The 110,739-nt window shown below is 62.5% G+C and carries 109 protein-coding genes, 1 tRNA gene and 4 pseudogenes (1 of these 114 only partly in view); 63 read left to right on the top strand and 51 right to left on the bottom strand.

From position 1 onward, the window contains the following. The 3 genes from JQ611_RS27250 to JQ611_RS27240 all read left to right on the top strand — a co-directional run. Positions 1 to 236: the 3' portion of a hypothetical protein gene (locus JQ611_RS27250; RefSeq protein ID WP_212266175.1), read on the top strand. 151 nt of this gene lie to the left of the window's left edge; 236 of the gene's 387 nt are visible here — the last part of the coding sequence; its start codon lies beyond the left edge, outside the window; its stop codon occupies positions 234 to 236. 167 nt (positions 237 to 403) lie between these two features. After that, positions 404 to 1,438, top strand: a complete 1,035-nt coding sequence (locus tag JQ611_RS27245; protein ID WP_212467139.1) for a histone deacetylase family protein — start codon at positions 404 to 406, stop codon at positions 1,436 to 1,438. Positions 1,439 to 1,618: 180 nt separating this feature from the next. Further along, positions 1,619 to 3,025 carry an aspartate aminotransferase family protein gene (locus JQ611_RS27240; RefSeq protein WP_212467129.1) on the top strand — a complete coding sequence of 469 codons (1,407 nt, stop codon included), beginning with the start codon at positions 1,619 to 1,621 and terminating at the stop codon, positions 3,023 to 3,025. Here the strand turns inward: JQ611_RS27240 and JQ611_RS27235 are convergent. Together JQ611_RS27235 and JQ611_RS27230 are read right to left on the bottom strand one after the other, a co-directional pair. Further along, positions 3,022 to 4,239: a polysaccharide deacetylase family protein gene (locus JQ611_RS27235; RefSeq protein WP_249133487.1), complete on the bottom strand. Its 1,218-nt coding sequence runs from the start codon at positions 4,237 to 4,239 to the stop codon at positions 3,022 to 3,024. The genes JQ611_RS27240 and JQ611_RS27235 overlap by 4 nt on opposite strands. Positions 4,240 to 4,441: 202 nt before the next feature. Next, positions 4,442 to 5,266: a polysaccharide deacetylase family protein gene (locus tag JQ611_RS27230; protein WP_212467127.1), complete on the bottom strand. Its 825-nt coding sequence runs from the start codon at positions 5,264 to 5,266 to the stop codon at positions 4,442 to 4,444. A 101-nt stretch (positions 5,267 to 5,367) separates the two neighbouring features. On the opposite strand from JQ611_RS27230, the gene mgtE reads away from it, so the two are divergent. Together mgtE and JQ611_RS27220 are read left to right on the top strand one after the other, a co-directional pair. After that, the gene (mgtE, locus tag JQ611_RS27225; RefSeq protein WP_212388117.1) at positions 5,368 to 6,801 is read left to right on the top strand and encodes a magnesium transporter; all 1,434 of its coding nucleotides are present in this window, start codon (positions 5,368 to 5,370) and stop codon (positions 6,799 to 6,801) included. Between the two features lie 74 nt (positions 6,802 to 6,875). Further along, a complete protein-coding gene (locus tag JQ611_RS27220) occupies positions 6,876 to 7,208 on the top strand; it encodes a DNA-binding transcriptional regulator (protein ID WP_212266187.1) in 333 nt (110 codons plus the stop codon). Positions 7,209 to 7,324: 116 nt separating this feature from the next. On the opposite strand, the gene JQ611_RS27215 is transcribed toward JQ611_RS27220, so the two are convergent. Next, positions 7,325 to 7,732: a DUF1127 domain-containing protein gene (locus JQ611_RS27215; protein WP_212467126.1), complete on the bottom strand. Its 408-nt coding sequence runs from the start codon at positions 7,730 to 7,732 to the stop codon at positions 7,325 to 7,327. A gap of 480 nt (positions 7,733 to 8,212) precedes the next feature. On the opposite strand from JQ611_RS27215, the gene JQ611_RS27210 reads away from it, so the two are divergent. The 4 genes and pseudogenes from JQ611_RS27210 to JQ611_RS27195 all read left to right on the top strand — a co-directional run bounded on the left by JQ611_RS27210 (position 8,213) and on the right by JQ611_RS27195 (position 12,006). Further along, positions 8,213 to 9,031: an aldo/keto reductase gene (locus JQ611_RS27210; protein ID WP_212266190.1), complete on the top strand. Its 819-nt coding sequence runs from the start codon at positions 8,213 to 8,215 to the stop codon at positions 9,029 to 9,031. A gap of 52 nt (positions 9,032 to 9,083) precedes the next feature. After that, positions 9,084 to 9,923: a hypothetical protein gene (locus JQ611_RS27205; RefSeq protein WP_212467125.1), complete on the top strand. Its 840-nt coding sequence runs from the start codon at positions 9,084 to 9,086 to the stop codon at positions 9,921 to 9,923. 451 nt (positions 9,924 to 10,374) lie between these two features. Next, entirely contained in the window at positions 10,375 to 11,196 is an 822-nt protein-coding gene (locus tag JQ611_RS27200) for a universal stress protein (protein WP_212467124.1), read from the top strand. 134 nt (positions 11,197 to 11,330) lie between these two features. Beyond that, positions 11,331 to 12,006: pseudogene (locus JQ611_RS27195) on the top strand (nitroreductase). Between the two features lie 9 nt (positions 12,007 to 12,015). On the opposite strand, the gene JQ611_RS27190 reads toward JQ611_RS27195, so the two are convergent. The 8 genes from JQ611_RS27190 to JQ611_RS27155 form a co-directional block, all read right to left on the bottom strand. Beyond that, positions 12,016 to 12,681 (bottom strand): hypothetical protein, encoded by a 666-nt coding sequence (locus JQ611_RS27190; RefSeq protein WP_212467123.1) that lies wholly within the window; start codon positions 12,679 to 12,681, stop codon positions 12,016 to 12,018. Between the two features lie 248 nt (positions 12,682 to 12,929). Then, entirely contained in the window at positions 12,930 to 13,622 is a 693-nt protein-coding gene (locus JQ611_RS27185) for a cytochrome c3 family protein (RefSeq protein WP_212266200.1), read from the bottom strand. 9 nt (positions 13,623 to 13,631) lie between these two features. After that, positions 13,632 to 14,141 (bottom strand): nitrate reductase cytochrome c-type subunit, encoded by a 510-nt coding sequence (locus JQ611_RS27180; protein WP_212266202.1) that lies wholly within the window; start codon positions 14,139 to 14,141, stop codon positions 13,632 to 13,634. Continuing rightward, positions 14,114 to 16,609 (bottom strand): periplasmic nitrate reductase subunit alpha, encoded by a 2,496-nt coding sequence (gene napA, locus JQ611_RS27175; protein WP_212266204.1) that lies wholly within the window; start codon positions 16,607 to 16,609, stop codon positions 14,114 to 14,116. Before napA ends, JQ611_RS27180 begins: the two co-directional genes overlap by 28 nt. Before the next feature lie 3 nt (positions 16,610 to 16,612). Then, complete coding sequence (locus tag JQ611_RS27170) at positions 16,613 to 16,876, bottom strand: chaperone NapD (RefSeq protein ID WP_212467122.1); 264 nt, start codon at positions 16,874 to 16,876, stop codon at positions 16,613 to 16,615. Then, positions 16,873 to 17,154 (bottom strand): 4Fe-4S dicluster domain-containing protein, encoded by a 282-nt coding sequence (locus JQ611_RS43105; RefSeq protein WP_212266208.1) that lies wholly within the window; start codon positions 17,152 to 17,154, stop codon positions 16,873 to 16,875. Before JQ611_RS43105 ends, JQ611_RS27170 begins: the two co-directional genes overlap by 4 nt. A gap of 7 nt (positions 17,155 to 17,161) precedes the next feature. Further along, positions 17,162 to 17,371: a nitrate reductase gene (locus JQ611_RS27160; protein WP_212467121.1), complete on the bottom strand. Its 210-nt coding sequence runs from the start codon at positions 17,369 to 17,371 to the stop codon at positions 17,162 to 17,164. 1,101 nt (positions 17,372 to 18,472) lie between these two features. Next, positions 18,473 to 19,150, bottom strand: coding sequence for a DUF599 domain-containing protein (locus tag JQ611_RS27155; protein ID WP_192733744.1), 678 nt, complete (start codon positions 19,148 to 19,150; stop codon positions 18,473 to 18,475). A gap of 159 nt (positions 19,151 to 19,309) precedes the next feature. On the opposite strand from JQ611_RS27155, the gene JQ611_RS27150 reads away from it, so the two are divergent. The 4 genes from JQ611_RS27150 (at position 19,310) to JQ611_RS27135 (ending at position 22,140) form a co-directional block, all read left to right on the top strand. Beyond that, entirely contained in the window at positions 19,310 to 19,966 is a 657-nt protein-coding gene (locus JQ611_RS27150; protein ID WP_212467120.1) for a glutathione S-transferase family protein, read from the top strand. Between the two features lie 274 nt (positions 19,967 to 20,240). Next, a complete protein-coding gene (locus tag JQ611_RS27145; RefSeq protein ID WP_192733742.1) occupies positions 20,241 to 20,444 on the top strand; it encodes a hypothetical protein in 204 nt (67 codons plus the stop codon). Positions 20,445 to 20,634: 190 nt separating this feature from the next. Then, the gene (locus tag JQ611_RS27140; protein ID WP_212467119.1) at positions 20,635 to 21,663 is read left to right on the top strand and encodes a hypothetical protein; all 1,029 of its coding nucleotides are present in this window, start codon (positions 20,635 to 20,637) and stop codon (positions 21,661 to 21,663) included. 39 nt (positions 21,664 to 21,702) lie between these two features. Next, complete coding sequence (locus JQ611_RS27135; RefSeq protein ID WP_212467118.1) at positions 21,703 to 22,140, top strand: DUF1489 family protein; 438 nt, start codon at positions 21,703 to 21,705, stop codon at positions 22,138 to 22,140. Positions 22,141 to 22,182: 42 nt separating this feature from the next. Here the strand turns inward: JQ611_RS27135 and JQ611_RS27130 are convergent, their stop codons facing one another. Both JQ611_RS27130 and panC read right to left on the bottom strand, forming a co-directional pair. Beyond that, positions 22,183 to 22,956 (bottom strand): hypothetical protein, encoded by a 774-nt coding sequence (locus JQ611_RS27130; protein WP_249133486.1) that lies wholly within the window; start codon positions 22,954 to 22,956, stop codon positions 22,183 to 22,185. Positions 22,957 to 23,036: 80 nt separating this feature from the next. Then, entirely contained in the window at positions 23,037 to 23,888 is an 852-nt protein-coding gene (gene panC, locus JQ611_RS27125; RefSeq protein WP_212266216.1) for a pantoate--beta-alanine ligase, read from the bottom strand. Between the two features lie 331 nt (positions 23,889 to 24,219). On the opposite strand from panC, the gene JQ611_RS27120 reads away from it, so the two are divergent. Then, positions 24,220 to 25,143, top strand: coding sequence for a division plane positioning ATPase MipZ (locus JQ611_RS27120; RefSeq protein WP_212266218.1), 924 nt, complete (start codon positions 24,220 to 24,222; stop codon positions 25,141 to 25,143). A 27-nt stretch (positions 25,144 to 25,170) separates the two neighbouring features. Here JQ611_RS27120 and JQ611_RS27115 read toward each other — a convergent pair whose 3' ends face one another. Then, positions 25,171 to 26,262, bottom strand: coding sequence for a zinc-binding alcohol dehydrogenase family protein (locus JQ611_RS27115; RefSeq protein WP_212266220.1), 1,092 nt, complete (start codon positions 26,260 to 26,262; stop codon positions 25,171 to 25,173). Between the two features lie 111 nt (positions 26,263 to 26,373). On the opposite strand from JQ611_RS27115, the gene JQ611_RS27110 reads away from it, so the two are divergent. The 4 genes from JQ611_RS27110 (at position 26,374) to JQ611_RS27095 (ending at position 30,017) form a co-directional block, all read left to right on the top strand. Then, complete coding sequence (locus JQ611_RS27110) at positions 26,374 to 27,144, top strand: helix-turn-helix transcriptional regulator (protein WP_212266222.1); 771 nt, start codon at positions 26,374 to 26,376, stop codon at positions 27,142 to 27,144. 317 nt (positions 27,145 to 27,461) lie between these two features. Next, complete coding sequence (locus JQ611_RS27105; protein WP_212388137.1) at positions 27,462 to 28,346, top strand: alpha/beta fold hydrolase; 885 nt, start codon at positions 27,462 to 27,464, stop codon at positions 28,344 to 28,346. Positions 28,347 to 28,456: 110 nt separating this feature from the next. Continuing rightward, complete coding sequence (locus tag JQ611_RS27100) at positions 28,457 to 29,221, top strand: VWA domain-containing protein (RefSeq protein WP_212034909.1); 765 nt, start codon at positions 28,457 to 28,459, stop codon at positions 29,219 to 29,221. A gap of 67 nt (positions 29,222 to 29,288) precedes the next feature. Next, complete coding sequence (locus tag JQ611_RS27095; RefSeq protein WP_212266224.1) at positions 29,289 to 30,017, top strand: DnaJ domain-containing protein; 729 nt, start codon at positions 29,289 to 29,291, stop codon at positions 30,015 to 30,017. 251 nt (positions 30,018 to 30,268) lie between these two features. Here the strand turns inward: JQ611_RS27095 and JQ611_RS27090 are convergent, their stop codons facing one another. Continuing rightward, a complete protein-coding gene (locus JQ611_RS27090) occupies positions 30,269 to 32,116 on the bottom strand; it encodes a D-alanyl-D-alanine carboxypeptidase (protein WP_212388141.1) in 1,848 nt (615 codons plus the stop codon). A 401-nt stretch (positions 32,117 to 32,517) separates the two neighbouring features. On the opposite strand from JQ611_RS27090, the gene JQ611_RS27085 reads away from it, so the two are divergent. Continuing rightward, complete coding sequence (locus tag JQ611_RS27085) at positions 32,518 to 32,856, top strand: phasin family protein (protein WP_212034912.1); 339 nt, start codon at positions 32,518 to 32,520, stop codon at positions 32,854 to 32,856. 155 nt (positions 32,857 to 33,011) lie between these two features. Here JQ611_RS27085 and JQ611_RS27080 read toward each other — a convergent pair whose 3' ends face one another. Further along, positions 33,012 to 34,373: a pilus assembly protein TadG-related protein gene (locus tag JQ611_RS27080; protein ID WP_212467117.1), complete on the bottom strand. Its 1,362-nt coding sequence runs from the start codon at positions 34,371 to 34,373 to the stop codon at positions 33,012 to 33,014. 497 nt (positions 34,374 to 34,870) lie between these two features. On the opposite strand from JQ611_RS27080, the gene clpS reads away from it, so the two are divergent. The 4 genes from clpS (at position 34,871) to JQ611_RS27065 (ending at position 39,710) form a co-directional block, all read left to right on the top strand. Then, on the top strand, positions 34,871 to 35,203 hold the full coding sequence (gene clpS / locus JQ611_RS27075; RefSeq protein WP_192733729.1) for an ATP-dependent Clp protease adapter ClpS: 333 nt from the start codon (positions 34,871 to 34,873) through the stop codon (positions 35,201 to 35,203). Positions 35,204 to 35,474: 271 nt separating this feature from the next. After that, positions 35,475 to 37,889: an ATP-dependent Clp protease ATP-binding subunit ClpA gene (clpA, locus tag JQ611_RS27070; protein WP_212467116.1), complete on the top strand. Its 2,415-nt coding sequence runs from the start codon at positions 35,475 to 35,477 to the stop codon at positions 37,887 to 37,889. A gap of 214 nt (positions 37,890 to 38,103) precedes the next feature. Then, on the top strand, positions 38,104 to 38,493 hold the full coding sequence (locus JQ611_RS41910) for a hypothetical protein (RefSeq protein ID WP_249133485.1): 390 nt from the start codon (positions 38,104 to 38,106) through the stop codon (positions 38,491 to 38,493). Next, complete coding sequence (locus tag JQ611_RS27065; RefSeq protein ID WP_249133484.1) at positions 38,472 to 39,710, top strand: sensor domain-containing diguanylate cyclase; 1,239 nt, start codon at positions 38,472 to 38,474, stop codon at positions 39,708 to 39,710. The genes JQ611_RS41910 and JQ611_RS27065 overlap by 22 nt, the downstream gene beginning before the upstream one ends. A 33-nt stretch (positions 39,711 to 39,743) precedes the next feature. Here JQ611_RS27065 and JQ611_RS27060 read toward each other — a convergent pair whose 3' ends face one another. Continuing rightward, on the bottom strand, positions 39,744 to 40,118 hold the full coding sequence (locus JQ611_RS27060; protein WP_212266232.1) for a PilZ domain-containing protein: 375 nt from the start codon (positions 40,116 to 40,118) through the stop codon (positions 39,744 to 39,746). Between the two features lie 207 nt (positions 40,119 to 40,325). Between JQ611_RS27060 and JQ611_RS27055 the strand changes: the two genes are divergently transcribed. From JQ611_RS27055 to JQ611_RS27020, 8 genes are all read left to right on the top strand, one after another. Further along, a complete protein-coding gene (locus JQ611_RS27055) occupies positions 40,326 to 41,318 on the top strand; it encodes a lytic transglycosylase domain-containing protein (RefSeq protein ID WP_212467115.1) in 993 nt (330 codons plus the stop codon). 32 nt (positions 41,319 to 41,350) lie between these two features. Next, entirely contained in the window at positions 41,351 to 42,352 is a 1,002-nt protein-coding gene (locus JQ611_RS27050; RefSeq protein ID WP_212467114.1) for a phosphotransferase, read from the top strand. A gap of 103 nt (positions 42,353 to 42,455) precedes the next feature. Beyond that, a complete protein-coding gene (locus tag JQ611_RS27045) occupies positions 42,456 to 42,887 on the top strand; it encodes a nuclear transport factor 2 family protein (protein ID WP_212388155.1) in 432 nt (143 codons plus the stop codon). Between the two features lie 106 nt (positions 42,888 to 42,993). Beyond that, positions 42,994 to 43,731, top strand: a complete 738-nt coding sequence (locus JQ611_RS27040) for an AzlC family ABC transporter permease (protein ID WP_212467113.1) — start codon at positions 42,994 to 42,996, stop codon at positions 43,729 to 43,731. After that, positions 43,728 to 44,084: an AzlD domain-containing protein gene (locus tag JQ611_RS27035; protein ID WP_212388158.1), complete on the top strand. Its 357-nt coding sequence runs from the start codon at positions 43,728 to 43,730 to the stop codon at positions 44,082 to 44,084. The genes JQ611_RS27040 and JQ611_RS27035 overlap by 4 nt, the downstream gene beginning before the upstream one ends. A 60-nt stretch (positions 44,085 to 44,144) precedes the next feature. Continuing rightward, positions 44,145 to 45,116 carry a Bug family tripartite tricarboxylate transporter substrate binding protein gene (locus tag JQ611_RS27030; RefSeq protein WP_249133482.1) on the top strand — a complete coding sequence of 324 codons (972 nt, stop codon included), beginning with the start codon at positions 44,145 to 44,147 and terminating at the stop codon, positions 45,114 to 45,116. 3 nt (positions 45,117 to 45,119) lie between these two features. Then, positions 45,120 to 45,611, top strand: coding sequence for a tRNA (N6-threonylcarbamoyladenosine(37)-N6)-methyltransferase TrmO (gene tsaA / locus JQ611_RS27025; RefSeq protein WP_212212375.1), 492 nt, complete (start codon positions 45,120 to 45,122; stop codon positions 45,609 to 45,611). 6 nt (positions 45,612 to 45,617) lie between these two features. Beyond that, complete coding sequence (locus JQ611_RS27020; protein WP_212467112.1) at positions 45,618 to 47,069, top strand: serine hydrolase; 1,452 nt, start codon at positions 45,618 to 45,620, stop codon at positions 47,067 to 47,069. Positions 47,070 to 47,116: 47 nt separating this feature from the next. On the opposite strand, the gene JQ611_RS27015 is transcribed toward JQ611_RS27020, so the two are convergent. The 4 genes from JQ611_RS27015 to JQ611_RS27000 form a co-directional block, all read right to left on the bottom strand. After that, positions 47,117 to 47,542 (bottom strand): HIT family protein, encoded by a 426-nt coding sequence (locus tag JQ611_RS27015; RefSeq protein WP_212388162.1) that lies wholly within the window; start codon positions 47,540 to 47,542, stop codon positions 47,117 to 47,119. Between the two features lie 47 nt (positions 47,543 to 47,589). Then, positions 47,590 to 48,837 (bottom strand): GNAT family N-acetyltransferase, encoded by a 1,248-nt coding sequence (locus JQ611_RS27010; protein ID WP_212467111.1) that lies wholly within the window; start codon positions 48,835 to 48,837, stop codon positions 47,590 to 47,592. Between the two features lie 140 nt (positions 48,838 to 48,977). Continuing rightward, positions 48,978 to 49,724 carry a glycerophosphodiester phosphodiesterase gene (locus JQ611_RS27005; RefSeq protein WP_212467110.1) on the bottom strand — a complete coding sequence of 249 codons (747 nt, stop codon included), beginning with the start codon at positions 49,722 to 49,724 and terminating at the stop codon, positions 48,978 to 48,980. Positions 49,725 to 49,736: 12 nt separating this feature from the next. Continuing rightward, on the bottom strand, positions 49,737 to 50,204 hold the full coding sequence (locus tag JQ611_RS27000) for a RidA family protein (protein ID WP_209844031.1): 468 nt from the start codon (positions 50,202 to 50,204) through the stop codon (positions 49,737 to 49,739). A 248-nt stretch (positions 50,205 to 50,452) separates the two neighbouring features. Here JQ611_RS27000 and JQ611_RS26995 point away from each other — a divergent pair, with 248 nt between their 5' ends. After that, positions 50,453 to 51,322, top strand: coding sequence for a cell envelope integrity EipB family protein (locus tag JQ611_RS26995; RefSeq protein ID WP_212266254.1), 870 nt, complete (start codon positions 50,453 to 50,455; stop codon positions 51,320 to 51,322). 126 nt (positions 51,323 to 51,448) lie between these two features. Here JQ611_RS26995 and JQ611_RS26990 read toward each other — a convergent pair whose 3' ends face one another. Both JQ611_RS26990 and JQ611_RS26985 read right to left on the bottom strand, forming a co-directional pair. After that, entirely contained in the window at positions 51,449 to 52,744 is a 1,296-nt protein-coding gene (locus tag JQ611_RS26990) for a DNA polymerase IV (protein ID WP_212467109.1), read from the bottom strand. A 173-nt stretch (positions 52,745 to 52,917) separates the two neighbouring features. After that, a complete protein-coding gene (locus JQ611_RS26985) occupies positions 52,918 to 53,217 on the bottom strand; it encodes a DUF3572 domain-containing protein (RefSeq protein ID WP_212266336.1) in 300 nt (99 codons plus the stop codon). Between the two features lie 254 nt (positions 53,218 to 53,471). On the opposite strand from JQ611_RS26985, the gene JQ611_RS26980 reads away from it, so the two are divergent. The 4 genes from JQ611_RS26980 (at position 53,472) to JQ611_RS26965 (ending at position 58,180) form a co-directional block, all read left to right on the top strand. Beyond that, a complete protein-coding gene (locus JQ611_RS26980; RefSeq protein WP_027538546.1) occupies positions 53,472 to 53,837 on the top strand; it encodes a response regulator in 366 nt (121 codons plus the stop codon). Positions 53,838 to 53,852: 15 nt separating this feature from the next. Continuing rightward, positions 53,853 to 55,226 carry a PleD family two-component system response regulator gene (locus JQ611_RS26975; protein ID WP_212266258.1) on the top strand — a complete coding sequence of 458 codons (1,374 nt, stop codon included), beginning with the start codon at positions 53,853 to 53,855 and terminating at the stop codon, positions 55,224 to 55,226. Between the two features lie 161 nt (positions 55,227 to 55,387). After that, positions 55,388 to 57,649, top strand: a complete 2,262-nt coding sequence (locus JQ611_RS26970) for a multicopper oxidase domain-containing protein (protein ID WP_212467108.1) — start codon at positions 55,388 to 55,390, stop codon at positions 57,647 to 57,649. Positions 57,650 to 57,715: 66 nt separating this feature from the next. Next, a complete protein-coding gene (locus JQ611_RS26965) occupies positions 57,716 to 58,180 on the top strand; it encodes a hypothetical protein (protein WP_212266262.1) in 465 nt (154 codons plus the stop codon). A 179-nt stretch (positions 58,181 to 58,359) separates the two neighbouring features. Here JQ611_RS26965 and JQ611_RS26960 read toward each other — a convergent pair whose 3' ends face one another. Together JQ611_RS26960 and JQ611_RS26955 are read right to left on the bottom strand one after the other, a co-directional pair. Continuing rightward, entirely contained in the window at positions 58,360 to 59,565 is a 1,206-nt protein-coding gene (locus tag JQ611_RS26960) for a serine hydrolase (RefSeq protein WP_249133481.1), read from the bottom strand. A gap of 206 nt (positions 59,566 to 59,771) precedes the next feature. After that, entirely contained in the window at positions 59,772 to 60,368 is a 597-nt protein-coding gene (locus JQ611_RS26955; RefSeq protein WP_212467107.1) for a TetR/AcrR family transcriptional regulator, read from the bottom strand. Between the two features lie 134 nt (positions 60,369 to 60,502). Here JQ611_RS26955 and JQ611_RS26950 point away from each other — a divergent pair, with 134 nt between their 5' ends. Further along, positions 60,503 to 61,735, top strand: a complete 1,233-nt coding sequence (locus JQ611_RS26950; protein ID WP_212467106.1) for an MFS transporter — start codon at positions 60,503 to 60,505, stop codon at positions 61,733 to 61,735. 205 nt (positions 61,736 to 61,940) lie between these two features. Here the strand turns inward: JQ611_RS26950 and rpmG are convergent, their stop codons facing one another. The 6 genes from rpmG to topA form a co-directional block, all read right to left on the bottom strand. Next, on the bottom strand, positions 61,941 to 62,108 hold the full coding sequence (gene rpmG, locus JQ611_RS26945; RefSeq protein ID WP_027537094.1) for a 50S ribosomal protein L33: 168 nt from the start codon (positions 62,106 to 62,108) through the stop codon (positions 61,941 to 61,943). Between the two features lie 126 nt (positions 62,109 to 62,234). Continuing rightward, entirely contained in the window at positions 62,235 to 63,560 is a 1,326-nt protein-coding gene (locus JQ611_RS26940; protein ID WP_212467105.1) for an LLM class flavin-dependent oxidoreductase, read from the bottom strand. 222 nt (positions 63,561 to 63,782) lie between these two features. After that, entirely contained in the window at positions 63,783 to 64,520 is a 738-nt protein-coding gene (locus tag JQ611_RS26935) for an NUDIX hydrolase (protein WP_212034932.1), read from the bottom strand. Positions 64,521 to 64,557: 37 nt separating this feature from the next. Then, positions 64,558 to 64,998: a DUF983 domain-containing protein gene (locus JQ611_RS26930; RefSeq protein ID WP_212034933.1), complete on the bottom strand. Its 441-nt coding sequence runs from the start codon at positions 64,996 to 64,998 to the stop codon at positions 64,558 to 64,560. Then, complete coding sequence (rnr, locus tag JQ611_RS26925; RefSeq protein ID WP_212467104.1) at positions 64,986 to 67,319, bottom strand: ribonuclease R; 2,334 nt, start codon at positions 67,317 to 67,319, stop codon at positions 64,986 to 64,988. Before rnr ends, JQ611_RS26930 begins: the two co-directional genes overlap by 13 nt. Continuing rightward, on the bottom strand, positions 67,320 to 70,079 hold the full coding sequence (gene topA, locus JQ611_RS26920; RefSeq protein ID WP_212467103.1) for a type I DNA topoisomerase: 2,760 nt from the start codon (positions 70,077 to 70,079) through the stop codon (positions 67,320 to 67,322). A gap of 328 nt (positions 70,080 to 70,407) precedes the next feature. Between topA and JQ611_RS26915 the strand changes: the two genes are divergently transcribed. Then, the gene (locus JQ611_RS26915) at positions 70,408 to 70,551 is read left to right on the top strand and encodes a hypothetical protein (protein ID WP_212467102.1); all 144 of its coding nucleotides are present in this window, start codon (positions 70,408 to 70,410) and stop codon (positions 70,549 to 70,551) included. Positions 70,552 to 70,563: 12 nt separating this feature from the next. Here the strand turns inward: JQ611_RS26915 and JQ611_RS26910 are convergent, their stop codons facing one another. Then, on the bottom strand, positions 70,564 to 71,049 hold the full coding sequence (locus tag JQ611_RS26910) for a helix-turn-helix domain-containing protein (protein ID WP_212266274.1): 486 nt from the start codon (positions 71,047 to 71,049) through the stop codon (positions 70,564 to 70,566). Between the two features lie 163 nt (positions 71,050 to 71,212). Here JQ611_RS26910 and JQ611_RS26905 point away from each other — a divergent pair, with 163 nt between their 5' ends. Both JQ611_RS26905 and JQ611_RS26900 read left to right on the top strand, forming a co-directional pair. Further along, complete coding sequence (locus JQ611_RS26905) at positions 71,213 to 71,986, top strand: glucose 1-dehydrogenase (protein WP_212266276.1); 774 nt, start codon at positions 71,213 to 71,215, stop codon at positions 71,984 to 71,986. 162 nt (positions 71,987 to 72,148) lie between these two features. Next, positions 72,149 to 72,289 carry a hypothetical protein gene (locus tag JQ611_RS26900; RefSeq protein WP_212266344.1) on the top strand — a complete coding sequence of 47 codons (141 nt, stop codon included), beginning with the start codon at positions 72,149 to 72,151 and terminating at the stop codon, positions 72,287 to 72,289. A gap of 154 nt (positions 72,290 to 72,443) precedes the next feature. On the opposite strand, the gene JQ611_RS26895 is transcribed toward JQ611_RS26900, so the two are convergent. Further along, a complete protein-coding gene (locus tag JQ611_RS26895) occupies positions 72,444 to 73,052 on the bottom strand; it encodes an FMN-dependent NADH-azoreductase (protein ID WP_212266278.1) in 609 nt (202 codons plus the stop codon). Positions 73,053 to 73,148: 96 nt separating this feature from the next. Here JQ611_RS26895 and JQ611_RS26890 point away from each other — a divergent pair, with 96 nt between their 5' ends. Next, entirely contained in the window at positions 73,149 to 73,547 is a 399-nt protein-coding gene (locus tag JQ611_RS26890) for a helix-turn-helix domain-containing protein (protein ID WP_212266280.1), read from the top strand. On the opposite strand, the gene dprA is transcribed toward JQ611_RS26890, so the two are convergent. Then, complete coding sequence (gene dprA, locus JQ611_RS26885) at positions 73,544 to 74,662, bottom strand: DNA-processing protein DprA (RefSeq protein WP_212467101.1); 1,119 nt, start codon at positions 74,660 to 74,662, stop codon at positions 73,544 to 73,546. The two genes, JQ611_RS26890 and dprA, sit on opposite strands and share 4 nt — an antisense overlap. A 129-nt stretch (positions 74,663 to 74,791) precedes the next feature. Between dprA and JQ611_RS26880 the strand changes: the two genes are divergently transcribed. After that, positions 74,792 to 76,033 carry an amidase gene (locus JQ611_RS26880; RefSeq protein WP_212266284.1) on the top strand — a complete coding sequence of 414 codons (1,242 nt, stop codon included), beginning with the start codon at positions 74,792 to 74,794 and terminating at the stop codon, positions 76,031 to 76,033. A 2-nt stretch (positions 76,034 to 76,035) separates the two neighbouring features. Here JQ611_RS26880 and plsY read toward each other — a convergent pair whose 3' ends face one another. From plsY to JQ611_RS26865, 3 genes are all read right to left on the bottom strand, one after another. Further along, positions 76,036 to 76,629, bottom strand: coding sequence for a glycerol-3-phosphate 1-O-acyltransferase PlsY (gene plsY, locus JQ611_RS26875; protein WP_212266286.1), 594 nt, complete (start codon positions 76,627 to 76,629; stop codon positions 76,036 to 76,038). An 89-nt stretch (positions 76,630 to 76,718) separates the two neighbouring features. Beyond that, complete coding sequence (locus tag JQ611_RS26870) at positions 76,719 to 78,020, bottom strand: dihydroorotase (protein WP_212034943.1); 1,302 nt, start codon at positions 78,018 to 78,020, stop codon at positions 76,719 to 76,721. Position 78,021: 1 nt separating this feature from the next. Then, entirely contained in the window at positions 78,022 to 78,975 is a 954-nt protein-coding gene (locus JQ611_RS26865) for an aspartate carbamoyltransferase catalytic subunit (RefSeq protein ID WP_192733697.1), read from the bottom strand. 141 nt (positions 78,976 to 79,116) lie between these two features. On the opposite strand from JQ611_RS26865, the gene JQ611_RS26860 reads away from it, so the two are divergent. From JQ611_RS26860 to JQ611_RS26845, 4 genes are read left to right on the top strand one after another with little or no spacing between them, the layout of a single operon-like run. Next, positions 79,117 to 79,881, top strand: a complete 765-nt coding sequence (locus tag JQ611_RS26860; protein WP_212266288.1) for a M15 family metallopeptidase — start codon at positions 79,117 to 79,119, stop codon at positions 79,879 to 79,881. A 19-nt stretch (positions 79,882 to 79,900) separates the two neighbouring features. Next, a complete protein-coding gene (locus JQ611_RS26855; RefSeq protein ID WP_212467100.1) occupies positions 79,901 to 81,544 on the top strand; it encodes an isovaleryl-CoA dehydrogenase in 1,644 nt (547 codons plus the stop codon). A gap of 10 nt (positions 81,545 to 81,554) precedes the next feature. Further along, positions 81,555 to 82,325 (top strand): CPBP family intramembrane glutamic endopeptidase, encoded by a 771-nt coding sequence (locus tag JQ611_RS26850; protein ID WP_212467099.1) that lies wholly within the window; start codon positions 81,555 to 81,557, stop codon positions 82,323 to 82,325. Positions 82,326 to 82,379: 54 nt separating this feature from the next. Then, positions 82,380 to 83,153 carry a type II CAAX prenyl endopeptidase Rce1 family protein gene (locus JQ611_RS26845; protein ID WP_212467098.1) on the top strand — a complete coding sequence of 258 codons (774 nt, stop codon included), beginning with the start codon at positions 82,380 to 82,382 and terminating at the stop codon, positions 83,151 to 83,153. A 2-nt stretch (positions 83,154 to 83,155) separates the two neighbouring features. Here JQ611_RS26845 and JQ611_RS26840 read toward each other — a convergent pair whose 3' ends face one another. From JQ611_RS26840 to JQ611_RS26830, 3 genes are all read right to left on the bottom strand, one after another. Further along, positions 83,156 to 84,079 carry an AEC family transporter gene (locus JQ611_RS26840; protein ID WP_212266295.1) on the bottom strand — a complete coding sequence of 308 codons (924 nt, stop codon included), beginning with the start codon at positions 84,077 to 84,079 and terminating at the stop codon, positions 83,156 to 83,158. A 2-nt stretch (positions 84,080 to 84,081) separates the two neighbouring features. Beyond that, entirely contained in the window at positions 84,082 to 84,564 is a 483-nt protein-coding gene (ruvX, locus tag JQ611_RS26835; protein ID WP_212388199.1) for a Holliday junction resolvase RuvX, read from the bottom strand. 91 nt (positions 84,565 to 84,655) lie between these two features. After that, positions 84,656 to 85,591, bottom strand: coding sequence for a cyclase family protein (locus JQ611_RS26830; protein ID WP_212266299.1), 936 nt, complete (start codon positions 85,589 to 85,591; stop codon positions 84,656 to 84,658). 206 nt (positions 85,592 to 85,797) lie between these two features. Between JQ611_RS26830 and JQ611_RS26825 the strand changes: the two genes are divergently transcribed. Beyond that, positions 85,798 to 86,022 (top strand): hypothetical protein, encoded by a 225-nt coding sequence (locus JQ611_RS26825; RefSeq protein ID WP_212467097.1) that lies wholly within the window; start codon positions 85,798 to 85,800, stop codon positions 86,020 to 86,022. Between the two features lie 63 nt (positions 86,023 to 86,085). Here the strand turns inward: JQ611_RS26825 and JQ611_RS42565 are convergent, their stop codons facing one another. The 3 genes and pseudogenes from JQ611_RS42565 to JQ611_RS26810 form a co-directional block, all read right to left on the bottom strand. Then, entirely contained in the window at positions 86,086 to 86,334 is a 249-nt protein-coding gene (locus JQ611_RS42565) for a DUF1963 domain-containing protein (RefSeq protein WP_409411303.1), read from the bottom strand. Continuing rightward, positions 86,247 to 86,735: pseudogene (locus tag JQ611_RS43100) on the bottom strand (hypothetical protein); the annotation flags it as partial. The gene JQ611_RS42565 and the pseudogene JQ611_RS43100, both read right to left, overlap by 88 nt. A gap of 166 nt (positions 86,736 to 86,901) precedes the next feature. After that, the gene (locus JQ611_RS26810; RefSeq protein ID WP_212467094.1) at positions 86,902 to 87,783 is read right to left on the bottom strand and encodes a LysR family transcriptional regulator; all 882 of its coding nucleotides are present in this window, start codon (positions 87,781 to 87,783) and stop codon (positions 86,902 to 86,904) included. A gap of 105 nt (positions 87,784 to 87,888) precedes the next feature. Between JQ611_RS26810 and JQ611_RS26805 the strand changes: the two genes are divergently transcribed. Then, positions 87,889 to 88,872 (top strand): nitronate monooxygenase family protein, encoded by a 984-nt coding sequence (locus tag JQ611_RS26805; RefSeq protein WP_212467093.1) that lies wholly within the window; start codon positions 87,889 to 87,891, stop codon positions 88,870 to 88,872. Positions 88,873 to 88,899: 27 nt separating this feature from the next. Continuing rightward, complete coding sequence (locus tag JQ611_RS26800) at positions 88,900 to 89,973, top strand: nitronate monooxygenase family protein (RefSeq protein WP_212467092.1); 1,074 nt, start codon at positions 88,900 to 88,902, stop codon at positions 89,971 to 89,973. Positions 89,974 to 90,000: 27 nt separating this feature from the next. On the opposite strand, the gene JQ611_RS26795 is transcribed toward JQ611_RS26800, so the two are convergent. Beyond that, complete coding sequence (locus JQ611_RS26795; RefSeq protein WP_192733686.1) at positions 90,001 to 90,168, bottom strand: hypothetical protein; 168 nt, start codon at positions 90,166 to 90,168, stop codon at positions 90,001 to 90,003. Between the two features lie 399 nt (positions 90,169 to 90,567). Between JQ611_RS26795 and gatC the strand changes: the two genes are divergently transcribed. The 7 genes and pseudogenes from gatC (at position 90,568) to JQ611_RS26760 (ending at position 97,820) form a co-directional block, all read left to right on the top strand. Next, the gene (gene gatC / locus JQ611_RS26790) at positions 90,568 to 90,855 is read left to right on the top strand and encodes an Asp-tRNA(Asn)/Glu-tRNA(Gln) amidotransferase subunit GatC (protein ID WP_212388218.1); all 288 of its coding nucleotides are present in this window, start codon (positions 90,568 to 90,570) and stop codon (positions 90,853 to 90,855) included. Between the two features lie 77 nt (positions 90,856 to 90,932). Next, positions 90,933 to 91,145, top strand: a complete 213-nt coding sequence (locus JQ611_RS26785; protein WP_212467091.1) for a hypothetical protein — start codon at positions 90,933 to 90,935, stop codon at positions 91,143 to 91,145. Further along, positions 91,142 to 92,617 carry an Asp-tRNA(Asn)/Glu-tRNA(Gln) amidotransferase subunit GatA gene (gene gatA, locus JQ611_RS26780; protein WP_212467090.1) on the top strand — a complete coding sequence of 492 codons (1,476 nt, stop codon included), beginning with the start codon at positions 91,142 to 91,144 and terminating at the stop codon, positions 92,615 to 92,617. Before JQ611_RS26785 ends, gatA begins: the two co-directional genes overlap by 4 nt. Positions 92,618 to 92,619: 2 nt before the next feature. After that, positions 92,620 to 92,913: a hypothetical protein gene (locus JQ611_RS26775; protein ID WP_409411302.1), complete on the top strand. Its 294-nt coding sequence runs from the start codon at positions 92,620 to 92,622 to the stop codon at positions 92,911 to 92,913. Next, positions 92,910 to 94,460 (top strand): annotated as a pseudogene (gene gatB / locus JQ611_RS41905) (Asp-tRNA(Asn)/Glu-tRNA(Gln) amidotransferase subunit GatB); the annotation flags it as partial. The gene JQ611_RS26775 and the pseudogene gatB (JQ611_RS41905), both read left to right, overlap by 4 nt. A gap of 1,200 nt (positions 94,461 to 95,660) precedes the next feature. Continuing rightward, positions 95,661 to 96,089: pseudogene (gene gatB / locus JQ611_RS26765) on the top strand (Asp-tRNA(Asn)/Glu-tRNA(Gln) amidotransferase GatCAB subunit B); the annotation flags it as partial. Between the two features lie 1,467 nt (positions 96,090 to 97,556). Continuing rightward, positions 97,557 to 97,820: a hypothetical protein gene (locus JQ611_RS26760; protein WP_212266315.1), complete on the top strand. Its 264-nt coding sequence runs from the start codon at positions 97,557 to 97,559 to the stop codon at positions 97,818 to 97,820. 65 nt (positions 97,821 to 97,885) lie between these two features. Here JQ611_RS26760 and JQ611_RS26755 read toward each other — a convergent pair whose 3' ends face one another. From JQ611_RS26755 to JQ611_RS41900, 3 genes are all read right to left on the bottom strand, one after another. Further along, the gene (locus tag JQ611_RS26755; protein ID WP_212388230.1) at positions 97,886 to 99,118 is read right to left on the bottom strand and encodes an HlyD family secretion protein; all 1,233 of its coding nucleotides are present in this window, start codon (positions 99,116 to 99,118) and stop codon (positions 97,886 to 97,888) included. Continuing rightward, a complete protein-coding gene (locus tag JQ611_RS26750; protein ID WP_312012188.1) occupies positions 99,111 to 99,554 on the bottom strand; it encodes a hypothetical protein in 444 nt (147 codons plus the stop codon). Before JQ611_RS26750 ends, JQ611_RS26755 begins: the two co-directional genes overlap by 8 nt. Before the next feature lie 853 nt (positions 99,555 to 100,407). Further along, a complete protein-coding gene (locus JQ611_RS41900; RefSeq protein WP_249133489.1) occupies positions 100,408 to 100,620 on the bottom strand; it encodes a hypothetical protein in 213 nt (70 codons plus the stop codon). A 404-nt stretch (positions 100,621 to 101,024) separates the two neighbouring features. On the opposite strand from JQ611_RS41900, the gene JQ611_RS26745 reads away from it, so the two are divergent. The 4 genes from JQ611_RS26745 to JQ611_RS26730 all read left to right on the top strand — a co-directional run bounded on the left by JQ611_RS26745 (position 101,025) and on the right by JQ611_RS26730 (position 106,019). After that, positions 101,025 to 102,026: a transporter gene (locus JQ611_RS26745; RefSeq protein ID WP_249133488.1), complete on the top strand. Its 1,002-nt coding sequence runs from the start codon at positions 101,025 to 101,027 to the stop codon at positions 102,024 to 102,026. A gap of 170 nt (positions 102,027 to 102,196) precedes the next feature. Further along, a complete protein-coding gene (locus tag JQ611_RS26740) occupies positions 102,197 to 104,146 on the top strand; it encodes a DUF3604 domain-containing protein (RefSeq protein WP_212467087.1) in 1,950 nt (649 codons plus the stop codon). Next, positions 104,143 to 105,000, top strand: a complete 858-nt coding sequence (locus tag JQ611_RS26735) for a peptidyl-prolyl cis-trans isomerase (protein ID WP_249133479.1) — start codon at positions 104,143 to 104,145, stop codon at positions 104,998 to 105,000. Before JQ611_RS26740 ends, JQ611_RS26735 begins: the two co-directional genes overlap by 4 nt. Further along, positions 104,997 to 106,019 (top strand): HupE/UreJ family protein, encoded by a 1,023-nt coding sequence (locus JQ611_RS26730; protein WP_212467086.1) that lies wholly within the window; start codon positions 104,997 to 104,999, stop codon positions 106,017 to 106,019. The genes JQ611_RS26735 and JQ611_RS26730 overlap by 4 nt, the downstream gene beginning before the upstream one ends. A gap of 79 nt (positions 106,020 to 106,098) precedes the next feature. On the opposite strand, the gene JQ611_RS26725 is transcribed toward JQ611_RS26730, so the two are convergent. After that, positions 106,099 to 106,584, bottom strand: coding sequence for a hypothetical protein (locus tag JQ611_RS26725; protein ID WP_212467085.1), 486 nt, complete (start codon positions 106,582 to 106,584; stop codon positions 106,099 to 106,101). Between the two features lie 406 nt (positions 106,585 to 106,990). On the opposite strand from JQ611_RS26725, the gene JQ611_RS26720 reads away from it, so the two are divergent. Next, positions 106,991 to 107,299, top strand: coding sequence for a hypothetical protein (locus JQ611_RS26720; RefSeq protein WP_212467084.1), 309 nt, complete (start codon positions 106,991 to 106,993; stop codon positions 107,297 to 107,299). 122 nt (positions 107,300 to 107,421) lie between these two features. Here JQ611_RS26720 and JQ611_RS26715 read toward each other — a convergent pair whose 3' ends face one another. Continuing rightward, positions 107,422 to 107,982, bottom strand: coding sequence for a PRC-barrel domain-containing protein (locus tag JQ611_RS26715; RefSeq protein WP_212467083.1), 561 nt, complete (start codon positions 107,980 to 107,982; stop codon positions 107,422 to 107,424). A 408-nt stretch (positions 107,983 to 108,390) separates the two neighbouring features. Between JQ611_RS26715 and JQ611_RS26710 the strand changes: the two genes are divergently transcribed. Both JQ611_RS26710 and JQ611_RS26705 read left to right on the top strand, forming a co-directional pair. Further along, on the top strand, positions 108,391 to 108,633 hold the full coding sequence (locus tag JQ611_RS26710) for a hypothetical protein (protein WP_212263666.1): 243 nt from the start codon (positions 108,391 to 108,393) through the stop codon (positions 108,631 to 108,633). 453 nt (positions 108,634 to 109,086) lie between these two features. Further along, positions 109,087 to 109,299, top strand: a complete 213-nt coding sequence (locus JQ611_RS26705) for a hypothetical protein (protein ID WP_212467082.1) — start codon at positions 109,087 to 109,089, stop codon at positions 109,297 to 109,299. Here JQ611_RS26705 and JQ611_RS26700 read toward each other — a convergent pair. Both JQ611_RS26700 and JQ611_RS26695 read right to left on the bottom strand, forming a co-directional pair. Then, positions 109,271 to 109,552, bottom strand: a complete 282-nt coding sequence (locus JQ611_RS26700; protein WP_212467081.1) for a hypothetical protein — start codon at positions 109,550 to 109,552, stop codon at positions 109,271 to 109,273. The two genes, JQ611_RS26705 and JQ611_RS26700, sit on opposite strands and share 29 nt — an antisense overlap. Before the next feature lie 211 nt (positions 109,553 to 109,763). After that, a tRNA-Ser gene (locus JQ611_RS26695) sits at positions 109,764 to 109,857 on the bottom strand. Positions 109,858 to 110,739 lie beyond the last annotated feature (882 nt).

The raw sequence follows: 110,739 nt of genomic DNA, 5'->3' as shown, positions 1-110,739 counted from the left end.
CGTTGCGTTCGTTTTATTTCTTTCAGCGCATCGAGCGGCTGGAGATCGAGGCGCGGCGTCTGGCCAAGGTCGCCGCCGAGGGGCCGAGCTCGGCCGCTGCCGCCGCGGCCTCGCGCAAGCAGATCGTCACCGAGGTCAGCGGGCTTCGCCACGCCGGCGAGATCAAGGCCTATATCGACCTGCTGTTCCTTGCCCTCGTCATCCTGCTCTGCATCGCCAAGATCGTGACGAACTGAACGAAAATTCGGCGCATTTTTTTTTGACTTTCTCGATCTGCGTCGCATGGTTGGCGGCAGCTTTGCCGCTATGCCATGCATGCGGGAAGCGCTGCGCGGCATAGAACTTGCTCCGCGCGAAGCGCGAGTCTGCGCGGAGCGCGACAATGCGAGGAGTTACCTGTCCGATGCTGGCTGTCTATTCGGATGACAACGCGCTGCACGATCCCGATCATTTCATCTCGCGCGGCGTGAAAATCGCGGTGCGGGAATCGCCCGAGCGGGCCAACCAATTGCTGGCCGCGTTGCGCGATGGCGCGCACGAGATCCGCACGCCGCGCGACTTTGGCCGCGACGCGCTGCTCAGCGTGCACGACCCGCGCTATATCCATTTCCTCGCCAATGCCTACGACAATTGGCAGACTTTGCCGCAGCCGCGCGGCCCGTTCGTGCTGGCCAACAGCTATGCCATGCGGCAGATGAAGACGCTGCCGACAAGTTTCGAAGGCCAGCTCGGCTTCTTCCTCTCGGGCAATTCGGTGCCGATCGGCCCGCAGAGCTGGCGCGCGATCGCCTCTTCGGCGAATTGCGCGCTGGAAGCGGCTGACGCCGTGCGCAGCGGCGCGTCCGAAAGCTACGCGCTGTGCCGACCGCCCGGTCACCACGCCTATGCCGATCTGGCCGGCGGCTATTGCTACCTGAACAACTCGGCGCTCGCGGCCCAGCATCTGCGCGGCCGGTTCGCCCGCGTCGCGGTGCTCGACGTCGACGTGCACCATGGCAACGGCACGCAGGGCATCTTCTGGGAACGCGGCGACGTCCTGACCGTCTCGATCCATGGCGATCCCAATACCGGCTATCCCTGGCAGGTCGGCTATGCCGGCGAGCGCGGCGAGGGCGAGGGGCTCGGCAAGAACCTCAATCTGCCGCTGCCGCTAGGCACCACTGACGAGCCCTATCTGGCAGCCCTGGACCACGCGCTCGCAGCTGTCAGGGCGTTTCAGCCGGAAGCTTGCGTCGTGGCACTCGGCCTCGATGCATTCGAGGAAGATTCGTCAGAAATGATGCGGGTCACCACCGCGGGCTTCGGCGCCATCGGGGCGCGGATCGGGGCGCAAAAGCTGCCCAGCGTCATCATCCAGGAAGGCGGCTATGCTGTCGACGCCCTGCGCCGCAATCTCGGCAGTTTCCTCAACGGATTCCTGTCGGCCCGCGGCGGCTGAGGGCAGAGCGTTTTCCAGCGAAGTGGATACCGGTTCGCGTCAAGAAAACGCGTCAAATCAAGAATCTAGAGCCCCGTTCCGATTCAATCGGAACGGAAAAGGCTCTAGAATGCGAAATGGCGGGAACACGCTTTTCGTGGTCTGCTCCCACCGATCAACAAGAATCGGAGCATTAATCCAATGACGGGCAGACCCAACTCCCTCGCGGCTCGCGATGTCGCCTCGCTGATCCATCCCTATACCAATCTTGACAAGCACAAGACCGACGGGCCGCTCGTCATCGCGCGCGGCGAGGGCGTTTATGTCTACGACGAAACCGGCAAGCGCTATCTCGAGGGCATGGCCGGGCTGTGGAGCACCTCGCTCGGCTTCAGCGAAAAGCGCCTCGTCGAGGCCGCGCGCCGCCAGATGGAGCAATTGCCGACCTACCACATCTTCAACAGCCGCTCGACCGAGCCCAGCATCGAGGCGGCCGAAGAGCTGCTCAAGATCGTGCCCAAGGGGCTCGGCAAGGTGCTGTTCGCCAATTCCGGCTCGGAGGCGAACGACCAGGCGGCGAAGATCGTCTGGTTCTACAACAACGCGCTGGGCCGGCCGCGCAAGAAGCGCATCATCGGCCGCGTGCGCGGCTATCACGGCATCACGGTGTTTTCCGGCAGCATGACCGGGCTGCCCGCCAACCACACCGAATGGGATCTGCCGGTCGGCGGCATACTGCGGACCGACTGCCCGAGCCATTATTTGTACGGCCGCCCTGGCGAGAGCGAGGCGCAGTTCGTCGACCGTCTCGTCGCCAATCTGGAAGACATGATCATTCGCGAGGGGCCGGATACGATCGGCGCCTTCATCGCCGAGCCGGTGAACGGGGCAGGCGGCGTCATCGTGCCTCCGGCCGATTACTTTCCGCGCATCCAGCAGGTGCTGCGCAAATACGACGTCCTGATGATCGCCGACGAGGTGATTTGCGGCTTCGGCCGCACCGGGGAGATGTTCGGCTGCGATACGTTCGGCATCGAGCCCGACATCATGACCGTCGCCAAGGCGCTGTCATCGGCCTATTTGCCGATCTCGGCCACTGTTATCAGCGACACCATCGCCGAGGTCATCACCGCGCATGCCGGCAAGCTCGGCAATTTCGCCCACGGCTTCACCTATGCGGGTCACCCCGTCGCCGCTGCCGTCGCGCTGGAAACGCTGCGCATCTACAAGGAGCGCGACATCGTCTCGCAGGTGAAAGCGCTCGCACCGCATCTGCAATCGCGGCTGCGCGCGCTCGGCTCGCATCCGCTGGTGGGCGAGGCGCGCGGCGTCGGATTGATTGGCGCGCTGCAACTGGTCGCCGACAAGGCCACACGCCGGCCGCTGCCGCCGGCCGAAGGCATCGGCGCCTTGATCCAGCAGGGCGCGATGGCGCGCGGCGTCATCGTCCGCGCCGGTCCCGACGCGGTGTTCGTCTGCCCGCCGCTGATCATCACGGCGGAGCAGATCGACGAGATGATGGACGCCGTGGCAGCGGCGCTCGACGAAGCGCACGCGGTGGCCGAGCAGCGCGGGTTGCTGGGCCGTGCGCAGTCGGCGGCGGGCTAGCGCTTCTTCAGGCCGGCCATGCGGACCTTCTTGGCCGGCTTGACCTGCGCATGTTTGGCAGCGCCCTTGCCGCCATGTTTTGCGTGCTTGGCAGGGCGTGCCGCCTGCTTGGCGGACACTTCGTGCGCGGCAGGCGCGGTCGGCTCTACCTTGCGGGCGGATGGCGGCGAATACAGCATCGTCACGCGGATCGATTCCGGGAGCTTGAACACGCCAGGCGCCGGGACCGGCAGCGCGGGCGGGTCAAGCACCAGCGTCACCTGCCGCGACCACAAGGCGTCGCGCAACGCGCGCCGCTGCGCGCGATCCACTGGGGCCGTATTGCGCCAATCGGAGTCCGACAACGCGGGCGCAGGCAGGGCCGCGGTCGCGGTATAGGCAAAATTCGGAATTTTGGGCCAGCGTGACGTCGCCACTTGCTCCGATATCGGATGCAATTGCCATTGCGACGGCTCGGTCGGCGTCGCCGGCCGGTCCGCTGTCGCCGGCACGACATGGACGAGGCGGTAGCCGCGGGCTTTCAGATCGCTCAGGATTCGCGGCAAGGCTGCGACGGTGCGCGCCTGGATGTCGTGCAGCAGCAGGATGCCTTTGCCCTTGGCCTCGAGCCGCTGCATCGCGAGATCATAGACGCGCTGCGATGAGACCGGCCGCCAGTCGTCGGCAGGAAAATCGGCGCTCCAGATCTGCAGGCCTTTTGCTTCGGCATATGCCTCGATCACATCGGAACGGCCGAGGCCCGGAATGCGGAAGAACGGCGACGGCGCGGTGCCGTCGGCGAGCGCTGATGTGATCGACGCGATGCCGTCCTCGATCTCTTTTTTGGCGCCATCGATCGAAAGCCGGTTCATGTTCCCGGGATGGTTCTGGGTATGGGTGGCGATGGTGTGGCCGGCATCGCGCATCTTGCGCACGCCCTCGGGGTTGGCGTTCGCCTGCCGTCCGACCAGGAAGAAGGTCGCCTTGGCGCAATGGGCGGCGAGGATATCGAGGATCTGGTTGCTGTATTTCGGCAGCGGACCGTCGTCGAAGGTCAGCACCACCTCATGATCTTCCAGCGGCAGCGTCTTGGCATATTGCATGGTGCCGATCAGCGGATATTGCCGCGGATCGACCACCAGCGTGCGCGACGTGCCGATCGCGTCGGGATGCCCGGGGCAATTGGCGGCCGGGGCGGCCTGCGCCGAGACGCCGGTCAGCATTCCCAGAAACATTGCGGCTGAAATTGCGGCTGAAAAAGTAAGCGATGCCCGCTGACGGAGCCCCATACCTGCGCTAGCGATCATAGAACCCCGGCTTCATTCCCAATCGAACGTTGGTCCGCGCGGACCGGTATTCGGTTCACTCGAAAAATGCCTTGTTTGCAATCCTTAACGGCGGGCCATGAATGCCGCCTTAATAGCCGAAATACCACACTTATTTCGGGTTTTGGACAGCCCTGGCGGTGGCCGCCGCGGCTGCCGGGACGATATGGACCACGCGGTAACCGTTGTCTCTCAGATAGCGCAGGAACGCCGGCAGCATGGCCGCGGTTTGCGCCTTGGGATCGTGCAGCAGAATGATCCCCTTGCGGGCGGCCTGCAGCCGCTCGGTGAGCAGCTTCAACTGCTGGGCCGGTTTCATCGGCTCCCAGTCGCTGGCCCAGAGGTCGGCGCCGAACACCGATATGCCGCGGTTTTGCAGCAGGTCCAGCGTCGCCGGCGTCATCTCGAAATAGGGATAGCGAAAGAACGGCGTGCTCGGGGTCGCCGTCGCGATCCCCGGGGTCGTCGTGGCGGTGCCGTGAAGCGCCTTTTCAACCGCTGCAAAGCCCTTGTCGATGTCGGCCACGGCCGCATCCGGCTTCATGTGTTTGATATTGGGATGCGACCAGGTGTGGTGCCCGACCGTGTGGCCAAGGGCTGCAATCCTGCGCACCAGTTCCGGGTGCGCCGAAGCCGACCTGCCGATCAGGAAGAAGGTGGCGAGCACGCATTCGCGCGCGAGCGCGGCCAGCACCTGGGGCGTCGTGCCCGGCCACGGCCCGTCATCGAAGGTCAGGACCACCTCGTGGTCTTGCAGCGGCAGGGTCTGCGGAAAGCTCTTCAGGCCGACGCGCGGTGAGGTAGCGGCATCGACGCGCAGAACCCGTGAGGTGCCGAGCGCGTCCTTGCGCGGGCATTCGGCGGCCGTGGCCGCTGTGGCCCACACCGTCGCGGCCGCGACGGCTGCGCAGAGCGTCCTGGTGAATCCTGGGGTCATTCGCCGTTGTGCATCTTTAGCATTGCGCTTTGCGTTGCCGATTGGGTAATGCGTGCAGCGATAACTCAAACGCAAGTTCTGTCAAACCGGCGAGGCGCGGCATGGCCGAGGATATCGACGTTGCCCAAGCCGCCGCGCGACCCGTTGACGGGTCGGCGCTCGATCCCGCCTTGATGCGGGATGAAGAGGGCCAGATCCGCCACGAGTTTGTCGAGGAAATCACGCGCGCCATCAAGGCCGCCGATCGCCCCTTGCTATGTGAGGTCGTCGCCGAGTTGCACGAGGCCGATCTCGGCGATTTGATCGGCGCCCTCGAACCCGACGACCGCGTCCATCTCGTCGAGCTGACAGGCACCGATTTCGACTTCTCGGCGCTGAACGAGGTCGACGACGCCGTTCGCGAGGAAATCCTCGAAGAGCTCGAACCGCAGACGGTTGCGGAGGGCGTTCGCGAACTGGAATCGGATGACGCCGTCGAACTGCTCGAAGGCCTCGACGAGGAGGACCAGGAAGAAATCCTCGAAAAGCTGCCGCCGTCCGAGCGCGACGCGCTGGAGCGCAGCCTGCTGTATCCGGAAAACTCCGCCGGCCGGCGGATGCAGTCCGAATTCATCGCGGTGCCGCCGGACTGGAACGTCGGGCAGGCGATCGACTACATGCGCGACACCCCGGACCTGCCGGAACGGTTCTATGAAATCTACGCGGTCGACGGCAACCAGCACTGGCAGGGCGCCGTCTCGCTCGACACGCTGCTGCGGGCAAGGCGGCCGGTGCCGCTCGCCGACCTGATCGAGGAAGACCGCCGCCGCGTCTCCGTGCTCGACGACCAGGAAGAGGTCGCGCGGATGTTCGGCAAATACAATCTGGTCGCAGCCCCCGTGGTCGATACCACCAACCGGCTGGTCGGCGTCATCACCATCGACGACGTCGTCGACGTGATCGAGGAAGAGGCCGATGAGGACCTGAAGGCGCTCGGCGGCGTCACCAGCGACGAAGAATTGTCCGACACCGTCTGGACCATCGCGCGCGCCCGCTTCAACTGGCTGCTGGTCAATCTGGCGACTGCGTTTCTGGCATCCTCGGTGCTCGGCCTGTTCGAAGGCCAGCTGGAAAAGATGGTGGCGCTGGCCGTGCTGGCGCCGATCGTGGCGAGCCAGGGCGGTAACGCCGCGACCCAGACCATGACGGTGGCGGTGCGGGCGCTGGCCACCCGCGAACTTCATTCCAACAACGCGCTCCGCGTGGTCTTGCGCGAGGCGATGGTCGGTCTCGTCAACGGGCTCGCCTTTGCCGTTATCACGGGCGTCGCTGCGGTGGCGTGGTTCAAGATCCCCGGCCTCGGCATCGTGATCGGGCTCGCCATCATCTGCAACCTGATCGCCGGCGCGCTGGGCGGCATCCTGGTCCCGATCGTGCTGGACCGGGTGCGGGCCGATCCGGCGGTGGCGTCCGGCACCTTCGTCACCACGATCACCGACGTGGTCGGCTTCTTCTCGTTCCTCGGCATCGCCACGCTGTGGTTCGGGCTGAAATGAGCAAGGGGTGTGGCCAGTATCGTTAATCGGGCCTTAACGCGCTTGGCCGATGATTCCCGGATCGGGAATCGAACATGCAGCGCTTGCGGCTCAAGGCAGACGGACGGATCGTGGAACTGCGGGACGGGCAGGAGTTCCCGCTCGCGCCGGCGAGCGCGATGTCGGAACTGGCCTCCGCACCAGCGGCGGACCCACCGCCGCTCCTGGCCGTGCGCGATCTGCGCCGCCGCTCACGCCTGACCCAGCTCGAATTCGCCGCACGGCTCGGGGTGCCGGTCGAGACCATCCGGAACTGGGAGCAGGGCAAACGCGCGCCGCGCGGACCGGCGCGGGCGCTGCTTGCCGTCATCGCCCATTCGCCGGAGACCGTGTTCGCGGCGCTCGCCACGGAACCGGCTACCATCTAGGACGCGGACTCACCAAGGCGCGGCCATAGCCTGATTGACGCTAGCTGAACGAAGGCAAGCAGCCGCGCTGACCGCCGCTTGTTTGCGAAGCGCAGTCCGCATGTGACGGTGATCAGCTACATCCCACCGCGGTTCAATAGGTAAATCGCGCTATCTCTAATCCTGTCGATAGCGCGTTGAGGTGTGATGTGGTCGATCTCACCGCGCGTCAGGCCGATGTCCATCAGATCCCTGTCACTCAGGTTGGCCAAACCGGCCCGTAAGCGCTGGTGTTGGCGCCGTTCCTGAAACGCACGCCAATATCGCTTGAGCAAGCCGAGGACGTTCCGCGTCGATGCGGCCGTTGGTCCAGCAGCATCCCTTTCCGACAAGGCGTCATCGAGCGTTGCAATGGACGCATTGAAGCGCGCTGCTGCCAGAGCCTCGTCCATGGCGTCTCTCGCCAATGCGATGGGCAGGTCGAGGCCGAGCCCTGCGGCATCGCGCTCGGTCCCGGATGTGATGTTCGTCTGTTGGGGTGGCATCGGATGCTCCTGCTGTTGCGCCGGCAGGGAGCATGGCCAAACAAAAGGCCCCGTCCGATGCCGGCGGGGCCTGGTGAAAAGATCGCGTCGTCGAATTTCTAGCGCACGACTCCTTCCACGGCCCAGCGAGAGCGGGTTACGTTTTTACGGTTCGCGGTGCGCACGACGTTGATCATGAAGCGTAGCTACCACAGAAATCGCGCCAAATCAAGGGATGTGCCGGTGTGGCTCGCATCCTGGAGGCGAGCGACATATTGCGCGGTCGCACGAACTTGGTCGCCTTACGGGCGGAGCGGACGTGGCCTTCGTCGCATCACGCCGCCGGGTTCATGGGTACACGGCCCAGACTCTTTTGACGCGTTTTCTACCGCAGATAAGTCTACGCAATCTGCGTAAACTTGATTGCCGTGCGAGCCGCAATCCACCTCGCTCGAAACCGTTATGTGTTGGCACTGAGCTGCCGACGGCCCATAATGGGCGATGCATTTCATCGAAGCCAACGGCGCAAAAATCCCGGCGATCGGGCTCGGCACCTGGGAATTGCGCGGACGAACCTGTGCGCGCCTGGTCGAGCAGGCGTTGCGGCTCGGCTATCGGCACATCGACACCGCGCAGGTCTACGAGAACGAACGCGAAGTGGGCGAGGGGCTGCGCGGCTCCGGCGTCAAGCGCGGCGAGGTGTTCGTCACGACGAAAATCTGGACCACGCATTTCGCGCCCAACGATCTCGAGCGATCGGCGAAGGAAAGTCTCGCCAGATTGCGCCTGACCGAGATCGACCTGTTGCTGCTGCACTGGCCCAATCCGCAGGTGCCGCTGTCGGAGACGCTGGGCGCGTTGGCGCGGGTCAAGCAGCTTGGGCTTGCCCGGCATATCGGCGTTTCCAATTTCACCGTGGCCCTGATCGAGGAGGCGGTGGCGGCGTGCCCGGAGCCGCTGGTCTGCGACCAGGTCGAATACCATCCCTATCTGGACCAGGCCAAGGTGAGGGAAGCCTGCGCGCGCCATGGCATGGCGCTGGTGGCCTATAGCCCGGTCGCCAAGGGCCGCGTCAAGAACGACCAGACCTTGCTGCGGATCGGCGACCGCTATCGCAAGACATCAGCGCAAGTGTGCCTGCGCTGGCTGGTGCAGCAGAACGTGGCGGCGATCCCGCGGACGTCGAAGCTGGAGCGGCTGTCTGAAAATATCGAGATATTCGATTTCGAACTGTCGGACGATGACATGCGCGAGATTTCCGGGATGGGCAGCGCCAGCGGCCGGCTCACCAATTTCGGCTTTGCGCCGAAATGGGATTGAGCGGCGGTCGCACCGGGCGGTATGCTCGAAGTCCATCGATTGTCTTGGTACGATGAACCTGCGCCAGATCATACCTTCGGACATGACCGCATCGGCGATTGCCCATCTGTCGCTGCTGGCGTTGCTGCTCGTGTTCTCCGACGTGCACCCGTTCGGCGCTGTGACGCCTGAATCGATCGCGGTCGATATCGTCGCGCCTCAAGATATCCCTGAAAAGCAGGATATCCCCGAAAAGGCCGACATCGAGAAGACGCCCGAACCGGTTGCGACGCCGACGCCGCAACCTGATTTCACCGCGCTCGACAAGCCCGTCCCGCCGGCGCCTGCGGTTCAACCACCTGCGGTTCAACAACCACCTCCGCCGCCGCCGCAGAAGCAGGCGTTGGCCGCACCGAGCCCGGCGCCGCAGCCGGCCGCGCCACCGCAAGCGGTGACGCAGACACCGGCCTACAAGCCGCCCGAGCCTGACCTGACACTCAAATACAACGTCCTGCTCGGTCTGCCGCCGCCGATTTCGCCGAGCGCGCCGTCATCCGGCGACAAGGGCAAAGACAATTTCGACGCACCCGCGACCACGTCCGCCGACGTCAATTCAAGCGTCGTCGCGGCGTTCCGGCGGCACTTGCGGACCTGCTCGAAACTTCCGCCCGCGTTGAAAGGCTCCGACGACGTCAAGGTCAAGCTGCGCGTGTTCATGGGCCAGGACGGCAAGCTCGCGGCGGAGCCGCAGCTGATCGAGGCCAGCGCTTCCGCCAAGGGCCCGCTGTTGATGCGCAGCGCCATCAGCGCGCTGGAAGCCTGCCAGCCCTATGCGATGCTGCCGGTCGACCGTTACGGCGAATGGAAGGTGCTCGACCTCAACTTCACGCCGCAGGATTTTGCGGGTTCGTGATATTTTTTCTGAAATCGCCCAAAAATACGGAAGGCAAAGATGACATTTTGAGTTTTGAGCAATGCATTTGCATTTTGGCAATGTCGCGCGTGCGACACGAGGAATCAATGCAGGCGATCGGCACTGATACGTTTAGTCACATTGCACTCATGGAGACAGAGCGATCAAATCGAACTTCCGTCCCGTATATTGGTGATCTCGTTTGCAGCCTGGGAACGGATGACCGATCGTGATTTCATCAACCGCTGACACGATCGCTTGAAGTCTCAGCCTGACCGCCATCTGGTGACGGCCGGATCAGGAGTGTCTCGATGGCATGCAGCGTGGACCCGTTTGCCCTGTTACTCGAATCCGCACGCAGCTCCCGGGACAAGGGAATGGTGCGCCGCCGGGATAAAGATGGGCACTGGAATTAGCGTAGTTACGCGATCACCACACTGGAGGCAGAGCCATGATCAAAGATATTCTTGTCAACCTGTCTTACGGTACATCGCAAGATGGCGTTTCCAATTACGCCTTGTCGGTTGCGGAAACATTCGGCGCACACATCATGGGGACCGCCTTCTATCCGGCAGTGGTTGGTGACGTTGACCTGTCCGCTAACTTTATTCGAGCCCAGCAAGTTGAAGCTCACAAACGCGCAGAGTCCGTGGCCACCGCGTTTGACGAGGCGACGCGTCGCGCCGGCGTTTCAGCCGAAACACGGAGAATTGAAACTGACGTCGGCGACGGGCCAACCCGGTTTGCGCACATCGCAAGACGATTCGATCTTTCCGTCATTGGCCAATTTGAAGGGGACCGGGATCATCGAACCACGAATATCGTCCTTGAGGCAGCGCTGTTCGAATCCGGAAGACCGGTGCTCATCGTACCTTTTATTCAGAAGGAGCGCCTCAAACTCGATCATGTCATGGTGTGCTGGGATGGCAGTCGGGCAGCCGCCCGAGCGGTCGCCGATGCCATGCCGTTTCTTATCCGCTCCGGCACGACGAGTATTGTTGTTGCGGACACTCAGAGCGCCAAAAGCGCAGACCTTCCGGGTGCTGACATCGCGACCCATCTGACCCGTCACGGAGTAAACGCCACGATTGAGCGCATCCCCGTCAGCAAGATCGGTGTTTACAATGCAATCCTGTCATATGCAGCCGACACAGGTGCCGACCTCATTGTCATGGGCGGGTACGGGCATTCCCGGCTGCGGGAATTTATTCTTGGCGGGACGACGCGTGGCATGCTTGCCTCGATGACCAAACCGACATTGATGTCGCATTGATCGGATCTTATTAAGGTGACAGCTGGTACGGCGGATTGAGCCGTACTTGTGCGGCCGACCTCTGGCTTGCGCAGAGGCGAGGAAACCGCGAAAATCCAGGCCAGTTCAAAAGTCACCTCGGGAAACTTAGACACATGAAGTTTGATGACGTTATCCTCGGTCGCCGAAGTATCCGCGGTTACAAGCCCGATCCGGTACCCAAGGAGCTGATTGCGGAAATCATCGGTCTGGCGATGCGCGCTCCGTCGTCGATGAACACCCAGCCCTGGAATTTCTATGTCATCACCGGCGAACCGCTGGACCGGATCCGCGCCGGGAACACCGAGCGGATGGTGGCGGGCATACCGCAGTCGCGCGAATTCCGCACCGGTCAGGCCTTTGCAGGTCCGCACCGCGACAGGCAGGTCGGCGTCGCCAAGCAATTATTCTCCGCAATGGGGCGCGCGCGATGACAAGGATAGGCGCCAGGACTGGGTATTGCGCGGCTTCCGTCAATTCGACGCGCCTGTATGCGTGATCGTGACTTATGACCGTGTGCTGGATGGCAGCGACGATACGCCCTTCGATTGCGGCGCCGTGGCGACCGCCCTGGTCAATGCTGCCTGGTCTCGCGGACTGGGCGCCGTGATCAACAGTCAGGGCATCATGCAATCACCTGTGGTACGCGAGCACGCCGGCATAGCCGACGATCAGGTCATCATGAAAAGCATCGCGCTGGGCTGGCCGGATGAAAGTTTCCCGGCCAATGCGGTGGTGTCCGAACGAAAGTCCGTCGAGGAAGCCACGGTGTTCGTCGGTTTCGAGAACTAGGCGCGCTGCTCAATCCGCCCTGCGGGCGTTGACCGGCTTGATCTCGGAAAGGACCGTGCTGAGACCATCGACAATGGGCTCCGCATCGGTCGCCGTGGCCATTATCTGTAGCTCCGGGAAGTAGAGTTGAAAGCTACGACGTGTGCGGCCGGCCTCGTTGGTGTTTTCGCTCTCGCCATGGATCACCTGGAGAACGCAGGATCCAACCGCGACTGTTCCTTCCGACTTGAACTTGTAGGAGATCGTACTGGTTTTCTCTTGAGTAATATTCTCACCGTCCGTTGATACCGCACGCATCTTGTACGTCAAATCAGATCGACGATCAAAATGCCTGGGGAGTCCATCAGGCGTATACTTCAATGTGTGATGCGAGTATTTGCCGGCGTAAGGTGTCGTCCAGTCCGCCGATGCGATGGTTCCATCGACATAAATTGCCTTCGTCACGAAGACAGGTGGGTTTGGGCGGGTGGATGGCTGTGTCTGGTGAGTCCATACAACCCTGCCGCCCGATGTGTCTAGATGGGCCTGAACGACTGTCCTTGTCCCGTCCTGACCATGATAGGCCAACTCAACGGGAACGGTGGAGTTCTTGATCGCGACGCAGTCGATGGCAGGCGCGGGTTGCGCAGCCGCGGAGGTCGCAAACAGCAAAAGCGATATGAGAAGAATACGCATGGGTTGTCCAATATGCGGTTGGCCATCCCAGCCCGCTATCATCCGTTAGCGTCTGTCGCTCATCGCAGCTTGAAAGTTCAATCGCTGCTCCAGAGTTGGTAGCGCGGATGCCTTCGGCTCAATCGCCCGGCCGGCCTAACGATGTCTGCTCCTGAGCGTGGAACGGACATCCTCGTTATGGAGTCAAGAAAAGTGACCCAGTTCGGATATTGCCGAAAGCAGCTGACGAGACTACTTCGCCACACGGGTTACCGGTCGGCCTTTGTGGCTGCCAGATAACGCAAGAGGTCGTGTTCGGGAACGTCAAATTGACTTTGACGATCCCTCATTTCGGGCGCAGGCAGCCAGCCCGGTTCGATGCCAGTCATGTCGGGTAGTTCGTGTGCAATGCCCTTGTGGCAGTCGATGCAGGTTTTGTCGCCGGGTACGAGAAACTTTGCGTGGATTTCCGCCGCACGCCGCGTTTGCTTGGTGAAGTCCATCGCCGCCGAAGAATGGCAGTTGCGACATTCCAGCGAATCGTTGGCCTTCATCCGCCCCCACTCGTTCTTGGCGAGTTCGAGACGGTGGGCCTGAAATTTCTGCCTGGTATCGATGGTGCCGAAGATCTTGCCCCAGACTTCCTTCGATGCTTGCATCTTGCGTGCGATCTTATCCGTCCAGTCGTGCGGAACGTGGCAGTCGGGGCAGGTGGCGCGGACGCCCGAGCGGTTGGAGAAATGGGGCGTGTGCTGCAACTCCTGGAAGACGTTGTCGCGCATTTCGTGACAGGAGGTGCAGAACTTCTCGGTGTTGGTGACTTCCAGCGCGGTGTTGAAGGCGCCCCAGAACATCACGCCGCAGACGAAACCGCCGAGTGCGAGGAAGCCCAGGCTCAAATGCGCGCTTGGGCGGCTGGCAATCCGCCAGAACCAGATGAGGAGTGCCCTGACTCGCTGCATGCAGGCTTCTCACTTCTTTCCGGGTTCGACGAGAAGCATGTCCCTGAAGGTGCTCGGCACGAGCGGCTGGGCATCCGTCTGCTGGACGTGACAGGCGGTGCAGAAGTATCGGCGCGGCGTCACGTCGGCGAGAACTTGCCCGTCGCGGTCCATGAAATGCGTGACGCTGATCATCGGCGCCCCCGAGCCTTCGGTGAACTGGCGTCGGTGGCAATCGAGGCAGCGGTTGGTCTTCAGCGTGAGCTGATAATTATCGATCGAGTGCGGGATGATGGGCGGTTGCTCCGGATAATTGCGCATCAATCGCTTGTCGTCGACGACCGGTCGGGCCAGGGGCGCCGCTGGCACGTCGCCCATCGGGGAGGCTGCACCGGTCACGCGGGGCACGATCTGAGGCGGATTCTGGGGGGCGGTCTGGGCGTAGATCGCGCCGCAGATGAACACCAACAAGCCGCCGAGCAGTGAGCTCGCCAGAGGCGTGCGAAGTCGCTTCAGGCCGGAATGATCTTGACCGCGCATTTCTTGAAGTCCGTCTGTTTGGAAATGGGATCGGTTGCGTCCAGCGTCACCTTGTTGATGAGTTGGCTGGCATCAAACCACGGGACGAAGACCACGCCACGCGGCATCCGGTTGCGGCCCTTGGTGTCGACGCGGCTCTTGATTTCGCCGCGGCGGGAAACCACGCGGACCTCCGCGCCCTCATTGATGCCCCGGGCACGCGCGTCTTCCGCATGCATGAAGACGCGGGCGCCGGGGAACGCCTTGTAGAGTTCGGGCACTCGCATGGTCATGGAGCCGGAGTGCCAATGTTCGAGCACACGGCCAGTCACCAGCCAGATGTCGAATTCCTTGTCGGGGGATTCCGCGGGCGGTTCGTAGGGCACCGCGATAATCCGCGCCCGTCCGTCCTTGTTGCCGTAGAAGTCGACGCCCTTGCCCGGCTTGACGTAGGGATCAAGACCTTCACGGTAGCGCCACTTCGTTTCCTTGCCGTCGACGACGGGCCAGCGCATTCCGCGGTTGGTGTGAAGTGTGTCGTAGGATGCGAGATCGTGGCCATGGCCGCGGCCGAACTGGGCGTATTCCTCGAACAAACCCTTCTGCGCGTAGAAACCGAACGCCTTTGACTCGCGGTTCTCGTACTCGGCCGGGATCTCGTTTATCGGGAACTTGTCGACGTTGCCGTTGCGGAAGAGAACCTCGAACAGGGTCTTGCCGCGATAGTTGGGATTGGCGGCCAGGATCTCCGCGGGCCACACCTCGTCGGTGGTAAAGCGCTTGGAGAACTCCATCATCTGCCAGAGATCGGAGCGCGCCTCGCCGGGTGCGTCGACGAGCTGCCGCCAGACGTGAGTACGCCGTTCCGCGTTGCCGTAGGCGCCTTCCTTCTCGACCCACATCGCCGCCGGCAGAATCAGGTCGGCGGCCATCGCCGTTACGGTCGGGTAGGCGTCGGAGACGACGATGAAGTTCGCCGGATTCCGGTAGCCCGGATAGGTTTCCCGGGAAGAGTTCGGCGCGGCCTGCAGATTGTTGTTCACCTGGATCCAATAGAAATTCAGCTTGCCGTCGTTCAGCATCCGGTCCTGTTCGACTGCGTGATAGCCCGGCTTCTCCGGAATGATGCCGTTCGGGACGCGCCAGATGTCCTCGGCGTGCTTGCGGTGTTCGGGATTGGTGACGACCATGTCGGCGGGCAGGCGGTGCGCGAAGGTGCCGACTTCGCGCGCCGTGCCGCAGGCGGACGGCTGTCCCGTCAGTGAGAACGGCGAATTGCCGGGTTCGGAGATCTTCCCGGTCAAGAGATGCAGATTGTAGAGCAGCTGATTGGCCCATACGCCGCGAACGTGCTGGTTGAAGCCCATGGTCCAGAGCGACATCACCTTGCGCTTCGGATCGGCGTAGAGCTCGGCGAGCTCCTGCAGGAAGCCGCGCTCGACGCCCGTGAGCTCGGATACCTTCTCGAGCGTGTAGTCCTTCACAAAGGCTGCATAGGCCTCGAAGTCAATCGGCTGCGTCGCGCCGGCTGTCGCCGCGCCTTTGGCTTTGACTTCAAGCGGATGGTCCGGGCGCAATCCGTACCCGATGTCGACCGTTCCCTTGACGAAGGTGGTGTGGTTCTTGACGAAATCCTGGTTGACCCGCCCGGTCGTGATGATGTGGTTGGCGATGTAGTTCAGGATCGCCAGATCCGTGCCTGGCTTGAATATGATCGGAATGTCGGCAAGGTCGGAGCTGCGGTGGGTGAAGGTCGAGAGCACCGCCACCTTCACATGCGGGTGGCTCAGTCGCCGGTCGGTGAGCCGCGTCCACAAGATCGGATGCATCTCCGCCATGTTGGAGCCCCAGAGCACGAAGGCGTCCGCCGCCTCGAAATCGTCGTAGCAGCCCATCGGCTCGTCCATGCCGAATGTGCGCATGAACGCGACCGCAGCCGACGCCATGCAGTGGCGGGCATTCGGATCGAGGTTGTTGGAGCGAAAGCCGGCACGCATCAGTTTGGTGGCGGCATAGCCTTCCGGCACAGTCCACTGCCCCGAGCCGAACATGCCGAGCGCGGTCGGGCCCTTCTCCTTCAGCACAGCCTTGGCCTGGGTGGCCATCACGTCGAAGGCTTCGTCCCAGGACACCGGCGTCAGTTCGCCGTTCTTGTCGAAGGCGCCGCCCTTTTTGCGCAGCAATGGCGTGGTCAGGCGGTCACCGCCATACATGATCTTGGAGAGGAAGTAGCCCTTGATGCAGTTCAGCCCGCGATTGACCTCGGCGAGCGTATCGCCGTGGGTGGCGACGACCTTGCCGGCCTTGACGCCCACCATGACGCCGCATCCGGTACCGCAGAACCGGCACGGCGCCTTGGACCATTTGATCTCCAGCGATCCGACGCCACCCGCCACCGGCTGCGCGGCGGCCGGAACGGCGATGCCGGCGGCCGCGGCTGCGACAGCGGCAGCCTGCGCCTTCAACAATTCGCGTCGCGACAGTGACATGTTCTAGTCTCCGATATCGGCTAAACGCTCGACCTGCTCGAACACCATGTTGGCCGACAAGACGCCTTGCCACGATGCGATCTCGGCGAGACGGCCACCCATGATTCCACTCTCCGCCGCTTCCATCACGATGACGATTTTCGATGCGTTGCTTTGATGAGTCTCAACCTCCGGTAGGGCTGCGAGCATGCGCAGCACCTCGTCCCGGTGTTTCGGCAACACGGAGATAACCGCACTCGAAATGTGGATGGTGCCTTCCGCCGTCATGATGTGCCACCGTGGCGGGCGGCGCCCAGCGAGATGGCGTCGCCCGGGCACACCCGGACGCAGTCGCCGCATCCGGTACAGGCGTCATCAATCACGATGGCTTCGGGCGGCACCCCGAAGCGGGGACGGAAACGAATGGCTGAAGCCGAACATGCGTCGCCACAGGAGCGGCAGACGATGCCAGCTTTGGCCAGACAATCGTCGTTGATGATGGCGACGGGCCTGGAGAGGAGTTGGCCGCGCAACAGTGAACGGCGGGAAGGTCCTGGGCTTTCCATGGCGACGTTACCCTCCCGGAGGACCGGGAGGACCCAAGATCACTTGGGACATCCAGACGAGAAAGCCGTATCCGCCGACCACGCCGACGGCGACCACCGGCCAAATGAAGGCGGCAATGATGGCGAATACGAGAAATTCCGCACGTCGGCCGGGCGCAAGCGCGGCCTCAGGTGCCGGCTGTTGCTTACCTCTCTGTTTATTTGACGTGTCGCTCATAAACGATCTGCCAGCTCCCAATATCGGACATCGTTGCGCCGGCCACACGCTCCCGCGGTGCCAGTCAACGTGTCTTCTCTAATCGGCGGATAGGCGGCCACGTGCCTGCTCCGTTGCAGGATGCCTGACCTCACTTTTCTTACCTGCCGGTCGGCAAGACCTTCATTGATCTGGATCAATCAAAACCGCGGCGAACCCTTCGGGCCCGGGGGGCCACAAGCCGCCGTGCGGGGAGCCGGCTGTTGACGGGCACTGTTCGGAACTCATGCCATGCCTGAATAGAGTCCGTATTGCGCGATTAAGCGGGCGTCCGGTGATCGCTTGAGTTGATGAGTTTACCCGCCATCCACCTACGTCGTGCGAACGGCGTCGCCGCGTGTGCAACAACAAACTGGACGCGGCGAGCGCGACAAATCAACCCGACGGGCAAATCACTTTCGATTTACAGAAATCATGTCAATACCCAGATTTTCTGAAAATCAAAAATATTTCCCTTTCCTTCGACCCCAAATCACCGGCACATAAATCGTCATCCCGTCCCACTCAGAGGGGCGTTGGCCATCGTCACAACGAGGGGCGGGTCGCGGTGGACGCAACAGTTGCGCTTTGACGCGCGCAGCTGAAGCGTACGGTGAAGTCGTGTGGTCCTGACGCCCGATGCTGGCGTCACGTTCCTGAGAAGCCAAAAGCTGATCAGGGGCAATGGTGGCAAGCAAGCCCGTTCACCAGGGAGAGCGCGATATAAGCCGTAAAGCCATTGCGCAGGGAATGTCGGATGTTCTCCGCTGCCCTGTATGCTCGTGTGCAGCTTCTTTAGCACAATCGCACGCGAGACCGCGGGTGCAGCGCGCATCCGGCATTCCCTGCGCCCTCTGATTTTGGAGAGGGCAAGGAAATTTCTCTCAAAGCTCGGGCGCAATGCGTCGCGAGATCGCGAACACGCATTCAGTCGTCGTCACCCGCCCGAGTGCGCAATTGCGCACGGGGGGCGGGTGACCCAGTATTCCAGAGACGGCAATGATTGAACCGATAGGCCACGGCGTACTGGATACCCGCATTTGCGGGTATGACAGCGTTGTATGGAGCCGCATCAAGCTCTCCTCAGCTTCCCATCGCCTTCCACGCATTCGACGCGAACTGCCGCCGCCAGGTGACGATCACGACCATCGCGGTGGTGACGAACAACACCCATGGACTGACGAACCAGCCGAGATAGCCGAGCGCAAAGAAGAACGAGCGCTGGCCGCGATTAAAATGCTGGCCGGCGGATTCGAACAATCGGGTGGTGCGGATGACATGCGCTTCCGCCTCAGGCGTGCCTTTTTCCGAGGCCGGCGGCATCGCGCCGAGCAGGATGGCGACATAGTTGAACAGGCGATAGGCCCATGAGAATTTGAAGAAGGCGTAGGTAAAGATCAGGATCAAGCCCACGCATTTGATTTCCCACAGGGCCGGCGAGGGGCTGAGATCGATCGGCAGCGCAGCAAGCACCGCCAATGCGTCGTTGGTGGCGCGCAGCAGGGCCAGCCCGCCGCCGATCGCGATCAGGCTGCTGGAGGCAAAGAACGCCGTGCCGTTTTGCAACGAAGCCATGATCTGCATGTCGACCATGCGGGTTTCGCGATCGAGCAGGTTTCGTATCCAGACCTCGCGATAAATATGCATCCGCGCGGACAGGCTGTCCCGGCCGTAGGCGGTACGCTCGAGGGTGAAGGCATAAACCGTCCACTCCACGACGAAGAACGTGATGGCCGCGATATCGACCCAGTATCCGGTCATGCTGGTCCCCGTCGTCGTCGCTTGGTCACGGCATCTAGGTTTGACGCGTTTTCTTGACGCGAACCGGTGCCCACTTCGCTAGAAAACGCTCTAGATGTACAGGTTGAACGATTGCCGCGCACTATGCCATGATGGCGATCCCAACAGGATTCCCTTGAAATGTTGAAACTGGTCATTGGCAACAAGAATTATTCGTCATGGTCGATGCGGCCATGGCTGGCGCTGCGCGCCAACAACATTCCGTTCGAAGAGGTTTTGATTCCTCTGTACACGGACAACCCGGCCGACAAGCAACGCATCCTGAGCTTCAGCGATGCGGGAAAAGTGCCGGCGCTGGTCGATGGCGATGTCACGGTGTGGGATTCGCTGTCGATCATCGAATATCTCGCCGAAAAATTCCCGCAAACCAAACTGTGGCCGGAAGACCGCGCGGCCCGCGTCCATGCGCGTTCGATCTCGGCGGAGATGCATTCGGGCTTCATGGCGCTGCGCAACGAATGCGGCATGAATTTGCACCGCCCGATCCGCGCGGTTGCGCTGTCGGATGACGCGCAGGCCAATGTGGCGCGGATCCAGGCGATCTGGGCCGAGTGCCATCAGCGCTATGGCAAAGCGGGGCCGTTCCTGTTCGGCGCCTTCTCCGGCGCGGACGCGATGTTCGCACCGGTCGTGCATCGCTTCCGCACCTACGCGATTCCGGTCACTGGCGATGCGCAGCGCTACATCGAGGCGATGGACGGGTTGCCGGCGTTCCAGGAGTGGACCCGCGACGGGCTGGCCGAAACGCTGCTGATCGACCGGCTCGAGGCGATCTGAGGCGCGGCGTTAACCCGTCCGGTTCCATGGCCCCTGAACCGCACCGGCCCTGGCTACCGCATAGGGCCGGGGATGCGGAATTGCGGCCGGAATAGCGGCTATGCAAATTCCCCCAAACTGGCATTTAACGCACTGAAATATCTGCAAAATATGCGTGTTCTGGATGCCTCGATGTTGCTGGCTTTTTGGGCCTGTGGTGTGCTAGGTTGACGCAGGGTTCTCAAGTCGGCCGATCGCTAGCGGGACAACTAAGCGCCGCCGACAATCTTGCGTGATGGAGAGGGCGTTGAAGCACAAATTCACCGTTGGAGAGACTGTCTATTTCACTGCCAGCAACGTTGCCCGACCGGCCGCCAGCGGCACCTATGAGGTGATCCGGCTGCTTCCGACCGACGGTGACGACTGCCAGTATCGCATCAAGAGCTCGACCGAAGCCTTCGAACGGGTAGCCAAGGAAAGCCAGCTCGCGGTCTCCTGAGCCGCGCTTGCGGTCTCCTGAGCCGCTCACGGTCTCCTGAGAGAGCTGTGTGCAAACCAGCGGTTGACGCGGTTCCATATCGCTCGCCGTCAAAAGGCCCCGTTCGCAGGACCATTCTGTCGGGAGTGAATGCGGGCAAACACGCATTCGCTTTCGCTGATCGCGTTATGCTGCGTGAGGGACACCGCGCATGAGCTGGGACTGGGCATCTTCGCTGGATCAGATCTGGCGTACACCGACCTTTCCGATGTGGCTGACGCTGGCCGCGGCGGGATTTTTGGGAATCATCGTTCTGATCACGCTGCTGCGCGCGGAGAAATCCGTGGCCAATGGCGTGCTGACGGTCATGACGCTGCTCGCGATCGTCGTCGCTGTCGCCGCGACCATCCGCAGCTTCGGGCCGGATGGCGGCGTCTCGTCCGCTGGGACCCGGGTGGCTTCGGTCAGTGCAGCGTTGCCGCAGCTCTCTTGTATCGACGATCTCGCCGGCGATGCCGTCCTCAACGCCTGCGAGAAGACGTTGTTCGGGTCCGCCGACTCGGTCGCTGCCGCGGTCAGCTATGCGGCGTCCCAGATCTCCCGCCTGACCGGGTTCGGCGATGCTGCCACAGCCGACAAAGCGACGAGTTCCGATCTGCAGGTGCTGCGCCGCGCCGTCGAGCGCGACCGCTACGGGCTGATGGCCTATGTGCTGATGGCGCGCGACCATTGCACGCCGGCTGCATGCGCCGCGTTCGCCGCGCTGGCCGACAAGCGCCACGTCGTCGCCAATATGGACGAGCACCTCTACGAGAACCTGATCACGCGCTATGCGCCGTCATGGAACGCGCCGCCCCAGGCTGCGACAACCCCGGGATTGCTCGCGGGGCTGCCGCCGTCCATGCCCACTGGCAAGCCCACCAATGCCGAGTTCCCGAGCGCGGCCAATACCCCGCCCATTAGCATCATGAACCCGGAGCCGCCCGCCGCTCGTGCCGCGCCGGCGCCAGCAGCTGCCAATCCACCGGCTTCACCGCGCTTGGCCCCGGCCGCAGCAGCACCAGCTACCGCCGCACCGGCCACACCAACCGCCGCAGCGTCACCAGCGCTGGCGGCAGCCAAAAAACAACCACCGGCGCCGAAACGTGCGCCGGCCGCGCCGGTCCAGCTGTCGCCGGCACCGGGGGCGCCGACGGCACCGACGGTGTCATCCACAGCTGCTGCGCCCGCCAACGAATGATCGTTTTCAAACGGCGCGGGGCCCGCTAAACCCGGATCCATGCCGCTTCATCTCATCAAGCTCGCCGTTGGCTGCGAGTCGGTCAAAGAACTCAAGGGCTGGGTTGCCGAACGGATGGCAACCGCCAGGAAAAAGGGTTTGCCGCTCCGCCATATCCACGTCACCCGGATGACGCCGAAACGCGACGAGGAACTGCTTGCCGGCGGCTCGCTCTACTGGGTGATCAAGGGAGAGATCGCGGCGCGCGAAAAGCTGATCGCGATCGAGCCGTTCCGCGACAGGGACGGTATCGGACGGTGCCGCCTGGTGTTGCAGCCCAAGGTCATCGCCGTCTCGCCGCGGCCGATGCGCCCGTTCCAGGGCTGGCGCTATCTGACCGAGGACGGCGCGCCCGCCGATCTCGGCAAGTCCGCCGCGGTCGTGGCGTCGATGCCGGAGCCAATGCGGCGGGAACTGCGCGACCTCGGGCTGCTCTGAGACTGGCTCAATTCGGCCGCGTCCACCGTGCGCCGCCAGGCGTTACAGGGATGCCGCGGTGACGAGATGCAGCCGCATCCAATCAGACGGCGGCAGTTCGATCCGGCGGCGGACAGAAGAGGTCTTGTCGACGATGTCGATCAACTCGGTCTCAACCCCCATCTGGCGCAAGTAGACGCGGAACAGCTCATCATACCGTGCGGTCAGGCCGACGCGTTCGTCCTTGGAAAGATTGGGCGCCAACCGGTTATAAACGTAATAGCCGGTCAGCATGACCCGGGCACCGGCCGGTAGCGTGCGATGGACACCGCCGGCCAGGATCAGCACGCACGCAAAATCGCAGGGATCCTGGGGGAGCTTGAGCTTCGCATCGAGCGGCCCGCCGAGACGCTTGAGCGCAAAACAATCCGCCTCCGATTTGCCCCGGCACGCTTCGACCTCGGTGGGTCCCATCGTGGCGTCGATGCTGCGGCTGCGCAGGATTCTGCCGAGACTCATCGCGACAATGACATCGGAATCACCCCGGGTGTGGATCACGACAGGCAGCTTGCGCCCGGCGGTCCTGTCGAGGATGTTGATCAGCCGCTTGTGGGTATCCCACAGCACGGTGCCTTCGGCGGCGATCCATTCCGAGCAGCCCGGCCCACAAGCGCCCACCGTGCCGCGCGCGACGTAAAAGATCATGGCATCGGGCAGTTGGCCGATGCCGCCGACCGGCGGCCGATCTGGTGTCGGCGCCTGGGCCTGGGCGAAACCGACTGCGATCATCGTCAGCAGTCCGCCGAATATCACCGTAGCTATCGATCGCGCACCCATGCTGGCAGTTCCCCCCGCTATCCCTGTGGACATATTTCACGCAGAGGTTGCTCCGCGCAAGTGGGGCGGGGTTCGGCGGCCTAAACCGCGATATTGTCGATCAACCGCGTGGTTCCGATCTTGGCGGCGACCAGCATCCGCATTGGACCCTGTTTGAGCGAGGCGATCGGCGCCAGCGTTTCGGCGTGGCGCACCTCGAAATAGTCCAGCGCAAAACCCGCTCTTGTGATCGTCTCGGCACCGGCCCCCATGACGGCGTCGACCGGCTCGCCGGCGCGCAGGCGCGCCGCGCTTTGCTTCATCGCGCGATAGAGCTCGGGCGCCGCCTGGCGCTGTTCGGGCGCGAGGTAGACGTTGCGCGAGGACATCGCCAGCCCGTCGCGTTCCCGAACCGTGCGCGATCCGATCACCTTGACGCCGAGATCGAGATCGCGCGCCATCTGCGTCACCACCCGCAATTGCTGAAAGTCCTTTTCGCCGAAGATCGCGACATCCGGCCGGCATTGGGTGAACAGCTTGCCGACCACGGTGGCGACGCCGCCGAAGAAGTGCGGGCGGAAGCGATCTTCCAGCCCGGCGGTGGCCGGACCTTCGGGCACGATCCTTGTGGCGAAGTCCTCCGGATACATCGCCTTGACGTCCGGATTCCAGATCAGGTCGACCTTCTCGGCCGCGAGCTTGGCGACGTCGGACTTCCAGGTGCGCGGGTAGGAGCCGAAATCCTCCGTTGGCGCGAACTGGGTCGGATTGACGAAGATCGAGACGACGACTTTCTGTGCGCGGCGCTTGGCGAGCCGAACCAGCGACACATGGCCGTCATGGAGCGCTCCCATGGTTGGCACCAGCGCGATATCAGCCTTTCTGGCGCGAAGGCCATCAAGGGCGCGGCGCAATGCGGGGACGGTACGGACGACCATGGGGCTTCGCGGCATCTGGCTCGATCTCTTGCACGATGTTTGGGGTGAGGGGGCTGTTGGCCGCGGCCTCTTGGCGGGCGATGCGACCTTATAAGGCCGAGGCATTGCCGCCAAGGTGATCAACCTGTGCAACTCATCACGGCAGTCCGACGTAGCTGCATGGGTCATGTATCGCCAGTCGGGTTCGGCGCGTGGAAACGTGCGCTCGATCACAGATGAACGCGATGTCGCCAAGCGGATTCATGATTAAGGCAGGCAGACAATGATTTAAAAGCGTTATCACGCATTTCGCTTGACCACAGCCGCGCGTGATTTGAAGATATCAAATGGGGGTTGGGGTTGAGTCATGTTGGTTCAGGCTAGTCAGGGTCAGTCCGGTTCGGCGCATGTCGTCGTGCTCGGCAACGAGAAGGGCGGTTCGGGGAAATCCACCACCGCACTGCATATCGCTGTCGCCCTGATGAAAGCCGGTCAGCGTGTCGCCACCATCGACCTCGACTGCCGCCAGCAGAGCTTCACCCGGTACATCGGCAACCGCACCGCGTGGGCCCGCCGCACCGGCCTCGATCTCGAAATTCCCGTCCACTTTTGCATCAAGCTCGGCGAGACGATGCAGATCGCCGACAATGAAAACTCCGAGTTCCAGCAGTTCATGGAAGCGGTGAGCACGGTCGAGCGCGCCTTCGACTTCATCGTCATCGATACGCCGGGGTCGGATTCCTATCTGATGCGCCTGGCCCATTCGATGGCCGATACGCTGGTGACGCCGATCAACGACAGCTTCCTCGATTTCGACGTGCTCGGCACCGTCGACCCCGCCACCTATTCGGTGACCGGCGAAAGCCACTATGCCGAGATGGTGCGCGACGTCCGGCGCAAGCGCCGCCAGCTCGACGGCGCTTCGACCGACTGGATCGTGGTGCGCAACCGGCTGTCGATGATCGGCTCGCGCAACAAGCAGCTCGTCGCCGACAGTCTGAAGGATCTGTCGTTGCGGCTGGGCTTTCGTTCGATCGACGGCCTTGCCGAGCGGGTGGTCTACCGCGAATTCTTCCCGCGCGGGCTGACCGCGCTCGACGACCTCGATGAGGCCACGCTCGGCACGCGGCCGAGCATGGGCCATGTGACGGCGCGCGAGGAGGTGACGAGCCTGCTCCGCCAGTTGAAGCTGCCGCTCGACGAGCGCGGCCGGCGGAGGGCCGCCAACCGCGCCGAATGGTTCAGCCAGGTCGACAAGCCGCTCGAAGTCCACGACATCCTGGGCGCCTGATCAAGGCGCTCGATCATCGGCGCCTGATCAGCGCGATCTCGGCGGCTCGATCACCGTCATCCGGAACGGACCACTATTGCTTGCCGCATGCGCGACCGCGGCGTTGGCGTCGTCGAGCGCAAACGAAGTGACCTCGAATTGATCCAGGCTGACCAGGCCAGCGCGAACAAGCCCAACCATCAACAGGGCCGCGTGCGGCGGGTACATCCATTGGCCGCGAAGGGTGATGCAGTTCCGCATCATCCATGAATAGGGCAGGTCGAGGCCGGCGCCGCCGAGCATGCCGACGCCGCCCATCAGCACCACGCGTCCGTAAGGCCGCACCGCGAGGATGGCGGTCCGCACCTGCATCGCGTTGGCCGCAGGCGGCAGGATGTCCAGCACGCAGTCGATGCCGCCCGCGGCGGCTTGCAGGATCCGCTTGCGGTCGTCTTCCTCCTCGCCGCGCATCGGAACGATACGGACGCGTGGGCCGAACCGGCGCACGAGATCGGCCAGCGCCTTTTCGTTGCGGCCGGTTGCGATGACGCAAGCGGCACCCATGCCCAACGCGACGGCCACCGCCGCGCTGCCAAAGCTGCCGGTGGCGCCATTGACCAATACGGTCTCTCCGGCCTGCAATTGGGCGGCGAGGAAGCCACCATACGGCACCAGCAGCGTGCCCAGCGCGCACCAGCGCGCGGCGTCCGCTTCTGCAATGCTGCCGATCCGTGCGGCGTTTTCCGTCGGCACCCGCATTTGTCCGGCCCATGCCCCATCGTGAAAGTATCGCTGCAGCCGCAGACCGCCGTCGCTGCCGGCGGTCAGGCCCTGCAGCGCGATGTCGGGGGCAAGCGCATCATCGCGCGAGCGCACCGTCGGATCGCAATAGACCCAGTCGCCCGTGGCCAGATGGGTCGCATCCGGGCCGGTGGCGCGGACGCGGCCGATCGCGCCGGGACCCGGCACCACAGGCAATTCCAGCAGGTATTTGCGTTCGCCGCTCAGGACTTCATTGGCGTAGGCGAGAACCCGGCTCGCCATCACGTCTACGATCACTTCGCCGGTGCCGAGGACGGGATCGGGCAGGGTTTCGATCGCGAGCGGCGATCCGAATTGTTTCAAGACGGCGGCTTTCATGATGGGCATCCTTTCGCAACGAGGAGCCGATTTTCGCAACCCTTCATTTCGCCAACAAGACCTGGTATTATCCTAGGATTGAATGATCCCCCGCTGACGAAGTGCAGGCCCATGAATCCCAGGCAAAGCGAACTCGGCGATTTCCTGCGCTCGCGGCGGGAAAAGCTGACGCCAAAGGCGGTCGGCCTGCCGATCGGGCGGCGGCGGCGAACGCCCGGCTTGCGGCGCGAAGAAGTTGCCGAACTCGCAGGCATCGGCGTCGACTGGTACATCCGGCTCGAGCAGGGGCGCACCGTCAGTCCGTCGGCGGCGACGATCGACGCGCTGGCCCGCGCGCTGCGGCTCGGCAAGGCTGAGCACAAGCATCTGCGGGCACTGACGCAGAATGCCGACCGCCGCGCCTTTGTCCCCGAAACCGTGCCGCCTGCAGTCCGGCGCACCGTCGAGCGGCTCAATTTGCCGGCCTATGTCACCGGCCGCCGCTGGGACATTCTGGCCTGGAATGCGGCCGCGGATGAAATCTTTGCGTTCAGCCGGCTGCCGGAAGGCGACCGCAACATTCTTCTCACCGTGCTGACCAACCGCGCGACGCGAAAGTTATTCGGCGCTTCATGGGAAGAAGAGGCGCGGCGCATCGTGGCGCAGTTCCGCGCCACGCATGATTTGTGGGCCGGCGATCCCGCGTTCCAGGAACTGCTTGCACGGCTGCGGCAGGGCTGTCCCGAATTTTCGGGCTGGTGGGAGGCCCATGATATTGGCGGCGTCTCGGCCGGCCAGAAATCCCTGAGCCATCCGAGGAAGGGGCGGCTGAAGCTGGAATACGCGAGCTTCCAGGCCAATGACGATCCGGCGCTGAAGCTGATCATCTATACTGCGGGCTGAATCCAGTGGTTTTCCGGGATTTCCAGGGCAGACGCGGCGTGCGAAATAAGGGAACGAATTGCCTACAATACCGTTTTCATTAGACTTTTATCGTTCGGTCGAACCGAAGCTTGGTTGGGGCCGTCGTATATAGGCAAATAGGAAATGATCGCCGGGTAGTGAGCAACTGCACAATGGATGGGTGCATCGCACAACGATCAGGCGCTCAATTCACAACATTTGGACTTTATGTCACGCCGCTGTGACATATATCATCAAGAACGAGGCCGAAGAGTCTTGAGACTGACATAGCCCCTACCGGGGCCCCGAGGACGCCGATGAAACGTGGAATTGCCGTTCTGCTTTCACTTACCGTACTGGTTGCGGTCGCGTATTTTACCGCGAGCAAGTGGGCGATCCGTCACGAGACCATCGCATTCCATGATCCGGCGCGAGACAATCGTTTGGTCGCGGTCAATATCGCCGTTCGGCGCGACAAGGAAATGCAGGCTAATGCCGGCATGATCACGCTGCCGGTTGCGATCATCAATCACGGCAACACCGTCAAGCATACCGAGTATTCGTTCCTCTCCAACGCGTTCGCCGCGCGCGGCTATCTTGCGGTCAGCCCGCAGCATGATCTGCCGACCGATCCGCCGATGGTGACCAAGGTCGGCGAACTCTATGTCGGCCGCCTGCCGCAAATTCAGCGCGGCGTCGCCAACATCCATTTTGCCATCGAGGAAATGAAGAAGGTCCTGCCCAACGCCGACTACGCCAGGGTGACCATGGTGGGGCACTCGATGGGCGGCGATATCTCGATGTATTTCGCCAAGCAATATCCCGACGAGATCAAGAAGGTGGTGACGCTGGACAATCTGCGCGTGCCGTTCCTGACCGACGGCAAGTTCAAGATCCTGTCGTTCCGCTCGAAGGACACGCAGTTCAAGCCGGATCCGGGCGTCGTGCCGGATGACGACCAGTGCGAGAAGGCCGGTATTACAGTCGTGAACACCGGCTACCAGCACAACGATATGCGCGATACCGGGCCCGATGCGGCAAAGTCGTCGATCCAGACGATGCTCGACAAGTTCATCGCTGATAACAGCGACAGCAGTGTGCTGAAGCCGGTGCCGACCAAGGTGCCGGATCCGCTCGTGAGCAATCCGGGGCCGGTGCCGCTGGCCAGCAACCCACCGACCATCAAGTCGGCGACCAACTAACGGCTCCGCTGTTAACGCTTCCGCTGCCTGATCCCGGCGGATCACGACCGGGTGCATTGACGCCCTTTATAGTCAGCCCCACATAGAGCCTGCTGCAATTGCGAGCGCTCATGGCCGGCGAACCCACCAAACCGAAATCTCCCGCCGACGTCTTCTCGGCGCAGAAACCTCAATCGCGCAGCTCTCCGTTGCCGGAAGCCCGGCCCTCGGCGGCCGAAGACATCGCTGCCTTTGTCGCCAAGGCTCGCGCCATGTCGCCGCACCGGACCGGCGCAAAGGGCAGGCTGGTGTTCGCGCTCGACGCCACCATGAGCCGGCAACCGACCTGGGACATGGCCTGCGCGCTGCAGGCCGATATGTTTCGCGAAGCGGCTTCGCTCGGCAGCCTCGACATTCGCCTGGTCTACTACCGCGGCCTCAATGAATGCCGCGCGACGGGATGGATCTCCGACTCGGCGCAACTCGCTAAATTGATGACCAAGATCGATTGCCAGGGCGGCAATACCCAGATCGGCAAGGTGCTCTCGGAAGCCCGCCGCGAGGCGGTCGCTTCCGCCGTGCGCGCCGTAGTGTTCGTCGGCGACGCCATGGAAGAGTCGGTCGACGACCTCTGCGCCAAGGCCGGTGAACTCGGCCTGCTCAAGGTGCCCGTGTTCATGTTCCAGGAAGGCCACGACGTTGCGGCCGAGCACGCGTTCCGTGAGATCGCGCGCCTCACCGGCGGGGCATGGTGCAGGTTCGATCCCGGCGCCGCGGCCCAGTTGCGCGAGCTGTTGCGAGCTGCCGCGGCCTATGCCGCCGGCGGACGCGAAGCGCTGCTGCGGCTGTCGAAGACCGGAAGCGGCGCGGCCAAGCTGATCGGCCAGATGAAATGATCGCCAGCTTGGCTCTTCAGGTGCGGATCGCCATGCTTTTTGCCGCCGGGGCGACTATATTGGGCCCATGCCAACCCTGATTGCCGGTGTCGTCGCCGTTGTCCTGCTTTATTTGCTGCTGCAGATGTTTCGTGCGGCCAATCCGGTCGTGCTTGCGCGGCTGCTCAAGATCGGCGGCGGCATCATCGCGCTGGCGGTCGCGGCCTTCACCGGGCTCAGGGGCGAACTGGCGGTGGCGATCCCGCTCGGCATCTTCGGAGCGGGACTGCTCGGCTGGTCGCCGTTCGGCCCGTCGGGCTTCAGCAATATCGGCGGGATATTCGGCGGCGGCACGCAGCGCTCGCCCGGACAGACCTCGCGCGTGCGATCGCAGTTTCTCGACATGAGCCTCGATCACGACAGCGGCGCCCTGTCGGGCCAGATCGTCGATGGGCCCTATGCCGGCCGCTCGCTCGACGAGTTCGACCTAGCGCAGCTGACGACGATCATGTCCGGCTTCGACGCCGAAAGCGTCGCGTTACTTGAAAGCTATCTGGACCGCCGGTTTCCCGCCTGGCGTCAGAACGCGCAGGGCGACGCGGCAGGGGGGCAACGCCGCGCGCCGCCGAGCGGCAAAATGACGGACGAGGAGGCCTATCAGATCCTTGGCCTGCAGCCGGGGGCGGGGCGTGACGACATCAGCCGGGCGCACCGCGCCCTGATGAAGAAACTGCATCCCGATCAAGGGGGCTCGACGTACCTCGCCGCCCGTGTAAACGAGGCCAAGGATACTCTGCTTCGCGCGCATCTCAGCTAACTCCGGCAAACGCTACCAAACGCTACAAACCGAGAGCTGCCGCTGCCCTATTCTCTGGTTGATGCCCCGTGTCGCCCGCCATTTTCCGGCGTGGTCGATCCTTCATTCCGGAAAACTTAACCGTAAATTCTTGACGAGAAGTTTGCGCAGGTTCGATTTGCCGCCAGCGACCGCACGGCGTCTGCAACTGTGCTCTGGAAACAACAAAGCCGGCGCTTGCGGCGCCGGCTTTGCGAACAAGAGAGAGAAGGTCAGTTACGAACGGTGATGCAGGAGATGTCGGCGCGCTTCAGCGTCTTGCAGACCGCCTCGGCCTGATCGCGCTCGAGGCCGGCGAAGCGGGCGCGGAACAGCTTGCGATTATCCTTGGCAACGACCGGCTCGGTGAAGGAATCGGCCTTGCCGAGCAGGCCACGGGCCTGATTGCGCGCCTGATCGAGGCGGGTGCGGGCTTCGCTTTCGCTTTCCAGCGCGCCGACCTGGATGATCCAGCCGGTATGGGTAACGGTGGCCGCGGGCTTGATGGCGCCGTTCTGCTGGACGGTCTGTGGCTGGACATAGGCGAGTGCCTGCACGGGGGCAGACGGCACGCTGGAGGCGGGGAGCACGCCGAGTACGCCATGCCCGGTACCGTGATTGGCGGGCTGCGGCGGCAGTTCGGCACGGGCCATTTCGGGCCTGATCACCTCAGGCTTGATGGCTTCAGATCTCGGCTCAGCCCGCGCCACGACGGCGCTGGAGGTCTCCGCCACTTCCGGGCGGACGGGCGCAATCGCGCTGGTGATCGGCGGGGCAACAGGCTGGGACGGGCCGGCGGAAGCCAGCTTCATCGCGCCGGCCTTGACCTGAACCGTCTTGACCTTGACCGGCTTCATCGGCTCGGCCGAGCCGGGGATCGCCGATATCGCCTGGGTCTGAATCACACCGCTGGTCAGCGGGGCCGGTTCGGGCTTGGCCTGCGCCGCGAACTTGGACTGTTCGGGTTTGGGTTGCGGCGCCGGCAGGGCGGCTGCGGCTGCGGCCATCAGCGAGGGCTTGGCCGGGGCGACGCTGCGCGTCGCCTGCATTGCGGCCATGCTGGGCTCGGAGGCCGTGGCGGCGTTGTTGGCCTGGACCGCCTCGGTCGGGCGCGGCGTGCTGGCGACTTCGGCCACCTCGACGCTGGCCTCAGCGGAATTGCGTTCGGTGATGGCGGCGGCGGTGCGGATGGTCGCACCCTTGTCGAGGTTTTCCGCGAGCAGGGTGCGCATGGTGGCGTCGCGCGATCCGCCGCTGCGGCCGCCAAGCACCACGCCGATCAGATGGCGGTTGCCGCGCCGCATCGAGCTGACAAGATTAAAGCCCGACGCGCGGGTGTAGCCGGTCTTGATGCCATCGACGCCTTCGACATTGCCGAGCAGGCGATTGTGGTTGCGGATCGCCTGGCCGCGATAGTTGAATACGCTGGTCGCAAAGTAGCGATAGTAGCGCGGAAAGCGTTCCTGGATCGCGCGGCCCAGCGTTGCCTGATCGCGCGCGGTCGTGAGCTGTTCGTCGTTCGGCAGGCCGTTGGCGTTGCGATAGACCGTCTTGGTCATGCCGAGCGCGCGCGCCTTGCGCGTCATCAGCTTGGCGAATTCATCTTCATCGCCGGCAATGGCTTCCGCGATCACGACCGAGGCGTCGTTGGCGGAGCGCGTCACCAGTCCCTTGATGGCGTCTTCGACCTTGATGGTCTGGCCGGGCTTCAGGCCGAGTTTGGTCGGCGCCTGTTGGGAAGCATACGAGGACACTTCCAGTTCGGAATCCAGCTTCAGCTTGCCGCGCTCGAGCTGCTCGAACAGCAGGTAGAGCGTCATGATCTTGGTCAGCGAGGCCGGACGACGGAGGGCGTCGGGATTGTTGGAGGAGAGCGTGGCGCCGGAATTGCCGTCGACGATGATGGAAGCGAATTGCGGGCTATAGCTCGCCACGGCGGCGTGGTGCCGGGCATGGTGGCGTTGGCGGTAGCGGCGGGCTTCTGCGCTGTCGCTGGTGTAGATGACTGCAGTGGTGAGAGTGACCAGCCCGAGAACGCAAACTCGCAACATGCGCGAGGAAGCTAAAGTTGTACGAAGCATTTACTTCCCCGTCCCAATTTCTGTCTTGATCACCGGTTCGTGAGGCGAAATTGTGCCCATCGGCCCAGTGACGCTTCCCTGTTCGAAGCGCTTAGCCAGGCTGCAATTGGGGCCCGGCTGGCCGATCAGGTCGCTGTTCTAGCTAAGGTGTTGTTCACAAACAGCTTTCAATCTGTCTGTCGGAAGGCGAACACGTCCGGGAATCAGGTTAGGCGGCGCGAGTTTCCAAAAGGTTAAGTAACCGTTGCGTAACACTCCGGTGTTTGGCGTTAATCGTCGATATTTGTGCGGTGCACAAGATTCCTTGACAGGCATTGTGCGTTGCACTATAAGGGAGGGGTGGTCAGGGAGCCGGGACCTCCCGGCGATTAATTACATTCAGTCTGGGAAAGGACTCCAAGATGGTCAAGGTTGAAGACATTCAGAGCTACGGAAAAGAGCATCTCGAAACGGTCGCCGCGTCCGCGAGCAACCTGCAGAGCGGTGTTCAGGCGATTGCGACCGCTTATGGCGACTACGCCAAGAAGTCGTTCGAAGACACCAAGTCGTTTGTTGAAAAGCTGTCCGGCGTGAAGTCGGTGGACAAGGCGATCGAAGCCCAGACCGAATTCGCCCGCTCGTCCTACGAGACCTTTGTCGCCGAGACGCAGAAGATTGCCGGCCTCTATACCGATCTGGCCAAGCAGACCTTCAAGCCCTACGAAGGCCTGGTCGCGAAGTTCGCTCCCGCCACGCACTAAACTCTTTGTTTGACGCGTTTTCTTCACGCGAACCGGTATCCACTTCGCTCGAAAACGCTTTAAGCGCTGCGCCAAACCTTCCAAAACAAAAAGCCCGGCCGTTACGGCCGGGCTTTTTTCGTTTTGCGTTGTTGTCCTGCCGGTTGCGGCGGCGGTTATTTCGCGACGCGCAGTTTGGAGAGCGACGTGCCGATTGCGGTGAAGGCTGTCGCAATCTCGCTCGAGGAGGTCACGGTAGAGAACTTGTCGGCGCCGCTCGCGCAATATGCCAGAATGGCGGAGGTCGGAACTTTGCTGTCGGTGTTGACATGCATCGTGTAGATGATGACGCCGTTAGCCTTGATGTTGTCGCACTGGATTTTCTGGCGGGCGTCGATGGCGCCATCGAATTGGACTTGGCCGTTGCCGTATGACGGCCAGCGATCCTGGGTGTTCAAACCGTCGGACATCACGATCAGCACCTTCTTGTAGGTATAATTGGCATCTTCGGCCGGTGCATTGAGCGGCGCGCCCTGGGTGAGCGACTGCCATCCCCAGGCGAAGCCGATCGGCTGATTGGTGCCGCCGTTCGGAACAAGCGCATCAATCTTGGTCTTGAGCGCGGCGAAGTCGGTGGTGAGTGGCATCAACGCCGCTGGGCACGCATCGTATTGCTCGGCGTAGAACTTGGTTTGATAATCGGAGGTCGGCGTCGTGTTCTTGGTATCGTAGTCCTGATCGCGGTCGGTCACGCAGCCGTTCCAGTTATCGTGGTTCTTCGCCGTCCAGGTCCTGCCGGCCGATTCACAGGAGCTTTTTGTAGGATAGTTCCCGGAGTTCTTGCCGCTGCACTTGCCGTTCGCAGCCTCCCACTCGCTCCACTCGATCCACGACTGTTCGGAGTTGCTGGCGCCGACGTTGACGTCCTTGGCGAAGGGGATCAGCGAGATGTAGACGTCGCCGGTATTTTTCGCGAGGGCGCCGATCTGGTCGATCAGGGCTTTGGCGGCCGGCTGCATCGCGGCCATCTTGCCGGCGTCCTTCATCGATCCAGTGACGTCGAGCGCAAGCGCCACCCGCATGCGGACGTTGCCCCAGAGCGAGGTTGAACTGGTGTCGAAGCCGAGTTTCGGGAAGCCGGCGACCTTCATGAACTCTGTCGGCACGTTGCCGGAGCCATTGATCTTGATGGTCGAGCCCTTGCCGGTGTTGGCGGTATATTCCGCCGTGACCGTCACCTCCCTGGCGTCGGTGTTGGTGTAGAGCGCCTTGAAATAGTCCTGCGCCTTGGTGTTGATATCCGAGGCCTTGATGGTTCCGTCCGCCAGGTCTTTCGCCACCATCAGGGCGGTGGAATCGAGGGCAGCCTGCATCGACGACCGGGCGCTGTTGGCACGGGTATAGTCGATCGCGGCGCCGACGAAGCTGATGATCGGCACGGCGGCGATGGCAAACAGAACCGCGATGTTGCCCTGATCGGCCTTGGCAAAACGCCAGGCGGCCTTACGAACCCGACTGAAAATGGCTGTATTGAGCATGGCTCTCACCGAAATAGTGGTTTCTAGCGGTATTTCGGCCTGGGCAGCTAAACAGGTGGTAAACTGGTTCCCGCAAAAACGGGTCAAAGCCCATGTATCGGCAAACCGGTGGCCAGAACTGCCTCCTATGCTCAAGGACCGCTAAACGGGCAGGGGCCTTCCTTTGTCAAATCCGACGGAAACGATTAACCTTGCCTGGATTGCCGGACCCGGGATTCGGGCCGGTTGCGGGCGCGGCAGGGCAGCGTTGATGCGCTTGCGGTGGTCTGCAACTGGACCCATATTCCAATAGCCGATCCGCCGCCGGATCGGACCGGGAGCGGCGATCTGGAAAGCGTTGCTGGGTGCCTTGTGGTGGTCGTCTTGGGGCCTTCGCGAGCGTGCGACGATGCGCTGTCCGGTTTCCCATGGGAATGTCGAACGCCTGAGCCATGTTGCAGTTGAACTCCAAAGCCTATTCGTCCGCGCCGGCCGCGACAGCCGTCTCTGCTCCCCGGATGAGCAATGACGAAAACCGCAATGCAGGGACGAACGGTCCGTCGACCTCGGTCATCACCAAGGTCAAGCCGAAGACCAAGCGTCCGAATCTCTATCGTGTCCTGATCCTGAACGACGATTACACGCCGATGGAGTTCGTGGTTCATGTGCTGGAGAAGTTCTTCCAGAAGGACGCGGAAGCCGCCACCAAGATCATGCTTCATGTCCATCACCACGGTATCGGTGAGTGCGGCGTGTTCACTTACGAAATCGCCGAGACCAAAGTGACGCAGGTGATGGATTTTGCACGCAAGCATCAGCATCCCCTGCAATGCGTGATGGAAAAGAAATAGCCGCTGCACCAGCCTCGACCGGCTAAACGGCGACCGGCTAAAAGGAACAGGTCTTGCATTGTTCCGCCCTGGAGGAAGCAGGCGGCAACCCAGTAGTTTTTCGGGTTGGTTCTCGTGTCGCGGTGGTGCGAAAGTTTAGAGAAAAACCACTGTTCACGGAACCTGTCTTTCGCCACGATCGTGCGTAACTATATGACACGGGATGACGAAGGTTGTTGTTGCCTGACCGGGTAATGGCGATCATGATGACCGGGGGCCACAGAGGACGCGAATGCCAACTTTTTCCCAAAGCCTTGAACAATCCCTGCATCGTGCGCTGGCGATTGCAAACGAGCGGCATCATCAATACGCGACGCTCGAACACCTGCTGTTGTCGCTGATCGATGACTCGGATGCAGCCGCGGTCATGCGTGCCTGCAGCGTCGATCTCGACAAGCTGCGCACCAGCCTCGTCAATTATCTTGAGACCGAATTCGAAAATCTGGTGACGGACGGAGCCGACGACGCCAAGCCGACCGCTGGTTTCCAGCGCGTGATCCAGCGCGCGGTGATTCACGTCCAGTCGTCCGGTCGCGAAGAAGTGACCGGCGCCAACGTACTGATCGCGATCTTCGCGGAGCGTGAAAGCCACGCCGCCTATTTCCTGCAGGAGCAGGACATGACGCGGTACGACGCGGTCAATTACATCAGCCATGGCATTGCCAAGCGTCCCGGCGTTTCCGAAGCGCGTCCGGTTCGCGGCGTCGACGAGGAAACCGAGACCAAGGGCAACGAGGACGCCAAGAAAAAGGGCGAGGCGCTCGATACCTACTGCGTCAACCTCAACAAGAAGGCGCGCGACGGCAAGATCGATCCCGTCATCGGACGGAATTCCGAAATCAACCGGGCGATCCAGGTGCTGTGCCGCCGGCAGAAGAACAATCCGCTGTTCGTCGGCGAAGCCGGCGTCGGCAAGACCGCGATCGCCGAAGGCCTTGCCAAGCGCATCGTCGACTCGGAAGTGCCGGAAGTGCTGGCCGCGGCGACCGTGTTCTCGCTCGACATGGGTACGCTGCTCGCGGGCACGCGCTATCGCGGCGATTTTGAGGAGCGGCTCAAACAGGTTTTGAAGGAACTGGAGGCGCATCCGAACGCGATCCTGTTCATCGACGAGATCCACACCGTGATTGGCGCCGGCGCCACCTCCGGCGGCGCGATGGATGCATCCAACCTGCTCAAGCCGGCGCTGGCGTCGGGCACGATCCGCTGCATGGGCTCGACCACCTACAAGGAATACCGCCAGCATTTCGAAAAGGATCGCGCGCTGGTGCGCCGGTTCCAGAAGATCGACGTCAACGAGCCGACGGTGGAAGACGCCATCGCGATCCTCAAGGGCCTGAAACCCTATTTCGAGGATTACCACCGGCTGAAATACACCAACGAGGCGATCGAGGCCGCGGTGCAATTGTCGTCGCGCTACATCCACGACCGCAAGCTGCCGGACAAGGCGATCGACGTGATCGACGAGTCGGGCGCGGCGCAGATGCTGGTGGCTGAGAACAAACGCAAGAAGACCATCGGCATCAAGGAGATCGAGACCACGATCGCGACCATGGCGCGGATTCCGCCCAAGAGCGTATCGAAGGACGATGCCGAGGTGCTCAAGCATCTCGAGCAGACCCTGAAACGCGTGGTGTTCGGCCAGGACAAGGCGATCGACGCGCTGTCGGCGTCGATCAAGCTGGCGCGTGCCGGCCTGCGCGAGCCGGAAAAGCCGATCGGTTCCTACCTGTTCTCCGGTCCGACCGGCGTCGGCAAGACCGAAGTGGCAAAACAGCTGGCGGCGTCGCTCGGCGTCGAGCTGATCCGTTTCGACATGTCCGAATATATGGAGCGGCACACGGTGTCGCGCCTGATCGGCGCGCCTCCGGGCTATGTCGGCTTCGACCAGGGCGGCCTGCTCACCGACGGCGTGGACCAGCATCCGCATTGCGTGGTGCTGCTTGACGAAATCGAGAAGGCGCATCCGGATCTCTACAACGTGCTACTGCAGATCATGGATCATGGCCGGCTCACCGATCACAACGGCAAGCAGGTCAATTTCCGCAACGTGATCCTGATCATGACCACCAACGCGGGTGCGGCCGACCTCGCGCGCCAGGCCTTCGGCTTCACGCGCAGCAAGCGGGAAGGCGACGACCACGAAGCGATCAACCGGCAGTTCGCGCCGGAATTCCGCAACCGCCTCGATGCCATCGTCTCGTTCGCCCATCTCAATGCCGACGTCATCGGCATGGTGGTCGAGAAGTTCGTGCTCCAGCTCGAGGCGCAGCTGGCCGATCGCGACGTCACCATCGAATTGTCGGAGCCCGCCAAGGCCTGGCTGATCGAACATGGTTACGACGAGCAGATGGGCGCGCGTCCGATGGCGCGCGTCATCCAGGAGCACATCAAGAAGCCGTTGGCCGATGAAGTGCTGTTCGGCCGGCTGAAGGGTGGCGGCCATGTCCGCGTCGTGCTGATCAAGGACGAGGTGGAAGGCAGGGACAAGATCGGCTTCGAGTTCGTCGAAGGACCGGTGACGCCGAAGCCGGAGAAGCTGCCCGGTGCGCGCAAGCGCGCCACGCCGCGGAAGCCGAAATCCGGTCCCAATGGCGGGGGCGGCTCCAATGGGCCGGCCTCGCGGGGGCCGCTGGTCAAGGTCTGAGCGGCCAGGATTTTACGCATTGACGAAGCCGGCGCGTCGAAAGACCGCCGGCTTTTTGCTGGGCGATTGCCGGCTTCAATCGCCGGTCCGTTAACCGGTCGTTAGCATTGGGATGAAGCCGGCGTCCGCAGGAGCGCGGTCGGAACCATCAGGTTAAGCCAGTTTAGACCATGCGCCCGTTTAATCGGGCCAGGCAAAACTGGAAAACGCTGTCATGTCCGAACAAAGACCGATGGCTCGAGGCCGGACCTTCCTGGCCGGCAAGATCATCTCCAATTATGGCCAGTCCACCATCGACTGCACCGTCCGCCGGATATCCGACACCGGCGCCGTGATCGAGGTGGAGAGCGTGCTCGGCATTCCCCTGCACTTCCATCTGATGATTCCGGGTGAAGGCGATCCGCAGCCGTGCAAGCGGTCGTGGCAGTCGGAGAAACAGATCGGCCTCGTGTTCGAGACGGCGGCAGACGTCAAGGCAGAAGCCGCCCAGGCCGGTCCCGAGGAAGCGAAGGGCGCCGATCAGATCATGCGTGGCCAGATGCTGGCGCTCCGTGCCGCGCTCGACGTGGTCGATGTCGGCGTTTGTTGCTCGACGCCAACCTGAAATCCCAATTCATCAACCGCGCCTTCCGCCGCATGTGGGCTTTGCCGGACGAGGTCGCCGACCGCAATCCGGCTTTCGTGGCGCTGATGTATCACGGCCGCGACACCAGGGCTTACGAGATTGCGCCTGCCGAGATCGACGCTTACGTCGCCAACCGCGTTCGCCTGGTCAGGGAAGGCGACACCACGCCGCTCGATCTGCGCCGCACCAATGGTGACGTCGTCCGGATGCAATGCGCCAACCTGCCGAATGGCGGGCGGATGATCAGCTACACCTACGTGACCGACATTGTCCGTCACATGGACGAACTGGAAGTCTTGCGCGGCGCCCTCGACAATTTATCGGAAGGCGTCGTGCTGCTCGACAGCGATCTCAATGCGCAGTTCGTCAACCGCAAGATGCAACAATACTGGAGCGTCACCGATGAGCAGGCTGCGCGCCGTCCCTCCTATGCATCGCTGCTCGCGAATTCGTCGCTGGCACCCGATCGCGGTTTGACGCCGGAAGAACTGGACGCTTTCCGCGCCGGCCGGGTCGCCGCTGTCCGGGCGGGCAACGAGCCGTTGCGGGATTTGCAAAGCACCGACGGCCGGCACATTCGGGCGCGTTGCTCGGTCCTGAAGAACGGCGGCCGGATGATCACCTATTGCGATGTCACCGATCTGGTTCACAACGCCCGGCAGATGGAAGAGTTGGCGACGATCGATTCCATGACGGGGCTGTGCAACCGCCGCCATTTCATGGCGCTCGCTGCGGCGGAATGGAGCCGGTTTCAGCGCTACTACCGGCCGCTCTCCGTACTGATGATCGACGTCGATCACTTCAAATCGGTGAACGACCGCTACGGCCACGCGATCGGTGATGATGCGCTGATCGCGGTCGCCAATGCCTGCCTGGAGGGCAAACGCTCGTCCGATATCGTCGGCCGGCTCGGGGGCGAGGAATTCGCGATGCTGTTGCCGGAGACCGATCTCTATCAGGCGCGGATCGTGGCGGACCGGATTTGCAAGGCCGTCGCCGCCAGCACGTTGCAGGCTGACGAGGTCCATTTCAGGGTCACGGCCAGTATCGGCTTTGCGGCCGCGACCGTGAGTATGCCGGGATTTGAGGCCTTACTGAAGGCGGCCGATCAGGCGCTGTACCAGGCCAAAGATCAGGGGCGCAATCGCGTCGTTGGATGGTCGCCGCCGCCGGCGGCAAAGCTCGCCGCGGAGTGAGGCAGGACAGGCGCGCAAGGCGACGTCCAACGGTCAGCGTTCTCCGAGCAGCTCGTTGATCCGGCGCTGAAGCTGCCGCTTCTTGATTTCGCTCTTGCGCAGCCGCTCCTCCAGATCGGAGACGGGCGCGGCCGGAGTTTCGCCACTGAAGGCAAGGCCGACGAAATTATCGCGCCACCACACCACCTTGGCGAGGAAGGAGCGGCCTTTACGTGCGATGCGAAGCGAGATCTGTTCCCTCGGCGAGATCTGTTCCCTCAGAAGGTCGGCGGTATTGCTGAATTCGACGCTGGCGCCCTTGTCGGAGATGTTGCGAACGATGCATTCACGGCTCGCGCCGTTCTCGCCGATTTCCGCGACGCCGCCGTAAATCACCTTGTCGCGCGCGTTCTCGCGTCGGTCCTGCATCGATATCTCCCAGTCAAAGGAAGACTTTTACGCCGCTTTATCGGCCGCGAAAGGCTTTGGCCGGCAAAAAGCGGCGTTAACGTAAACCAACATCGGCCGCGATGGCGGCGATTCAGGGCTTTACGTGGCCCAAACATGGTTACGCCGCGCTCTGGAACCGACAGCGCCGGGCCGCTATTAAGTACCTTCGATGGAAATCAGACGGCAATGCGAACAGGTCAGGGTCTCCGCGCAGGGTTGAGCTTGCTGGCGATGCTGGCGTCGCTTGCGCAGGCTGTCGCCCAGGACGCAACATCCGCGCCGACCGATCCCGCGCGGCCGGGCGTCGAGGAACCTGCGAAACTGCCGGACGCGGCAGCTCCAGAGAAGCCCAAGGAGACCGCGCGCGAGAGCGATACGCGCGAGGCGCTGTGCCTGATGGTGGAATCGGCGGCGAGGGCGGCAAACCTGCCGCTGGAATTCTTCGCGCGCGTGATCTGGCAGGAGAGCCGCTTTCAATCCGACGCGGTGGGGCCGATGACCAGGAGCGGCCAGCGCGCGCAGGGCATTGCGCAGTTCATGCCGGGAACCGCGAACGAACGGCGGCTGCTCGATCCCTTCGATCCCGTGCAGGCATTGCCGAAATCCGCCGAGTTCCTCAGCGAGTTGCGCGATCAGTTCGGCAATCTCGGCCTCGCGGCGGCGGCCTATAATGCCGGCCCGAGGCGGGTGCAGGAATGGCTCGCCGGCACGGGATACATGCCGCAGGAAACCCGCAACTATGTCGTCGCCATCACCGGCTCAACGGTCGAGGAGTGGGCAACCGCAGGACGGAACGGCAAGATGCCGGAAGCCGCACCAGCCTCCAGTTGCCGCGAACTGATGGCCTTGCTGAAGCGCGCGCCCAATCCCTTCGTGACGGGCCTCGAACAGCGCATCACGCTCTCGGCCGCGAAATTGTGGGGTGTGCAGCTCGCCGCTGGCTTCAACCGCGACAAGGCGCTGGCCATGTATGCGCGCGCGATGAAGCGACTCAATGCTGTGATCGGCGACCAGGACCCGAGCCTGCTCAGCGCGCGGCTGCGCACCCGCGGCAGCAGCCTGTTCTACCAGGTGCGGATTGGCGCGGACACGCGGCCTGCGGCCGATGATCTCTGCAACCGCATCCGCCGAGCCGGCGGGGCGTGCTTTGTGCTGCGAAACAGGGGCGTGCCGGGGTGACCGACCGCCTTGGCGCGCAGTAAGGTACATTCATGAGCAAAGACAATTTCGACGTGTTCTCAATAGCCCATCGCGAGACCGCGCGCTCAGCGCTCGCTGCCGCCTTTGGCTCGGCTCCGGTCGGCGCGATCACGGCGATGACAGGTGGGGCGACGACGGCATCGGTCTATCGTGTCGAAGTAGGCCAACGGCGCTATTTGTTGCGGATCGAGGGCGAGCCAAGCCCGCTGCGCAATCCGCACCAATATGTCTCGATGCGCATCGCGACGGAGGCGGGGATTGCCCCTGCCATTCGCTATCTCGACGAGGCGGCCCGTATCGTGGTGATCGACTTCGTCGAGCACCAACCGCTGAAAACCTATCCGGGAGGGCCGCCCGCACTGGCGCGGGCGCTGGGAGAGCTGTTCTCGCGGGTGCAGGCCACTGCGGTCTTCCCTTATTACGTCAACTATGGCGACATCGTCGCGCGCCTGTTTGCGCATGTGCGGCGGACCGGCCTGTTTGCCGCCGGCGTGCTTGATGCGCATGTGGAGCGTCTCGAACTGCTCCGGGAAGCCTACGACGCAGGCGCGTCCAGGCTGGTCTCCAGCCACAACGATCCCACTCCGAACAACATCCTGTTCGACGGCGAACGGCTCTGGCTGATCGATTGGGAATCAGCCTGTCGCAACGATCCCCTGGTCGATGCGGCGATCGTGCTCAATCAGTTCGCGCGTTCCCAGGAGTTGGAAGATGTGCTGCTCACGGCCTGGTTCGGCCGCGCGCCTGACGAGGCGCTTCTTTCCCGGCTGGCGTCGGTCCGCGCGCTCACCTGCCTTTTTTATGCGGGCGTCATGTTTAGCGCGTCGGCCGCGGCGTCATGGGCGAAGGACGACACCGATCTTTCCGCCCCAACTCCCGAGCAGTTCCGCCTTGCGATCGACGAAGGACGGCTCATACGCGGTGCGGTCGGGACCCGGCACATCCTCGGCAAGATGTACCTGGCGTCATTCCTGTCCGGCGTTGCTGCGCCGAAACTCGAAGGCGCCGTCTAGCCTTGCCGAAATTCACCGAGTGAATGGCGACTATATGATCGATCGATTGGACGAATAGACCGCGTCTCGGGCATGTCAGTTGCACCCGCAACGGAGACTTCAAATGGGAACCATCGAGAACAAGGACACCATCCGGCGCATTTATCAGGCGCTGGAGACCGGCGATCGCAGCGTGTTCGGCGCGTCCGTGCACCCCGACTATGTCTGGCGCTTTCCGGGCCACAGCAGCTGGTCGAAACGCTTTTCTGGTCAGGAAGAGGTTCGCACCAAGCTGCTGAAACCGCTGTTTGCGCTGTTCGCGACCGAGTATCGGGCGCACGCCATCAATCTGGTCGCCGAGGGCGATTTCGTCGTGGCCGAAGTGCGCGGCGACGTGCAGACCAAGCGCGGCCAGCGCTACAACAATGAGTATTGCTTCGTATTCAAGTTTCGCGGCGACAAGATCGCCGAGGTGGTCGAATATTGCGATACCGATCTGGAGGAACGTGTGCTCGGCAATTACGATGACGCCGTCAGGCAGATGGCGGCGTCGTAGGGCCACGGACCGGCGGCTGCATGCCAGCCCTGAGGCGGGCCTCGCTTGACGCCGCCTTGTTTCACCGCCGTTATGCCCGACAGGATTCACCCCCGGCCGGCTATACGTGGCGCTCCCTCCGCTCGACTCTGTGACATGGCAAAGCCCGTTGCGCGCCTTCGCTTGGGGCATGCGCTCGGTCGTCACCACCGTGCTGACGCTGGTGCTGTTTGCGACCTATCTCGGCATCGGCGCGCTGGCCCATGACAGCCATTTCAGCCTGGGCTGGGTGCTCGGCAGCACGGTTCTGGTCTGGGCGGGGCCGGCGCAGATCATCCTGATTACGACGCTGGGCTCCGGGGCGACCGTGGTGCAGGCGGCGGTTGCGGTCGCCGTCAGTGCGATCAGGTTGTTTCCGATGGTGGTGTCGGTGCTGCCCTTGATGCGCATGCCCGGGACCAAGCGCCGTCATCTGGTGCTCGCGACGCATTTCATCGCGGTTACGCTGTGGGTCGAGTGCTATCGGCTGTTGCCGCTGGTGCCGCGCGCGCGGCGCATCGCATTCACGCACGGGCTCGGCTGCGGCCTGCTTTCCGTCTGTCTGGTCGCGACCGCGCTTGGCTACGGCCTGGCCGCCAATCTGCCGGCGCTGTTCGCCGCCGCGATCCTGATGCTGACGCCGCTGGCGTTCCTGCTCTCGACCGCGCGCAACTGCCGCCAGCTATCGGACGTGCTGGCGCTGGTGCTTGGGCTCGCGCTGTATCCGCTTGTCGCGACGCTGCAGACCGGCGTCGACATCCTGATCTCTGGCATATCGGCCGGCACGATCGCTTACGGCGCGCACTGGTGGCGGGCGCGCGCATGAACGATTGGCTCGCAAACTTTCTGGGTGACCCTCACGCGCTGCTGGTGCTTGTCATCGCGGGTTTCCTGCCCAACGAGGTCTGGCGCATGCTCGGGCTGTGGCTCGGCGGCGGCGTCGACGAGGGCTCGGAAGCGCTGATCTGGGTGAGGGCGGTGGCGACCGCGATCCTCGCTGGCGTCATCGCGCAGATCCTGGTGCAGCCGCCGGGCGCGCTCGCGAGCGTGCCGGACTGGCTGCGTTATGGCGCGGTCGCCGCGGGCTTTGCGGTGTTCATGCTGACGCGGCGCTCGATCTTCGCCGGCGTCGTTTCGGGCGAGGTCGCAATGGTGGCGGGAAAATGGTGGCTCGGTTGATTGCAGCCGCTGCATAATCCGGTAGTGTCCCTTCAACTCAGAAACGGCAAGGGGAACGGCATGAATTGGCGCGCAGTGGCGGCTATGGCCTTTGGTTTGGTTGCAGCCGCGCCGCAAGGGCAGGCAGCCGAATATCCGACCCGTGCGATCAAGCTGATCGTGCCCTATGCGGCGGGCGGTCCGACCGACGTGCTCGGGCGCATGGTCGGCGAATATCTCAGCCGCGACCTGAAGCAGCCGGTGGTGATCGAGAACAAGGCCGGCGCGCAGGGCGCGATCGGCGCCGAGGCCGCGGCGCGGGCCGAGCCCGATGGCTACACGCTGTTCTTTACGGCGGCATCGATCTTCGTGCTCAATCCGATGCTGTACAAAAAGCTGCCCTATGATCCGCAGCGGGATTTCCGGATGCTGGCGCTGATCACCGATCTGCCTGTTGTCATGGAGGTTCATCCTTCCGTGCCGGCCAAGACGGTGGCGGAGTTCGTGGCTTACGCCAAGCAGAATCCCGGCAAGCTCAATTTCGGATCGGCCGGCACCGGCGGCACCATTCATCTCGCCGGCGAGATGTTCAAGCAGATGGCCGGCGTCGACATGGTTCATGTCGCCTACAAGGGCGCGGGCCCTGCGCTGACCGATCTGATATCGGGCAATATCCAGTTGATGTTCGACACGCTCGGCACCGCGCTGCCGCCGGTGAAGGGCGGGTTGCTGCGGGCGCTCGCGGTGAGCTCGGCGCAACGCATCCCCGATCTGCCCGACGTTCCGACCATGGCCGAAAGCGGTTATCCCGACTACGGCGTCAGCGTCTGGTACGGCGTTTCAGCATCGTCAAAACTGCCTGACGATATCGCGCGAAAAATCACCGCCAGCCTCGACAAGGCGCTGGCCGACGATGCGTTCCGCGCTTCGCTGGAGAAGGTCGGCTTTCCGCCGCTGCGTCCGCGCAGCCAGGCCGAGATCGACCAGTTCATCTCAACCGATCGCGCGCGCTGGGCGGGTGTGATCAAGGCGCTCAACATCTCACTGGATTAGGATATGGTTCGGGAAAGTGAAATCCGCGAAGGCGAACTCGCCGTCGATATGCCACCGGCGCGCGACGCCGGCCTTGTCTTCATCGGGCGCATCCGCACGCCCTGGAAATCGCGGCTGGAAACCCCGCGGCAGGGCCGTCACGACGGCCCGGTCTGCCGGCTGGAGATTTTCGAGCCCTGGGTGCCTGCGATCAAGGGCGTCGACTTCTATTCCAATCTCGAAGTGATCTACTGGCTGCACCAGTCGCGACGGGACCTCGTACTGCAAAGCCCGAAGAACAACGGCAATACGCGCGGCGCATTCTCGCTGCGTACGCCGGTGCGGCCCAATCCGATCGGCACCTCGATCGTCAAGCTGGTCGGCGTCGAAGGCAACGTCGTGCTGGTGCGCGGCCTCGATTGCCTCGACGAGACGCCGCTGATCGACCTCAAGCCAGATCGCTGCGAGTTCACCCCACTGGCGCCGCCGCAGGCAGGGGATTTCGAGACGGAGTGATTCTCCATGAAGCGGACGGGCCTGAGGCTTTTCACCGCGGTCATGCTATTCGGCCTTGCCGCAGGTGCGGCGGTGCGAGCGGATTCGCCTGCGATCGTGGAGCATTATCCCGGCGCGGCCTTTGAGTCGACGACGCCGGAGGCTGCGGGTTGGTCGGCCGAAAAACTGGCGGAGGCAAAATCCTGGTCGCAGCAGATCGCGCCGTCAGCCGCTGTGATGATCGTTCAGCACGGCCTCGTTGTTGCCCAATGGGGCGACGTTGCGATCAAGTCCAACCTACATTCGATCCGCAAGAGCCTGCTTAGCGCGCTGATCGGTATTGCCGTCGACGAACACAAGATCGATCTCGGCGCGACCATGGAAAGCCTCGGCATCGACGACAACACGCCGGGCCTGACCCCGACCGAAAAAACTGCGACCGTCGGCGATCTCCTGAAGTCGCGGTCGGGCATCTACCACGCGGCGCTGTACGAAACGCCGGGCATGGCCCGACGACGCCCCGCGCGCGGCAGTCATCCACCCGGAACCTTCTGGTACTACAACAACTGGGATTTCAACGCACTCGGGACGATCTATGAGCGCGCCACGGGAGACTCGATCTTCACAGCCTTGCAGGGCCGGATCGCGCGGCCGATCGGGATGCAGGACTATCAGCCGGGCGACGGCGAATATTTCAGGGGCAAGCCCTCCGAGCATCCCGCCTATCCCATCCGCATGAGCGCGCGCGACCTGGCCCGGTTTGCGCTGCTCTATCTGCACGAGGGACGGTGGAGCGGCCGGCAGATCATTCCGAGCGCATGGGTTCGCGAAAGTACGCAGTCCTATTCCGATGCATTTCCCGACCAGGGGCGGGGGTACGGCTACGGATATCTGTGGTGGATCGGATTTCCCGATAACAACGGCGCACCGATGGTCAGGGTCCCGGCCGGCACCTTCGCCGCCATGGGTGCTGAAGGGCAGTATGCCTTCGTGATCCCGGCCTACGATCTCGTCATCGTTCATCGCGTCAACAGCGATGTCCCGGTCGGGCCGCTACCGGGCCAGCGCAAGCCCGAACCGACGACCCCGCAACTTGCGCGGCTGCTGTGGCTCATTCTGTCGGCGGCAGGCGACAGGGATGTCGGGCCGGATGTCAGTCTGGCTCACGCGGCGGGCGATCGTCTCGCAGGCGAGGAAATCAAGGCGAAACTGACCGGGGCGACTTTTTCGGTCGGCGAGATGCTGAGCGGCGGCCCGTATCTATGGCAACTGCGTGCCGATGGGACGCTTTCGATCCTGGCGGGCGCCGAGCAGCGGGAACGGTTCACGGGTTCATGGCGCGTCGACGGCGATCGCCTCTGTCGAACGCTGAACGAGCCCAACACGCGCGAGGCATGCTTTTCCGTTGTCGCAAGCGGCTCCCGGCTACAACTCTTTACTGCGGATGGTCTAATGAGACTTGATACGCGGGTGCAGTGAGCGCGGGCCGTTGGGTTCATGGGACCCGGCACGCTCTTGCAACTCCGCTACCCCAACGCCGCGATCAGCTTGGTCGCGTTGTCTTCCAGCACCTTGACGTCTTCCTTGCGGCTCGCCGGCGGCAGCATCGCGACGCCCTCGTGGCGTGGCAGCACGTGCATGTGGAGGTGGAAGACGACCTGTCCGCCGGCGGGTTCGTTGAACTGCTGGATGGTGATGCCGTCGGCCTTGAAGGCCTTCATCGCGGCGGCGGCGATCTTATGGGCGCCGCGGGCGACATGGGCGTAGTCGTCGGGCGTGATGTCGAGGATGTTGCGGGCAGGCGCCTTCGGGACCACCAGCGTATGGCCGGGCGAACGCGGCATGATGTCGAGGAAGGCGAACACATGCTCGTCCTCATAGACTTTGTGGCAGGGAAATTCGCCGCGCAGGATCTTTGCGAAGATGTTGTTGGTGTCATAGGCGGCGGACATGGTGGTTCCCTCGGTTTGCTCTCATTCTCGGATCGATATTGTAAAGGTCAAGCCTCGTCGGCGGCCTTGCGGAACGGCCCGGCCTCGGTGAGTTCCCTCCCGACCTCGGCGACGTAAGCGCGTTCGCGCTTCAAATAGTCCGCGATCGCCCGGCGCAAATCGGGATCGGCGATGTAATGCGCCGAATAAGTCGTCTGCGGCAGATATCCGCGCGCCAGCTTGTGCTCGCCCTGCGCGCCGGCTTCCACCGTTTTCAGGCCGCGCTCGATCGCAAACTCGATGGCCTGATAATAGCAGACCTCGAAATGCAGGAACGGATGATGTTCGACCGCGCCCCAATTGCGGCCGAACAGGGTGTCCCCGCCGATGAAATTGATGGCGCCGGCGATCCAGCGGCCACCCCGCCGCGCCATCACCAGCATCACGTCCCGGCTCATGCTCTCGCCGATCAGCGAGAAGAATTTTCGCGTGAGGTAGGGCCGGCCCCATTTGCGCGAGCCGGTCTCCATGTAGAACGCAAAGAAGGCGTCCCAGGCCTCCTCGGTGATGTCACTGCCGGTCAGGCGGTGGATGGTGATGCCGGCGGAGACGGCCTCGCGCCGCTCCCGCTTGATCGCCTTGCGGTGACGGGAGTTCAGCGATCCCAGGAAGTCGTCAAAGGTCTTGTAGCCGTCATTGTGCCAGTGGAACTGCTGGTCGGTACGCTGCAGGAATCCCTGGGCGCCGAGAAACTTTGCTTCCGCCTCGCGGGCAAACGTTACGTGCACGGAAGAGGCGTTGGTGGCGTTGCACAGCGCCATCAGCCCGCTTGCCAGCGCCGTCCCGATCCGCTCGTGGTCGACGTCGCCGCGGATCAGCAGACGCGGGCCGGTGGCGGGCGTAAACGGCACCGAGGCCTGCAGTTTTGGATAATAGCGGCCACCGGCGCGCTCATAGGCATCCGCCCAGCCGCGGTCGAAGACGTATTCGCCTTGCGAGTGCGATTTCAGATAGCAGGGTACGATGCCGGCGATGACGCCATCGAGCCGGGCGAGGAGATGCCGCGGACCCCACCCCGTGCGGGCACAGGCCGAGCCGGAGGCTTCGGCGGCGGCAAAAAAAGCGTGAGAAACGAAAGGGTTATAGGCAGGTTTTGAGTCGGCGCACGAATCGCCTGCCACGCCGGGTGAAGCCAGCGTGTCGAGGTTTTCGAGGCTGTTCGGATCGCCCTTCGGATTGGCGCAGGCGTCCCATTCCGCAGCCGGGATATCGCTGGCGGAGGGGACGGCTTCGAGGGTGATTTCGGATGACGCCATCGAGAATTCGGACCGGTCCCACACTGCGATCAGCCATCGCGATGGTGACCAACATCCGGAAAGATCGTGCATTGCACGCGCGACTTCAAGGCCGTGCAGTGCGGATCAGGTTCCCGGCGGGAAACCTCGAGCCCAAGACGTCAGGGCACAAATCCCTCAAAGATCATCTGGTCGGCGTAGCTGATGGCGCGGGCGCGCTGGTCCGGCGTGCGCACGGTCCAGGTCAGCAGCGGCAGGCCGAAAATGTTGCGGGCGATCCAGGGCGCGGCCGCTGGCAGTTCGTTGACCCAATAGGCGACGAAATGCGGCCGGGTGCGGAAGGCGTGACGCAGATGGGTCATGCCCCGGCGCTGTGCCGCCGACGCTTCCGGCCATTCCTCCTCAGTGTATTCGCGCTCGGCCACGATGCCGCGGGGAAGCAAGGGGATCAGCTCGCGCAGCGCCAGCACCTGGTCGGGGTCGAACGACATACCCACTGCGGGTCCGGAATAGGTAGCGAGCACCTCTGCCATCCGCGTCACCAGCCTGCGGTCGCCATCGAAATGGCTTTTGACCTCGATCACCAGGGGCACGCGGCCGGCGACCAGCGTGCAGAGATCGCCGAGCGACATCATCCGCTCCGGCGTATTCTTGAATTTGACCGCCTTCAGTTCGGCGGCGGTCTTGCCGAGCAATGCGCCCGAGCCCTCGGTGAGGCGGCCGAGCGCATTGTCATGATGCACCATCGCCTCGCCATCGGCGGAAAGCTGGATATCGACCTCGATCGAGAAATTTCCCGAGATCGCCGCCTGCACCGCGCCCGGCATGTTCTCGAGGATGCCGCGCGCAGCGTCATGCAGGCCGCGATGGGCGACCGGCCGTGCCGTCAACCAATCAGGCGCTCGCATCGCGCGTTGCTTTCAGGAGACCTCGAACACGCCGTCGACTTCGACCGCCGCATCGGAGGGAAGGGAAGAGACGCCGACGGTGGTGCGGGCATGGCGACCCTTGTCGCCGAAGGCTGTGACCATCAGGTCGGACGCGCCGTTGAGCACCTTCGGCCCGTCGAAATAATCCGGCGCCGAATTGACGAAGCCGCCGAGCCGGACCACGCGCACCACCTTGTCGAGATCCCCGAGCGCGGCCTTGATCTGCGCCAGCAGATTGACCGCGCAACCCTGTGCGGCGGCATAGCCCTGTTCGGTGGTGACGCCGGCGCCGAGCTTGCCCTTGGCGATCAGCTTGCCTTCGGCATTGGCGCATACCTGGCCGGAGACGAACAGCAGGTTTCCGGTGCGGACGAAGCCGACATAGTTCGCCATGGCGGCGCGGGGCTCGGGCAAGGTGATACCTTGTGCCGCCAGCTTCTGTTCGACCGTACCCGCCATGTTTCGTCCCCGTTTAAATTGAACACATCTGACCTTTTCAGGTCCGCATTGTTTCGCGCATCACGTTCGAGGTTGCAAGCGAGGGCGGATTGGAGGCGCACACCCGCAAGCGGGGGCAATTCCGAGAAACAGGCCGGAAAACGTGGCATTCCGGCGTCAAATTCCTACGATTTCGTGACATCGCCCTAGTTGCGACGCAATAGAGCCGACAGTAATGTATCGAATCTTCCGCTTCACAAGGAGAACACATGGCTCGACCGTTCCGGATTCCGCCTCGTGCTTGGGTGCTGACAATCGCAGCCGTTGCAACAGGATCGGTTTTCCAGGCCGGGCCAGCGCTGTCAGCCGCAAGCGGGCCATTCCTTGCCCATCAGGCGCTCTACGAACTCAACCTGGTCAAGTCGCGCGGCTCCAACGCCATCAGCGGCGCGCGCGGGCGCATCCTCTACAATTTCTCCGGCAGCGCCTGCGAGGGCTACACGTCCGAATTCAGGCAGGTGTCGGAGCTCGACAGCGGCGAGGGCAAGCTGACGCTCAGCGATTTGCGCTCGAAGTCCTGGGAAGACGCGGCAGGCAAGAGCTACCGCTTCAAGATCGACACGCGGATGAACGATACGGATTCCGCCCCGGTCGACGGCGTTGCCGAGCGGACCGGCGATCACATCACGGTCAAGCTGAAACAGCCGGTGGCGAAGACCTTCAATCTCGAAGGCAAGATCGTGTTCCCGACCGAGCAGATCCAGCTCATCATCGCGGCTGCCCGCGAAGGCAAGTCGGTGCTGGAACTGATGGTCTATGACGGCTCTGATAATGGCGAGAAGGTCTACAACACGCTGTCGGTGATCGGGCAGCCGATTCCAGGCACCAAGACCATCGCTTCCCCCGATCCCTCCACCGCGAACGACCAGATGAAGTCGCTGACGCGCTGGCCGGTCACGGTGAGCTATTACGACCGCGACGCCAAAGCCAAGGACGGCGAGCAGACGCCGGTCTATGCGATGTCGTTCGAGTTGTTCGAGAACGGCGTCTCGCGCGCGCTGATGCTGGATTACAATGACTTTGTCATTTCCGGCGCGATGGGGAAGTTTGACGTCAGGGATTCCAAGCCTTGTAAGTGACGGGTTGGTCGTCGGTGCTGCACTGAATTCCGTCATGCCCGGGCTTGTCCCGGGCATCCACGTTTTTGGCGCCGCGAAGAAGGAAGACGTGGATGGCCGGGTCAAGCCCGGCCATGACAAGATTAGTTACTCCTCCTCGTCTTCCTCGTCCTTTTCCGGCCCCTTGTACGCAATCCCCCTGATCACAGCGGCATTGCCGAACTTCTTCCTCAGATCATCCATCGCGCGTTCGGCGTGGGCCGAGCGGCGATCCAGCATGTCGGTGTCGTCGGCCTGCGAGCCTGCGCGCAGCGCGCTGACGCCGGTGCCCATCAGGCGAAAGGCGGTGCCGTCGATCTCCTTCGCCAGCAATTCGCGGGACACCGCAAAGATCTTTGCCGCCAGTTGCGTCGGCGCCTGGATCGATTGCGAGCGGGTGCGCTGCCTGAAATCGGCGGTCTTCAATTTCAGTGTGATGGTCAAACCGGAAAGGTTGCTGCTTTTGAGGCGCGATGACACCTTCTCCGACAGCCGCCACAGCGTTCGCTCCAGCGTCGCGAAATCGCGGATGTCATTATCGAAGGTGGTCTCGTTCGAAATCGTCTTGGCGCCGCGATCGGGCACCACCAGGCGGTCGTCGATGCCGCGCGCCAGCCGCCACAGCCTTCGGCCTTCGCTGGCGAACTGCTTCATCAGATCGACCTCGTCGGCGCGCTGCAGGTCCGCGATGGTGCGAAAGCCGCGCTGCAGCAGCTTTTCCTGGGTCGCGGGGCCGACGCCATAGATGAAACCGACCGGCCTGTCGGCCAGCATCTCGCGGGCTTCGGCCTGGTCAAGGGCGGCAAAGCCGCGCGGCTTGTCGAGATCGGAGGCGATCTTGGCGAGGAACTTGTTGCAGGACAGGCCGACGGAGACGGTGATGCCGATGTCGCGCTCGACGTCACGGGCAAAGCGCGCCAGCACCTTGGCCGGGATCATGCCGTGGACGCGCTGGGTGCCGGAAAGGTCGAGAAACGCCTCGTCGATCGACAGCGGCTCGACCAGCGGCGTCAGCGTCTGCATGGCGTGGCGCACCTCGCGGCCGACCCGGACATATTTGGCCATGTCCGGCCGAATCACGATCGCCGCGGGACAGAGCGCCAGCGCCTTGAACATCGGCATCGCCGAGCGCACGCCAAACGTCCGCGAGATGTAGCAGGCGGCCGACACCACGCCGCGCTTGCCGCCGCCGATGATGACCGGCTTGTCGGCAAGTTCCGGGTTGTCGCGCTTTTCCACCGTCGCGTAGAATGCGTCACAATCGATATGCGCCATCGCCAGCGCCGGTAACGAAGGGTGCCGAACCAGGCGAGGGGAGCCGCATTCACCGCACCGCCTGGCCTTGATGTCGAGGTCGCCGAGGCAATCCCGGCAAAAACAGCGCGGACCGACTGGTGCTCCCATTCCGCAGTTCGCACGCATTTGCCGCACCACCTATGCGAACTGCGGAATGATAAGGAGCACCAGCAACATTATTTTTGCCAGTGCGGCTGATGAATTTGTAGTTCCTACGAAGAGGTTACCGCGAGTCTGGTAGGAACTTCAAATTCGCCGCACTGGTGCCTGCGCCAGTGCGCTCACGGCACGTCGCGCTCCCAATGCGGGTCGCCAAGCACCTGACGGGCGGCGGCGATGTTGGTCGGATGGAGCTCGGAGGCGGCCGCAAACGCCTTCACGGTTGCGTCATCGCGCATCACGAAATCCAGCACGCTGGCCAGAAATTGCGGGTCGGCGGCGGCCGTCCGGAGCGTCTCCGGGCCGATTCCGCTCTCGGCCAGAAACAGGCCCAGGCGCTCCGGGTCGGACGCAATGAAGGAAAGCGCCTGAACCGCAACGATTTCAGCTACTTCCCGGGGGTTGTGAACAGGCTTTTTCAACAAACGGGTTTGCCTTTCCGTTAACTTATGGTCTCTAGTTTGATGGCCATCATGCCCGAGTCTGCGGAATGTGTTCAAGCAAGTGGAAACCGCTTCGCGAAAAGATGGCACTTGTTAGTAGAAAAACAGGACTCGGATTTAACGGGTTAGAGCGAATCTGGCGCTAGTTTGATTTCACTTTTCGACAAGCCCGGAAAGACGGTGCGGAAGCACCCAAAGGCCGGGCCTGTATCCTGGGATAAGGGAGGGACGGGATGGCCAAAACCGTCCTGATCGTGGAGGACAACGAGCTCAACATGAAGCTCTTTCGCGACCTGTTGGAAGCGCATGGCTATCAGACCTCCGGCACCAGCAATGGCTTCGAGGCGCTCGATCTCGTTCGCAAGCTGCGCCCCGATCTGATCCTGATGGATATTCAATTGCCGCAGGTATCCGGCCTCGAGGTGACGCGCTGGATCAAGGACGATCCGGAACTGCGCGCGATACCGGTGGTCGCGGTGACGGCATTCGCCATGAAGGGCGACGAGGAACGCATCCGCGAAGGCGGCTGCGAGGCGTATTTGTCCAAACCAATTTCGGTCGGCAAGTTTATTGAGACAGTACGGCGTTTTATTGGGTAGTGGGAGTGAGTTTCGATGTCTGCGCGTATCCTGGTCGTCGATGATGTTCCCGCCAACGTCAAGCTGTTGGAAGCCCGTCTGTCGGCCGAGTATTTCGATGTACTGACCGCCACCAACGGCGCCGAGGCGCTGGATGTCTGTTCGCGCGCAGAATGCGATATCATCCTGCTCGACGTCATGATGCCCGATATGGACGGCTTTGAGGTCTGCCGCCGGCTGAAGTCCAACCCGGCCACGCATTTCATTCCGGTCGTGATCGTCACCGCGCTCGATAGCCCGTCCGATCGCGTGCGCGGCCTGGAGGCCGGCGCCGACGATTTCCTGACCAAGCCGGTGTCCGACGTGGTGCTGATCGCGCGCGTGCGCTCGCTGACGCGGCTGAAGATGATGACCGATGAGCTGCGCATGCGCGCCATCACCTCGCTGGAAATCGGCATGGAAGCGCCCGAACGTACGGCGGTGGCCGACAAGGGCGTCGGCGGGCGCATCCTGTTGGTCGACGACCGCCCGTCATCCTACGAGCGGCTGGCGCCGCTGCTCTCCACCGAGCATACCGTCGATGTCGAGGCCAATCCGGCCGAAGCGTTGTTTCATGCCGCCGAAGGCAATTACGATCTGCTGATCGTCTCCCTCAGCCTCGAAAACTACGACGGCTTGCGGCTGTGCAGCCAGGCGCGCTCGCTGGAGCGGACCCGTCAGGTGCCGATACTGGCGATCTCCGATGCCGACAACAATGCGCGGCTGCTCCGCGGGCTCGAGATCGGGGTCAACGACTATCTGCTGCGCCCGGTCGACAAGAACGAATTGCTGGCGCGCGCGCGCACCCAGATCCGCAAGCGCCGCTATACCGACCATCTGCGCGACAACGTGCAGAACTCGATCGAAATGGCGATCACCGACGCGCTGACCGGTCTGCATAACCGCCGCTACATGGAAAGCCATCTGGCGACGCTGGCCGAACAGGCCTCGAGCCGCGGCAAGCCGCTGGCGCTGATGATCCTCGACATAGATTTCTTCAAGGCGATCAACGACAATTACGGCCACGACGCCGGCGACGATGTGCTGCGCGAATTCGCGGTGCGCATCCGCAAGTCGATCCGCGGCATCGATCTCGCCTGCCGCTACGGCGGCGAGGAGTTCGTCATCGTGATGCCGGAAACCGACCTGCATGTGGCAGGCATGGTGGCCGAGCGGCTGCGCCGTTCGATCGTGAGCGAGACGTTCGCCATCGCCAAGGGCACCAAGCGCATCGAGGTCACGGTCTCGATCGGGCTGTCGACGCTGGAGCGCAAGGGCGAGGCGGTCGCCGACGTGCTTAAACGCGCCGACACGGCGCTCTATCGCGCCAAGCACGACGGGCGCAATCGCGTGGTTTCCGCCGCGGCCTAGCTAGTCGTCATTGCCTGCGGGCGTTTTGCCGCAGTGCAACCGCTGTTGTGCACACGCTTTGATTGTGCTGTGATGTGCGCTAGCGGGAGTCAATTGCAGTGACTCATATTCGGGCTGCTCGTATATCCAATTCATACTTTGCCTGGGCAATTGCGGCTGTCTTGATCCTTCCTCTCGGGATCGAACCGTCCCATGGCCAGATCACCTGCGCACAAGATCCAACAGTGGGCGAGTGCGAGTTGGTGCTGCCGCCAGTATGTTCGCGAGATCCCGCCGCATCAACCGCGCCGGCAGCCCTCTGTACGGTAACAGATCAGCCGGTTCCGGGTCTTCCAAACGCCAAACGCGTGCAGGTAAACCTCAAGGCGGTGACCAGCGAGATCAAGGTCGGCGGTTACACGGTTGAGACTGAGAACTACAATGGCTTCTATTTATCGCCAGTGATCGAAGTAGACGTTGGCGATACCGCGGCAGCGGTGCTCGAGAATTCGCTCAAACCCCGGGTGCCATCAGACTCGGATGGTGCGAACGCGGGACACCACGGGACCGACAACGCCACCAACCTGCATTTTTTCCATGGCGGTGTTGTAACTCCCCGGAATGCCCGCCGCACAAATGATCCCAACGACGATGCCGCAAGGAAGGGCGACGGCGACAACGTCTATACATATTGGAAGCCAGGTGAGGCGCCGTTCGCTTATCACGTGCCAATACCACACAGTCTCGACGCGCGCGTCCTCGACGAGGTCGGCAAGATCCCGCATCCGAGCGGACTCAATTGGTACCATTCTCATATGCACGGACGCTCGTCGGATCAGGTAATGGGCGGGCTGTCGGGATTGCTTTCCGTCGGCGACGCAAAGGCAAACGTGGTGGCGTGCAAGAAGGATCCAGCCGATCAGACCAAATGCCTTGATGACCCGCAGGCAACCGCTGGCCTCAAGGCGCGGACCGACGTCCGTTATGCGTTGCTGCGCGACATCTCGCTGCGAAGGATCGACGCGCTGCCGGATGCCGGCACGGCTACGCCCAAGACCGCAACCTGGGCGCCCGACCTCAAGGGCTGGGTCAAGGACGATGGCGAGTGCGGGGTGTGGCGCTTGGTCGATGGGCAACTCAAAGAGGACGAGGACGCCAAGCAGCTCCGGAAGGGGTATTGCCAGCGAGATAAGGACAACGCCTGGCTTTTCACCGTCAACGGGCAGCGCTTCCCCACAATCACGGTGGAGGGTGGAAGGAACCTGCTGCTCCGTCTCGGCAACCTGAGCCCGAACGTCGTCTATTGGCTGGAGCTCAATAACGAGCAGAACGAGGCCGACAAGCAAAAGCTGCTTCTTGTGGGCGTCGATGGGGTGGTTCCCGCCAAGGCGGTTCTCGCTGACCCGAACCGGATACCCGTTCAGGCGACGCCGGTGGACGATCTCGTTCTGATGCCGGCCTCACGCGCTGAAATTTTCATTCGCAATGATTGCCTGCGACCAAAAGAACAGACCTATGTCTTGCGCACCAAAGGTCTGAATGCCGGCACCGTCAACAACACAAAAAGCGATCGTTGGCCCGAAATTCAACTGATACGTATCGTGCTCAAAGCGAGCACCGTATCATGCACCGAGGAAATTGCGCTCAATGCGGTTGCAGCAAGAGCTGATCTTCAGGCCGTCATCCTGTCGAAAGGCGCACGCGTCGCGACGAAGCCGAAGGGCTGCGTCGACGACATCGATCCGGCAAAGAATGAGCATCGAAGGGTGACATTCAAAGACGTCAGCATCCCGCCACCCGGCAAAATAATAAATTGGAGCGTCCTGACCGAGATCGTGCATCCGCCGGATGGCAGCACTTCACCAGTGCCATACGACAGTTTCGTGTCAGTCGATGCAAAGACGGTGGGAAAGATCGACCCGGACGAAGGCCTCGTGGGCATCCCATTCGAGGACTACGATCTCGGCGACGGAAACATTGACTGGGACAACAGCAATGGTCTGCGGCCGCATGTGTGCGTCTTCGCCGATCCCAGCAGCCCCGGAAACACGAGCGGCCAACAACAACTTTGGGTGCTCAAGAACGGGACCGGTCAACTTCACAATTTCCATATCCACCAGATGAAATTTCGCCTGGCAACCGCCAAAGAACTCACCGACCAATTCAAGATCGACGTGACAAATGAGCCGGCGGAGGTTTGCGCCGATCCGCCCGCGTGCAAGGGGCCGGTCTACAAGCTGTACGAGGCCAAGGCGGCGGACAAGAATACGGAATGGCACGACACCATCCCGATGCCTCCGTCCAAAAAAGTTTTTGTCATCATGAGCTTTGTCGCCGAAGAGCAAGTCGGCCGTTACGTGTTCCACTGCCACATACTGAAACATGAAGACACCGGCCTCATGGCTCCGATCGAGGTATGGAAGCCGATGCCCGCGACGCAATAGGTGTTTTCCGTCATCTGTCGTGAAACCGGCGCTCGTCGTCAGGTGAAATACTTACAGGAGGATGCCATGCGAACATCGCTCAATGCAGTGTTGCTGTCGTTGGGTTTGCTTGGGCCCGGCTTGCTGGCCTCGGGCCCCGCCCGAGCCGATAACATCGTGATCACGAACCAGGGCGCCAAATGGAGGCTTGGCACCAATCCCGGGGTCAACCCGCTTCCCGTAGAAGTAAAGAAGGGTGACGTGATCGAGTTCAGGCTCGCGACCTTGGGCCACGGCGTCGTAACGCTGGACAAGCCGGGCAGCGATCCAAACGCCGCTGAGAATTTGCAACTGGTCCTCGCTTGCGGAGAGGATCCTAGTACCAAGCCCAACCACGTGCTGCGCGAGGTCGAGTGCGGCCGCAGCCGGTTTAATGTCGAACTACTCCCGTCGGTAAAGCTCCAGATAATGGACAACTTTCAGGCTGACGTTAATTTCTGGTGCATTATTCACCTCTCGGACATGTGGGGCACGTTCAAACTGAAGCCTTAGAGCCTTTCCGGGAAGTTTAGATTCATGGCGAGGCATTTGCAGCAATTCGCCTGAGCATGACGCGGATGAATGCAGCAACGGTCGTTGCGTGCTGGCTGGTCACTCCAATCTTCGCACGACACCGCGCTACATTGAGGCCAATCCGGAGACGCAGGTAAAGATCGTGGAGCTAGTCTAGCCTACCGCCCGCGCTTCACCGCATCGTAGGCCAGCCGCTTGAACTCGAACGAGAACGGGTGGACGAACGCCATCTGGCGCTGCGCCATCATCACGCCGGCCATGTTGTGTCGTGGCGAAATCCACCATTGCGTGCCGGCGAGGCCGCCCCAGTAGAGCTCGCCCGAGGCATCGGGGTGATCGAACGGCGTCGGCTTTACGATCAGACCGCCGGCCAGCGTGTGCGCCTTGCCGACCTGTTCGCCCATCAGGGCAAAGCGGATCCACTGACCGTCCGGCAGCTGGTTGGTCATCATCTGCGCAATCGTTTCCGGCTTGAGCAGCGTTCGGCCGCCAGGCAGCAGGCTTCGGATCAACGCGACCATGTCGGACATCGTTGAGACCAGGCCGCCACCGCCATTGAGTCTCGCAATGGGCCGCAGATAGGCGCCGGGGAAGGGCGCGTTATCGGTACGGGTGAGGCCCGGCTTCATCGGCTCCATCATGTCAGCGCCGGCGTAATACGCGACCAGTCTTCCCCAGTCCTTCTCCGGCACGACGAAACCGGTGTCGACCATGCCGAGTGGATCAAGAATCCGCGCCTGGATGAACCTGTCGAAGCTTTGGCCGCTGATGACTTCCACCAGCCGCGCCACCACGTCGATGGCAAGCGAGTATTCCCAGGACGTCCCCGGCTGATAGATCAGCGGCAGGTCCCCCAGCACGTCGACCATCTGGGCAAGCGTCGTCATCGGGTTGTGGACGCCGCGCTCGTTGATGGCCTTGAAGATCGTGGTGCCGGGATCGAAGAATCCGTAGCTCAGGCCGGAGCTGTGGCTCAACAGTTGACGGATGGTGATCGGGCTCTTCGCCGGCTCCGTGTCATCGAGCGAGGTTGCGCCAGGGCGTAACACCTTTCGATTTCCAAGCTGCGGAATAAACTTCTCGATCGGGTCATCGAGCCCAAATTTGCCTTCCTCGAACAGCAGCAATGCGGCGCAGGAAGTGATCAGCTTGGTGTTGGAAAAAATCCGAAAGATATGGTCGGGGCGTAGCGGCGTCTGCGCTTCCTTGTCAGCCCAGCCGACGCAATTGACATCAACCAGATCGCGGCCGACCATGACCGCCCAGGAGATGCCGGACAGCAGATTGCCGTCGATATAACGCTGCATGGCCGCGTGGGCCGGTTTGAAGTCGTAACCGCCAGCCGTCACTTTCAGGTCTTCCATGGTGTTTCCTCATTTGCCGGCACACGCATCGCACGGGCCGAATTTTTTTGTCGTCCCTGCGAACGCTCAGATGCGCAATTGCGCATCGGGGGACCCATAACCACCGGCCTCACTGGTAGCGGAAGGTAGCTACCACATCGCCCTATTGAAAGGCCACGGCGTATGGGTCCCTGCGTGCGCAGGGACGACGATAGAGCATGATTATCTCACCGCGATTTGACTTGCGGCTTTTGCGAGGCCCCACCGACCTGCACTCCCGCATTCGCCAGCAACACCGTTGCGGCCGCTTTCGCCGCTCTCGCCATCGCCGGATCGTTGCGCACCAGATCCTGCGCGATCGAGCCGTCGACCAGCAACGCTAGCTGCGTCGCAAGGCATTCCGCGTCGGCGGCGCCGAGCTGCACCAGCAGATCGCGAAACCAGAGACGGCGGCTTTCCTTGAACGCGATTGCGATCTTGCGGACGGATTTATCCTCGCCGCCGAGTTCGGCCACCGCGTTGACGAACGGGCAGCCGCGAAAATCCTTGGCTGCAAAGCGCCGCTCCAGCGCATCGAAGGTGCCGAGAATCTGCTCGACGGGTGGCTTGTCTGACGGCCGAGGCTGCACGAAGCGGCGTGCCAGATAGGCCGATATCAAGGCATCCTTGGAGGGGAAGTGGTTGTACAGCGTGCGCTTGCTGATGCCGATTTCGGCCGCGATCGTATCGACGCCGACCGCGCGAATCCCCTGCAGATAGAACAGCCTATCCGCGGTTTCGAGAATCCGGTCTTTCATTGCGGGTTTGGCGGGCGGGGGTGCCATGCGTGTGCGCGATATCCTTCCGCCTTGACAGTCGGGGGTCCTTATAGACTAGTTACACAGGTCTGTGTAACTATTTCAGATGCCAATTGCAGGACGCGGCTTTTGAATCGCGGCCGCTAGGGAGAATAAAAACAGTGACCCTGCTGCAAATCCTGCGTCCAACGCTCCCCATCCTGATCGGCGCTTCTGTCATGCTGACCCTGAGCATGGGCCTGCGGCAGAGTTTTGGTATTTTCATGCAGCCGCTGACGAAGGACATCGGGATTTCGGTGTCGGACTTCACGTTGGCTTTGGCCGTACAAAATCTCGCCTGGGGATTCCTGCAGCCGGTGGCCGGCGCCATGACGGTGCGCTACGGCTTCCGCCCGATCATGATCGTGGGCACGCTGATGTACATCGTCGGCCTTGCCCTGATGGCGACCGCGCAGGGGATGATCCCGATCCTGATCGGCGCGGGTGTGTTGATCGGTTTCTCGCTGGCCTGCACGGCCAATGCGATTGCGATGTCGGTGGCGGCGCGCGCCGTGCCGGCCACCGTGCGCAGCACCGTGATGGGCATGGTCTCGGCGGCAGGATCGCTCGGCGCATTGGTGTCGGCGCCGATCGGGCAGATGTTGAATGAAGGTTTTGGCTGGCGCGCCGGCGTCGCCGGCTTTGTGATCCTGTCGCTGTTCATGCTGCCGGCGGCCTGGTACGCGGGCAGGGCCGACAAGATCCCGCTGCCGCCCAAGGCGGTCGACGACATCGGCGACGCTTCGGCTGCAACCGCCGCAAAGATCGCGTTCGGCAACGCATCGTTCGTGGTGATGACCTGCGCCTATTTCGTTTGCGGCATGCAGCTCGTGTTCCTCACCACGCATCTGCCGTCCTATCTTTTGATCTGCGGCCTCGATCCGATGCTGAGCGCGCAGACGCTCGGCATGATCGGCGGCTTCAACGTGCTGGGCAGCCTGTTCTTCGGCTGGGCCGGCCAGCGCTGGAACAAGCTTGCGCTGCTCGGCGGCATCTACATCGTCCGCTCGATCGCGCTCGCCTGGTACTTCATGCTGCCGGCAACGCCGGCGACCACGCTGCTGTTCGGCGCGATCATGGGCTTCCTCTGGATGGGCGTCGGCCCATTGGTGGCGGGCGCCGTCGTCGAAATGTTCGGCCTGAAATGGCAGGCGATGATCCAGGGCCTCGCCTTCATGAGCCACCAGCTCGGCTCGTTCCTCGGCGCTTACGGCGGCGGGCTGATCTACGACCAGCTCGGCTCCTACACCATGGCGTGGCGGATCGGTGTCGCGCTGGGCCTGGCCGGCGGTATCATCCAGGTGGCGTTCGCGCTGATCCGGCCTAGTGAGCCGCCATTGGTCAAAGCGGTGTAGCTTTTGCTTGCGTTCCCCGGATGCAGCGCAGCGCGCCGCGCTTGCGGCGTGATGCGCTGCTGATCCGGGGTCTATCCACTTTGCGTGTTTGGGTCCCGGCTTTGCGGAGCAGCGTTGCACGCTGCACCGTGTCCAGGACACGAACCCGGAATCGAAAACGGGGCCGTGAGGCCCCGTTCAAGTCAGACAGCAGCGTTTCGAACGCTTACTTGATCTTCGATTCCTTGAACTCGACGTGCTTGCGAGCGACCGGGTCGTACTTCTTCTTGACCAGCTTGTCGGTCATGGTGCGCGAATTCTTCTTGGCGACGTAGTAGAAGCCGGTGTCCGCCGTGGAAACGAGCTTGACCTTGATGGTGACCGCTTTGGCCATTGTTCAGAACCCTTGATGTGTGAAAATCGGGTGCCGGCCAAATCGGCCCGCATTTGCCGGGCAACCTAGCTTCTGATCGCCCAAAGTCAAGGTTTCCAGGGCAAATACCGGTATGAATCCGGGCAATTAACCCTCAAAGAACCGGTTTTTCGGCCTCGGCAGCCCCAAATTCTCCCGTAGGGTCTTGCCCTCATACTCCTTGCGGAAAATCCCGCGCTTTTGCAGTTCCGGCACCACCTTGTCGACGAAATCGTCGAGGCCGGCAGGCAGGAACGGGAACATGATGTTGAAACCGTCGCTGCCGCGGCTCGTCAGCCACTCCTCCATCTGGTCGGCGATCGTCACCGGCGTGCCGACGAAGGAGAGCCCGCCATAGCCGCCGACGCGCTGGGCGAGCTGGCGCACGGTGAGCTTGTCGCGCGCCGCGACATCGACCAGGCGCTGGCGGCCGCTCTTGCTGGCATTGGTCTCGGGGATGTCAGGCAATTGTCCGTCTGGATCGAAACCGGAGGCGTCGGTGCCGAGCTGAACCGACAGCGAGGCGATGGCGCTGTCGTAATGCACCATGCTGTCGAGCTTTGCGCGCTTCTCCTTTGCCTCATCGACGCTGTCGCCGACCACGACGAACGCGCCCGGCAGGATAACGAGATGCTCGGGGTTACGGCCGATTTTTTCCATCCGGCCCTTGATGTCGGCGTAGAGTTTTTGGGCATCGGCAAGGCTGCCGCCGCCGGTGAACACGGCCTCCGCCGTCTCTGCCGCGAGTTGCCGGCCGTCGTCGGAGGCGCCGGCCTGCACGATCAGCGGCCAGCCCTGCACCGGGCGGGCGATGTTGAGAGGGCCGCGGACGCTCAGATATTTTCCCTTGTGGTTGAGCACGTGCATTTTGGCGGGATCGAAATAGAGGCCGGATTCGACATCGCGCACGAAGGCATCGTCGGCAAAGGAATCCCACAGGCCGGTGACCACGTCATAGAATTCGCGCGCGCGCTTGTAGCGCTCCGCGTGCTCCATGTGATCGTCGAGCCCGAAATTGAGCGCGGCGTCCGGATTGGAGGTGGTGACGATATTCCACCCCGCGCGCCCATTGCTGATGTGGTCGAGCGAGGCGAAGCGGCGCGCGACGTGATAGGGCTCGTCGAACGTGGTCGAACCGGTCGCGATCAGGCCGATATGATCGGTGGCGCCGGCCAGCGCCGACAACAGCGTGAACGGTTCGAACGAGGTCACGGTGTGGCTGCGCTTGAGCGCATTGACCGGCATGTTCAGCACGGCCAGATGATCGGCCATGAAGAAGGCGTCGAACTTGCCGGCTTCCAGTTTCTGGATCAGTTTCTTAATACGCGGGAAATTGAAATTGGCGTCCGGCCAAGCCCCGGGATAGCGCCACGCGCCGGTGTGGATAGAAACCGGCCGCATGAACGCGCCGAGCTTGAGTTGCCGTTGTGCCATCGCCCCGTTTCCGTGTTCGTTGCTGTTGACGAAAGAGATAGGCATGGGTGAAGGCCGCGCCATCGGGCGAGACGGGAAGAATCTTGCAATTTAAGGGATCGGGAGAGAAGGATTCTACGCCGCCAATACCGTCATTGCGAGCGAAGCGAGCAATCCACATCTCCGCACGGGGAAAGATGGATTGCTTCGCTTCGCTCGCAATGACGCTGTGAGAGCCGAGCCCTACGCCCCCAGCACGTCCTTCTGCATCTTGCCGCCGTAGAAATGGAAGAACGGCACCGGGGCGTCGTGGCGCAGCGGGCCGGTGGCGAGGCGGCGGTCGAGTTCGGCGAGCACGTTCTTGGTCATGGCATGCGCATCGGCGAGCGGTTTGGAGCCGATCTCGACCCAAACCAGCTCCACCAGTTCGGCGTCGGCGTGGATCACGCCCTCGACCTTGTGGGCGATTGCCGATGCGTCGGCGGTGAAGAAGCGGGTGTCGAAACGGCGGACGCGGCCGGGCGGGGTGATCGCGCGTGCGATCAGGAACAGGCTGGACGGATCGGGCAGCAGGCCGGCATCCGAGAACGGCTGCCAGGCGCCTTCGAGTTTGACGGGCTTCTCGACCTTGCGGCCGAGGCAGAGACCGGTTTCCTCGCAGGCTTCGCGGATCGCTGCTACCGCCAGCGCACGTGCGCGCGACGGCGCGATCTTCGGGCTGCCCTTCAGCAGATTGGCTTCGAGTTCGCCGGTGATGGGCGCGGCAACGGGAATGCGGTTGTCAGCCTTGTCGACGCGGCCGCCGGGGAAAACGTACTTGCCCGGCATGAACACCACATTGTCGTGGCGTTTGCCGACCAGCACCTTCGGCTTGTCGCCGCTCCGGTCGATCAGGATCAGCGTCGCGGCATCCTTCGGTCGGAAATAGGGATGGTGATCGGCTTCTTTTCCTTCGACGATTGCAGGCGCTGCTTCGGTCATTCCATCCCCGTTCAGTCTCTTGTTGTTCTTGGTTTAGCTAGACCGGCGGAATGTCGCTAGGGGCATTTTCGTCAAAGCCATGCATGCGCAGCGCCCATTGGAAGCCGACCACGGCGCCCTTGACCGGTTGCAGCAGCAACAGCGACGAGAGGAAGGTGAAGGGCAGGTAGATCGCCATCTGCAGCCAGATCGCCGGTGAATAATTGGTTTCCACCCACAGCACCACCGGTACCACGATGTGGCCGACGATGACGATGACGAGATAGGCCGGCAAATCATCGGCGCGGTGCGGCGTGTAATCGAGGCCGCAGGTCTTGCAATGGTCGTCGACCTTCAGGAACGCCCGAAAAAGCTTGCCTTCGCCGCAACGCGGGCAGCGGCACATGAAGCCGCGCTTCATCGCGGTCCAGAGATCGCGCTTTTCGCCCTTCACGGATTCCCTGGTCCAGACTGTCGTCGCGGGGCTCACCGTTTCCATGACTTGCCTCTCTTCGATTTGCCGGGCTTTGCTTTGCCCTTGCGTTCCTTATGCGGGCTGCGGCCCGGACGCGTCTTCGATGACGTGACCGGCGGTTTCGAACCTTCGCGGCGGCCGCCCTGTTTTCTGCCGCGCGGAATGACCTTGCCTTCAGATAGTAACTTGAACCGCAGCGCGCCAGCTACAGGTGCTGCTTCTACCAGACGTACGTCGACAACGTCCCCCAGCCGGTGCATGGCACCGCTGCGTGAGCCGACGAGCGCATGGCGCGTCTCGTCATAGTTGAAATATTCGGTCCCGAGCGTGCGGATCGGGATCAACCCGTCGGCGCCGGTATCAGACAACTTCACAAACAGCCCGGCGCGGGTGACGCCGGAAATGCGGCCCTGGAACGTCGCGCCGATGCGGTCGGCGAGGAAATGCGCGATCAGCCGGTCGGCGGTCTCGCGCTCGGCCTTCATGGCGCGGCGTTCAGTGACCGATATCTGTGCGGCGACTTCGCTCAGCGTTTCCAGCGTTTCGGTGTCCGGCAGCGCGCCTTCGCCGAGGCCGAGCGCGCGGATCAGCGCGCGATGCACGATCAAATCGGCGTATCGCCTGATCGGGGAGGTGAAATGCGCATAGCGCCGCAGGTTCAGGCCGAAATGGCCATAATTCTCCGCCGAATATTCCGCCTGCGCCTGCGAGCGCAGCACCACTTCATTGACCAGCGGCTCGTAGTCCTCGCCGCGGACCTGGCCCAGTACGCGATTGAACAGGGCGGGGCGCAACGCACCAGCTTTCGCAAACGGCAGGTCGAGCGTCTTCAGGAATTCCTGCAGGTTATGAACCTTCTCCTGGCTCGGCTCGTCGTGCACGCGGTAGATCAGCGGCAGCGCCTTCTTCTCCAGCATTTCGGCAGCGGCGACGTTGGCGAGGATCATGAACTCCTCGATCAGTTTATGCGCATCCAGCCGCTCCGGCACGATGACGCGATCGACGGTGCCGTCGGGCTTGAGCAGGATTTTTCGCTCGGGCAGATCGAGATCCAAGGGATCACGCTCGTCACGCGCCAGCTTTACCAGTGCATAGGCCGTATAGAGCGGTTTGAGGATCGGCTCGAGCAGGGGGCTAGTCGTGTCGTCGGGGCGGCCGTCGATTGCGGCCTGCGCCTGCGCATAGTTCAACTTGGCGGCGGAACGCATCAGCACCCGGTGAAAACTGTGCGAGCGCTTGCGGCCGTCAGGTCCGATCACCATCCGCACCGCGAGCGCGCCGCGCGGCTCGCCCGGCACCAGCGAGCACAGATCGTTGGAGATGCGCTCGGGCAGCATCGGCACCACGCGGTCCGGGAAATACACCGAATTGCCGCGCGTCAGCGCGTCGCGATCGAGCGCCGAGGCCGGCCGCACATAGAACGCGACATCGGCGATCGCGACATGGACGATGTAGCCGCCCCTGTTGTTCGGATCGTCATCGGGTGCGGCATGAACGGCGTCGTCATGGTCCTTGGCGTCGGGCGGATCGATGGTGACGAGCGGTACTTCGCGCCAGTCCTCGCGACCCTTGAGTATCGCCGGCTTTGCCTCCTCGGCTTCGTGCAACGCGGATGGCGTGAAGGCTTGCGGAATGTCGTGGGCGTGGATCGCGATCAGGCTGACCGCTTTCTCGGTCGCGAGCGAACCGAGCCGCTCCTTTACCTTGCCGGACGCCAGGCCGAAGCCGCGCGTCCGCACGAGATCGACGCTGACGAGATCGCCATCCTCGGCGCCGCCGGTGTCTGAGCTTGCGATGTTCAATTCGCGCCCGGCCTGCTTCTTGTCGACAGGAATCATCCTTCCGCCGCCATTGGGCAGCTTTCGAAAAATGCCGAGCAGGCGGGTGCGGGCGTGGTCGATGACCTTGATGACACGCCCGCGATAGGGCGTGCCAGCGGTGTCGTCGGTCTTCTCGACGCGGAGCAGCGCACGGTCGCCGACCCCGGCGGCGGTGCCCGGTTGCGGACGACGCGGAACATGGATGCGGATCTTCGGCGCCGCGCCGAATTCCTCTTCATCCCATTCGGTGGGGGTGGCGAGCAGCTCGCCGTCGGTATCGCGGCCGGTGATGTCGGCCATCACGGTCGGCGGCAGCGCGGCGGGCTCGAGAACCTTGCGGCCGCGCTTGGCGATGGTGCCTTCGTCGGCGAGTTCGCGCAGGATTCGCTTCAGCTCGACGCGGTCGGCATTCTTCAGGCCGAACTCGCGGGCGATCTCGCGGGTGCCGATCTTGCCTGGATTCGCACGGATGAAGGCAACGATGGCGTCCCGGGCCGGAAAGCCATTGTCGTGTTTTCTCTTCACTTATCCCCGGGCCTTGCCCGCGCTTTTCTTCGCAGGCGTTTTGGGTGCTGCTGCAGGCTTTGCTGCTGACGTCTTTGCCGCAGACGCGACCGGCGCGCGCGCCTTGCTGACGGCTTCCGATTTCGGCTTCGCCGCAGCCTTCTTCACCGCGGTCTTCTTGGCGGGCTTCGGTGCGTCTGGATCAACAGGGGCTTTGGCGGCTTTCTTCTTCGGTGCGGCTTTCTTCGCGCCACGCTTCGGCTTGCCGCCGCCCTTGGCCGCGCGTTCGTCGATCAAAGCGATGGCTTCGGCGAGTGTAATGGTGTCCGGCGTCTTGTCGCTCGGGATCGTGGCGTTGACGCCGCCGGCGGTCACGTAAGCGCCGTAGCGGCCGTTCTTCACGGCGACACCGCCGAGGCTCGGGTGCTCCCCGATCGGCTTGCCCGGATCGGCGCCGAAGCGGCGGCCGCTCGGACCCTTCAAGATCTTTTCGGCGATCAGCGTCACGGCGCGATTGAGGCCGATGTCGAACACCTCGTCGCCGGCCTCCAGGCTCGCATAGGTCTTTTCGTGGCGCACGAACGGACCGAAGCGGCCGATACCGGCGGTGATCGGCTCGCCGGTTTCCGGATGTTTTCCAATTTCGCGCGGCAAAGACAGAAGCTTCAGGGCCAGTTCCAATTCCATATCGCCGGGCGACATGTTCTTCGGGATACCGGCGCGCCGGGGCTTTTCACCCTCGGCATAATCCTTCTGCTCGCCGAGCTGGATGTAGGGACCGAAGCGGCCGGCCTTCACCGTAACATCGAGATCGGTCGCGGGGTCCTTGCCGAGCACGCGATCGGCGCTGGCTTCGCTGTCGGCCGCGAGCGGGCGGGTGTAGCGGCATTCCGGATAATTCGAGCAGCCGACGAAGGCGCCGAACTTGCCGGCTTTCAGGTTGAGCTTGCCGGTGCCGCAGGTCGGGCACTGCCGGACATCGCCGCCATCCGCGCGCGGCGGATAGATGTGCGGGCCGAGCATGTCGTCGAGCGCATCGAGCACTTCGGAGACGCGAATATCCTTGATGTCGTTGACCGCGCCGGCGAAGCCGGTCCAGAAATCCTTCAGCACCTGCTGCCAGGAAATCTCGTTGTTGGAGATGCGGTCGAGCTGCTCTTCCAGATTGGCGGTGAAGTCGTACTCGACATAGCGCGCAAAGAAATTTTCCAGGAACGCGACCACGACGCGTCCCTTGTCCTCGCCATGCAGCCGCTTCTTGTCCAGCTTGACGTAGCCGCGGTCCTTCAGCACCTGCAGGATCGAGGCGTAGGTCGAGGGACGGCCGATGCCGAGCTCTTCCATGCGCTTGACCAGCGATGCCTCGGAGAAGCGTGGCGGCGGTTCGGTGAAATGCTGGGTGACGGCGAGGTCCTGCCGCTTGAGCGCTTCGCCCTGGCTCATGGCGGGGAGGCGGCGGCTGTCCTCATCGTCGGCGTCGTCGTCCTTGCCTTCCTGATAGAGTGCGAGGAAGCCGTCGAACTTCACCACCTGGCCGCTGGCGCGCAGGTCCAGCACGCGTGAGCCGGCCTTGGCTGATATGTCGACGGTGGTGCGTTCCAGTTCGGCGGATTCCATCTGGCTCGCGATGGTGCGGATCCAGATCAGCTCATAGAGCTTGGCCTGATCGGTATCGAGACGCCGCCGCATTTCGGTCGGACGGCGCGACATGTCGGTCGGGCGGATCGCTTCATGGGCTTCCTGGGCGTTCTTGGCCTTGGTCTGGTATTGCCGCGGCGCTTCCGGCACATAGGCGTTGCCGTAATCCTCGCCGATCACCTTGCGCGCCTGCGTGATGGCCGAGCCGTCGATCTGCACGCCGTCGGTACGCATATAGGTGATGAGACCGGTGGTCTCGCCGCCGATATCAATACCCTCATAAAGACGCTGCGCGATCCGCATCGTATGCGCCGGCGCAAAGCCGAGCTTGCGGCTGGCTTCCTGCTGCAGCGTCGAGGTGGTGAAGGGGGCTTGCGGATTGCGGCGGGCGGGCTTGGCTTCAACGGTCGAGACCGTGAAGTTGGCGGCCTCGATCGCTTTTTTGAGGTCTTCGGCTTCGGCGCCGGTGCCGATGTCGAGGCGCTGGATCTTCTTGCCGTCGGCGCCGACCAGCCGCGCCTCGAATGTGTCACCGCGCGGCGTCGTCAATGTGGCCACCAGCGACCAGTATTCGCGCGGCACGAATTTTTCGATTTCGAGTTCACGGTCGCAAACCAGCCGCAACGCCACCGACTGCACGCGGCCGGCCGAGCGGGCGCCCGGCAGTTTGCGCCACAGCACCGGCGAAAGCGTGAAGCCGACCAGATAGTCCAGCGCCCGGCGCGCCATATAGGCGTCGACCAGCGCGCCATCGATCTGGCGCGGCGACTTCATCGCATCGGTCACCGCCTGCTTGGTGATGGCGTTGAACACCACGCGCTCGATCTTGTGGTCCTTCAGCGCGCGCTTTTCCTTCAGCACTTCGAGCACGTGCCAGGAGATCGCTTCGCCCTCACGATCAGGGTCGGTCGCGAGAATCAGCCGGTCGGCACCCTTCAGGGCCTTGGCGATATCGTTGAGCCGGCCGGCCGCCTTGGGGTCGATCTCCCAGATCATCTGAAAATTGGCGTCAGGATCGACCGATCCGTTCTTGGCGGGGAGGTCGCGAACATGGCCGAACGAGGCCAGAACCTCGTAGGAGGCGCCCAAATATTTGTTGATCGTCTTGGCTTTCGCCGGCGACTCCACAATGACGATATTCATGTCATTCCAATAGCTTACGGGAAAAGATAAAGGCCGGTTCCGCGAGACTCGCGACCGCCGTTTCGACCCGAACATGGGTGGTGAGGCGGCCCCTGTCAAATCGACAGATTCTGAGCAGGGGCCTTTGAAGTGCGACTTTATATCTGAAAAGTTGCGAAATGCGTCCTAGAGTTGCGCCCGCAAAGGGGTTATTCCTTGTCCATACTGCATGGGATTGGGTGCATTTTTTTTGAGCAAGGCAGGGGGCGGCCGGAAGCGCACCGCTTCGGGCAGGAATCGGCGATCGCCAGAGGTTGAATCAGGTGAGGAGGGCGGCCCCGACGAGGCCGTGGCCTTCATCGCGGAGACCGTTGCCGAATTGACAAAACTCGCCGAGCGCCACCGGCTTGAGGTCCTCAGCCATTTGCTCGGGATGGCGCAGCTGGAAGCCCAAGAGCACCTGCGGCTGCGGAGCAAGCGCAAGCTGTCGTGAGCAGCCTTCTGTTCAGGCCGAAATAGACCTGAGCTTCCGTGATGACTTGGCGCCCGGGCGCGGCTTGAGCGCGGTATCGGCCGCGGTCAATAGCCGCCCATCTTGCGAATAGAGTTCGAGCTTGCGAACCGGGCGGCCTTTTTCCTTGTCGACCAGGATGGTGGCGATCTCGTCGGGATGATCGTCGAATTCCTCGCTCCACTGGCGCAAAGCTACCAGGATCGGAAACACGCCGCGGCCTTTCGGCGTCAAAAGATATTCCTGATAGGCGCTGCCATCGGAGGCGGGGGCCATTTTGAGGATGCCCTGATCGACCAGCGCGCGCAGCCGCACGGTCAGGATATTCTTTGCGAGCCCGAGACCTTTCTGGAATTCGCCGAAGCGGCGGCTGCCGAATAGCGCCTCGCGGATAATCAGCAGCGACCACCAGTCGCCGATCGCGTCCAGTGAGCGCGCGATCGGGCAATCGTCGTTCTCGAAGCTCGTGCGTTTCACCATGGCGATCTCCGCGGATTCTTTGTTTGACGCGTTCTCTTCACGCGAACCGGACTCCACTTCGCTCGAAAACGCTTTGGATGATCACAGCCTTGTGTAGTTGCATTATAAAACCAGATGGCCTAGATGGCAACTTAGTTTAATAATGCAACCATCGGAGGCTCCCGTGAGACTGGCGAACAAGACGGCGTTCATTACTGGCGGAAACAGCGGCATCGGACTTGCGACGGCCAAGCTGTTCGTGGCGGAGGGGGCGCGGGTCGCCATCACCGGGCGCAACAAGGAGACGCTGGAGGCCGCCGCCAGAGAACTCGGGCCAAATGCGCTTGCGATCGTCGCCGACGCCACCGACATCGCCGCGACCGAGGCTGCGATCAAGCAGGCGGTTGGGAAATTCGGCAAGCTCGACGTCGTGTTCGCCAATGCCGGCATTGCCGGCGGCACGCCGCTTGGATCAGCCACGCTCGAAACCTTTGAGAAGGTCATCGGTACCAACATCACGGCGGTGTTCTTCACCGTGCAGGCAGCGGTACCGCATCTCAATGATGGCGCCTCAATCATCCTGAACGGCTCGGTGATTTCGGTGCTCGGCAATCCCGGCTACTCCGCCTACGCGGCAAGCAAGGCCGGCGTGCGCGCGATGGCGCGGGTGATGGCGTCCGAACTGTCGCCGCGCAATATCCGCGTCAACGTGGTCTCGCCGGGTGCGATCCGCACCCCGATCTGGGGCGCGGCACTGGCGACCCCCGAAGCCGAAAAGGCGTTCGAGAAGCGCATCGGCGCCACCACGCCGCTCGGCCGCATCGGCGAACCCGATCACATTTCGAAGACGGTGCTGTTCCTGGCCTCCGACGATGCGGCGCATATCCAGGGGCAGGAATTGTTCGTCGACGGGGGTGCTACGGCCTCGCCAAGCGGCGCGCCGATCTATCGGGGGTAGGGGCGAATTTCCCGGCAATATCGAAGCCGGCCGGCGGGACGCTGGCCGGCTCCCGTGTCACCTGCGGCGGATTGGCGCTGAGCCAGAACGCGCATTGAACCATGCGTGCAACTGCTTGAGATTTCGAGGACGTTTCGTAAACAACAACCGGTGAGCCCAGTCGTGCCCAAGACCACTGGCATCTCCTCGACCCCAGCGGAAAACTCGGACACCGCGCAATTTGTTTCAGTCGCGCTGTTTTCGGGTGTCGGTCTCCTGGCCTCCTTGATTGTCGTGATCCTGCGCATCAACGGCATTTTCTGATTGGAGCGGCTGCCGTCGCGCACCTAGAGCGTTTTCCAGCGAAGTGGATACCGGTTCGCGTCAAGAAAACGCGTCAAAACAAGAATCTAGAGCCCCGTTCCGATTCCACCGGAACGGAAAAGGCTCTGGTGACGGCAACCGCTCACGCATCAACTCAGGCTGCGTTCAGATTGCCCGCGGCTTTCAGCGCGCCGGCGACGGCTTTTTCGCGATGCTCAGGACCGACCTGGATCCCGTCGGCGGAGATGAATTCGGGATTGGCGATGCCGATGAAGCCGAACACCCAGCGCAAATAGGTCTCCAGGTGCTCGCCGACGGCGGCCGGCGTGCCCGGGCCGTAAAATCCGCCGCGCGAGATCGCGACGATGACCCGCTTGTTGCCGGCCAGACCTTCGACACCCTGTGCGCTGTATTTGAACGTCTTGCCCGCCACCAATATGCGATCGATCCAGGCCTTGAGCTGGCTCGGAATGGTGAAATTGTACATGGGCGCGCCGAGCACGACGATGTCGGTGGCGAGAAACTCTTCCAGCACCGCCTGGCCGGCGGCGAGGTCCGGCTGCAGCGATGCCTCGGGCGTGGCGCCCTGGCCCGCCGCGAGGTGCGAGCCCGACAGATGCGCCAGCGGCGTCAGGGTCAGGTCGCGGTAACTGACGTGAAGGCCGGGGGTGGATTGGCGCAGCCGCTCCACGATGGCGGCGGAAACCTGGCGGCTGACGGAGTGGGGGCCGAGGACGCTGGAGTCGATATGCAGAAGTTTCATTTGGGTCACCCTTGGTATTGATTTGTAACTAGCGCTATATGAGTGACTGTCCTAGAACCCCGCAAGAACGCACATTTTTGAAACCCGAGCACATCCATGAGACCCGAGCACATCAATGTGCCTGTCCTGCCGCCCAGCGCTCACGAGAGCAGCGACTGCCGTGGCGTGGCCTCGATCCTGGCGCGGGTCGGCGACAAATGGAGCGTGTTCGTCATCATGATGCTCGGTGGCGGGCCGCTGCGCTTCAACGAACTCAAGCGCATGGTGGGGGGCATCTCGCAACGCATGCTGACGTTGACGCTGCGCGGCCTGGAGCGGGACGGCCTCGTCACGCGAACCGTCTTCCCGACGATTCCGCCGCGCGTTGATTATGAATTGACCGATCTCGGCCGCGGGCTGTCGAAGCCGGTCGAGGCGCTCGGCAAATGGGCTTTTGATCACCGGGTCGAGATCGAAAGCGCGCGCGCCAAGTTCGACGGGAAAAATTCCAACTAGATCAGCGAAACCAGTCCGCCGCCGTGGCGCTCCAGCCGTCCGGCGAGCTCGAGCTCGAGCAGCACGGACCGGACGATCGCGGGCGAGGCGTCCGACATCCGGATCAGATCGTCGAGGCTGATCGGGCTTGGTCCGAGCAGGTCGATGATGCGCTTGCGTTCGCTGGCGCCCGCGTCGAAATCCAGCGGCTCGGCGTCGGGCTCGCGCACTTCAATTGCGACCGGCCGCTCCATGATCGGCGCGACCGCGTTGATCACGTCGGTCGCTTCCGTGGTCAGCGTCGCCCCCTGCTTGATCAGATCGTTGGTGCCGGCGGCGCGGGGATCGAGCGGCGATCCGGGGACCGCGAACACTTCGCGGCCCTGTTCGGCGGCCATGCGAGCCGTGATCAGCGATCCCGAGCGGTGGGCGGCTTCGACCACGACGACGCCGAGCGAAGCGCCGGAGATCAGGCGATTGCGGCGCGGAAAATCGCGGGCGCGGGGCACGTGGCCAAGCGGCATTTCGGAAATCGCGCCGCCTTGTTCGAGCAATGCGGCCAGCAGGTCCTCATGCTCGGGCGGATAGATCCGGTCATGGCCACCGGCCAGCACCGCAACCGTGCCGCTCGCAACCGTTGCCCGATGCGCGGCCTGGTCGATGCCGCGCGCCAAGCCGGAGATAACGACAAACCCGGCTTCGCCGAGGTCGCGCGCGATCTGGCTTGCGAATTTCAATCCGGCGCCGGAGGCGTTGCGCGAGCCGACGATCGCGATCATCGGCCGCATCATCACCTCGGGCGCGCCGCGGACGCCAAGCAGCGGCGGCGCATCGTCCAGCGTGGCCAGCCGCGGTGGGTAGCCGGCTTCACCGGGCGCGACGAGAGCTATGCCGATCTTTCGGCCAGCCGCGAGTTCACCCCGCGCGTCGTCCTCGCTGCAGATGCGCCCCGGTCCTGACGCGCCGCCCCGCCGCGCCAGATCGGGCAGCCGCTCCAGCGCGGCGCGGGCGCTGCCGAAATGGCGGAGCAGGGAAGCGAAGGTGCGTGGGCCGACATTGTCGGAGCGAATGAGCCGCAACCGGTCGATCCGCTCGGAATCGGTGAGGTGGGGCGCGCTGGGCGTACGGTCATGCATGTCGGAGCAGCTTTGCCCAACCGGAGATTGCAATCAACACCTGTTCTCACGGCTGCCATGCCCGCCGATGCGTTGCCCCGTTCCGGTCGGCTCCGTAAAACCCGTTGGTCCGCCGCAGGAGTAATGTCCATGATCTCGCTCGCCGACCTTCAACGCCGTATCGCGCAGGGTGATCTTTCCGCGGATGCCGCGATTGCCCAGTCGCTGGAGGCGATCGGCGCGCAGGAGAAAGCGATCGGCGCCTTCGTCTGCCATGATCCGAACATCCGCGCTGAGAACGCCGGGCCGTTGCGCGGCGTCGCCGTCGGCATCAAGGACATCATGGATACCGCTGATTTTCCGACCGAGATGGGCTCATCGATCTACAAGGGATTTCGATCGCGCGGAGATGCGGCTGTCGTGATGGCGCTGAAGGCGGCAGGGGCCAGCATCGTCGGCAAGACCACGACGACGGCGTTCGCATCGTCAGATCCGACCGCGACGCTCAACCCGCGCAACACGGCGCACACGCCGGGTGGATCATCGGCAGGCTCGGCGGCGGCGGTCGCGGCCGGCATGATCCCGTTGGCGCTGGGCACGCAGACCGGTGGCTCGGTGATCCGGCCGGCCTCGTTCTGCGGCTGTGCCGCGATCAAGCCGTCCTACCGCCTGCTGCCGACCGTCGGCGTGAAGTGTTATTCGTGGACGCTGGACACCGTTGGTTTGTTCGCCGCCGGTGTTCGCGACGTTGCGCACGGCCTTGCGGCGATGACGGGCCGGGATGAATTTTTGCCGCAGGCGTCAGTGCCGACGCCGCGTATCGGCGTCGTGACCCAGGACTTTGCCGGTGCACCGGAGGCCGAAGGCGCCGAGGCACTGCAGATCGCCGCCAAGGCTGCGGAACGGGCAGGGGCATCCGTGCGCACGCTGGCGATGCCGGAGATCGTAGCCGAAGCATGGCGTGAGCATCCGACGGTGCAGGAATTCGAAGCGCATCAGGCGCTCGCCTGGGAATACCGCGTGCATTACGACGCTGTCGCGCCGAACCTGCGTGGACGGCTGGACGAAAGCAAGGGCATGCTGCCTGCCGCCTATGACGGGGCGATGCAAGTTACACGTCAGGCCAGAATCGCGCTGGCAAAAGTTTTAGAAGACGTCGACGTGCTGCTGGCCATATCAGCCCCGGGTGCAGCACCGGCGGGATTGGGCTCGACGGGCGACGCCCGCTACAACCGGCTGTGGACGCTGATGGGAACGCCCTGCGTCAACATTCCCGCGCATATCGCTGCCGGCGGATTGCCGGTGGGCGTGCAGGTTATCGCGCGCTATGGCGACGATGCGAAAGCGCTGGCGGCAGCGCGGTTCGTCGAGGACGCGCTGGCGCAGAAGTAGGATTATTTCGCGCCGATCCGGCTCTCAGTTCCGGTCTGCAAGCGCTTGATATTTTCGCGGTGCGCGTAGAACAGCAATAGCGTCATCACCACAAACAGCGAAGCCAGCGCCGGGTGGAGGAACCACCACAGGAACAGCGGCGTCACGAAGGCCGCGATCAATGCCGACAGCGATGAGTAGCGCGTGGTGATGGCGGTCGCGATCCACATCACGCAGAACACGACGGCCGCAGGCCAGAACAGGCCGATCAGCACGCCGATATAGGTCGCGACCCCTTTGCCGCCTTTGAACTTGAGCCAGACCGGATAGAGATGCCCCAGAAAGGCGCCGAATGCGGCCAGCATCGCGGCGTTGGGGCCGCCATAATAGCCGCAGACGACGACCGCGAGCGTGCCCTTGAGCGCGTCGCCGATCAGCGTCCCGGCGGCGAGGCTCTTGCGGCCGGTGCGAAGCACGTTGGTGGCGCCGATACTGCCGGAGCCGATCGAGCGCAGATCCTCGGTGCCGGCGAACTTGGTCAGCAACAGCCCGAATGGAATCGAGCCAAAGAAATAACCCACGAAAAACGCAACAACGAGGAATGGTTCAAACGACATCGGCGTTGCTCCCGCCGCGGAGTATTTCGCGCACGTCTTTTTTTGACGCGTTTTCTTGACGCGAACCGGTACTGCTTGAAAACGCTCTATTAGACATGTTCATAGACCGTCCGTCCGCCCACGATAGTACGCACGACGCGGCCCGAGAAGCGGGCTTCGTCGAACGGCGTATTTTTGCATTGCGATTTGAGGTCGTCGCGGTCGAGCACCCAGGGTACGTCGGCATCGATCACGACGACGTCGGCAGGGGAACCCGCGCGCAGCGAGCCGCCGGGGAGGCCCAAAATCTCGGCCGGGCGCGTCGACATCGCGCGGATCAGGGTCTTGAAGTCCATCTCGCCATTGTGGATCAGCCGCAGGCCCGCCGGCAGCATGGTCTGCAGCCCGACCGCGCCGGCGGCGGCTTCCGCGAACGGCAGCCGCTTCACCTCGACGTCCTGCGGATTGTGATCGGACATCACGACGTCGATCAGGCCGGAGGCCACGGCCGCGACCAGCGCCAGACGGTCGTCCTCGGTGCGCAGCGGCGGCGACAGTTTCAGGAACGTCCGGTAGGGTCCGATGTCGTTTTCGTTCAGCGTGACGTGGTTGATCGAAACCGACGCCGAAACTGCAAGTCCCGCGTCTCGCGCGCGCTTGAGGATTTCGAGCGACTCGATGCAGCTCAGTGACGCCGCGTGATAGCGCCCGCCGGTCAGCGCCACCAGGCGCATGTCGCGTTCCAGCATGACCGCCTCGGCGGCATTGGGAATGCCGACCAGGCCGAGCCGTGCGGCGAACTCGCCTTCGTTCATCACGCCTTCGCCGACCAGGTCGGGGTCTTCGGTGTGGTGCACGATCAGCGCGTCGAAATCGCGCGCATAGGTCAGAGCGCGCCGCATCACCTGCGCATTGGTGACGCTGTGGGCGCCATCGGTAAAGGCGACGGCGCCGGCGGCCTTCAAGAGGCCGATCTCGGTCATTTCCTCGCCGCCCATGCCCTTGGTCAGCGCCGCCATCGGGTGAATGTTGACGATCGCGGTGTCGCGCGCCCGGCGCAGCACGAAGTCGACGGTGGCCGAATTGTCGATCACCGGCGAGGTGTCCGGCTGGCAGATGATCGTGGTGATGCCGCCGGCGGCCGCCGCCTGGCTGGCGGAAGCAAAGGTTTCGCGGTGGCTGGCGCCGGGCTCGCCGACAAAGGCGCGCATGTCGATCAGCCCGGGGGCGACGACCTTGCCGGCGCAATTGACGATGTCGGTGCCTTCGGGGACGCCGGCAGCGCCGATGCCGCGCTTTGAGTCGCGGATCACGCCGTCGGCGATCAGGACGTCACCAGGGCCGTCGAAGTCGCGCGAGGGGTCGACGACGCGGGCGTTGGCCAGGAGGATGGGGCGGCGATCGGTCAGCATGTCAGGCGTTCGGCAGGTTACGGGCGAGTGCTTCCAGCACCGCCATGCGCACCGCCACTCCCATTTCGACCTGTTCGCGGATCAGCGATTGCGCTCCGTCCGCCACGAATGAATCAATCTCGACGCCGCGGTTCATCGGACCGGGGTGCATCACCAGCGCGTCGGGTTTTGCGTAGGCGAGCTTCTTCTGGTCGAGACCGAAATAATGGAAATATTCGCCGGACGACGGTACGAACGAGCCGTTCATGCGCTCGCGCTGCAGCCGCAGCATCATGACGATGTCGGCGCCGTTGAGGCCCTCGCGCATGTCGCGCGCCACCTCAACGCCCATCCGCTCGATGCCGCGCGGCAACAGCGTGGAGGGCGCCACCACGCGCACCCGGGCGCCCATGGTGTTGAGCAGCAGGATATTGGAGCGGGCGACGCGGGAATGCATCACGTCGCCGCAGATCGCGATCACGAGGCCTTCCAGCCGGCCTTTGTTGCGGCGGATGGTCAGCGCATCCAGCAGCGCCTGGGTCGGATGTTCGTGGCTGCCGTCGCCGGCGTTGATCACGGAACCGTCAACCTTGCGCGCCAGAAGTTCCACCGCACCTGACGCGTGGTGGCGCACCACCAGGATGTCCGGATGCATGGCATTGAGCGTGACGGCCGTATCCATCAGCGTCTCGCCCTTGCGGATCGAGGACGAGGACACCGACATGTTCATGACGTCGGCGCCGAGCCGTTTGCCGGCCAGTTCGAACGAGGATTGGGTTCGGGTCGAGGCCTCGAAGAACAGGTTCACCTGGGTGCGACCGCGCAGCGAAGTGCGCTTTTTGTCTACCTGGCGGTTGAGCTCGACATATTCCTCGGAAAGGTCGAGCAGGCCGGTAATATCGGCGGCGGAAAGCCCCTCGATTCCCAGCAGATGCCGGTGACCGAGGACGAAGGTCGATTTCGATGCAGGGGTCATTAAAACGAGAGCTATAGGCAGACTTCCCATGCGGGGCAAGTGCGAATAGGGGGCTTGCGAGTTATCCCCCGGTCTGTCGCCGCGCAGGGTAAAGAGGGTTGCCGCAATTGGGCCGCGTTCAGCGCGCGGGGAAGGTGTTCGATGCAGAAATGGCAGGCCATTTTAGTGATCACATTAACCGGTCTTGGCTTGTCCAGCCCGCAGGCTGTGCGAGCACAGGCCTTGCCGGGCGGCTTCGTCTACCTGCGCGATATCGATCCCAGCATCATCCAGGACATGCGCTACGCCACGTCGAACAACTTTGTCGGCAAGCCGCTGAGGGGGTATGACGGCGCCGAATGCGTCGTGAAGCGCGAGGTCGGCCTGGCGCTGAAGAACATCCAGCAGGAACTCGCCAGGCAAAAGCTGTCGTTGAAAATGTTCGACTGCTACCGGCCGGAACGCGCGGTCGCCGACATGGTGGCGTGGTCGAAGAACGGCAAGGAGACACCTGCCGAACGCCGCTATAACCCGGCCTTCCGTAAGGCCGATTTGTTCCGCCTGGGCTATATCGCGACCCGGTCCGGACATTCGACCGGCGCCGCGCTCGATCTGACCCTGGTCGATCTGACCGCCGACAATTCCGCGAAGTTCGATTCCACCAAGGCTTACGCCGACTGCACCGCGCCTGCAGAGGCGCGCGCGCCGGAAGGCAGCGTCGATATGGGCACCGGCTATGATTGCTCGGACGTCAAATCGCATACCGCCGCCCCCTCGATCACGCCGGCGCAACGACGATCGCGGAATGCGCTGGTCGCCGCGATGGCCCGGCAAGGGTTTGTGAACTATTCGAAGGAGTGGTGGCACTTTTCGCTGCCGGGGGTCGGCCGGCAGGCCTATGATTTCCCGATTGCGCGACGGAATTGATCCCGGAGCAAGACCCGCCATGAGCCAGGCATCATTTTCGACCCACGAGGTCTTCAATCAGTCGCCGCCGTTCGAAGATGTCGACCTGTTCGCGGCCGACCGGCCGCTGGCCGAGGCGGTAGCCGCCAATGGCGGTGGCGAGGCGAGCCGTGAACTATCCGACTTCGGCCAGCACTGGGGTTCGGCCGAAATGGCGGCGCGAGGCCGTGCTGCCAATGAGAACACCCCGAAGCTGCGGACCTTCGATTCCCGCGGCAACCGCCGCGACGAGGTCGAGTTTCACCCGGCCTATCACGAGCTGATGGCCCACTCGGCCCATGCTGGCGTGCACAATTCGACGTGGAACGCCGACGGCAAGCCGGCAGGCGGTGCTTCGGAAGTCGTGCGCGCCGCCCAATTCTACATCGCCTCGCAGGTCGAGACCGGGCATCTCTGTCCGATCACCATGACGCGCGCCTCGGTGGCGGCGCTGGCCGAGCAGCCGGATCTGCTGGCGAAGGTGATGCCGGTGCTGGCGACGCGTACCTATGATCCCGGCTTTGCGCCGTGGTGGACCAAGGGCGGCATGACGGTCGGCATGGGCATGACCGAGAAGCAGGGCGGCACCGATGTGCGCTCCAACATGACGCGCGCCGAGCGAGACGGCGATGCCTATCGCATCACCGGCCACAAATGGTTCATGTCGGCCCCGATGTGCGATGCGTTCCTGGTTCTGGCGCAGGCGGGCGACGGCCTGAGCTGTTTCTTCATGCCGCGCTTTGCGCCCGATGGGTCCGTCAACGCGATCCGCTTCCAGCGGCTGAAGGACAAGCTCGGCAACCGCTCCAATGCTTCATCAGAAGTGGAATTCACAGGCGCCTATGCGGAGCGCATCGGTGACGAGGGCAAAGGCATCCGCACCATCATCCAGATGGTGCAGCTGACGCGGCAGGATTGCGCGATTGCCTCCGCCGGCCTGATGCGCTCGGGCCTGGCGCATGCGCTGCACCATGCAAGGCACCGCAGCGTGTTTCAGAAGCATCTCGCCGACCAGCCGCTGATGCAAGCGGTGCTGTCGGATATGGCGCTGCATGTCGAAGCCTCGATCGCGCTGGTCATGCGGCTGTGCCGGGCGTTCGACCGGGCGCCGTCAGACGCCAAAGAGGCCGCCTATATGCGGCTGCTGACGCCGGCGATCAAATACTGGGTCTGCAAGAGCGCACCGGGTTTTCTCTATGAGGCGATGGAATGCCTCGGCGGCAACGGCTACGTCGAGGAGGGGATTTTGGCGCGGCATTACCGGGAGTCGCCGGTCAACGCGATCTGGGAAGGGTCAGGCAATGTGATGTGCCTCGACGTGCTCCGGGCGCTGTCGCGCGAGGCCGAGGCGGCATCCGCCGTGTTGCACGAACTCACCGGTGAAACGCTGGGCCTGCCGGGGGCCGGCGAGGCGGTCGGTTTTATCGGCAAAGCTTTCCGCCGGCCCGACAGCGAACGGGTGGCCCGGCTGGCGGTCGAAAAACTGGCGCTGCTCGCCGCCGCGGCGGCGCTCAATGCGGTGTCGCCACGGCATGCGGAACTGTTTGCCGCCACGCGCCTTGCCGGGAATCACGCCAGCATGTACGGCGCGGTCGATCTTGCCAGCGCCGACGTCGCTGGTCTGCTGGAACGGGCGCTGCCCTGAAAGTCAGTTGATGGATTCCCTCAGCCTCCCGCAACCGCCCCCTCCCGTCGCGTCCGCCCTGCGTCCGCCCCGGATCTGGAAGTTCTGGGGCACGGCGCTGTGGGGGCTGTTCATCTTTGCCGGAATGTTTGTCGGCCAGGCTGTGGTCATCGTTTACTTCGTGTTGCGGCAAGGTTCGTGGGATCTCGCAGCAGCGATCCATGTCGTCGGCGCCGGGCTGACGATCTCGCTGTCCGTGATCATGGGAATGCCTGCGGTGCTGCTCGCAGCCTGGGTCGCGACGCGCGCCTCGCGCACGCCATTTGTTGACTATCTCGCGCTGCGCTGGACCACGTGGCAGAATTTCCTGATCGGCGCCGTCTCACTGGCCGTCCTGGTCGGCGGCTGGGATTTGCTGTCGCGTGCGCTCGGGCGCGAAGTGACGCCGGGCTTCATGGGCGATGTGCTGAAATCGGCGCAGGCCGACGGCGCGCTATGGCTGCTCGTGATCGCGTTCTGCGTCGCTGCACCGATCTCGGAGGAAATTATGGCGCGCGGTTTTCTCTACCGCGGCTGGTCGGAATCGCGCCTCGGGGTGCCCGGCGCCATCTTCCTGTCGTCGCTGGTTTGGACATCGATGCACCTGCAGTACAGCTGGTTCTTCTTCGGTGAGGTGTTCACCATTGGACTGTTGCTCGGCTATCTCCGCTACCGCAGTGGTTCGACCTGGCTGACGATCGTGATCCACGCTCTCAACAACACGGCGGCGACAATTCAAACCTTCTGGCTCGCCGGGCAATAGCTGCCGATCTCGAACCTGACGCCGCGCCTTCGCGACAAAGGCGCGGAGGTTCCCATGTCATCGCTCGAGATTTCCGCGCCGCCCGCTTTGCCTGTTCTGCCACGTCAGCCCCGTACCTGGTATTTCCTGGGTTCGGCGGTCATCGCGTTGCTTGCCTATATTGCGTTCAATCTCGCGCATTTGATTGTGGGCTTCCTGGTGCTGGTCCAGACCGCCGATCCCTCCATGACCGATGCACAGCTCACCGAGTTGATGTTTCGGGGTGGCGCCATCGGCGCGGGCACGATCGCCGCATGTCCCGTCGTCCTGGCTGTGCTCTGGGCCGCGATCCGGATCGCGAGGCGGGGCTTCACGGAATATCTGGCGCTGAACTGGCCGAACCGCGGCGAACTCGTTTACGGCCTCGCAATAACCTTCGCGTTCCTGCTCGCATGGCTCCTGCTTTCGTTTCTGATGGGACAGCCGACGCCCGCTTTCGTGATCGACAGTTATCGCTCCGCGCAGGACGACGGGCTGATGTGGCTGTTGTTGATCGGTTTGTGTGTCGGCGCACCCGTGACGGAAGAGTTCGTGGTGCGCGGACTTCTGTATCGCGGCTGGTCGCAATCCTTTCTCGGTCCGGTCGGCGCCATCGTGCTGTCATCGGCGCTGTGGGCCCTGATCCACCAGCAGTATGATTGGTACTATGTCTGCCAGATATTCCTCGTCGGGCTGATCTTCGGGCATCTGCGACGCCGCAGCGGCTCGACCTGGCTCACCGTGATAACTCACGGCTTTTTCAACCTCGCGGTCATAGCCCATACTGCCCTGAAACTTGCGTACTTCTGATCTCACCCGACCAATGCGATCGCGATCGGCATCGTGATCGCCGCCAGAATGGTCTGCAGCGTGATGATCTGCGCCAGCAAAGGCGCATCGCCGCCCATCTGCCGGGCCAGCACATAGGCGCTGGATGAGGCCGGCACCGCCGCGCACGCGGTCACGATCGCCAGGTTCGAGCCTGACAGCCCGAACCACAGCGCCAGCGCGACGGCGATCACCGGCATCAGCACCAGCTTGAGGAACACCGCAACCGAAGCGGCAAGGCTCGGGCGGAACAGGCCTTCGAGATGCAGGCCGGCGCCGGTCACCAGCAGGCCGATCGCCAGCGAGGAGCGGCCGAGCGCGTCGGCGACGTCATGCCAGAGCTTTGGCAGGGGGAGGTGGGTGACGTTGATCAGGAGCCCGATCGCGCAGGCCCAGATCAGGGGATTGCGCACGACCGTCATGGCGATGGATCCGACCGATTGTTTTTCGGTCGAGGCGTACCGCGCGAGCACGCTGACGCTGAACACGTTGACCAAGGGGATGATGGCGACCATCGCGACCGAGGCCAGCGCCAGTCCGGCATCGCCGAACAGGCTGCCCGAGACGGCGAGCGCCACATAGGTCTGCCAGCGGATGGCGCCCTGGAACACCGAGGTGAAGGCGGGTCCGTTGACCGCGCCGCGGGCGAGCAGGGGTCGCAGCGCCAGGCACAGCAGCGACATCAGCAGCGCCGACAGCAGCAGCGCGCCGCCGACGCCTGCGACCGGGACCTTGCTGAGGTCGGCCCTCACCAGCGTCTGGATCAAGAGCACCGGAAACAGCACGTAATAGGTCAGCCGCTCCAGCCCGTGCCACTGCGTCTCCAGCCGCATCAAGCTCCGCTTCAGTATGAAGCCGAGCACGATCAGCAAGAACACCGGCAGCAGCGCCGCGACCACCACTGCCATCTTCAGCGCTCGCCGCGCAGTGTGGCGAGCCGGTCCAGCGCGCCTTGCAGGATGAAGATCGCGGCATGCTCGTCGATCACTTCGGCGCGGCGGGCCCGGCTGACGTCCATCCCGATCAGTTCGCGCTCGACGGCCGATGTTGAGAGCCGTTCGTCCCACAGGCCGATCGCCAGATCTGTGAGTTTGGAAAAATTGCGCGCAAAGGCGCGGGTCGATTGCGCGCGCGGACCTTCGCTGCCATCCATGTTGATGGGCAGGCCGAGCACGAAACCGACCGCGTTGCGCTCGCCGGCAATGGAAAGCAGCCGCGCCGCGTCGGCCTTGAAGGCTTTGCGGTGGAGGGTCTCAACGCCGGTCGCCAGCCTGCGATCGGCGTTGGAAACCGCGACGCCGATGGTCTTGGTGCCGAGATCGAGGCCGACCAGCGCACCGCGCTCGGGCCAATGCGTGACCGCTTCGATCAGAGGGAGGATGAGGGCGGGCATGGACCCGCATAACACGCAGCTAGTCTGACATGCAAAGCCGGATGCGGCGTGGCGTCCATGCGGGAACGCCACGCCATCCGTCGAGATCGTCTTAGCGAATCGCGACCGGGTTGATCATGCTCTGCACGCCGCCCTTGAAGCGCGGCTGGCCGAGCACGAACAGGAACTCATAGGCCTTGTCGGCTGCGAGTTCGGCAGTATTGATGACTTCGAGAATGTAGGTTCCGTTCATTGGCAGCAGGATCTGGTGCACCTCGAACACGTTCTTCGATTCAAACGGTATCACTTCCAACCCCCAGGTATCGGCGCCTACGGCAACCACGCCCTTGCCGGTGAGATATTTGGCGCCTTCGACGCCAAGGCCAGGCTCACCTGAGTTGAAGCGCTTGTCGTCCTTGCCGATCAGACTAGCCCAACCGGTGTGAAAGAGGACGACGTCGCCCTGGCGGATTTCCACGCCTTGTTTCTTAGCGACTTCCTCGATCTCCTTGACGTTGAAGGCGGTGCCTTCTTTGACCACATCCGTACCGTAGTGAGCGGCCATGTCGAGCAGCACACCGCGGGTCACCATCGGTGGCACTTTCTCGATGCCGAGTTTCTTCAGGCCGGTGGGATCGGCGAAGTCGAGCAGCTTGTTGCCGTTATAATAGACGTGCTCCACGCCGATATGGCCGAGGCCGTCCATCTGGCTGCCGACGCCGACCCAGCCTTCGATGATGTCGTCGTTATAGGTGGTCTTGCTCGGCCCAAGGCCGGGAATGCCGGCCTGACCGGGCTGGACGACGGTGATCTTGAAGGCGCGCGGAGGGTAGGCGGGCATCTTGGAGTCGACCGGGAAGCCGAGCGCGTAGGTCTTGCCGGTCTTGACGAGGCCGGCCGCCTTCACAACGAGCTCCGGGGTCATATAGTTGGCGGCGCCGATCTCGTCGTTCGGTCCCCATTTCGATTTCGTCCAGTCTTGAGCGCTTGCCGTTCCAACCGTTCCCAACAGGGCAGCCGAACAGCACAGCACGAACGCGTGGCGCATCGCAGATCCTCCCAGAGTTGACGTTATGGTTCTTGGTAGTCAGCGCCTCATACTAACGTAGTAGTGTGCGACGATCCAAAAATTTTTTGATGCGGCTATTGCGATGGAAGGCCGCGAGCCGGTCGTGCAGCGCAAATCTTCTTTGTTACAGAAATGTGGCGCCGATATTTCGCACAGCGGAACGTCGCGCGCGACGAGGCAACGCGATGGATGCACTGCAATTGTTCGGCTTGCTCGCGGTGACCGCGATGCTCATCCGCTACGCGCTGGAAGACCACCGCCGCTGGTTTATTCTGCCCTTTGCGGCAGCCTGCGCGCTGGGTTCAATTTACGGATTTCTACAGGGCGCCTGGCCATTCGGGCTGGTCGAGGCAGTCTGGGCCGTTGTTGCGCTGCGGCGCTGGAGCGTCAGGCCGCCGCTGATGGCATAGGCCGCCCGCGTCATGTCGCAATTCCGGCGCGGTTGAATGGCCGCTGCTCCAAAGAGTCTGGCATCAGTAGCATTGCATGATCACCCGTGCCTCTTCAAAGCGCCGAGCGCGCAAGGCGTCCCGATGGATCCAAACATAGAGGTTGCCCACATCACCCCACATCATGCCGGCACGATCGTCGGATGCGATTTGCAGCAGCAGCAACCAATTCGCCGCGTCGGATTTCAACCGCTCGGCCGCCTTCGAATTCCACGCGCTGGGGTCGAGCCCCTTGCTGACGAGCGCGCATTCGGTCTGCATGTTGCCCTGAATCTGGAGCGGATGTGCCCACCGAAGCGGTGATCATGACCGTTGCGGGTGACCTCGTACCACCAGGCTTGCACGGTCTTCTCCGCCCTGGCTTTGATCTCGCAGGCATTCCATTCGGGCGAGCCGAAATAGGGAGGCCACATGCCGGCATGAAGCGCGCACCGCTGCGGCCGGAAGCCGGCGGTCTGCTTGTGAGCCCATAATTCGGCCGGCGGGCTTGCTCGCTTTAACGAATCGACCGGAGTCAAATCGTAGATCAGCCGCGCACCCGTGATATCTCCCGGTTTATCGCCCGCGGGCCGATGGTCGGTGTCATAGAAAAAGAAAAGCCGTCCCTCGCGCGGGATGTCCGGATCGACGGGGCCCGTAAGCCGGACTTCGGCCAAGTCGACCTGCGCGATGAACCGGAGCGGCGCCGGCTCCCCAGATGTCTCACGAGATTTCGTGAAACGGTAGACGACAGATCCGCGTACTTGGTTCGATCTGACCCGATTTCGGCAGGGCGGCGCGCTTGGCCGTTAGGGTTGGTCGGGGCGGTCAGGGGCGGAGGCGGGCTGCGGCGCTGAAATCTCAGGCGGCGATGACCTCGCCGCTATTGTTCAGGCAGGCGGTAAAGCCTTGCAGCGCGCTATATTGATGTGCGCTGCGGCGCTGGATGAAGAGGGTGTCGACACCAGACTGAGCGGCCTTCAGCTTGTGGACGTTGACGGTCTCGTTCTTTCCGACAACGGCACGGGGCAGCAGCGTCACGCCCATGTCAGCGGCGACGCAGCCGATCATGCCGTCTAGCGTGCCGAGTTCGAACCGCGCCGAAGACGGCCAGCCAAACTCGGAAAACACCTGTTCGAGCCGCTGCCGATAGCTGCAGCCGGTGCGGAATACCAGGGCGGTCGGCCCTGATTCTGGCGTGCCCGCGCGCAAGGCGGCCAGATTTGCCCAGCGCCTCGACGTCACCAGCACGAGTTCTTCCCTGAAAGCGATTGTCGAACTGAGTTCGGCGTGGTCGATCGGACCGGCCACAAATGCGCCGTCGAGCCATCCGTCAAGCACGGCCGCGACAAGGTCTGCGGTCGGCGAGGTGCGCAGGCTCAAGCGCACCGCTGGAAAGCGGCGGTGGAATTCGGCGAGCAGGGAAGGCAGCCGTACCGCAGCGGTGGTCTCCATCGAGCCGATCGACAACGGCCCCTTGGGCTCGCCATCGTCGCGCGCGGCCAGCACGGCTTCGCGCGACAACGCCGCCATCCGCTGCGCATACGGAAGCAAGCGGCGGCCGGCGCCGGTCAATGTCATGCCGCGGCTATGCCGCTCGAACAGTGCGGTGCCGATCTCGGTCTCCAGCGCTTTGACGCGCTGGGTGACGTTGGATTGCACGGTGTTGAGTTCGTCCGCGGCGCGGGTGATGCCGCCGAGGCGCGCCACCGTCGAAAACGTCACGAGATCGCTCAATTCCATGGACCGGTCTCCGTTTCATTATAGCGATGGCAGCGTTCTATAGTATTCATTTTATGAGAATGATATGTCGGCCTATCGTGTCTGTCCAGATAGAAGGGTTTGGACATGTCGATCAGCACGCCATTGACGGCTCTCCTGGGCATCACGCATCCGGTCCTGTCGGCGCCAATGGACGTGATCGCCGGCGCACGACTGACGGCGGCAGTCAGCGCCGCCGGTGGTTTTGGCATTTTGGGTGGTGGCTATGGCGATAAGGCCTGGCTGGAGCAGGAGACCGCCAAGCTCAGAGGCGTATCCGCTCCCTTTGGCATCGGCTTCATCACCTGGAGTCTCGCCAAACGGCCGGAGCTGATGGACATCGCGCTCGCGGCACGGCCGCGCGCCATCATGCTCTCGTTCGGCGATCCAAAACCCTTTGCGACCAAGATCAAATCCAGCGGCGCGCTGCTGATCTGCCAGGTGCAGGACGAGGGCATGGCGCGGCAGGCGCTTGACGCCGGTGCCGACCTGCTGATCGCGCAAGGCAGCGAGGCCGGCGGACACGGTGCCTCCCGCACCACCATCGACATCGTGCCGGCGATTGTCGATCTCGTGGCGGGCCGGGTGCCGGTTGCGGCGGCGGGCGGCATCGGTGACGGCCGCGGGCTGGCGGCGATGATGATGCTGGGGGCGTCCGGCGTGCTGCTCGGCACGCGCTTTTACGCCAGCCAGGAATGCGACGGCGCCGATGAAGCCAAAAAGCGTATCTGCAACGCGACCAGCGGCAGCAGCATCAGGAGCATCATCTTCGATATCTCCCGGAACAATGTCTGGCCGGCGCCGTTCAACGGCCGCTGCCTGATCAATGACCACGCGCGCCGCTGGATCGGGCGCGAGGTCGAACTGATGCAAAACGTCACCGCGGTCGCAGCCGAATATGCCGCCGCGAGAGCCGCCGGAAATTATGATGTCGCCGCTGTCATCGCAGGTGAGGCCGTCGGCCTGATCCATGATATTCCGTCGGCGGCAGTGATCGTTGACAGGATCGCCACGGAGGCCGATCAGCTCCTGGCTGGACGGCGCAACTCTTCCGCAGCAACAAGAGCCTGATTCAACTCATTCAAGCGAGCAGACCCCATGTGGCCAGACCGCCGACTTCTCGATCTCTTCAAGACCGAATTTCCGATCGTGCTGGCGCCAATGGCCGGCGTGATGGATCAGGAACTGGCGATCGCGGCGGCCCAGGGTGGCGCGCTGGGTTCGCTGCCATGCGCGATGATCACGGCGGAAAAGGCGCGCGAACAGATCAGCATCGTGCGCCAGCGCGTCTCCACGCCGCTCAACTTGAACTTTTTCTGCCACGCGCCGGTCGCGGCCGATCCCGCGCGCGAAGCCGGATGGAAGGCGCGGCTCGCATCCTATTACAAGGAGTTGAGCCTCGATCCCGCAACGCCTGTCACTGCCGCGAACCGCGCGCCGTTCGACGAGGCGATGTGCGCGCTGGTTGAGGAGATGAAGCCGCAAGTGGTCAGCTTCCATTTCGGCCTGCCGGATGCCGCACTGGTGAAACGCGTCAAGGCGGCGGGCGCCATCGTGATGTCGTCAGCCACGATCGTAAAAGAGGCGATATGGCTCGAGGAGCACGGCGCCGACGTCATCATTGCGCAAGGCGCCGAAGCCGGCGGCCATCGCGGCATGTTCCTGACCGAGAATATCGCCCAGCAGCCCGGCATCTTCGCGCTGGTGCCGCAGGTCGTCGACGCCGTGAAGGTGCCTGTCATTGCGGCCGGCGGCATTGCCGACGGGCGCGGGATCGCGGCGGCCTTTGCGCTCGGAGCTGCGGGCGTGCAGATCGGCACGGCCTATCTGCGCTGCCCGGAATCGAAGGTGTCCGCGCCGGCGCGGGTAGCGCTTGCCCAGGCGAGTGATGATGCCACCGTCATTACCAACGTCATGACCGGACGGCCCGCGCGCGGCGTCGCCAACCGCGTGATGCGCGAGGTCGGACCGATTTCGCCGGATGCGCCTGATTTTCCGCACGCCGCAACCGCACTCGGTCCGCTGAAGGCGGCCGCCGAAAAGCTCGGCAAGGTCGATTTCACCAATCTCTGGGCCGGGCAGGCGGTGCGGATGGGCCGCGAGATGCCGGCCGCAGAACTGACGCGGGCGCTGGCGGGCGCGGCGTTGGCTAGGCTGAGTTCGCTGGCTTAGCGTCCGGCGGCTGCCGGGGTCGTTGTGCTAATGCGCCGGCTCGTCGCGTTTGACGACGTCCAGGTGCTCGACGGCGAGCGATCGATAATGCGCGGCCATCTCTTTGTAGTGACGTTGCGAGATGGGATCGGTGGCGCTTTCTGCGCGCCGCTCGAACATCTCGGCTTTTTCCTGAAGCTCTTTCGCTTTGGACATGGCGTTGCCTCACGTTCGTCAGGCTAGACACGCCAGATATAGGATCGCGACGCCAAGCACGCCACCGATCGACCACAGAGCAGGATCCCAACTTTCCGTTACACCGTCGTGTTCCGTTGTCCACATCGCACGGCCTCCAGAGTGATGGCCGAGTACACGCCGCGACTGTTTCAAAACGACTGCGTCAGCCCGCCAAATTGGTTTCGTCGGCGGCTTTTCCCTGTCGAAACCCCGGACTCCCGGCGCGGGCCGCAACGGCGGCACTTTGATGCGGCCTTTGAGCCCCGTTTGGCGGTATTTTGGCCCCAAAATGCCGGCGGGGCGGTTCCCCGTGGTTGCGGCGCAAAACCGGGCTCTGCTATACGGCGGGTGCGATCCCCCGATTGAGGCCTTATATTAATGTCCGTTGATGCCGCTACCGTTCGCCGCATCGCGCATCTTGCGCGAATTGCGGTCGCCGAGGCCGAAGTTCCCCATCTGCAGGGCGAACTGAACGCCATGCTGGCGTTCGTAGAGCAGCTTTCGGAGGTGAACGTCGACGGCGTCGAGCCAATGACCTCGGTGACCCCGATGGAAATGAAGAAACGTCCTGACGTGATCAATGACGGCGAGATCGCCGACGATGTCGTCAGAAACGCGCCCGACACCGTGAACCATTTCTTTCTGGTGCCGAAGGTCGTCGAGTAACATCGTGTTTTCGAGCGAAGTGGATACCGGTTCGCGTGAAGAAAACGCGTCAAACAAAAGAGTCTTAGAGATCCGCGATGTGCATGCTCTGCGACGATGAAAAGGCTTATGCGGCCTACATGAACTATCTCGACGCGATGGAGCGGCAGGGCAAGGCCGCCGATCCCGACAAGGCGATGGACGCCGTGCTCGACGCGCTCGAGGCGTCCGAGCTGACGCGGCCCAAGCAAGACGACCCCGCGAGCGACAAGACCCTGTCTCCATTCTTCTGCAGCCCGATCAATAAATGACCGATTTGATTTCGATGACGATCGCCGAGGCCAGGAATGGCCTCGCGAACAAGTCTTTCACCTCGCTTGAACTGACCGACGCGCACCTTGCCGCGATCGAGGCGGCGCGCGCGCTCAATGCCTTCGTGCTGGAAACGCCGGACAAGGCCCGAGCCATGGCGCGCGCGATCGACGCCAGGATCGCCAAAGGCGAGGGCGGCCCGTTGGCCGGCATTCCGCTCGGCATCAAGGACCTGTTCGCGACCAAGGATGTGCGCACCACCGCGTGCTCGAAAATCCTCGGCAATTTCGTGCCGCCCTATGAGTCGACAGTCACTTCGCAGCTCTGGCGCGACGGCGCCGTGATGCTGGGCAAGCTCAACAACGACGAGTTCGCGATGGGCTCCTCGAACGAGACCTCGTGCTTCGGCCCGGTGGTCAATCCGTGGCGGCGCGAAGGCTCCAATACCTCGCTGGTGCCGGGCGGCTCGTCGGGCGGCTCGGCTTCCGCGGTGGCCGCACTGCTTTGCATGGGCGCGACCGCGACCGATACCGGCGGTTCGATCCGCCAGCCGGCGGCGTTCACCGCCACCGTCGGCGTCAAGCCGACCTACGGCCGCTGTTCGCGCTGGGGCATCGTCGCCTTTGCGTCCTCGCTCGATCAGGCAGGGCCCATTGCGCGCACGGTGCGCGACAGCGCGATCCTGATGCGCTCGATGGCCGGGCACGATCCCAAGGACACGACGTCGGTCGATCGTGCGGTGCCGGACTACGAGGCCGCGATCGGCAAGTCCGTCAAAGGCATGAAGATCGGCATTCCCAAGGAGTACCGCCTCGATGGCATGCCGGCGGAAGTCGAAAAGCTCTGGACCGAAGGCGCGGCCTGGCTGAAGGCGGCTGGCGCGGAGCTTGTCGAGATATCGCTGCCGCATACCAAATACGCGCTGCCGGCCTATTACATCGTCGCACCCGCCGAGGCGTCGTCTAACCTGGCGCGCTACGACGGCGTGCGCTATGGCCTGCGCGTGCCCGGCGGCTCCATCGGTGAGATGTACGAGAACACCCGCGCCGAAGGTTTTGGCGACGAAGTGCGCCGCCGCGTCATGATCGGCACCTATGTGCTCTCCGCCGGCTATTACGACGCCTATTATTTGCGAGCGCAAAAAGTACGTACCCTGATCAAGAAGGATTTTGAGGACTGCTTCGCCAAAGGCGTCAACGCAATCCTGACGCCGGCGACGCCGTCAGCGGCATTCGGCGTCGGCGAGAAGGGCGGCGCCGATCCGGTCGAGATGTATCTCAACGACATCTTCACGGTGACCGTGAACATGGCGGGACTGCCGGGCATCGCCGTTCCCGCCGGCAAGGATGTGCAGGGGTTGCCGCTCGGCCTGCAACTGATCGGCCGGCCTTTCGACGAAGAGACGCTGTTCTCGCTCGGCGAAGTGGTGGAGCAGGCGGCCGGGCGCTTCACGCCCGAGCGCTGGTGGTAGCGATGGGCGACTTCCGCGCCAGCCTGTCGGGGACGTCCCCGGCACCTAGCCTGGAACCGCCGCTGGCGGCATTGTGGTGGGCGGCCAAGGGCCAATGGGACGAGGCGCACAAGATCGTCCAGGACGAAAACACGCGCGACGCCGCCTGGGTGCATGCCTATCTGCATCGTGTCGAGGGTGATCTCGGCAATGCCGGTTATTGGTACCGGCAGGCGGGCCAGCCTGTGGCCAAGGATTCTCTGGAAGCCGAATGGGAGCGGATCGTGTCCGCGCTGCTCGGGAGTGGAAAAGCATGAACGCGACAGTCAAACCGGCCAAACTGATCAGGGGCGTCACCGGCGATTGGGAAATGGTGATCGGGTTGGAGGTCCATGCCCAGGTCACCTCGCAGTCAAAACTGTTCTCGGGCGCTTCGACCGAGTTCGGCGGCGAGCCGAACACCCACGTCTCGCTGGTGGATGCCGCGATGCCGGGCATGCTGCCTGTCATCAACGAGGAATGCGTTCGTCAGGCAGTTCGCACCGGCCTTGGGCTAAACGCGCAGATCAATCTGCGCTCGGTGTTCGACCGCAAGAACTATTTCTATCCGGATTCGCCGCAGGGCTACCAGATCAGCCAGTACAAGTCGCCGATCGTGGGCGAGGGCGTGGTCGAGGTCGAACTTGACGGCGGCCACAGCGTCTCGATCGGGATCGAGCGTCTGCACCTGGAGCAGGACGCCGGCAAATCGCTGCACGACCAGAGCCCGACCATGTCCTATGTCGACCTCAACCGCTGCGGCGTGGCGCTGATGGAGATTGTCTCGAAACCGGACATCCGCGATGCCGAGCAGGCCAAGGCCTATGTGACCAAACTGCGTTCGATCCTGCGCTATCTCGGCACCTGCGACGGCGACATGGAGAAGGGTTCACTGCGCGCGGACGTCAACGTCTCCGTGCGCAAGCCCGGCGGACCGCTCGGCACCCGCTGCGAGATCAAGAACATGAACTCGATCAACTTCATCGGCCAGGCGATCGAGTATGAGGCGCGGCGCCAGATCGAAATCATCGAGGATGGCGGCGTCATCGATCAGGAGACCCGGCTGTACGATCCGGGCAAGGGCGAGACGCGCTCGATGCGCTCCAAGGAGGAGGCGCACGACTACCGTTACTTCCCCGATCCCGACCTGCTGCCGCTCGAGTTCAGCGAAGCCTATGTCGCCGGCCTGAAGGCCGAGCTGCCGGAATTGCCGGACCAGAAGAAGGCCCGCTTCATCGAAGGTTTCGGACTGTCGCCCTACGACGCCAGCGTGCTGGTGGCCGAGCGCGAGAGAGCTGAATATTTCGAGGCCATGGTCGGTGAAGGAGCGGAGCCAAAGTCCGCTGCAAATTGGCTGATCAATGAGTACCTGGGCCGAATGAGCCGCCAGAAGTCGGATCTACCGATAATGGACTGGGTTCAACCACTTTCCCAGCCAGTGCAACGCCCTGCGAGGCCGCAACCGGGATTTTTCACGCCTGTTTTGGGACCCCTGCCACCATCAGCAAATACAGCGATCGTGACTATGATCTCCACAGGAGTGATTTCGGGTAAGACCGCCAAAGATGTTCTGGAAGCTGTATTTGCAAATCCAAAGATCGATCCCCGAGCGTACGTTTCAGAGAATAATCTAACCCAAGTCACCGACCTCGGTGCGATTGAAAAGGTTGTCGATGACATTGTTGCCGCCAACCCGGACAAGGTTGCGCAGGCGAAAGCAAAACCGGCGGCAGTTCAATGGTTTGTCGGTCAGGTAATGAAATCCTCTGGCGGCAAAGCCGATCCGAAGGCTGTCAACGTCCTGCTGAGGTCGAAGCTCGGTCTAGAAGGGGGTGAAACCCCGAATATGCCTGTGAAAAAGAATCGTGACGTCCTTTTCGAGGATCGCAAGAGAACTAGACAAGAGCCATTGCAGCGCGGTGAACGGCTCTTCGACTACTACGACGAGTGCGCCCGCAGTGGATATGACGAATTCAGATTACTAATGAACGGTTGGCTATCCGACGTCGCGCTAGACGATCGGCGCCAGCTCATTTCCAGAATGCGAAATGGTGGAAACAACGCATTTGGAGCGGCTCTATGTGAACTCGTAGTCCATGCGTTGCTAATTGCACTAAATTACAAGGTTGTTGCGCATCCGAGCTTGCCAGGGACGGATGCACATCCAGATTTTGCGGCCACCGATCAGTCGGGCAAACGGCTCTACGTGGAGGTGACTACCGTCAATCGCGCAGACGAGAAGGTGGATCAACTTGGTCGTGAGGCGCCTATCTACAACGCAATCAACCAGGCGAAATTACCGGCTGGCTGCTTGCTCGGTTACACACTGGTGCAGGCGGGACCGGACAAGCCTGATTTGTCGACGCTTTTGGATTCGGTTGAACTTTGGGCAAAGGAGAGCTCAGCTAGCGGAACAAGTACGCCGATCGTCAGACGCTTTGTGATAGGCGAATGGATTGTTGAACTTGAGCTTTTCTCTGGTGGTAGCTCTGCAGCGGGATCGCCCGCGATTGGGGTCGCATGGGGCGGCGGTGGAGTAATAACTCCCCATCAGGACATCCGGGGAGGTCTGTGGGCCAAAACCAACAAATACGGCTCGTTGGACGCGCCATACTTGATAGTGGTGGCCGACGCAAAGGATCAAATCTTTGGTCCGAGTCAAGCCAAGAACGCAATTGCGGAGGCGCTCTTCGGTACCGAACTAGTGGTCTCAGTCGACGGGAAGATCAGCCACGATCGTGCTCGTGATGGGCTTTGGTTCGGACCGGAAGGCGCACGAAACCAACACGTGTCCGGAATATTGCTTATCCCGCAGACCGACATTTGGAAGCTTAGAGAGGCAAATCGGGAGCCGATTTTGGCACTTAACCCGTGGGCAACGTCTCCACTTCCAGAGGCGGTTAGGGGCTTGCCGCGCCTTGAGGCGATGGACCATAAATTGGTGGAGTACGGCGGCAAGAGTTTGGCAGATATACTGGGCGTTCCGATACCTTGGCCTCCGAGTGAGTAGGGAAGGCTAGCCACCGACAAGGCGCGCGACGGCAAGCTTGCCGCCAACTGGGTGATCAACGAGCTGTTCGGACGCCTCAACAAGGAAGGCCGTGATATTGCGGGCTCACCGGTCTCTGCGGTGCAACTCGCGGCGATCGTCGACCTGATCGGCGAGGGCACGATCTCCGGAAAGATCGCAAAGGACCTGTTCGAGATCGTCTGGCAGGAAGGTGGCGACCCTCGCGTGCTCGTCGAGACGCGCGGCATGAAGCAGGTCACGGACTTGAGCGCGATCGAGAAGGTGGTCGACGACATCATCGCCGCCAACCCGGACAAGGTCGCGCAGGCGAAAGCCAAGCCGCAACTCGCCGGCTGGTTCGTCGGCCAGGTGATGAAGTCGTCCGGCGGCAAGGCCAATCCGCAAGCCGTCAACGATCTCTTGAAGGCGAAGCTCGGCATCTGAAGCGTCCCGTAACGGGACGCTTTTCGCGGTAGCTCACGTTGCGATCGACGCGCGAAAGCGTGCATCGATCGCGCATCGCGGATCAAAAACCATCGTCACGACGGACAACGGGCCTTGCGAATCGATCGCAGCGATTCGTCCAGAAATTCGGTTCTGGCGAGCGGCGATGAGACGTGGACGCTGAATCCACGAAAATATTTTCATTGCCAAAATTTGCGACTCAGAGTCCGCGCCAGCGGCTTTTGGGCGGTCTCGATGAGTCGCGATAACGTCGTTTGCGCACCAATCATCACATGCGTGAATCGCGAAAACATCTGTAATACAAGCGTTTCCTCCAATATTGACAAACGCCGATGTCGGTCGTTGCTGCACTTTTTGCATCGTCGTACGGGCGTGTTTTGGTGGCGCCGACACCAGCTTCGCGCGCGCTCTCACATTGCTGCGTCAACACTTCCTTAAGCGGGACGCTGTTTTTTTGAATGTGTTGGTGTATTCGGGATGTAGTGCACATCGATTCCCGAGTGCACGCAGCGAACTAAGCCATCTCACTTACATTAGGAGGGCAACATGGCCAAGAAAGCTAAGAAGGCAAAGAAGGCGAAGAGCGCAGTGAAGAAGACTGCGAAGAAGACCCGCAAGGTCGCCAAGAAGAAGAAGTAACTTCGTCTTGAAAAAATTGCCGGCGGCTTGATGCCGGCACGTCACACGAGCCATCAGACGGTTTGCTTCTCTAAGCAAACATAGCTCGGATGGCTCTGGTCGACGAAAGAGGGTGTCGGCGAGACATCAGGTCAAACGGCTGGATCGACTTTCGGGAGAGTTCGCTTTCCCAAAACCGGTCCGGCAGAAGAAACAGGTTTTCTTCGTTCGGTGCGGAATCTTTGCTCCGCAATTTCACTGGGCCCAAAGCCCCGACTGAAATCTGGTCCTGACGTGTTCGCCGACGCCCTCGTTCCCCGGAACGTCTCCTGTTCCCCGGAACGATAGCCGCGCCCTTGGTGCCCGGCATTCGATCTTTCCAAATCCTTTACATGACTGCCCCGACCGCCCGTGGCCCGCTCGGGCTGCCGCAGATCGTGCTCATGCGCCACCGCACGCCGTTTGCGCCATCCGCCCGCCGATCCATCACGGGAACTTTTGCAATACCAGGTCTTCCACGTGCCGATGACGGCGCGCGCGAGATGCGAGCCGTCACGATGGTTATCGTTGTGCGAAGCGGCAGGGTAAACCGGTCTTCACGAATCCTCACTTGTTGCTGCGGCACAGGGACTTTTGCGATTCTTCACCGGCGCCGGGGCGCTTCGCGTTTACACCCCGTTCATCGCGATATTTAAACTGCCCTTCAAATTTGATGGGCCATGATCATCCCAACAAGCCGGCAAACGGCGTGGGGCATAACGGGACGTTAGACAGTGGACAGGGGCCGCGCTCGGGGGAGGGCGGCAACAATAAAAAGGGGAGACTACGATGTTTCAGGGACAATTCGATCTGGAGACGGCGACACCGGTGGAAACCGCAATCCCCGATTTGCTGTTCGAGCGCGGCCTGTATTGGGCGAGCGGTCGTTCCGGCGTCGTCAACCTGGTCGCCGCCCATAAATGGTTCAATCTCGCCGCCCTGAAAGGCCGCACTGACGCGATCTCGATGCGCCGCGAAGTCGCCGAGATGATGTCGGATGTCGAGATCGCCACGGCGCAGCGCGAAGCCCGCGCCTGGATGACCTCGCACTAAGCCGGCGGGCCGCCTGGAGTGCCTGGTGTCAGTTAACCCGACACCGGGAGCATCCGGACAAACCCTCAGTGTCCGCTCAGCACCAGCGTCTTGATGGGCAGCAGCAGGGCCTGAATCCGCAACAGAATCGCATGCACGAGGCCGGTGGCGTCAACGACGTGCAACGCGAAGCTCTTGAACGCGCTGAGCTTGCCTGACGCGATCCGTTCGTGATTGCTGGTGTAGGCGTTGGCGATACAGCTGCTGCCGGGCGTCACGCCCTCCAGCCCGCCCTTGTAGATCGGCTCCATGAAAACGAGAATGGTGCCAGGACGCACGGTGCTCTGCGCCTCGATCAGCTGTTCGCCGCCCCTGAACTGGCCAGCCGCGATGTAGTCCTGCACATTGGTCACCACCATCGGAATGATCGTCCACGGCTTGGAAATGCAGGTGGCCTCGGCCACCATTCCGACTTTCATGACCTGAGCCTCGATCTGCCCAAACCCAGCCGACAGTGCAACCCGTCCCGCGCCCTCCGGAATCAGGACGCCGGCCGTCCGTATCATTGGATTGACGATATCGCCCGGCCTCAGCCCGAACTGCTCGACCCGCCCGTTGAACCCTGCACGAATGAAGGTCTTGTCCAGATCGACCTGCGCTTCGGCCAGCGCGGCCTCTGCGCTGGCTTTCTCGGCGGGGAGGAGGGCGGTGACGCGAACCGCCGCGGATTGTTTTGAAGCGTTGGCGGCATCTAGCGAGCCCTGCCGACCCGCCTGCAGCACCTGGAGCTTTTCGATGTCACGCTGCGGAACGATGCCGGGATTGCGTTGCTGGAGGTCCCGCTTGGTATTCAGCTCGTCGGTGGCTTGCTGATAATCGCCCTGAGCCTGCAGGATCTGCCCTTCGGCCTTGAGAACATCGGCCTGCGCCGACAGCATGGCGGCATCGACTTCGGCGATCTTGCGTTTGGCCGTCAGTAGCGCTGCCTCCTGCTTGGAACTGTCAATTCTGAAAATCACCTCACCTTGCTTGACGGCCGCGCTGACATCGATGTTAACCTCCGCCACCCGGCCGGCTACTTCGGACATGATCGGGACGGTCCGATAGTACAACGTCGCCGACGAGGTCGATGGATGATAATAGAAGATCATCGTGATCAGCGCGACCGTGAGCATCAGGCAGCCGATGATGCCAAATCGCAGCTCGAACCAGACCGAATAAAGCGTGATTTCGTGGCCGATGCGCTTTCCCTGCCGATAGCGGCGATAGAGATAGTCCGGCAATATCGTCACGAGCGAGCAGAGGATGATCTCAAGCATGACTCTTTGCCTCACTCTTGGCAGCGCCGCTGTTAGTGACGGCCGCGTGGCCTGCAGTTTCTGGAGGCGGCTCGGTCGGGTCTGGTTCAGGCGGAACGCCGGCCAGCTTTTCAACCGATCCGGCGATCCTGCGCAGCGGCGAAGCGAAATCCGGAAGATCGATCATGGCGAGGAACAGGCCGATCACCCAGAACAAATGGTTGTGCGTGAACAGCGCCAGCAGACCCAGCACGGCCACGATTTCAAACTGCAGCTTTTGCGACTTGTGGGCCAACCGCTCCGGCAGCGTGTGCAGGTGCAAATAGAAATTACCGACCGCGAGAATGGTGCCGATCAGGAAGATCCCCATAACGACCATCAAAACGTCGGTGTCACCCGGCGCCGTGATGAAACCTGGCAGATGATGGGGGGCGGCTGGATGAAGAGCTTCACTCACGCAATTCTCCACGTCTAAAAGGCGGGCGAATAGCCAGCAATGCGCGAACGAAGGCATGGACGGCCGCCCGGCTAGGCGCTGCCATCTTTTACGTAAAGCGAGAACTTGGCAAGCACACAGCGCGTCGCTTCGGATGAGCGTTTCGGCTCTGATTTGTCTTCCGCAACGCGAAATTAGCTGCTGCGACTTGCAATGATCGTCTTTCAAATATGTGAGGGCATGGGTCCACATTCTCACGGCACGAGATGCCCGAGTTTTGCGTCATTTGCCGCCCGCTCGGAAAGGAGAGGGCGCAGGGAAGACCGGGTGCGCGCTGCACCCGCGGTCTCGCGTGCGGTTTGCACAAAACAAAATGCACACGAGCATACAGGGCAGCGGAGAACACCCGGCCTTCCCTGCGCAATGGCTTTACGGCTTATGCCGTGATCTCCCCGGAGACGAGTTCTTGGTTGACTCCGTCGCTGCCGTTCCCGCTTGCGCTTCTCCGACAGCTTTGCCTTCTGGTAAACAGAAATATTTTTTATTTTGGGGCTTGACACGTTTTCCGAAAACCAGAACTGATTTGCCCGTCGGGTTGTTTTGTCGCATGGACGCATCGAAATTAGGCTTGCATGCAAGACGACGCAGTTCGCAGTGCATAGGTGGATCCGGATGAACTCATAAATCCAAGCGATTGGCGCACGTCCGCTTTGCCGCGCACGAAGGACTCGGCATTCAGACCACACTTCAAGCGCGCCGTAAGCGCAGGATCATGAATCAGGTTTGCCCGGCATCGTCTGAATCCAGTTAAGGCCGGGCATACGAGTTCTGCGCAGTCTCCGGCTGATGCACAAAGTACGAATGACCTCGGAGATCAGCGCCTGCCGACTCGATTTACCGGACCACCACGATTCATCGGCGTTCCTGGCCGCACTCCGACACCAGCCGCACCGACGCCGGGGGGCACCACGGCTCGCGCGACTGGTCGCGGCCGCAGCACGACGCCGGGCCTTACGACGCATCCAGCCGGATACGAAACGTATTGGCAGTAAACTACGGCACTGGCCGGTTCGCTGCTTGCGGCCATGAACCCAGTGATCAGTAGCGCCGATAACGCAAACGGAGTCTTCTTTTTGGCCTCCTTTGTTTCGACGATTGATTGAGCCGGAGCCCTTCTTGGTCTGAGTTGCACTGGCTTCCTACACTAAGCCGAAGTTGGCTTCGAACGAACCCAAAAGCAAAGAGCTGCTTGATCTGGGTTGCTAAGCACGGTGGGATGCTTACGGCCTGGCGTAGCTTTAGTGGTTTTCGAGCAACAGCCGGCGCTGGCGTGTCCCGCCAATCGGTTTTTGCGTTGCGCCGAGACGCGGTGAGGCATTCAATCCATGAGCGGAAACAATTCGCTCTGGGAGCTAAGACATGGCACATGCGAAATCCCAGCAAAGGACAGGCCGCTGGCTCGTGCACGCCGGTTTTGCGCTCGCAGCGCTGATGTTCGGGGTGCTGCCCGAGCCGGTACAGGCCGACCAAGCCGGGGTATCGTACTGGGTCCCCGGCCGCTTCGGCAGCCTCGCAGCAGTGCCCACCGTCCCGGGCTGGTCGATGGCCGAAGTGTATTATCACACCACCGTGGGGGCGTCCGGCGCTGCGGCGGCGGCAAGAGAGATTGAGATCGGCAGGATTCCGAGGACCGTCAACGTAAATTTAAACCTCAACCTGAATGCGCAGGCTGATCTCATCCTGCTCAATCCCACCTATACCTTCGCGACGCCGGTGCTCGGTGGGCAGTTGGCCATCGGCGTAACCGGCCTGTTCGGGCGGTCGAGCGCCAGCATCGACGGTACGCTGACGGCGGCGGTCGGCCCGCTTTTCGCGACTCGAACCGGCTTTCTCGGCGATTCAATCACTTCCGTCGGCGATCTGTATCCCCAGGCAACACTGAAATGGAACGCCGGCGTCCACAACTTCATGACCTATGTGACCGGCGACATTCCTGTCGGGGCCTATGATCGAACCCGCCTTGCCAATCTCGGGATTGGTCACGCCGCGATCGATGGGGGCGGTGGCTACACCTACTTCAATCCAGCAACCGGGCACGAATTTTCGGCGGTCGCGGGCTTTACCTACAATTTCATAAACAAGGATCGGGATTATCAGAGCGGCATCGATTTCCACGTCGACTGGGGCGCGTCCAAGTTTCTGTCCAAGCAGGTGTTCGTCGGACTTGTGGGGTACGGTTATCAGCAAATCACGGATGACTTCGGCGCCCATCCGATCCTGGGTGGATTCCGATCGCGTGTCCTCGGGATCGGACCGCAGATTGGGTTCCTTTTTCCGGTAGGCGACATGCAGGGATACCTGAACCTGAAGGGCTACGGCGAATTTGAAGCCGCCAACCGGCCGTCGGGATGGAATACCTGGCTGACATTCTCGATCTCGCCGATGGCCCCCACCAGCACCGTGACGCCTACCCGCCGGATCGCCACCAAGTAATGCGATCATATGTCGTTCTCGGACGGATGCTCCGATTACGGCGGACACCCGGAAACGGTAATATGCCTGACCAAATAGAGCGCTGCGGGCTTCCAAGCGGTTTCTTGAAGGCCTAACATCGCGACAGCTCAAAATTTATTAAAGCCATTACAGAAGTCATAGGGGCACCGATGATGTTCCGTTTGTCCTCCATCTCCGGAGCCGCGCTGGCCGGTGCTTGTGCCGCATGCCTGGTTGCTACTGCCGTTGCCGCGAATGATCTAACCACGGACATCGGCACACTGGACAAGGAAACGGCCGATAAGGTGTTTCCGTCCAAGCCGCCTTACTCGCCCTATGCGGGACGCAATTTTCCGACACGGCCGTACTTCGGCGACACGCACACGCACACCTCATACTCGATGGACGCCGGCGCGTTCGGTGCTCGGCTCGGTCCAAAGGACGCCTATCGCTTTGCCAAGGGCGAGGAAGTCATCGCTTCCAGCGGACAAAGGGCCAAACTCTCGCGACCGCTAGATTTCATGGTGGTGGCGGATCATTCGGACGGCATGGGCTTTTTCCCGCAACTGATCGGGGGCGATCCCGGCCTGCTGGCGACGCCGCAGGGCCGGAAGTGGTACGACGAGATCAGTTCCGGCAAAGGTGCGCAGGCGGCGATGGATATCATCGTCAGCTTCGGCAAGGGACAACTGCCGAAGGGCTTCCCGACACCGGGGACGCCGGCCTATCGCAGCGCCTGGCGCGAAACCATCAAAGCCGCCGAAGAAGCCAATGAGCCGGGTCGTTTCACCGCATTCATCGGCTATGAGTGGACTTCGAACGCGGGCGGCAACAACCTTCATCGCAATGTCATTTGGCGCGACAACGGAGCCAAGGCGAGCCTCGTCGAACCCTACACCACGCAGCCGCCGCTTGGCAGTCCAAATCCCCGCGATCTCTGGAAGTGGATGGCGATGGTTGAGGAGAAGACCGGCGCCGAAATTCTTGCGCTGGCGCACAACGGAAATCTGAGCAACGGTCGGATGTTTCCGATCATCGAATCGTTCAACGGCAAGCGGATCGACCGCGAATATGCGGAGAACCGCATGCGCTGGGAGCCGCTCTACGAAGCCACGCAAATGAAGGGCGATGGCGAGACCCATCCATTTCTTTCACCCAATGATGAATTTGCAAACTACGAGCGATGGGACAAGGGCAACCTCGATCTGACGGAAGCGAAACGGCCGGAGATGCTCGAATTCGAGTATGTCCGTTCGGCACTCAAGAACGGCCTCAAGATGGAAGCCGAACTCGGCGTTAATCCATACAAGTTCGGCCTGGTCGGCAGCACCGATACGCATACCGCGCTCGCGGCCGTCGAGGAGGACAATTTCTTCGGCAAGACATCTTCCGCCGAACCAAGCGCCGGCCGGGCGATGCATCCCTTCGTCAAAACCAATATTGCCGTTATCATGGGCTGGGAGACGACGGCGGCCGGGTACGCCGCGGTATGGGCAACTGAAAATACCCGTGAGGCGATTTTCGACGCTATGAAGCGGCGCGAGACCTACGCCACCACCGGGTCGCGCATGGCGGTTCGCTTCTTCGGCGGCTGGGACTTCGAGGCTGCCGATGCCAACAACCGCACGCCGGCGCGAATTGGCTATACCAAGGGCGTGCCGATGGGCGGAGACCTAAGCAGCGCGCCAAACGGAAAGTCTCCCACCTTCCTTGTCGCCGCATTGAAAGATCCGATCGGCGCAAATCTTGATCGCATCCAGGTCATCAAGGGCTGGGTTGGCAAGGACGGGCAGGCGCAGGAGCGCATTTATGATGTCGCCGTGTCCGGAGGCCGCACGATCGACGCCGATGGCCGCAGCAGAACATCCGTCGGCAGCACCGTCGATGTCGCGAACGCGACATGGACCAACACGATCGGCGCGGGCGAGATGATCACGGTATGGAAAGATCCCGACTTCGACCCCGCATTGCGCGCCTTCTACTATGTGCGCGTGATCGAAATTCCGACGCCGCGCTGGACGGCCTATGACGCAAAATACTTCAGTATCAAAATGCCGGCGGAAGTCAGGATGACGACCACCGAACGCGCCTACACCTCGCCGATCTGGTACACGCCTTGATCGCTCGGCTGCTAAGAGAACCGTTATTCCAGTTTCTTGCGATTGGTGCGGCGCTGTTCGCGCTTTACGGTCTCGTTGGCAAGCGAAATGAGGCGCCCGAGAAAATCGTCGTTTCCGCCTCGCGGATAGCCAATCTCGGCGACGGATTTGTGCGAACGTGGCGGCGGCCACCAAGCGAGCAGGAACTGCAGGGGCTGATCGAAGACTACATCCGCGACGAAGTCTTCTACCGCGAGGGTAAAGCGGCCGGGCTCGACCGCGACGACGTTATCATTCGTCGCCGCGTGCGGCAGAAGATGGAATTTCTCGCCGCGGACATGCCGGAACCGAGCGACGAGCAGCTTGCCGCTTACCTCGCGTCCAATCCGGAGCGCTTCAGATCCGACGATCAAATTACATTCCGTCAGGTCTTCCTGAGCGCCACGCGGCGCCCGAACACCATCGAGAGCGACAGCAAACAGGTTGCGAGCGTCCTGGCTGGCGCCGACGCGGCTGTAGATACGACGGCACTCGGCGATCCCTTTCTGCTTGGCGAGGAGTTTCGTGGCTTCTCGGCAACAAAGGTAACGAACCAGTTTGGAGAACGCTTCGCCAAACGGGTACTCGCGATGGAAAAGGGCCGCTGGCAGGGGCCGGTTTCTTCTGGCTTTGGACAGCATTTCGTCTTTATCAACGAACGAGTTTCCGGCAGCTTGCCGCCGCTCGATGATGTCCGGCCGGCCGTCCGCCGAGAGTGGGCGAACGCGCGGCGTCTTGAGGCAGAACAGAAGCTGTATGCCTCGCTACGGGAGCGCTACGAAATCGTGGTGGAAGCATCTCCTCCCAAGGCGGCGTCAGCCGAAGTTGGTCGATGACCCGTTTTCGTTTGTTCTTCGCTGTTCTGGCGGTGCTGCTGGCACAGCCGGCGATCTCGGATGAACTTCGGCCTGGCTATCTTGAAATGCGCCAGATCAGCCCCAGCGAGTATAATCTGCTTTTCAAAATCCCTGCGCGCGGGGAGGACTTGCGGCTCGCGATCTACGTCAAACTGCCCGAGGGCACTCAGGATGTAGGGCGGCCCCGTGGATCGTTCAGCGACGGAGTCTATGTTGAACGCCGTACCATTCGGCGGGACGGAGGATTTATAGGGCAGCCGGTATCCATCAACGGACTATCGGCCACATCGACTGATGTACTGGTTCGGATCGAAAGCCTTGGCGGCGCAATACAGACCGAACGGCTTTCTCCAACGAAGACGGCATTCATCATTCAAGCCGTGCCCGGCGCTTGGGAAATCGCAGCGACCTATCTGCACCTGGGTGTCGAACACATTCTTTTCGGCTTCGACCATTTGCTGTTTGTGCTGGCGCTGGTGATTCTCGTACGAGGCTGGGGCCGCGTGGCCATTACGGTTACGGCATTCACGATCGCGCACAGCATTACCCTTGCAGCGGCGGCGCTGGGCTTCGTAAATGTGCCGGGACCGCCCCTGGAGGCAACCATAGCACTCAGCATCATGCTGGTTGCGGTCGAGATTCTGAACGCCCGCCGTGGGAAGCCGAGTTTGACCGCGCGCCTGCCATGGCTCGTTGCCTTCTCCTTCGGCCTCCTGCATGGCTTTGGATTTGCTGGCGCGCTGGCTGAGGTGGGATTACCTCAACATTCGATCGCCGTTGCGCTGCTGTTTTTCAATGTTGGGGTGGAGATTGGGCAGCTCATCTTCGTTGCCGCAGTCTTGTCGCTGATAGCATTGCTGCGCCATCTGGCGTCAATGCTCCTGGAGCCCACGCGGATACAGCCGGCACTTGACCGTCTCGATGTGAGCGTCGCGTACGCCATAGGCATCATGGCGGCCTATTGGGTGATTGAGCGCACGACCGCTTTTTTTGCGTAGCGCGCGGGCGCGTTTGAGCACAGAGGCCGCTTGCAAGCTCGAACTACGCCGTTAAGATTCGAGGTTTAGGGCTTATCCGCTAGAGGTTGCGCAGGATCTCTCGTCCTCCGAGCAGCGCTTGCACCAGCTCGACATTGCCGTTGGGGCAGGTCATGCCACCGTCGACGTCGAAGAACTCCGCCTTGAACTCGGGCCGAACTTCCGCGATCCAGGAACTCACCGGCAGCGCGACCTCGACGTGCTCGGCGTCTTTCCAGCCGCGTGCGTCGGCGTTCCCGCGCACGATGGTCGTGTGATCATCAATGACGAAGTGCCTTGCGTGGACGTTCCGGCCGACTTCGATAAAGCCGTGATTGTAGGTCGAGCTCAGTACACCATCGATCCGCGCGTCCCTGGCGATCCTGATGTCGGCGCTGCTCGCGACCAGGTTCTTGCAGCGCAGGCGCGGCCGACAGCAAGGAAGCAGGCCGGCGTATCGATCTCCCAATTGAAGAGGGTGCCGTTGACGATCAAATCCTTCTCGGCCCAGATGCCCGCGACACCATTTCCAGTCCCAACCGGTCAACCACGTCCGCGATCGCAAGCGTCTCGAACGGCGAATTTGGCAAGTTTACTCTCCTCGGCCACGAAGACCTACGGGATGAGTGACGCGTGAGGGTTGGAAGGTTCAAATGTGAGCACCGTCCGGGTGCTCGTCGACGACCGCATGCCTTGTCGCGTCGCCGAAATTGCGAATCCCGTCCAGGCAAACAAATCCGCGCCGGCCGGGGACGCCAGGAAGTCGGCGACGCCTCAGCACCAAGGCGAGCAGAAACGGCCCCAGCCTCGGGGTTAGGACGCTGAGGCCGTTTCCATATGTCCGGTATCCTCCAGACGGAACGTTCAACGCCGGCCATTGCCACTTGTTCCCGACTGCTGGAACTTAACAGGGTTCTCGCTGTTGTGTGCAGGGCAACAGCGTGGGCGCGATGATGAAATGGATGCTCGTGGTCCTGGTCGGCGGCATCACCCCCGTGAATACAAACCTGGTGTTCGAGAAGTTCTCCGAGTGTCTCGCCGCGGAAGAACAGATGCGCAAGCACTATGCTGATGCATTCGAGGCTTGGGACCGCGGGGCTGTCGTCAACTTCGAGCGTCGGCGCGAGTATGCCAGAGCACGTGACGTGCAAGCCAAACGGCTGTTAAGCAACGTGGGCACCTGTGTGCCCCACGGGACTGGCGAACTCCAGCCCGCGCCGCCACAAACGTCGACGACGCCCCCGGCCAGCCCCCGAAGTTAGCGCTTGTCGTTATCCGGACAGGATCCGGAGAAAATGGCGTAGCCGCGCAGCGGCGGAAGTCCCCCGGCCGTGATCATCGTTAAGAAAAAGGGGGCCCAGGATGGGCCCCCTCAGTTTCGAGCCTAGTTGTAATCCGAATATTTGAACTGCGGCATCGCCTTGAGCTGCTCCTTGGTGCCGCTCATCACGGCATGATCGGGTACCCAATCATTGGCGCCGGCCGTGCGCGCGGGGGCCGTCGACGTTGTCGTGTTCGCCGGAGCTGTGGCCGCGCCGGTAGTGCTATCACGCGTCGTCGCCGGAGCGGTTGTCGTCGCCGGAGCGGTTGAGGCGGTCCGGGCGGGCTCTTCCATGAACTTCAACTTGTCCATGGAAACGGCGATGTCGTGCTCGCCCATTCCCAGGAAGCCGCCGACGCCGATAACGACAGCACTAACCTTGCCGTTTTTGTCCAGGATGATTTCGTTGACATCACCCAACTTTTCATTGGCTTCATTGTAGACGTCGAGGCCCATGAGCTTCGACGCGCGCCAGCTTCCCTTGAGCATCATCTTGGTGTTGGAAGCCGCCGGGCTGGTGGTCGCGGCCGGGGCAGCGCGATCAGCAGGCTGAGCGGTCTGGGCATAAGCCGGGGTGCTAATTACGGCAACACTCAAAAGAGCGGCAGTGACGAGAGTCTTCATTTCATCCTCCAGGGTTTCAACAGTTCTTGGAGAACAGAACAGAAGATCAAATGTTCCAGCGGGCCAGAGGAAGCCGACAGCCCGCCGCACACGACGTGGCGGGGCGGTCGCCGTGCCGCGGCTTGCTCGCTAGACCGGGAACAAGTGGCAATTGGGCAGGTTAGTCCCTGTGATCGGCAGGGTTTTTCTTTGCCCGGCGTTTTTGATTTGCGCCGGCTCATTCAAAATCAGTGGCCGCGGAACGATTGGTAGTCGCACTCGTTTGCGTTCGTTATCAACCGATGGGATGGCAGCACCCAGCGTGCAGCTTTCGACTGATCCGAACGCCAGGAACTTATCCTCACTTCCCCGCTTTTCCCTGCAAGGTATCGTTCAGGCCTTTGACCTGTTGGCCGCAGGACGTCGACAATGGAGAGCACTTTAGTCAGGCGCGACCAGTTCAATATCACTCCGCAAGGCATCGTGCATAAGCCGACCGACGCAGCCTTCACGCCATATCCGGGCGATCCCTTTTCGGGAATCGAACGCTCAGGTCAACTCGCAAACAGACATCCGAATGGAAGCGGCTTCAGGGCTGAGGACGTAAGGCGGATGATGCGCGAGCTTTGGGCTGAATACGTCACGAGCAATCCGCAACTGTTTAACCTATGAGACGTCCGCGGGCCGGGCGGGATCGAGGTCGTCAAGGCGGCGAGCTGACGACGACGCTGGTTGCTGCGGCGGCGAAGCCTCAAAAAAAGAACGGCCTCAACGCACGGGGGGAAGCGCGCTGAAGCCGTTTAGGGGTCCTATGTCCGTGTCTATCAGACGCGGGATAACGCCAAGAATTGCCACTTGTTCCCGGACATCGGGAAGAAAGATTGCAGCATCCTGGTCGAGCCGAAGCAGCACTTTCAGCTGCTTGAGCCATTCCTGTAAAGTTTCGCGCCCGGAACAAGATATAAGGCTGGGCTATCCCCCGGACCGAGGCGCACGCGCGATGATTATTCGCAGCGTTGTTTTCGCAACGTGTTGCTAACCCTGACTTGAGCCTGCCGGAGATCTCATCCGGCGGGTTTTTTCGTTGGCGGTTTCTGGCGACGTGCGATTGCCGGCTCAGTTGCGATGCGGCTCAACGGCCTGCCCGAGCCGCTCCACTTCGAGGCTGGCGCAAAACAGCGCGAACAGACATCCCGCCAGAGTCACGCCGCGCCTGACGGCGAGCAGAATGTCGATGCCGCGATCAAGCTCGGGGAGGTGCCTGAAGACGGCGATGCCGAACAGCGCGCTGCCGAAGATGAAACTGAGCTTACCCAGAAACAGGAAGAACGTGATTGAGAATCAGGTTCGGACGCCGAAACGGAATCGGAACCCAGCGTACACGGCACCAGAACGCGATTTGCATCACGCATAGAAGGCTGAAGGAGATGAGATCGGACCAGCCGTCACGCGGCAACTGCTCGCCGGGATTGATTGCGACCTGCCTGAACTCAGGCATTGCCTGCCAGATGAAAGTGATCGTCCCCAATATCTGGATGGCAGGCAGCAGCAGATAGAGGGCGGATTTGCGAGGCTCGTTGTTCGCGTTCATCCGGGGTGATGATATCCGTCAATCAGTGCCGGTCTAAGACTGGCGCATGATCGTTTTTACGGATGCAAGTGTGTTGTCGAAGCAAGAGCAAGGCGGCGAGGGGAGAACGTTCGAACCAGCCTGCCGTTGCCGTTTCGCAGCTATGGGGCGGCACCCGCCTTCGCTTGGGCTTCACCGCGGCACGCCGCGCCGAAGCGTAAGCGAAGGCGGGTGGCGGAGCCGGAGGGATTCGAACCCTCGATAGGGCTTTACAACCCTATAACGGTTTAGCAAACCGCCGCCTTCAGCCACTCGGCCACAGCTCCGTAAGGGCGGATATGCCCGACGCGGGGGCGGGCCGCAAGCGGCAGATTCAGGTTACGCCGGGGCCATTTAGCGACGCTGCCGCCTCCCGGCACGGCTGGTACGCCAATTCGCATCTAGCGGCGCCGGTTTGAGAGGCTTCCTTGAGGGCTTCGGAAGCCCCCATGCGGCCGGCGGTCAGGCGGCGTCCGTTCAATAAAGCCGGCTTTGGAATCATTTCGCGCGCGTGCTGGCTTTGACGTCTTCAAAATGCGGGATCCGTTGATTCAGGCGACACGCTGTCAGCGATTCGGCGCCACCCACCGCGGATTCTGATGAGGCGGGTTACCCGCAAAGGTAAAGGCGCGTTTCGGCCGCCAGGTAATAGGGACTTTTGCAATCCTGGGGCGGTTCCGCAGAGCTGTTCGTGGCCGCACCCGTTCCGGTAATGCGACACCCGCGGCCCCTGAGCCTTTATATGGCTGCGATGGATATATGGCGGCGAACGGGCATTACGACGGTCGTTTCGCCGATCCTACGTTTCACCACGGGTGTGACGGTCTGACGGGGATTCGGTGATTTCGGGTGCTCGATTCGACGCTGCGACATGCCCGAGGAGGGAAAACCGCCCGCCGGCCGGCCGCCAGCAACAATTCGGGAGGCAAATGGAACTTTTAAAAAATGTCTATTTGAAACAATTAGTTACGGAGAAAGTCCGATCACGTCCGCGTGTTATTTGTGCAACACCCTCTGGAAAAGGCGCTGAGTCATGCGTCTGGAAGCGGTTCCTTTGTTGCGTGTGCAGAAGTCCTCGGTAATTGTGATCACGCGACGGAGGGGGGCATCCCGAGGTCGTCCCGTTAGGTGGTTCGCTTAAGTCCCTCGCGTTAAGCGGGAGTGGTCCG

It is taken from the genome of Bradyrhizobium sp. AUGA SZCCT0182 (assembly GCF_018130185.1).
In the GTDB taxonomy this organism is placed as follows: Bacteria; Pseudomonadota; Alphaproteobacteria; order Rhizobiales; family Xanthobacteraceae; genus Bradyrhizobium.
The sequence above is the reverse complement of the archived record's forward strand: the minus strand, read 5'-3'. Positions and strand labels throughout refer to the sequence as shown.

What these genes read in the sequence shown, in the direction of transcription:
- JQ611_RS27205 (WP_212467125.1), top strand. Translation starts at nt 9,084, where the DNA reads ATGAACCTGCGCCAGATCATACCTTCGGACATGACCGCATCGGCGATT.
- JQ611_RS26825 (WP_212467097.1), top strand. Translation starts at nt 85,798, where the DNA reads ATGGATGCACTGCAATTGTTCGGCTTGCTCGCGGTGACCGCGATGCTC.
- JQ611_RS27230 (WP_212467127.1), bottom strand. Translation starts at nt 5,266, where the DNA reads ATGACCCCAGGATTCACCAGGACGCTCTGCGCAGCCGTCGCGGCCGCG.
- JQ611_RS41900 (WP_249133489.1), bottom strand. Translation starts at nt 100,620, where the DNA reads ATGGCCGCAAGCAGCGAACCGGCCAGTGCCGTAGTTTACTGCCAATAC.
- JQ611_RS27200 (WP_212467124.1), top strand. Translation starts at nt 10,375, where the DNA reads ATGATCAAAGATATTCTTGTCAACCTGTCTTACGGTACATCGCAAGAT.
- JQ611_RS27005 (WP_212467110.1), bottom strand. Translation starts at nt 49,724, where the DNA reads ATGCGAGCGCCTGATTGGTTGACGGCACGGCCGGTCGCCCATCGCGGC.
- JQ611_RS41910 (WP_249133485.1), top strand. Translation starts at nt 38,104, where the DNA reads ATGTCCGAACAAAGACCGATGGCTCGAGGCCGGACCTTCCTGGCCGGC.
- JQ611_RS26730 (WP_212467086.1), top strand. Translation starts at nt 104,997, where the DNA reads ATGACCCGTTTTCGTTTGTTCTTCGCTGTTCTGGCGGTGCTGCTGGCA.
- JQ611_RS27170 (WP_212467122.1), bottom strand. Translation starts at nt 16,876, where the DNA reads ATGACGGCGGAAGGCACCATCCACATTTCGAGTGCGGTTATCTCCGTG.
- JQ611_RS27080 (WP_212467117.1), bottom strand. Translation starts at nt 34,373, where the DNA reads ATGCTCAATACAGCCATTTTCAGTCGGGTTCGTAAGGCCGCCTGGCGT.
- JQ611_RS26785 (WP_212467091.1), top strand. Translation starts at nt 90,933, where the DNA reads ATGTGCATGCTCTGCGACGATGAAAAGGCTTATGCGGCCTACATGAAC.
- rpmG (WP_027537094.1), bottom strand. Translation starts at nt 62,108, where the DNA reads ATGGCCAAAGCGGTCACCATCAAGGTCAAGCTCGTTTCCACGGCGGAC.
- JQ611_RS27245 (WP_212467139.1), top strand. Translation starts at nt 404, where the DNA reads ATGCTGGCTGTCTATTCGGATGACAACGCGCTGCACGATCCCGATCAT.
- JQ611_RS26845 (WP_212467098.1), top strand. Translation starts at nt 82,380, where the DNA reads ATGTCATCGCTCGAGATTTCCGCGCCGCCCGCTTTGCCTGTTCTGCCA.
- JQ611_RS26960 (WP_249133481.1), bottom strand. Translation starts at nt 59,565, where the DNA reads ATGGAAGACCTGAAAGTGACGGCTGGCGGTTACGACTTCAAACCGGCC.
- JQ611_RS43105 (WP_212266208.1), bottom strand. Translation starts at nt 17,154, where the DNA reads ATGGAAAGCCCAGGACCTTCCCGCCGTTCACTGTTGCGCGGCCAACTC.
- JQ611_RS27135 (WP_212467118.1), top strand. Translation starts at nt 21,703, where the DNA reads ATGCCGCTTCATCTCATCAAGCTCGCCGTTGGCTGCGAGTCGGTCAAA.
- JQ611_RS26860 (WP_212266288.1), top strand. Translation starts at nt 79,117, where the DNA reads ATGCAGAAATGGCAGGCCATTTTAGTGATCACATTAACCGGTCTTGGC.
- JQ611_RS27090 (WP_212388141.1), bottom strand. Translation starts at nt 32,116, where the DNA reads ATGCTTCGTACAACTTTAGCTTCCTCGCGCATGTTGCGAGTTTGCGTT.
- JQ611_RS26955 (WP_212467107.1), bottom strand. Translation starts at nt 60,368, where the DNA reads ATGGCACCCCCGCCCGCCAAACCCGCAATGAAAGACCGGATTCTCGAA.
- JQ611_RS26760 (WP_212266315.1), top strand. Translation starts at nt 97,557, where the DNA reads ATGTTTCAGGGACAATTCGATCTGGAGACGGCGACACCGGTGGAAACC.
- JQ611_RS27140 (WP_212467119.1), top strand. Translation starts at nt 20,635, where the DNA reads ATGAGCTGGGACTGGGCATCTTCGCTGGATCAGATCTGGCGTACACCG.
- topA (WP_212467103.1), bottom strand. Translation starts at nt 70,079, where the DNA reads ATGAATATCGTCATTGTGGAGTCGCCGGCGAAAGCCAAGACGATCAAC.
- JQ611_RS26720 (WP_212467084.1), top strand. Translation starts at nt 106,991, where the DNA reads ATGAAATGGATGCTCGTGGTCCTGGTCGGCGGCATCACCCCCGTGAAT.
- JQ611_RS26965 (WP_212266262.1), top strand. Translation starts at nt 57,716, where the DNA reads ATGCGAACATCGCTCAATGCAGTGTTGCTGTCGTTGGGTTTGCTTGGG.
- JQ611_RS26980 (WP_027538546.1), top strand. Translation starts at nt 53,472, where the DNA reads ATGGCCAAAACCGTCCTGATCGTGGAGGACAACGAGCTCAACATGAAG.
- JQ611_RS27015 (WP_212388162.1), bottom strand. Translation starts at nt 47,542, where the DNA reads ATGTCCGCCGCCTATGACACCAACAACATCTTCGCAAAGATCCTGCGC.
- JQ611_RS27210 (WP_212266190.1), top strand. Translation starts at nt 8,213, where the DNA reads ATGCATTTCATCGAAGCCAACGGCGCAAAAATCCCGGCGATCGGGCTC.
- JQ611_RS27085 (WP_212034912.1), top strand. Translation starts at nt 32,518, where the DNA reads ATGGTCAAGGTTGAAGACATTCAGAGCTACGGAAAAGAGCATCTCGAA.
- gatC (WP_212388218.1), top strand. Translation starts at nt 90,568, where the DNA reads ATGTCCGTTGATGCCGCTACCGTTCGCCGCATCGCGCATCTTGCGCGA.
- JQ611_RS26890 (WP_212266280.1), top strand. Translation starts at nt 73,149, where the DNA reads ATGAGACCCGAGCACATCAATGTGCCTGTCCTGCCGCCCAGCGCTCAC.
- napA (WP_212266204.1), bottom strand. Translation starts at nt 16,609, where the DNA reads ATGTCACTGTCGCGACGCGAATTGTTGAAGGCGCAGGCTGCCGCTGTC.
- JQ611_RS27100 (WP_212034909.1), top strand. Translation starts at nt 28,457, where the DNA reads ATGGCCGGCGAACCCACCAAACCGAAATCTCCCGCCGACGTCTTCTCG.
- JQ611_RS27130 (WP_249133486.1), bottom strand. Translation starts at nt 22,956, where the DNA reads ATGGGTGCGCGATCGATAGCTACGGTGATATTCGGCGGACTGCTGACG.
- JQ611_RS26715 (WP_212467083.1), bottom strand. Translation starts at nt 107,982, where the DNA reads ATGAAGACTCTCGTCACTGCCGCTCTTTTGAGTGTTGCCGTAATTAGC.
- JQ611_RS27045 (WP_212388155.1), top strand. Translation starts at nt 42,456, where the DNA reads ATGGGAACCATCGAGAACAAGGACACCATCCGGCGCATTTATCAGGCG.
- panC (WP_212266216.1), bottom strand. Translation starts at nt 23,888, where the DNA reads ATGCCGCGAAGCCCCATGGTCGTCCGTACCGTCCCCGCATTGCGCCGC.
- JQ611_RS26870 (WP_212034943.1), bottom strand. Translation starts at nt 78,020, where the DNA reads ATGCTGACCGATCGCCGCCCCATCCTCCTGGCCAACGCCCGCGTCGTC.
- JQ611_RS26910 (WP_212266274.1), bottom strand. Translation starts at nt 71,049, where the DNA reads ATGGTGAAACGCACGAGCTTCGAGAACGACGATTGCCCGATCGCGCGC.
- JQ611_RS26755 (WP_212388230.1), bottom strand. Translation starts at nt 99,118, where the DNA reads ATGCTTGAGATCATCCTCTGCTCGCTCGTGACGATATTGCCGGACTAT.
- JQ611_RS27185 (WP_212266200.1), bottom strand. Translation starts at nt 13,622, where the DNA reads ATGCAGCGAGTCAGGGCACTCCTCATCTGGTTCTGGCGGATTGCCAGC.
- JQ611_RS26850 (WP_212467099.1), top strand. Translation starts at nt 81,555, where the DNA reads ATGGATTCCCTCAGCCTCCCGCAACCGCCCCCTCCCGTCGCGTCCGCC.
- JQ611_RS26795 (WP_192733686.1), bottom strand. Translation starts at nt 90,168, where the DNA reads ATGTCCAAAGCGAAAGAGCTTCAGGAAAAAGCCGAGATGTTCGAGCGG.
- JQ611_RS27150 (WP_212467120.1), top strand. Translation starts at nt 19,310, where the DNA reads ATGTTGAAACTGGTCATTGGCAACAAGAATTATTCGTCATGGTCGATG.
- plsY (WP_212266286.1), bottom strand. Translation starts at nt 76,629, where the DNA reads ATGTCGTTTGAACCATTCCTCGTTGTTGCGTTTTTCGTGGGTTATTTC.
- JQ611_RS26940 (WP_212467105.1), bottom strand. Translation starts at nt 63,560, where the DNA reads ATGGCACAACGGCAACTCAAGCTCGGCGCGTTCATGCGGCCGGTTTCT.
- JQ611_RS26935 (WP_212034932.1), bottom strand. Translation starts at nt 64,520, where the DNA reads ATGACCGAAGCAGCGCCTGCAATCGTCGAAGGAAAAGAAGCCGATCAC.
- JQ611_RS26745 (WP_249133488.1), top strand. Translation starts at nt 101,025, where the DNA reads ATGTTCGGGGTGCTGCCCGAGCCGGTACAGGCCGACCAAGCCGGGGTA.
- JQ611_RS27030 (WP_249133482.1), top strand. Translation starts at nt 44,145, where the DNA reads ATGAATTGGCGCGCAGTGGCGGCTATGGCCTTTGGTTTGGTTGCAGCC.
- JQ611_RS27010 (WP_212467111.1), bottom strand. Translation starts at nt 48,837, where the DNA reads ATGGCGTCATCCGAAATCACCCTCGAAGCCGTCCCCTCCGCCAGCGAT.
- clpS (WP_192733729.1), top strand. Translation starts at nt 34,871, where the DNA reads ATGAGCAATGACGAAAACCGCAATGCAGGGACGAACGGTCCGTCGACC.
- JQ611_RS26805 (WP_212467093.1), top strand. Translation starts at nt 87,889, where the DNA reads ATGTCGATCAGCACGCCATTGACGGCTCTCCTGGGCATCACGCATCCG.
- JQ611_RS26700 (WP_212467081.1), bottom strand. Translation starts at nt 109,552, where the DNA reads ATGAACGCGAACAACGAGCCTCGCAAATCCGCCCTCTATCTGCTGCTG.
- JQ611_RS26990 (WP_212467109.1), bottom strand. Translation starts at nt 52,744, where the DNA reads ATGGGAGCACCAGTCGGTCCGCGCTGTTTTTGCCGGGATTGCCTCGGC.
- JQ611_RS27000 (WP_209844031.1), bottom strand. Translation starts at nt 50,204, where the DNA reads ATGGCGGGTACGGTCGAACAGAAGCTGGCGGCACAAGGTATCACCTTG.
- JQ611_RS27050 (WP_212467114.1), top strand. Translation starts at nt 41,351, where the DNA reads ATGAGCAAAGACAATTTCGACGTGTTCTCAATAGCCCATCGCGAGACC.
- JQ611_RS27180 (WP_212266202.1), bottom strand. Translation starts at nt 14,141, where the DNA reads ATGCGCGGTCAAGATCATTCCGGCCTGAAGCGACTTCGCACGCCTCTG.
- ruvX (WP_212388199.1), bottom strand. Translation starts at nt 84,564, where the DNA reads ATGCCCGCCCTCATCCTCCCTCTGATCGAAGCGGTCACGCATTGGCCC.
- JQ611_RS26800 (WP_212467092.1), top strand. Translation starts at nt 88,900, where the DNA reads ATGTGGCCAGACCGCCGACTTCTCGATCTCTTCAAGACCGAATTTCCG.
- JQ611_RS27120 (WP_212266218.1), top strand. Translation starts at nt 24,220, where the DNA reads ATGTTGGTTCAGGCTAGTCAGGGTCAGTCCGGTTCGGCGCATGTCGTC.
- JQ611_RS27145 (WP_192733742.1), top strand. Translation starts at nt 20,241, where the DNA reads ATGGAGAGGGCGTTGAAGCACAAATTCACCGTTGGAGAGACTGTCTAT.
- JQ611_RS27035 (WP_212388158.1), top strand. Translation starts at nt 43,728, where the DNA reads ATGAACGATTGGCTCGCAAACTTTCTGGGTGACCCTCACGCGCTGCTG.
- JQ611_RS26705 (WP_212467082.1), top strand. Translation starts at nt 109,087, where the DNA reads ATGCGGCTCAACGGCCTGCCCGAGCCGCTCCACTTCGAGGCTGGCGCA.
- JQ611_RS27190 (WP_212467123.1), bottom strand. Translation starts at nt 12,681, where the DNA reads ATGCGTATTCTTCTCATATCGCTTTTGCTGTTTGCGACCTCCGCGGCT.
- JQ611_RS26710 (WP_212263666.1), top strand. Translation starts at nt 108,391, where the DNA reads ATGGAGAGCACTTTAGTCAGGCGCGACCAGTTCAATATCACTCCGCAA.
- JQ611_RS26895 (WP_212266278.1), bottom strand. Translation starts at nt 73,052, where the DNA reads ATGAAACTTCTGCATATCGACTCCAGCGTCCTCGGCCCCCACTCCGTC.
- JQ611_RS27095 (WP_212266224.1), top strand. Translation starts at nt 29,289, where the DNA reads ATGCCAACCCTGATTGCCGGTGTCGTCGCCGTTGTCCTGCTTTATTTG.
- JQ611_RS27105 (WP_212388137.1), top strand. Translation starts at nt 27,462, where the DNA reads ATGAAACGTGGAATTGCCGTTCTGCTTTCACTTACCGTACTGGTTGCG.
- JQ611_RS26855 (WP_212467100.1), top strand. Translation starts at nt 79,901, where the DNA reads ATGAGCCAGGCATCATTTTCGACCCACGAGGTCTTCAATCAGTCGCCG.
- JQ611_RS27115 (WP_212266220.1), bottom strand. Translation starts at nt 26,262, where the DNA reads ATGAAAGCCGCCGTCTTGAAACAATTCGGATCGCCGCTCGCGATCGAA.
- JQ611_RS27060 (WP_212266232.1), bottom strand. Translation starts at nt 40,118, where the DNA reads ATGCAGGACCGACGCGAGAACGCGCGCGACAAGGTGATTTACGGCGGC.
- mgtE (WP_212388117.1), top strand. Translation starts at nt 5,368, where the DNA reads ATGGCCGAGGATATCGACGTTGCCCAAGCCGCCGCGCGACCCGTTGAC.
- JQ611_RS26880 (WP_212266284.1), top strand. Translation starts at nt 74,792, where the DNA reads ATGATCTCGCTCGCCGACCTTCAACGCCGTATCGCGCAGGGTGATCTT.
- JQ611_RS27110 (WP_212266222.1), top strand. Translation starts at nt 26,374, where the DNA reads ATGAATCCCAGGCAAAGCGAACTCGGCGATTTCCTGCGCTCGCGGCGG.
- JQ611_RS26830 (WP_212266299.1), bottom strand. Translation starts at nt 85,591, where the DNA reads ATGCGCCACGCGTTCGTGCTGTGCTGTTCGGCTGCCCTGTTGGGAACG.
- clpA (WP_212467116.1), top strand. Translation starts at nt 35,475, where the DNA reads ATGCCAACTTTTTCCCAAAGCCTTGAACAATCCCTGCATCGTGCGCTG.
- JQ611_RS27235 (WP_249133487.1), bottom strand. Translation starts at nt 4,239, where the DNA reads ATGTTTCTGGGAATGCTGACCGGCGTCTCGGCGCAGGCCGCCCCGGCC.
- JQ611_RS26740 (WP_212467087.1), top strand. Translation starts at nt 102,197, where the DNA reads ATGATGTTCCGTTTGTCCTCCATCTCCGGAGCCGCGCTGGCCGGTGCT.
- JQ611_RS27155 (WP_192733744.1), bottom strand. Translation starts at nt 19,150, where the DNA reads ATGACCGGATACTGGGTCGATATCGCGGCCATCACGTTCTTCGTCGTG.
- JQ611_RS27215 (WP_212467126.1), bottom strand. Translation starts at nt 7,732, where the DNA reads ATGCCACCCCAACAGACGAACATCACATCCGGGACCGAGCGCGATGCC.
- dprA (WP_212467101.1), bottom strand. Translation starts at nt 74,662, where the DNA reads ATGCATGACCGTACGCCCAGCGCGCCCCACCTCACCGATTCCGAGCGG.
- tsaA (WP_212212375.1), top strand. Translation starts at nt 45,120, where the DNA reads ATGGTTCGGGAAAGTGAAATCCGCGAAGGCGAACTCGCCGTCGATATG.
- JQ611_RS26975 (WP_212266258.1), top strand. Translation starts at nt 53,853, where the DNA reads ATGTCTGCGCGTATCCTGGTCGTCGATGATGTTCCCGCCAACGTCAAG.
- JQ611_RS27240 (WP_212467129.1), top strand. Translation starts at nt 1,619, where the DNA reads ATGACGGGCAGACCCAACTCCCTCGCGGCTCGCGATGTCGCCTCGCTG.
- JQ611_RS26930 (WP_212034933.1), bottom strand. Translation starts at nt 64,998, where the DNA reads ATGGAAACGGTGAGCCCCGCGACGACAGTCTGGACCAGGGAATCCGTG.
- gatA (WP_212467090.1), top strand. Translation starts at nt 91,142, where the DNA reads ATGACCGATTTGATTTCGATGACGATCGCCGAGGCCAGGAATGGCCTC.
- JQ611_RS26810 (WP_212467094.1), bottom strand. Translation starts at nt 87,783, where the DNA reads ATGGAATTGAGCGATCTCGTGACGTTTTCGACGGTGGCGCGCCTCGGC.
- JQ611_RS26840 (WP_212266295.1), bottom strand. Translation starts at nt 84,079, where the DNA reads ATGGCAGTGGTGGTCGCGGCGCTGCTGCCGGTGTTCTTGCTGATCGTG.
- JQ611_RS27020 (WP_212467112.1), top strand. Translation starts at nt 45,618, where the DNA reads ATGAAGCGGACGGGCCTGAGGCTTTTCACCGCGGTCATGCTATTCGGC.
- JQ611_RS27220 (WP_212266187.1), top strand. Translation starts at nt 6,876, where the DNA reads ATGCAGCGCTTGCGGCTCAAGGCAGACGGACGGATCGTGGAACTGCGG.
- JQ611_RS27055 (WP_212467115.1), top strand. Translation starts at nt 40,326, where the DNA reads ATGCGAACAGGTCAGGGTCTCCGCGCAGGGTTGAGCTTGCTGGCGATG.
- JQ611_RS26865 (WP_192733697.1), bottom strand. Translation starts at nt 78,975, where the DNA reads ATGACCCCTGCATCGAAATCGACCTTCGTCCTCGGTCACCGGCATCTG.
- JQ611_RS27160 (WP_212467121.1), bottom strand. Translation starts at nt 17,371, where the DNA reads ATGAGCGACACGTCAAATAAACAGAGAGGTAAGCAACAGCCGGCACCT.
- JQ611_RS26995 (WP_212266254.1), top strand. Translation starts at nt 50,453, where the DNA reads ATGGCTCGACCGTTCCGGATTCCGCCTCGTGCTTGGGTGCTGACAATC.
- JQ611_RS26775 (WP_409411302.1), top strand. Translation starts at nt 92,620, where the DNA reads ATGGGCGACTTCCGCGCCAGCCTGTCGGGGACGTCCCCGGCACCTAGC.